The following is a 106,223-nucleotide window of genomic DNA, read 5'->3' as shown; positions in this document are numbered from 1 at the left end:
GAGCAATACCGCCTCACTGAAGCTAGCGGCGCGTCTGGGCTATCAGCCCATGCACGACACGACCTTCCGCGGCGAGCCGATCACGGTGCTGGAACGGCGGTCCGCGTAGCCTGACGTTAAGGTTTATGCCCCACATTGGGACGGAGTTCCCGGAGCGTCTCCGCCCATGCCCATGCCCGTCGATGAGCTTCACGCCCATCTGGCCGACGCCTTTCCCGGCGCCGAGATCGCCATCGACGATCTGGCCGGCGATGGCGACCACTACCGAGCGCGCATCGTCTCGGAGGCCTTTCGCGGCTTGCCGCGGGTGAGGCAGCACCAGCTGGTCTATGCGGCGCTCAAGGGAAAGATGGGGGGCGAACTGCATGCCCTCGCCGTCGAAACGTCGACGCCGGAGGCCTGACGCATGCGATACCGCCCCTTCGGAAACTCCGGACAGTCCGTATCGGCCCTGACGCTGGGCCTGAGCTATCGCGACATCGCGCATGGGCCGGACGCCTGTTCCGCCATCATCTACGCGGCGCTGGAAGCCGGCATCAACAGCTACCGCCTGCGTGACGCCAGCCCGGTGCTGGCCGAGGTGCTGGGCAACGCCCTGAAGCATGTCGACCGCAAGCTGGTGCAGGTCTCGCTGACGCTGGGCGCGGGCGACGGTCGGCGGGGGACGGATCGCGACTTCTCGGCCCAAGGGATGACGGCCTGTATCGACAAGGCGCTGCACGCCTCGGCGCTGGGCTGGTTTGATCAGGTCTTCCTTGACCAGCCGGGCACCGACGAACTGCCGCAGTCCTCGCTGAACGCCCTGAAGGCCATGCGGGCGACCCAGCGGGTGCGCCTGTTGGGAATATCGGGCGATGGCGAGGTCATGGACACCTACGTCTCGACCGGCGCCTTCGACGTACTGGTCACGCCGGTGCATGTGAACTCCCCCTGGCAGGTCCGGTCGCGTCTCCGCGCCGCGCGCGAGCAGGACATGACCATCTTCGCCTACGGCTATTTCCCCGAGAGCCTCGACACGGCGAAGAAGGCCGAGCGGATCGCCGGAGAGGACGCCCCCGCCAAACGCGGCCTGTTCGGCTTCGGCAAGCCCGCCGGTCGTGCGAAAAACGATCCCCTGCGCGGCGCGGGCACCTTCGCCTTCCTGCACCGCACCCCGGGCTGGACCGCCGAGGACATTTGTCTGGCCTATGTGCTGACCGACCCGTCGATCGCCAGCGTGACCATCCACGCCGAGGATGTCGAGCGGCTGGAAATCCTGGCCCGCGTCCCCGATCGCGATCTGCCCCCCGGCCTCGCCGCCCAGATCGAAATGGCCCGCGTCGCGACCGCCAAGGCGGCCTGATCTCGCTTGTCTGACTGAGTTGGCGGCGGCGACGACCGTCAGGGTGACACTGGACGCCCTTGACCCCCGCCTCGCCTCTCCCTAGCTGACGGCGGGTATCGAAAGGCCTCCCCGTGACCGATCAAGCCATCGCCGACCCCGTCCACGCCTTCATCGATGAGACCGTGAAAGGTCATGACGTCGTGCTGTTCATGAAGGGCACGCCGGACCAGCCGCGCTGCGGCTTCTCTTCGGTCTCGGTGCAGATCCTCGACCAGATCGGCGCGCCCTTCGTCGGCGTCGACGTGCTGCAGCACGAAGCGCTGCGCGAGGGCATCAAGGCCTACACCGACTGGCCGACCATTCCCCAGCTCTATGTGAAGGGCGAATTCGTGGGCGGTTCGGACATCCTGCGCGAGATGTTCAGCGCCGGCGAGCTGCATGCCCTGATGGTCGAAAAGGGCGTGCCGCTGGGCGAACAGGACGCCTGATGGCGCGCGCCCGGCTGGAGCCCCGGACGGATCGCGAGATCTTCGTCCTGCCGCTCGAGGTCAGGCCCGAGCACATCGACGAGAATGGCCACGTGAACAATGTGGTCTACGTCGGCTGGCTGCAGGACGCGGGCACCGCCCACTGGAACGCCCGGTTCGACGCCGGCACCCGGGGGAAGTGGTCGTGGGTCGGGACGCGGCATGAGATCGACTACTTCCATCCGATCATGCCCGACGCGACCGGCGTCGTCGCTCGCACATGGGTGGGCGAGCCGCAGGGTCCTCGCTTCAACCGCTACGTCCGGATCGAGGACGGCGAGGGCCGGCTTTGCGCGCAGGGCGTGACGGAGTGGGTGCTGGTGGATGCGAAGACGATGCGGCCGCACCGGATCCCGGCGGACATCCTGCCCGCGTTCGAGCGGTAGTCAGCCCGTCTGGACCTGAGCCGGGTTCTCAACGGACAGGCGGGCGCCGGGGGCCAGACCCAGTTCCTCGAAGGTCCAGCGAACCTCGACCCCGTCGGGCTGGGGCCGTTCGCAGCGGTCTTCCTTCAGACGGCGGACGGTGATCACCGAGCCGCCATCCTTCGGCGCGATAACCGGCGTCAGGTCGGCCTTTGCCGTGCAGCCGTTGGACGTGACCCAGAAGATGGCCTGATCGCGGGCGATGACGGCCGCGTGGACCGGCTCGATCTGCCCGGGCAGAGCGGCCGCGAACCCGATCGACGCGGGCGCCGGCCTCAGTTCCGAGCGGTCCTGTATGGCGCAGGCGGCGGCTGACATCGTCAGCAGCGCGCAGCCCGCCAAGGCAGCCGTTTTCATCACAACCGGCCTCCCTGACCGGACCCTGAACATGGCCAGAATGCGCCCGATCTCCCGCGAATAAAACCCCGTTCAGGCGAGTTGATCGCAAGAATGACAGCGTTCGTCGAACTCGACAGGAACGTTCAACAGAAAAGGCCCCGGATCGCTCCGGGGCCTTCCAGTCTGTCCGTCTGATCGAAGGGATCAGGACGAGTAGTATTCGACGACCAGGTTCGGTTCCATCTTCACGGCGAACGGCACGTCGGCCAGTTCCGGCACGCGGACGTAGCGGACCGAGAAGCCGCGATCGCCGATTTCCAGGTAATCCGGGATATCGCGTTCCGACGACTGCTGGGCTTCGAGAACCAGAGCCATGGCGCGGCTCTTTTCCTTGACCTCGATCACCTGGCCAGGCTTCACGCGGTACGAGCCGATGTCGACCTTCTTGCCGTCGACGGTCACGTGGCCGTGGCTGACGAACTGGCGGGCCGCCCACACGGTCGGGACGAACTTGGCGCGGTAGACGATGGCGTCCAGACGCGACTCAAGCAGGCCGATCAGGTTTTCCGAGCTGTTGCCCTTGCGGCGCGTGGCTTCGGCGTAGGTGGCGGCGAATTGCTTCTCGGTGATGTTGCCGTAGTAGCCCTTCAGCTTCTGCTTGGCCTTCAGCTGCAGGCCGAAGTCGGAAACCTTGGACTTGCGGCGCTGACCGTGCTGGCCGGGGCCGTAGGAACGCTTGTTCACCGGGGACTTCGAACGGCCCCACAGGTTTTCACCCATGGCCCGGTCGATCTTGTACTTGGCGCTATGGCGCTTGGACATGTGTCACTCTTCTTCAGCGATGCGGCCCGGCCGCTCCATTATTGGAGAGGCTATCTCAACGGCGGTTCACGCATCATCCGTCATGCAACGCGCCCCGAAGCGAACTCCGGGGCGTGAAGGCGGGGCTTATGAGGGCCGAACCCTGATGAGTCAAGTTCAGGCGGCCTCGGTCTCGGCAATGACGTCCGAGGTGGCCGCGTTGCGGCTCGGGCGGCCCAGCAGATAGCCCTGCACCTCGTCGCAGCCCTGCTCGCGCAGGAAGGCGAGCTGGTCGGGCGTCTCAACCCCCTCGGCGAGGATGGGGATGTCCAGACTCTCGCCCAGCGCCAGCACGGCGCGGATGATGGCGCGCGACTGGGGGCCGCCGTCCAGCTCGGACATGAATGTGCGGTCCAGCTTGATCTTGTCGAACGGGAAGGCCCGCAGCGTCGACAGCGACGAATAGCCGGTGCCAAAGTCGTCCATCGCCACCGACACGCCCAGCAGTTTCAACTGGCGCAGAATGTGGGTGGTGCGCTCCATGTCCGAGATCATCGCCGTCTCGGTGATCTCAAGCTCCAGCCGGGAGGGCTGCAGGCCGGTCTCGACGAGGATCTGGTGCACCATCCGCGGGAGGTCGACGTGCGACAGCTGGACCGGCGACAGGTTGACGGCCACGCGGTGCGGCTGGGTCCAGCCGGCCGCCTCGGCGCAGGCCTGACGCAGCACCCATTCGCCGATCGGCAGGATCAGGCCGGTCTCCTCGGCCACAGGGATGAAGTCGGACGGCGGAATGAAGGAGCCGTCGGGCTGGCGCCAGCGCAGCAGAGCCTCATAGCCGGTGACCTTGCCGGTCTCGACCGAGGCCTGAAGCTGGTAGTGCAGTTCGAACCGCCCCTGATCCAGCGCCTCGCGCAGACCCAGCGTCACCCGCCGCCGCACGCGGACGGCCTCATCCATCGCGCCTTCGTAGAAGCAGATGTCGGTCGTCAGCGACGCCTTGGCCCGGTACATGGCGAGGTCGGCGTTGTTGATCAGGACAGACGGCTCGTTCGCGTCGCTCGGCCAGACGGCGACCCCGACCGCGGCCCCGCATTGAAGCTGGGCGTGCTCGGCCTCCATGGGCGTCAGGATGGCGGCGCGGAGACGTTCGGCGGCCTTTTGGGCGACAGCGCGGTTGCGCGCGGGGATGATGGCGACGAACTCGTCCCCGCCCAGACGGGCAAGGAACTCTCCCTCCCGCAGCGACTCCCTCAGCCGATCGGCGATGTGGATCAGCAGCTGGTCGCCAATGGCGTGGCCGTAGAGATCATTGACCTCCTTGAACCGGTCCAGATCGATGGCCAGCAGGGCGAAGCCGCCGTCATTCCCGGACAGGGCCGCCGAGCGGTCCAGCTTCTCGAGGAAGGAAGCGCGGTTCGGAAGGCCGGTCAGGCTGTCGTTGCGCGCCAGATGGGCGATGCGACGTTCCTGGGCCAGTCGCGAGCGCAGGTCGCGGACCGCGAGGATGCGGAAGGTCTTGTCGCCCGCTTGGGCCGGCTCGTCGCGCACGGCGATCTCGACCGGAACAGCGACGCCGTCTGCGGCGGACAGGCGGCTCTGGATCAGCTCGCCGGGACGCATGGCGTCGACATCCTCGATCCAGCGTGACACGGGCTGACCTGTGATCTCGCCGTCGGTCAGTCCGCACAGGTCGGCGAAGGCCCGGTTGGCGATGACGATCCGGCCATCGCTTTCGACGACCATGCCGTCCACGCTGCCCTCGATCAGGCTGGTCAGGCGGGTACGCGACAGTCGCTCGGTCTGCTCCTCCAGGGCATAGCTGGCGACGGCCGTGCCCAGCATCAGGAAGCCGACCAGGGTGACGCCCAGCGCCAGCAGGGCCTCCGCGTCCGACAGCGTCGCGGCGTCTACGGACGGGGCGATCGGCACGATCGCCAGCGCGCCCATGCCGGTGAAGTGCAGAGACACGATGGTCAGCACCATCAGCACCGGTGTGATGAAGGCGCGGTGTCGAACGCTCTCGTTCGCCCCGACATGGAAGGCCAGCGCCCCGCCGACCACGGCCGCGACGATCGAGGCGGTCACATACTCCGGCGCCCAGAAGACGAAGGCGTCGGCAGTGAAGGCCGCCATGCCGATGTAGTGCATGGCCGCGACGGCGAGCCCGAACACCACGCCGCCCACGATCGGCGCCCATCGTCCGCGCATCGAGCCGATCGACAGCGCCAGCCCGCAGCCGACAACAGCCGTGAACAGAGAGGCGCCGGTCAGACCCGGGACATAGGAGACCTCGACGCCCGGCCGGTAGGCGAGCATGGCCACGAAATGGGTGCACCAGATCGTGGCCCCGCCGGCGACGGAGCCGAGGAACAGCCACGGCAGCCGACCACGCGCCGGGGTGCGTCTGCTTTTGCCGAACAGGCGGCTTAGGACGAAGGAGCCGGCGACGCAGATCAGCGCCGCAACGGCGACCAGAAACAGGTTATGCTCCTGGGTCAGGCAGGTCAGAACGGGCATCAGGGACTCGGCTACTGCGATCGAGCCGGACGGTTAACCCTGAGATCCTGAGCGCTGCCTTTACAGTGAAGGTTAGCGAAAGCTGAACCCCCCGCGTCTAGCGGGTCGCGTCCGGCGCCCAGACGAAGGTTTCCTCGCGTTTCTGGAAGCGGCCGACGCCCGGCCACGGGAAGTGGACGCCATAGACGCGCAGCGACTGGGTCGCGCCGCGTTCGAGCAGGTTCTGGCGAGTGGCGATGGCGGCGTCGGAGTTGAAGTCCCACGCATTCACAGCCTCGGGTCGTTGCACGGAAATGACCGCGCTGTGCAGGGCGTCGCCGAAATAGAGCAGCCGATCCTCGCCTGAAACGATCTCGTAGCCCGTATGGCCGGGCGTGTGACCGTTGAGTGCGATGGCGGTGATCGACGGCGTCACCTGCGCGCCCGAGGCGAAGGTCTGGACCTTGGGCGCGATCACCGGGACGACGGCGGCGGCCTCGGGGTCGGCCCGCATGGCGGTCCATTCGTCGGCGCTCATGCGGATGGCGGCGTTCGGGAAGACCAGCGCGCCGTTGGCCACCAGTCCCCCGACGTGGTCGCCGTGGGCGTGCGAGATCAGGATGTCGGTGACCTGTCCCGGCTGGACGCCGGCGGCGGTGAGTGAGCCCTGAAGCTTGTTCTGCGTGCCCATCTGGCCGCCCGCACCGGTGTCGATCAGCACCACGTGCTCGCCGTCGCGAACCAGCAGGGGCTGAACTGACAGATGAATCCGGCCGTCAGCGGCGAGCGCGCCGGGGAGCTCGGAGACTTCGGCAGCATCCCACGGACTGGCGCCCGCCGCGTTTTCGAGCACGATCTCACCGTCGCGCAGGGCGACAGCCTGAAGCTCACCGATGCGGAAGGGATGGGTGTCGGCGGTGGCCACGACCGCAGGCGCGGCGGGCGCTTCGGGCTTGTCGGCCGGTTGCGAACAGCCAGCCAGAATGGCGGACAGCATAAGGCCCGCAGCGGCCATCCTGAATGTGGTCGTCATCAACGCCTCCCCTAAGTCATCGAACGATGACGTGGAGATAAGGCGAGAAAGCGGCGGCGCAAGAGGCGTCCTTCACCCTTTCGGAAGAAGGACGCCGCCGTGTGCGTATCAGCTCGCCGCGGCGAAAAGTTCGTTGGCCTTGTTCCAGTTCACCACCGACCAGAAGGCCTTCAGATAGTCGGCCCGGCGGTTCTGGTATTTCAGATAATAGGCGTGCTCCCAGACGTCCGCGCCGAGGACAACGGCGCCCTTTTCGTCGGCCACGTCCATCAGCGGATTGTCTTGGTTCGGCGTCGAGGTGATCTTCAGCTTGCCGTCCTGAACGATCAGCCAGGCCCAGCCCGAGCCGAACTGGCCGGCGCCGGCGGCGTTGAAATCTTCCTTGAACTTGTCGAACCCGCCGAGGTCACGGTCGATGGCGGCGGCCAGTTCGGCCGAGGGCTGACCGGCCTGATCGGCGGGGGCCAGCAGCTCCCAGAACAGGCTGTGGTTCCAGTGACCACCACCGTTGTTGCGCAAGGCCTTCGGGGCCTTCGAGATGTTGGCGAAGATCTCTTCCAGAGACTTGCCCTGCAGGTCGGCGTTCGCGTCGACGGCCTTGTTCAGATTGTCGACGTAGGTCTGGTGATGCTTGTCGTGGTGGAAGGTCATCGTCTCCTTGTCGATCGCCGGCTCCAGAGCGTCATAGGCGTACGGCAGGGGCGGAAGGGTGAAGGCCATGGGGAGGCTCCTTTTCGACATTGAGACTGGTCCGGATGTAGGCGTTCAGCGCCCGGACCCAAGGCGTGAAGCAGGAATTCGTCAGCAGGAACGCGCGACGACGGCGACCGGGTTCAGGCGGGCAGGTTCGCCTTCATGCAGTCGCGCACCGCGCGGCGATGGTCGCCCAGCGCCGCCATATAGTCGACTCCCGACGCCTCGAACACGACCTTGGTGGCCGCATCCAGACCCAGCGGCAGAGCCGCGATCACCCGTTTCTGCCCCTTGTCGTGCAGACAGAAGCCCAGTTCGTTGCACAGGGCGGAGAACATCGGGTCGTAGTCGGGTGCGCCTTCGGTCATGCGGGACCCCTTAGCCGTTCCGCGTGAAAGGCGACATGGTCATCCATGAAGCTGGCCATGAAGAAATAGGAATGGTCGTAGCCGGGCTGCATCCGCAGGGTCAGCGTCTGACCAGACGCCTTCGCGGCCTCCACCAACAGTTCGGGCTTAAGCTGTTCGGTCAGGAAGGGATCCGCGTCGCCCTGATCGATCAGGATGTCGTCATAGACGCCCTGCGCCGCGCCGTTCTCGATCAGCAGGGCCGCATCGTGCCGTGCCCAGCCGTCGCGATCCGGCCCCAGGTACGCCCCCAGCGCCTTCTCGCCCCACGCACAGCGGGTCGGCGAGCTGATCGGCGCGAAGGCCGAGACGGACTGGAACAGTTCCGGATGGTTCAGCGCCAACGTCAGCGCGCCGTGCCCGCCCATGGAGTGGCCGAAAATCGAGCGGGTCTTCGTCGTCGGGAACTCAGCGTCGATCAGATCGATCAGCTCGTCCGTGACATAGCTCTCCATGCGGAAGTTCGGGGTCCACGGCGCCTGCGTCGCGTCGACATAAAAGCCCGCTCCCTGCCCCAGATCGTAGGCCGGGTCGTCGGCCACGCCCTCGCCGCGCGGGCTGGTGTCAGGCGCGACGATGATCACGCCATGCTCGGCCGCCGCGCGATAGGCGCCGGCCTTGGTGGTGAAGTTGTCCTCGGTGCAGGTCAGACCGGACAGCCAGATCAGCACCGGGAACGGCTCCTCGCCGGGCGGGACGAAGACCGACAGGGTCATCGGCGTGCCGGTCGTCGTGCTGTCATGCTTCAGATAGCGGAGCACGCCGCCGTGGACGGCGTGGGTCTTCGTCGTGTCCATCAGCCGGGCCGGTGCAGGGCGCAGATCTTGTTGCCCGACGGGTCGCGCAGATAGGCCAGCACCAGCGGGCCGAACGGACCCTGACGCGGACCGGGCGGGTCCTCGATAGAGCGGCCGCCGGCGGCGACGCCGGCGTCGTGGAAGGCCTGAACCATCTCGGGCGTCTTCGCATGGAAGCCGATGGTGCCGCCGTTGGCGCAGCTGGCCACATCGCCGTCGAGCGGCTTGCCGATGGCGAAGGCGCCGCGGTCGGTGCGGTACCAGTAGCGGCCCTTGGGATCAGGCTGGCCCGGTCCCAGACCGAGCGCGCCGAGCGCGGCGTCATAGAAGGCGCGCGAGGCCTCGACGTCGTCTGCGCCGAGCGTGACGTGGGTGAACATGCGAAGGCTCCCTAGAAAACGACGACGCTGCGGATGCTCTTGCCCTCGTGCATCAGGTCGAAGGCCTCGTTGATGCGCTCAAGCGGCAGGGTGTGGGTGATCATCGGATCGATCTCGATCTTGCCGTCCATGTACCAGTCGACGATCTTCGGCGTATCGGTGCGGCCGCGCGCGCCGCCGAAGGCGGAACCGCGCCAGACGCGGCCGGTGACCAGCTGGAACGGACGGGTGGCGATCTCCTTGCCGGCCTCGGCCACACCGATGATGATGCTCTCGCCCCAGCCGCGGTGGCAGGCTTCCAGCGCCTGACGCATGACCACGGTGTTGCCGGTGCAGTCGAAGGTGTAGTCCGCGCCGCCGCCGGTCAGTTCGACCAGATGGGCGACGACATCGCTGACGTCCTTCGGATTGACGAAATGGGTCATGCCGAAGCGGCGACCCCACTCCTCCTTGTCGGGGTTCAGGTCCACGCCGACGATCATGTCGGCCCCGACCATCTTGAGCCCCTGAATGACGTTCAGGCCGATGCCGCCCAGACCGAAGACGACGCAGTTGGCGCCCGGCTCGACCTTGGCGGTGTTGACCACCGCGCCCACGCCCGTCGTCACGCCGCAGCCGACATAGCAGGCCTTGTCGAACGGCGCGTCCTTGCGGATCTTCGCCAGCGCGATCTCGGGCAGCACGGTGTAGTTCGAGAAGGTCGAGCAGCCCATGTAGTGGGCGATCGCCTGCCCCTTGTAGCTGAAGCGCGAGGAGCCGTCGGGCATCAGACCCTTGCCCTGAGTGGCGCGAATGGCGGTGCACAGGTTCGTCTTGCGGCTGAGGCAGCTTTTACACTGACGGCATTCCGGCGTGTACAGCGGGATCACGTGATCGCCGACCTCGACCGAGGTCACGCCCGGCCCCACCTCGACCACCACGCCCGCACCCTCGTGGCCGAGGATCGACGGGAAGATGCCCTCGGAGTCCAGCCCGTCCAGCGTGTAGGCGTCGGTGTGGCAGATGCCGGTCGCCTTGATCTCGACCAGCACCTCCCCGGCGCGTGGCCCCTCCAGATCGACCTCGACGATCTCCAGCGGACGTTTGGCCTCAAAGGCGACGGCGGCGCGGGTTTTCATCGGGCTCTCCTGTTGATCCGGGCTTGGCTACGCGGCCCGGCTCCGGTGATCAAGCACCCAGCCAGCCCATATGCTCGGCCAGGATCGACAGGCCGATCAGGATCAGCGCCACGCCGCCCAGAAACTCGGCCACCTTGCCGAAGCGCACGCCGACGGCGCGGCCGATCAGCATGCCGATGGTGGTCAGGACAAAGGTGGTGAAGCCGATGCAGGCGGCGATCAGCCAGATGTTGGCGCCGATGAAGGCCATGCCCACGCCCACCGCGGCCGCGTCGATCGAGGTGCCGACGGCGGTGGCGATCAGGGCGAGGATGGCGTTGCGGCCGGCGCGGGCCGGGCGGGCCTCCTCGTCGACCGGCTGGAAGGATTCCCACAGCATCTTGGCGCCGACCGCGCCCAGCAGGCCGAAGGCGATCCAGTGGTCGACCTGTTCGACGAAACCGGCGGCGATCAGGCCCATCGCCCAGCCGATCAGCGGCGTGATCCCCTCGATGATCCCGAACACCAGACCGTTGCGCACGGCGGTGGCGAAGCCCGGGCGATGGGCGGCGCCGCGACCGACAGCGGCGGCGAAGGCGTCCGTCGACATGCTCAGCGACAGGACGGCGATGGAAAGAGGGGTCAAGAACAGCGTCCGCCGGGCGTGTGAGACAGCGCGCTCACGCTCCCGCCGGATGGGATGCGCAAGGCACGCTGGTCTCGCCAGGCGGACCGAGGTCCGCTGATCGCGCCACGGGCCCGAAGACCACGAGTATGTTGACGCGAACCCGGCCTTTGAATGGGCGCCGGCGGCTACTCCCCAACGGGGCGGCGTCTACAGGAGTCGATTTGCCGGATCAACCGCGTGGCGCGAACAGGATAACGCCCGCGCCGATCAGGCACACCGCGCCGCCGATCAGGTCCCAGCGATCCGGCGCGCTCTTCTCGACCAGCGCCATCCAGATCAGAGAGGCGCAAATATAGACTCCGCCATAGGCCGCGAACGCCCGCCCCGCCGCCTCTGTCGGCACGAACGTGAGCAGCCAGGCGAACGCCACGAGCGCGAGGACGCCCGGGATCAACCACACAGGAGAGCGATCCAGTTTCAGCCATGCCCAGAAGGCGAAACAGCCGGCGATCTCGGCCAGCGCGGCGAGCGGGTAGACGAGTACCGCCTTCACTCGCCCGCCTTCTTCGCCGCCAGCTTGGCAAGCACCCGTCCGCGCCCCTTGGCCAGCGCATGGATCACGCCGCGGAACGTCGCCACCTCCTGCTCGGAGAAGGCCCCGCGGCCCAGCATGACGCGCAGGTTCTGGCTCATCGAGCGCTTCTTCTCGGGCGGATGGAAGAAGCCGCCGTCGTCGAGCTCTCTCTCCAGATGTTCGTACATGCCGACCAGCAGGTCGTTCGACGCGGGCGGATCGCCCTCGCGGAACTTCGGCGGCGGGGCGTCGAGGATCAGGGTGCGCCACTCATAGGCGTTGATCGCGACAGCCTGGGCGAGGTTCAACGAGTGGTGGCGCGGATCGATCGGGATGGTGACGATCCCCGCGCACAAGGCGATGTCCGTCGTCTCCAGCCCCGCGCGCTCGCCGCCGAACAGCAGGCCGGCTTTCAGGCCCGAGGCGGTGTCATCGTAGAGGGCCCGGGCCGCCTCGCGCGGGGTGCGCACGGGCTGGCGGGTCTCGCGCGGGCGGGCGGTGGTGGCGAAGACGGTGTTCAGGTCGGCGATGGCCGAAGCCACGTCCTCGAACACCCGCACGTCATCCAGCACCCAGTCCGCGCCCGAGGCCGTCGCCCAGGCGCGATCCTGCGGCCAGCCATCGCGGGGCGCGACCAGCCGCAGCTCGGACAAGCCGAAGTTGGCCATGACCCGGGCGACGGAGCCGATGTTGTCGGCCAGCTGGGACCGGTCGAGGATGACGACGGGGGGCGTCAGATCGGTCAAGACGAGATCAGTCCTCGCCGTACATCGCAAGCCACGGATCGGCCGTTCCGGCCTCGACCTCGGCGACCTTGACCGCGGGCCAGCCGATGCTGACCGAGGCGGAGCCGCGCCAGGCGAGGGTGATCAGATCGCGCAGTTCCGAGGCGCCGGCCGACAGGCGGGCGTTGACGAACCGGCCGCCCGGGGCCGCGGCGTCGGCGCTGTCGACCACGAAGGCGCCCGACTTTTCCAGCTCATAGAAGGGCCGGACCTGACCCAGCGTCGTGCGCAGATAGGCGGCGATGCGGGGCTTGATGTCGGCGTTGGGATCGAACGCGGTCATGCCGGCCTCGATCGTCTCCATCCGCGCAACGCGGCCGGTGAAGGCGCCCTCGAAATTGCCGTGGGTCTGGCGTGAGGTGGTGAAGGCGTCCGGATTCGGCGTGTTCCGGTCCCAACCGTTGTAGTGGATGGTGGTGTGGTGCGGCTGCGATCCGTCGCCGACGTAGTGGGCCAGCACGCCCGCGTCGCGCAGGATCAGGGCCTCGCGCCGCTGCAGATCCTGCAGGTACCAGGCGCGCTTCGCCGGATCGACCTCGCGTCCGGCCTGTGCGGTCAGTACGCGCCAGTAGGCGAAGTCGCGCACCAGCTGCTGCCAGCCGTCCAGCATGGCGTAGGGCAGATAGCCGGCGTCGTTGACGTCCAGCCCGGCGGCGATCAGGGCGGCGTCGTATTCGGACTTAAGGTTCGGCAGGGCGTCGATCGACGGGCCCGCCGCGCTCATGATGTGCCCGTTGTCATCCATGTCGACGAAGTGAGCGGTGTCGCGCTCGCGGTCGTGCGGCTGGCCGGCGCCCTTCCAGCGGTCGGGCTCGCGGGCCAGCTCGCCGATCTCTGCAGCCGCGGCGGGCGTGCGCAGGAAGGCGGGCACATCGTCAGGCAGGCCGCGCGCGGCGGCCATGCCGATCAGCCGGTGGCCGGTATTGCCCCAGGCCTCGACGGAGACGGGCGCGGCGACGGCGACCATGGCGCAGGCGGCGACGGCGGCGAGGATCAGGCGTTTCATGCAGGGCTCCGGACTGTCCGAAGCGCCTTAGCCTATCCCGAAGGCGTCCTCCACCCGTCCGATCCAGTCGACGATGGCGGGATAGCGTTCCAGCTGGAAATCCCCCTCCGGCGCGACCCGGGTATAGGCGACTAGGGCGAGGTCGGCGATCGTCGGGCCATCGCCGACCAGCCAGTCCCGGTCCGTCAATCCAGCCTCCAGCCGATCCAGCGCCGCGTAACCGCGCTCTATCAGCCGCGGCTCGATCTCGGCGGCCGGCTTGCCGGCGATGGCGCGCTGGAAGCGGACGACGGCGACATAGGGTTCATGGCTGTACTGCTCCCAGAACAGCCATTCGAACATCTTCGCCCGGTCGAACGGGTCGGTCGGCACGAATTGTGATCCTTCGGCGATCCACAGGAGGATGGCGTTGGACTGGGCCAGCGTGCGGCCATCCTCCAAGATCAGCAGGGGGACCTGCCCCGCCGGATTTTTCGCAAGAAACTCAGGGGTTCGCGTGACTCCTGTCGTGACGTCAGCATCGATCCACTGATAATCGATCCCGAGCCGGTTCAGCATCCACTTGACCTTCAAGCAGTTACCCGACCGATTATCACCATGAACAGTAAGCATCGCGCACCAGAACAGAGTTGATCATCTGCGAATACGGACTATCAGATCATACTGCGATGCCCAATGCGGTTCTGCATCAACATGAACAAGCTCCGCTTATCCACGGATAATCCGGACAGGTGGTCGCACCGAGGAGTGAATGTCCGGCTTTTGACACAATTGGAAACGAAATAGCCCTCGCCGGACGCGTCGGGGCCGGTGATTCCGCGAGCCTGTCTCATGCTCGGCACCGCTGCCGCGTTCGCCCTTTTGTGGGCGATGGCCTTCCCCGTTGAAGCCACGACGACCGGAGATCCGGTGACCTACCAGGCGGCGACAGCCCAAGCCTGGGGTTCCGATCAAACGGCGGCGGCTACGGAAGGTTCCGATGAGGACGACGGCAGCGCCGCGGGCATGACGCCCGAGCAACAGGCCCTGATGGACGAGGACGCCGACTGGAGCGCCCGCGCCAATCTGTACCATGCAGGCGGTGGTGGAGCGACGGGCAACGACAGCCTCGGTTGCCGCCCGATCGCCATGCGCACGGTCGCCACCGACCCCCGTTACATTCCCCGCCGCACCCGTCTGTTCATCCCCGAAACGGTGGGCATGCGGATGAGCGACGGCTCGACACACGACGGCTACTGGTACGCTTCGGACACCGGCGGCGCGATCCGCGGTCAGAAGATCGACCTCTATACGGGCCACGGCCGCGGCTCGATGCAGCCGGCCATGCGCTTCAACCAGCGCCGCCTGACCATCGTCGACGCCGGCCGTTTCGACGGCTGCCCGCCGTCATGGGACAGCAAGCCCAGCCAGGCCACGATGATGGCCTCGGCGAACACCAGCGTCGGAAGCCGCTAGAACTTCCGCTTGCCGGACACCGTCTCGAAGAACATCCGCCAGTCGCCCATCAGGCTCCACAGCGGATATTTGAACGTGGCCGGGCGATTCTTCTCGAAGAAGAAGTGGCCCACCCAGGCGAAGCCGTAGCCGACCAGAGGCATGCCCAGCAGCCACCACGGGTTCAGCGTCACGATCGCCAGCGCCAGCACGCCCAGCACCAGCGCCGATCCGACCACGTGGATCCGCCGGCAGGTCCGGTTGGAATGCTCGTGGATGTAATACGGGTAGAAGGCCTCGAAGCTCTGAAAGCGTTCGTTCGGAAGAGCGGGCTGGGTCATGGTCCGCAGAATGACCCCTGCCCGGCCCGCTGCGCAAGCGGGCGGCGTTCACCCTGTTCGTCCGCGACGCGTTAAGGCCGATCGCCGAAACTGGCCGCCTCGCAGAATGCGACGGGAGCCGAAGATGCAGGCCACGATCACCACCGCAGCCGCAGGCCTGAGCCAGGCCCTGAAGCGGTTCGAGGACAGCGCCATACGCACCGCACAGGCGCCGCTGGACAACCTCGCCGAGGAAACCGTCGAACGCCTGCAGGCGCGGACGGCCGTCGCCGCCAATGTCGCCGTGCTGAGAACGGCGCAGGACATGAGCCGCGCCCTGCTGGACATCAAGGTCTAGGCCGCATTCGCCTTGGGCGGCAGGTCGAACAGGCCGATGAAGCGCTGGAAACCCGCGACATCGCCGGCGATAGTCAGCATCGACAGCGGCGCGCCGCCATAGACGACGGCCGCAAGCGCCGCCGGCTCGCCCTCGACCCGCACATCCACATCGCCGATGGGTTCGCGCTCGATCGGCAGCTCGCCGTCCTTCAGCCGGGCCACGAACTCGTCGTCGCCGAAGCGGAAGCCGACGGTCAGGGCGAAGTCGCCAATCCGGTCGTGGGCCAGCATGGTCCGCAAGGACATCATGATCGAGATCGCGCTGATGGGCAGGGTCGGGTCGTGACGCGGCGAGCGGGCGGCCCAGCGGCCGAGGCTCTGGAAGATCGGCTCGGCCTCGGCGCCCCAGTCCGTCAGCTCATAGACCTGCACCGACGCCGGCGGCGGCAGCTTGCGCCGACGCACGATGCCTGACTCCTCCAGCCCTTCCAGCCGCTGGGTCAGGACATTGGCGCTGATCCCGACAAGCGCGGCGCGCAGATCGCCGAAGCGACGCGGGCCATACATCAGCTCACGCATCACCAGCAGCGCCCACCGCTCGCCTACGAGATCGAGGGCGTGCGCGGCCCCGCAGGCGTCGTGATAACGTCTGCCGCCTTCTCTGGTTATTTTTTCTAACTTCATAGTTGACTAATGTAACTCGATGGGTGAGGAGTCGCAAGCTGAACGAAGGAGAAGAGCCGTGGATCGCATGATCTTCATCAATATTCCCGTCGCTGACCTGCCCCGCGCCATCGCCTTCTACGAGAAGGTGGGCGCTGTGCAGAACACGCAGTTCTCGGACGACACCGCCGCCATGGTCAGCTTGTCCCCGACCATCGCGATCATGCTGGTCACCCACGCGCGCTGGGCGACGTTCACCGACCGGCCCCTCGCGCCGAAGGGCTCCAGCGAATACGGCCTCTGCCTGACCAGCGAGAGCCGCGAGGCCGTTGACGCATGGGTGGAGACGGCGGTGAAGGCCGGCGGCCGGGCCGATCCCAACCCCGTTCAGGATCACGGCTTCATGTACAGCCGAGGCTTCACCGATCCGGACGATCACGTCTGGGAAAGCGTGTGGATGGACCCCGCTGTCGTCGCCGGCGCCGATCCACAGGCCGCCTGACGCGTTATTGTGCCGCGACCTCAACCGGAGGACTTCTCATGAGCGACAAGATCATTCCCTGCATCTGGTACGACCTGGGTCAGGCGCGCGAAGCGGCCGAATTCTACGTCTCGCTGGGCCTGCCAGACAGTCGCATCGACTCCGTGCACAGCAGCCCGGTCGACAACCCGTCAATGCACGCCGGCGGCGAGCTGATGGTCCAGTTCACCCTGGCGGGCCGCGGCTACATGGGCCTGAACGGCGGGCCGAACTTCCCGCAGACCGAGGCCATCTCGTTCCAGATCCACACCGATGATCAGGCCGAGACGGACCGTCTGTGGAACGCCATCGTCGGCAACGGCGGCAAGGAGAGCCAGTGCGGCTGGTGCAAGGATCGCTGGGGCGTCAACTGGCAGATCACGCCGAAGCGACTGATGGCCTTCTATGACGACCCCGACCCGGCCCGGACAAAGGCCGCGTTCAACGCCATGCTGACCATGAAGGAGATCGACATCGCCGCACTGGAAGCCGCCGCCGACAAGGCCGGCTGACCCGGTCGCGGCCCTGTTTCACCAAAGCAAGAAAAGAGGAGACGACCCATGTCCTACATCACCGGCTTCCTGACCCCCGTGAAAACCGTCGACAAGGATCGCTACATCGCCTCGGCGAAGAAATCCTGGCCGTTGTTCCAGAAGTACGGCTGCCTCGAACAGGTCGAGACCTGGGGCGAGGACATCCCGCCCGGCAAGGTCACCGGCTTCGATCTGGCCGTGAAGCTTGAGGCCGACGAGGTGGTGGTCTTCTCGTGGCTGCGCTGGCCCGACCGCGCCACCGCCGACAAATGTTGGGAGCAGATGCAGACCGACCCCGACTTCTCCGACATGGACATGCCGTTCGACGGCAAGCGCATGATGTGGGGCGGGTTCGCGCCGATCTTCGAGAGCTGAGAGGACAAGCCATGCCCTTCGTCGATATCTCCGTCATCGCCGTGCCCGACGACCAGAAGGACGCCTACATCGAGCATTGTCGCGCGGCCGACGCCCTGCTGAAGGAAGCGGGCGCCCTGTCCGTCACCGAGAACTGGGGCGTCGACGTTCCTGACGGCAAGATCACCGACTTCAGGAAGGCCGTTCAGGCCGAAGCGGGTGAGACCGTCGCGGTCGGCTGGATCGTCTGGCCCGACAAGGCCAGGCGCGACGCCGGCTGGGAAAAGTTCATGCAGGATGACCGCATGACGAAGCTCAACCCGCCGTTCGACGGCAAGCGGATGATCTATGGCGGGTTCGAGACCATCCACGAACTCTGATCACGTCACCCGAAGTGATCGCCCGGAGGGGCGGAGGGATCGCATCTCTCCGCCCCTTTGCTATCGTCCCGCCATGCGCACCCTGCTGATCAGCCTGGCTTTCGCCGCCGTCGCCCCGGTCGCTCTGGCGCAGGAGATGCCCGGCCACAGTCTGGTGTGGGCCGACGAGTTCGATCGCGACGGCGCGCCCGACCCGGCGAAGTGGAGCTTCGACACCCACGCCAACAAGACCGGCTGGTACAACGAGGAGCGCCAGTATTACTCAGCCGACCGGGGTGAGAACGCCCGTGTAGAGGACGGCCATCTGATCATAGAGGCGCGCAAGGAGCGGCTCGAGCACGCCGCGGACTTCGGCGGCCAGGACTACACCTCCGCCCGCATGGTCAGCCGCGAGGGGTGGACCTATGGCGTGATCGAGGTGCGGGCGAAGCTGCCGTGCGGCGGCGGAACATGGCCGGCGATCTGGATGCTGCCGACCGCGCTGACCGACTGGCCGCTGGATGGCGAGATCGACATCATGGAGCACGTCGGCAACCGGCCGGGCGTGGTGTTGGGCACCGTGCACACCGGCGCCTACAACCACGTGGCCGGCACCCAACGCGGCGGCGAGGTCACGGTCGCCGACGCCTGCGACGCCTTCCATGTCTATCAGGCGAACTGGACAGAGACTGGCATCGGCTTCGCCATCGACGGGCGTGAGTTCTATCGCTTCGACAACGACGGCGGGGGCGACAAGGCGACTTGGCCATTCGACCAGCCATTCGAGCTGATCCTGAACATCGCCGTCGGCGGAGGTCTGGGCGGCGCCGTTGACGATGCGGCCTTCCCCCAGCGGATGGAGATCGACTGGGTCCGGGTCTGGCGGAAAGACTAGGCCGCCTTCCTGCTGTCCATGAAGGCGAACAGACCCACGCCGGCCGGGATCAGCCAGTAGGTGCAGCCGGGAAGCCACGGGGCGGCGCGCAGCAGGGGCGTCAAGGCGATCAGGGCCGAGAGGACGCCGGTGACGAGCGCGAGGGCCCAACTGCGCGTCCATTCATAAGCCGCCCGCTTGCGCTGTGGGTTGTCGACCGTGCGACGGGCCTGCGCGAACAGCAGGGTGAACAGCAGGGCCAGGATCGCGAAGCCGAGGCCGTAGACGAAATAGGTCCAGCGCAGGTCCGACAGGGTCGAGACCAGCCCCGCCCCCGGCAGTCGACCTCCCGAAATGAAATGGGCTGCCGTCTCGATCAGAAGGCGCAGCGGGAAGACGAAGATCAGCACCGCGAACACCACCGCCAGACTGAGCCACGTCGCCTGTCCGTCCCGCCGTGGCCCCAGCGTCGACCACGTCCGGTGCGCCAGCCAGAACAGAAGGATCAGCGCGAATCCGGCGAGGAAGGCCGGTATTCGCAGCAAGGCCTGCACCAGATCGTCGAACGACCGCAGCGGCTCGCCGCCGGCGATGATCAGCAGCGACACGGCGAACGCAAAGGCCGCGTCCACGAACGCATCCAGCCTCTGTCCCTCCGCCGGACGAAACTCCGCCTTGGCCATGATCACCCCTCCCCCTGCACGTACGATGCCGGGGAACGGCGACGCTGACAACGCAGGCCGGAATTGAGAAGGGCGACCCGAAGGCCGCCCTGTCAAAATCAGCTGTCGAGGAAGGACCGCAACTTCCGCGACCGGCTGGGGTGCTTCAGCTTGCGAAGCGCCTTGGCCTCGATCTGACGGATGCGTTCGCGGGTGACCGAGAACTGCTGGCCGACTTCTTCCAGCGTGTGGTCGGTGTTCATGCCGATGCCGAAGCGCATGCGCAGGACGCGCTCCTCGCGCGGCGTCAGGGACGCCAGAACGCGGGTGGTGGTCTCGCGCAGGTTCGACTGGATCGCCGCATCGATCGGCAGGATGGCGTTCTTGTCCTCGATGAAGTCGCCAAGGTGGCTGTCTTCCTCGTCGCCGATGGGCGTTTCGAGCGAAATCGGCTCCTTGGCGATCTTCAGAACCTTGCGGACCTTTTCCAGCGGCATGGCCAGCTTTTCGGCCAGTTCTTCCGGGGTCGGTTCGCGGCCGATCTCGTGCAGCATCTGGCGGCTGGTGCGGACGATCTTGTTGATCGTCTCGATCATGTGCACCGGAATACGGATGGTGCGCGCCTGATCGGCGATCGAGCGGGTGATCGCCTGACGGATCCACCAGGTGGCGTAGGTCGAGAACTTGTAGCCGCGGCGGTACTCGAACTTGTCGACCGCCTTCATCAGGCCGATGTTGCCTTCCTGAATAAGATCAAGGAACTGCAGACCGCGGTTGGTGTATTTCTTGGCGATGGAGATCACGAGGCGCAGGTTGGCCTCGACCATTTCCTTCTTGGCCTGACGGGCCTCGCGCTCGCCCTTCTGGACGGTCTGGACGATGCGACGGTAGTCGTCGATCGGCAGGCCGGCCTCGGTGGCCACGGCGGCGACGTCGGCGCGGATCTGGCCGATCTGGCCGGCTTCGTTCTCGCTGAACTTGGTCCAGCGCACGCCCATTTCCTTGACGCTCTCGGCCCAGTTCGGATCCAGCTCCTTGCCGAAGTAGGACTTCAGGAATTCCGGACGCGAAATGCCGTAGCTGTCGGCAAGACGCAGCAGGCGCCCTTCGAGGCCGATCAGGCGCTTGTTGATCGCGTACAGCTGCTCGACCAGCGCCTCGATGCGGTTGTTGTTCAACTTCATCGTCTTCAGGCGACCGGAGATTTCGGTCGTCAGGGCGTCATAGGCTTTCTGGTCCTTGGCGCTGAGAACCTCGCCCTTCAGGCGGGCCTCGACCAGCTTGTCCTGCAGCTTGCGGAAACCGGGGAAGTCGCCAGCGATGGCGTCCAGCACTTCCATGACGCCGTCACGCAGCTCGGCTTCCAGAGCCGAGATCGACATGCCGCCGCCGTCGTCGAAGTCTTCGTCGTCCTCGTCGCTCTCAGGCTTTTCCTCGCCGCCTTCGCCCTCTTCGCTGGCTTCCGGCTTGGGCACCGGCTGGCCGGGGATGGGCGGCTGGGGCTGGTTGTGCGGCAGCGACGACGGGTTCAGCACGCCGTAGGTCGCGTCAAGGTCGATGACCTCGCGAAGCAGGATGCGGTTGTTGGCCAGTTCGTCGCGCCAGACCATGATGGCCTCGAAGGTCAGGGCGCTTTCGCACAGACCCGAGATCATGGCGTCGCGGCCGGCCTCGATACGCTTGGCGATGGCGATTTCGCCCTCGCGGCTCAGCAGTTCGACCGAGCCCATCTCGCGCAGATACATGCGCACCGGGTCGTCGGTGCGGTCATAGGCGGACTTGGCCGGGGTTTCGGCGACCGCGGTCTCGGCGGCGGTCGTGACCTCACCGCCCTCGCCTTCCTTCTCGGCGGCCTCTTCCTCGTCCTGGACGACGTTGACGCCCATCTCGGACAGCATGGCCAGGGTGTCCTCGATGGCGTCGCCGGACACCTCTTCGGAACTCAGGACCTTGTTCAGCTCGTCCATGGTGACGTAGCCGCGGGCCTTCGCCTGCTTGATGAATTTCTTCACCGCGGCGTCGGTAAGGTCGAGCAGCGGACCGTCCGATTGGACTTCAGGTTCCTGCGTCTCGGTCTGGGCGCTCATACAGTCTCTTCTCCGGGGCGGCGGGGAGCCGTCCGCCCGATACAACGATTTGCCGGGTCGTTGGTTACGAACCCGGGCTGTCTTCCCAAATTTCTCCAGTCTTGATCGCGCGACGCAACGCATCCCGCTCGGCCTTCAGCCGGCGGAACGCCTCGTCCTGCCCCGGCACGCCACGCGCCGAAGACAGGGCGTCTTCCAGGGCGGCGACGCGGGTGAGCGCGTCGTACGCCTGCGACCATCGGATCCTCGTCTCGCCGAGGGGCTTGTCTGCAGCCAGGAAAGGCGCGCCGGACTTTGCCGCCGCCTTCTCGACCTCGCGCATTAGAACGTCATGACCCGATTGCGCCAGATGGCGACGGAGCGCGGCTGAGTCAAGGTCTTGCCCGCTGAACCGTAGCCGCACCATCTCCTGCGCCAGTCCGTCGAGCGACGGATCGCCGAAGCCATGCGAGGCGATAGCCTCCAGATGATCGTCCATGCGTTCGGGGTCATCGATCGCCGCGTGCGCCAAGGCGGCGGCCACGGGTTCGATGGCGCGGCTGAGCGACTGCATCGCCTGCGCGCCCTCGGCGGTCTGACCGAGCACCGGCGGCGGCCCCCAGCGGCGGCCGCCCTGAGCGGTTGGCCCCTGCGGCGCCCGGCGTTGGGGGAACAGGGCGTCGAAGCGGTCGAACAGCTCGCGCCGATACTGTTCGGCCAGATCCTTGTCCTGAATGGCGGAGGCCTGCTGGCGCAGCCGGCCCTTGAAGCCGGCCTTACGCTCCGGCGTGTCCAGAGGCTCGACCTCGGCTTCCTTCTGGAACAGCACCTCGGCGAACGGGCGGGTCGCGTTCAACGCCTGCCGCAGAGCCGGCGCGCCCTGATCGCGCAGGATGTCGTCGGGGTCCTTGCCGCCGTCCAGCAGGGCGAAGCGGAACGACCGGCCCGACTTCAGCTGCGGCAGGGCGCGATCGATGGCGCGATAGGCCGCCCGCCGCCCGGCCGGGTCCCCGTCGAAGCACAGCACCGGCTCGGACGACACGCGCCACAGCCGCTCCATCTGCTCCTCAGTCAGGGCCGTGCCCATGGGCGCCACGGCCGGCAGGCCTGCCCTCTGGCAGGCGATGACGTCCATATAGCCCTCGACCACGACGATCGACTGGTCGGACTTGCTCTCGGCGCCGAGGATGCGGCGGGCCTCGGGCAGGCCGTACAGGGTCGCGCCCTTATGGAAGAGCGGGCTCTCTGGGCCATTCAGATATTTGGCCCGATCGTCCGGGTTCATCGCCCGGCCGCCAAAGCTGACGATGCGGCCCCGCGCGTCGAGGATGGGAAACATCAGCCTGTCGCGAAACCGGTCGTAGGGCTGGCCGCCGCCTTCCGGCGATATCAGCATGCCGGCCTCGACCAGATCGCCGGGCCGCGCGCCGCGCTGGACCAGAGCCTGCTTCAGGCCCTCGCGGTCATTTGGCGCATAGCCGAGCCCGAACCGCTCCCACTGATCCTCCGGCAGGCCGCGCTTCTCCAGATACTCCCGCGCCGCCTTGCCCGGCGACCGGCGCAGGTTGGCCGCGAACCATTTCTGGGCGAGATCCATCCAGTCGTTCAGACCCTGACGCTTCTGCTCGCGCTCCTGCGCCTGCGGGTCCTCGGCCGGCAGGGTCATGCCCGCCTCGCCCGCCAGCCGCTGCACCGCCTCGACAAAGCTCAGGCGTTCGGTCTCCTGCAGGAAGGAGATGACGTCCCCATGCTTGCCGGACGAGAAGTCGTGGAAGAAGCCCTTGTCGTCATTGACAAAAAAGCTGGGCGACTTCTCCTTCGAGAAAGGCGACAGGCCGACGTATTCGCGTCCCTGACGCTTGAGCTTCACCGACCGCCCGATGATGTCGGACGGGCGAAGGCGGGCCTTCAGTTCCTCGATAAAACGGTCGTCGAAACGCACCCTGTCTGCATACGCGTCCAACGACAGGCGCGCCACCGGTGAAGCCAAACGCCGCCAGCCTTAACCTTTGATTAACCAAGATGACGAAATCGTGTTCATAACCGATTGATCTACATAACCTTTTTTTGGACACGAGCCGGAACTATCCACAGAATGCGTGGTTTGATCCACACCCTGACCGGCTGCAGAAGCGGCGCCCTGCTTATCCGAGACGCCCATGTTCATCGCCATCGCCCGCCCGGCGGTGGAGCCTGAAGGCCCCGACGCCGTCGCCGTCCCCGGTTCCCCCGCCATCCTCGAACTCACCCCGCGCGCCCTGCACGCCCGGCTTCTGGAGAATGCGGCGCTCAGGCGGATGCGCGGGCTGGAGCGGCTGAAGGCCGATCGGCTGGAGGATGCGGATTACTGGCTGCACGCCGCGCCCGTGGCGGTGCGCAAGGCGTCCGCGCTGAGGGAAGAGAAGAGCTTCGCGCCCCTGCCCTAGCCCTTCATCGAGTCCGCGAACCGCTGGAACAGGTACAGGCTGTCCGTCGGCCCGGGCGAAGCTTCCGGGTGGTGCTGGACGCTGAACACCGGGCGGTCCTTCAGGGCGATGCCGCAGTTGGTGCCGTCAAACAGGCTGACGTGGGTTTCCTCGACCGCATCCGGAAGGCTGTCGCGGTCGACGGTGAAGCCGTGGTTCATCGACACGATTTCGACCTTGCCGGTCGTCAGATCCTTCACCGGATGGTTCGCGCCGTGGTGGCCCTGATCCATCTTCACGGTCTTCGCGCCCAGCGCCAACGCCAGCATCTGGTGGCCCAGGCAGATGCCGAAGACGGGCTTGCCGCTGTCGACCAGCTTTCGGATCTCCGGGACAGCGTATTCGCCGGTCGCGGCCGGGTCGCCCGGTCCGTTGGACAGGACGACGCCGTCGGGATTGCGCGCCAGAACCTCTTCCGCCGTCGTCGTCGCCGGCACCACGGTTATCTTCGCCCCTGTCGAGGCCAGCGCCCGCAGGATGTTGCGCTTCACGCCATAGTCGATGACCACGACCGTCTTGTCGGCGGCGTCCACGCGGGGATGGCCTTCCGGCCAGTCCCACAGGCCCTCGTCCCACTCGAACGACTGAAGGGTCGAGGCGGGCTTGGCAAGGTCGAGACCGACCAGACCGGTCCAGGCCGCGGCCTCGGCGACCAGCGCGTCCACGTCGAAGTTTCCGTTCGGGTCGTGGGCGATCACCGCGTGGGGGGCGCCGCCGTCGCGGATCAGGGCAGTCAGGGCGCGGGTATCAACGCCGGCCAGACCGACCACGCCGCGGCGCGTCATCCAGTCGTCAAAGCTGCTTTCCGAACGCCAGTTCGCCGGGTCCGTGGGCACGTCGCGGAAGATGGCGCCGCGCGCCGAGGTGTCCGAGCCGCCGCCCATCTGCTCGACGTCTTCCACATTGACGCCGACGTTGCCGACGTGAGGGAAGGTGAAGGCCAGGATCTGGCTCATGTACGACGGGTCGGTCAGGATTTCCTGATAGCCGGTCATGGCGGTGTTGAAGACCACCTCGCCCAGCGCCTTGCCGGTCGCACCGCAGCCGACGCCTTGCAGGATCGTGCCATCGGCGAGCGCCAGGACGCCTGTAACGCCGGGGAGAAGCTTCTCGGTCATGGCGTCATCTCCTGAAGGGCGAACCCGGCAAACGGCGGCGTAGCTACGGGGCTGAGGGCGCGGGGTCAACCGGCGCCGCGCCCTTGCGCATGAAGGCGAACCAGACGGCGGTCAGTAGGGCGACGAACCCGAGGGTCGGCAGGATGTAGCCCTTGGCCGCGAACGACACGGCGGCGATGGCGAACACCAGTCCCGCGACGGCGATGGTGCGTGCGCCCGCTGTCTTCGTCAGACGAAACAGCGACAGCGAACAGACGCCGTAGATGCTGAGGGTCAGCACCGACGTCACGCCCACCAGCAGCCCGAACTGACCCCCCAGCGTGGGCTGGCCCGACAGGATGGCGACCACGCTCATCACCGCCGCGCCCAGCAGGGGCGTCACCACCGGCGTGCGGTCGCCGCCAAAGCCCGAGGGCAGATACCCCTGCCCGGCCGCAGCACGCGCGGTCTCGCCGCCCATCATGGTCCAGCCGCCGATGGTGCCCAGCGTCTTGGCAATGGCGCACAGGGCCACGAAGCCGGCAATGGAGGCGCCGAACACCCGCCCGGCCAGATCGGCATAAGGGCTGGTCGATTGCGCCAGTTCGTCCAGCGGAATGACGCCGAACACCGCAACGGTGGCGGCCACATAGACGACCGTGGCCAGCAGGGCGCCGGCGATCGAGGCCCGGCCGACGTCGCGGGCCGGATTCTTCACCCGGTGCGACAGGGCCGCCGCGCTCTCGACGCCCAGATAGGCCCAGAAGATAATGGCCAACGAGGCCGGCACCGACTGTGTCAAAGGTTCCCCGCCCGGGCTCCACGACGCGGCGAACAGGGCGGGATCGAAGGCGGTCGCGCCCGCCACCACGGCGATCACGATGGGGATCAGCCCGACCACCAGCGCCGTCGCCGCCAGCCACGAGGCCGTCCGCGCGCCGATGATGTAGGCGATGGTGGCGATCCAGATGAGCGCCAGATTGCAGAAGGTCGCCGCCACGGGCTCTTTCAGCACCGGCCAGAAGAAGCCGAGATAGCCGGTGGCCGCGACGGCGACCGCGACATTGCCGATCAGGCAGGCGGCCCAGAAGGCCAGCGACACCTGAAACCCGAAGAACCGCCCCAGACCGCGCTCCGCATAGCCCGACAGGCCGTCAGCGCCGGGCGCGACCCGTCCCAACGCGCCGAACACCAGCGCCAGCGTCGCCGCGCCGACGGCCGCCACCAGCCAGCCGATCAGGGACGAGGCCCCCATCGGCGCCAGGCTGACGGGCAGCAGATACAGGCCCGAGCCAATCATGTTGCCGGCCACGACCAGGGCGGCGAGGCCCCAACCCAGTTTGTGCTTGTCGATCATGCCGCATGACAGGCCCCAGCGAGGCCGCCGCGTCAACCGTTCAGACGGTGATCGGATGCATGCCGGCGAAGACCGCATGGGTCGCGCCCGCGCTCTGGGCCGCCAGTCCGCGATCCGGACGCAGGTTCAGCAGCAGGACCTGCGGGCAGGCGTCGCGCGCCGCGCCGATCAGCTGGGCCGCGGCCTGCCAGTCGCGGGCGTTCTCGTGAGCGACCCCGGCGAAGTCGAGCGACAGGCACTGGGCGTGGGCCAGCGCCATGCGACGGACCATGCCGACATCGGGCGCGACGTGCAGGATAACGCCCAGCGCAGAGGTCTCGAAATGCGAGATGGCGTCGTTGATCGCCTCGACCGGCGCCTGCTCCAGCCCGCCCATGACCTCGACCAGCAGCGTCCCGGGAGCAGCCTCATCCAGCATTTCGGCGCACAATAAGGCGAACCGGCCTCCACTGGACGCCACCGTACGCCAGAAGGACGGGACGATTCCGCTGTCCTCGGGCCCCAGTCTCAGCAGGTCGAGACCGTGCCTCAGGCTCTGCATGTCGATGCGCTTCAGATCGACCTGCTCGAGCGAGCGTCGGCCAAGCGCCTGAAGCGCCTCGACACCGCCGCCATGACGCACCGTGCGCCGGATGCGGCGGCTGACGGGCCGCGACAGGGACAGGTCGAAGATCGGCTGGGCCGCGAGGGTGATCACCAGCTCGCGCCGGGATCGGGTCACAAGAGGGAAGGTCACGCTCTCATAGGGCGCCGACAGGGCACGTCGTTCGCCCAGCACCCCGGATGCGGGGGCCAGCGGGTCCACGACCATGCCTTCTGGAATGGGGCCTCTGTCCTGGTACGGCACTTCAATCACTTTCGTCCGGACCCGGTACGCAGTCCTGTCCGATGAAGCTGCGCCCAACACGCTGACGAACGACTGATGAAGATGGTCAAGACAGCATTCACCGTGGGCCGTCCCGATCCGGGACGGCTTGCCCGAACGCCGGGTCTGCGGCACTCAGCGCCCCATGACGATCACGACTGTAGGCCTCGATGCCGACGACACCCTCTGGCACAACGAGACCATCTTCCGGCTGACCCACGCCCGGTTCGCCGCGCTGCTGGCGGACCACGCGGACGAGTCCGAACTCGGCACGCGGCTGGCAGAGGTCGAGAAGCGGAATCTGCGGCTTTATGGCTACGGCGTGAAGGGCTTCACCCTTTCGATGATCGAGACGGCGATGGAGCTGTGCGATGGCGAGGCGCCGCCCAGCGTGGTGCGGGAGATCCTCGCGGCCGGCCGCGAGATGCTGGCCCACCCGGTCGAGACCCTGCCCGGCGTCGACGAGGCGCTTGCGGCGCTGTCAGAGCGCTACCGACTGGTCCTGATCACCAAGGGCGACCTGCTGGATCAGGAGCGCAAGCTGGCGGCCTCGGGACTGGGCGACCTGTTCGCGGCGGTCGAGATTGTCTCGGAGAAGGATCGCGGCACCTACGACCGGGTCTTCTCACGCCATGGCACGGGAGCGACGGACGCCGTGATGGCCGGCAACTCGATGAAGTCGGACGTCCTGCCGGCGCTCGAGGCCGGGGCGTTCGGGGTGCACATCCCCTATCATGTCACTTGGGCGCACGAACTGGCCGATGCGCCGGAGGGCCACGCTCGCTATGGCGCGCTGGAAACGATAGCGGATCTGCCCGGCTGGATTGCTGAGCGGTGCGTCTGACAAGCGAAACGGCTGCAACGACCGCAGCCGCGAGCTCGTCGGCAGACGGCGACAGATCGCGTTAGCCGCCGCTGCTGGGCGGAGCGTCGCCCATCGACAGACCCTGCAGGCTTGCCGGCACGATTCCGCAGCGCTTTCGCTCCGAGATCCTGAGCAGATGGTCAAAGCGGCTGAACACCAGCTCCTTGCTCCGGGACTGTCCCTGAATGTGCTCACCCAGAACATTCATGGCCTGCTGCTCCCGGCCCTCCCGCGCCGCCATGACCGCCTGATGCGTTCCTGCTGCAACAATGATTGAGCCGCCCGGGATAACCGCGCCGCCGATGGAGTTGGCGACCGCCGCCTCTCGCTGTCCCGGCATGACCCGACTGCGCGGCCGCATGCCCGCGATTACGCGATCAGTTGCCGCCTGCATCTCAGCCAGTTCGCGTTCGACGAGAACAATCTCCGCCGCCAGCGCTTCGCAGCTCAGCTGCGTATCTCCCGGCCGGGCCACCTGATAGCCGGAGGGGTCGACGGTTGGCGCCGTCTCCTGCCCGAATTCGCCTGACATCGCCGGCGTCCCGCCGGTGGAAAGCGCGAGCGCCAGCATGGAAAATTTCATGACGCCGAGCATTTAGCACCCCTTGCTTATCGAGATGTCGGTGAGGTGATCGACCCGCCCCATAAGCGGCATCATCGCCTCGGTTCCCGCGGTCATCTCGGTCATCAACTCGCTCATCTGTCGCTCCTGCTTCGCTTGGTGGGCGACGATCGCGGCCTCCGTCGCCGCGTCAGCGACCCCCTGGACCGCGCCGAGCACAAGGCCGGCGCCGGGAACCAGCGCTCCGATAATCCCGCTTCCCACTGTAAGCGCCGTGGACGCCATCGACGGCCCTGCCGGACCCCGCATGCTCTCACGGGTCGAATCCATCGCCCGTCCCGTCATGGCGGTCTGGCCGCGGGCAAGTTCCCCGTTCAGCGTATTGATCTCATTGATCAGGGTCTCGCAGGTCATCCTACTGTCACCCAGCCGCGCGACCTGAAAGGCCTGATCAGCGGTCCCGGCGACCGGCGCGGCTGGCGTTGACTCCTGAGCGTTCGCCTGCCCCGCGGACAATGCGGCCATAGCGACCGAAACCAGAACCCGTCTCATCCGACGTTAAATCCCATCTCGCCACCGAAGGCCTCCGCTTGGCCCGAGCGATCGGCGCTATCCTGACCGCTCCCGATCAACTCGCGAGGGCCTTGCGACAAAGATTCGATCAGGCCCGGCGCGTTGGCGGCCGTATTTGACCTTGCCCCTGCCCCGCCCCGTCTTTAGACGGGCCGCTTAACCGACAACCCATCGAGTCCCCGCCGCCGCGAGGCGTGCGCGGGGTCTCGCGCGCGAGGGAGCCTGACGAACGTGTCCGCATCCGACGTCAGCCACGACGAGCGCGACGCCATGGTGCGGGCGGCGCTGGCCGAGCACGGCGACAGCGGCGTCACGCCCCGTCACACCCTGTTTTACTTCTACGGGGACGGGGACCACGACGACCTGAACGAAGTGGCCAAAAGGGCCGGCTTCGTCACGCGCGGGTCGGACGATGCGACCGTTCTTGAGACCACCATCGCCGTGGACGAGGCCTCGTTCGCGCCGGTGTCGTCCATGATGCAATCCTGGGCCGCGGCCTTCCAGCTGGACTATGACGGCTGGGAGTGCGCGGTCGTGACCAACTGAGGAGGCTGAGATGCCCAAACGCACGGACATCCGGTCAATTCTCATAATCGGCGCGGGGCCGATCGTGATCGGTCAGGCTTGCGAGTTCGACTACTCCGGCGTTCAGGCGTGCAAGGCGCTGAAGGCCGAGGGATATAGGGTCATCCTGGTCAACTCCAACCCGGCCACGATCATGACCGATCCGGAAGTGGCCGACGCGACCTATATCGAGCCGATCACGCCGGAGATTGTCGAGAAGATCATCGCGAAGGAGAAGCCGGACGCCCTGCTGCCGACCATGGGCGGGCAGACGGCGCTGAACACGGCGCTGGCGCTGGAGGCGTCGGGCGCGCTGACGCGGCATGGGGTGGAGATGATCGGGGCGCGCGCCGACGTCATCGACAAGGCCGAGGACCGTCAGAAATTCCGCGACGCCATGGACAAGCTCGGACTGGAAAGCCCCCGCTCCAAGGCCGTGCACCACATCGACGAGGCGGATGATGCGCTGGAGTTCGTGGGCCTGCCGGCGATCATCCGGCCGTCATTCACCCTCGCGGGCACCGGCGGCGGCATCGCCTACAATGTCGAGGAATTCAGGGAGATCGTGGAGCGCGGGCTGGACCTGAGCCCGACCACCGAGGTGCTGATCGAGGAGAGCGTGCTCGGCTGGAAGGAGTACGAGATGGAGGTCGTCCGCGACAAGGCGGACAACTGCATCATCATCTGCTCCATCGAGAACATCGACCCGATGGGCGTGCACACCGGCGACAGCATCACCGTCGCCCCGGCCCTGACCCTGACGGATAAAGAGTACCAGCGGATGCGCACGGGCTCGATCAACGTCCTGCGCGAGATCGGCGTCGAGACGGGCGGATCGAACGTCCAGTGGGCGATCAATCCAGCGGACGGCCGCATGGTCGTAATCGAGATGAACCCGCGGGTGTCGCGCTCGTCCGCGCTGGCGTCCAAGGCCACTGGCTTCCCGATCGCCAAGGTCGCGGCGCGTCTGGCCGTGGGCTACACGCTGGACGAACTGACCAACGACATCACCCAGGTCACGCCGGCCAGCTTCGAGCCGAGCATCGACTATGTCGTCACCAAGATCCCGCGCTTCGCCTTCGAGAAATACCCGGGGTCCGAGCCCTATCTGACCACCTCGATGAAGTCGGTCGGCGAGGTCATGGCCATCGGCCGGACGTTCCAGGAAAGCATGCAGAAGGCCCTGCGCGGGCTGGAGACCGGCCTGACCGGTTTCAACGAGATCGAGATCGAAGGCACCATCGACGCCGAGGACGACGCCTCGGCCCGCGCCGCCGTGGTGCGCGCGTTGGGTCAGCCGACGCCGGACCGCATCCGCGTCATCGCGCAGGCCTTCCGTCACGGCCTGTCGATCGAGGAGGTCAACGCCGCTTGTTCCTATGAGCCGTGGTTCCTGCGCCAGATCGCCGACATCGTGCGGACCGAGGGCCATGTCGTCGTGCAAGGCCTGCCGACCACGCCCACCGACTTCCGCAAGCTGAAGGCCAAGGGCTTTTCGGACGCGCGTCTGGGCGAGCTGACCGGCGCGAGCGAGGCCGACGTCCGCAAGGCCCGTCGCGCGCTGGACGTGCGTCCCGTCTTCAAGCGGATCGACACCTGCGCGGCCGAGTTCGCCAGCGCCACCGCCTATATGTATTCGACCTATGAGACCGGTGCTCTGGGCCAGATCCCGCAGTGCGAGTCGAAGCCGACCGACGCGAAGAAGGCCATCATTCTGGGCGGCGGACCGAACCGGATCGGGCAAGGGATCGAGTTCGATTACTGCTGCTGCCACGCGGCGTTCGCCTTCGCCGACATCGGTGTCGAAAGCATCATGGTCAACTGCAACCCCGAGACCGTGTCGACCGACTACGACACCTCGGACCGGCTGTATTTCGAGCCGTTGACGGCCGAGGACGTGCTGGAGCTGATCGACGTCGAGCGCGCGAAGGGCGAGCTGATCGGCGTGGTCGTCCAGTTCGGCGGCCAGACCCCGCTGAAGCTTGCCCATGCGCTTCAGGAAGACGGCGTGCCGATCCTTGGCACCAGCGTGGACTCCATCGATCTGGCCGAGGACCGCGAGCGGTTCCAGGTCATGCTGCACGACATCGGCCTGATGCAGCCGCCCAACGGTCTGGCGCGCAGCGCCGAGGAAGCCGCGCAGAAGGCGGACGAAGTCGGCTATCCGGTCGTCCTGCGTCCCTCCTACGTGCTGGGCGGACGCGGGATGATGATCGTCCACGACCGCGAGCAGCTGGACCGTTACGTCCATGAAGCGATGCGGGTGTCGGGCGACGATCCCGTGCTGATCGACCACTATCTGAACCGCGCGACCGAGGTGGACGTCGACGCCCTGTGCGACGACGAGACGGTCTTCGTCGCCGGCGTGCTGGAGCATATCGAGGAAGCCGGCGTCCACTCGGGCGACAGCGCCTGTTCGATGCCCCCCTACTCCCTGTCCGCCGAGGTGGTGGCGGAGCTGAAGCGCCAGACCGAGGCCATGGCCCGCGCGCTCAAGGTACGCGGCCTGATGAACGTCCAGTTCGCGATCGAGGAGCCGCACAGCGCCGAGCCGCGCATCTTCGTGCTGGAGGTCAATCCGCGCGCCAGCCGCACCGTGCCGTTCGTGGCCAAGACGATGGGCGCGCCGGTCGCCGCCATCGCCGCCAAGGTGATGGCCGGCGAGAAGCTGGCGTCGTTCGGCCTGACGGACCGCAGCTACGACCACATCGCGGTCAAGGAAGCCGTCTTCCCGTTCGCCCGCTTCCCCGGGGTGGACACCATCCTCGGTCCCGAGATGCGCTCGACCGGCGAAGTCATGGGACTGGACTGGAAGCGCGACGGCGAGACCGACATGGCGCCCGCCTTCGCCCGCGCCTTCGCCAAGGCGCAGCTGGGCGGCGGCGTGGTTCTGCCGACGAAGGGTTGCGCCTTTATCTCGGTCAAGGAGGCCGACAAGCCGTTCGTGGCCGAGGCCGCGCGCGCGCTTCTGGCCGAGGGCTTCACCGTCATTGCGACGGCCGGCACGCACAGCTATCTGACCGAACAGGGCCTGACGGTCGGGTTCGTGAAGAAGGTGCTGGAAGGTCGTCCGCACATCGTCGACGCGATGAAGAACGGCGAGGTCCAGATCGTCATCAACACCACCGAGGGCAAGCAGTCGCTGCAGGACAGCTTCAGCCTGCGCCGGACGGCCCTGATGATGAAGATCCCCTACTTCACGACCGTCCCGGCAGCCGTCGCGGCGGCGCAGGCCATCGCGGCCATCAAGGCCGGCGAGCTGGATGTGAGGGCGGTGCAGGAATACGCCTGACCGCCTGATGGACGGGTTCTCGACGATTGACCGGGCGCTGATCGTGCTGGGCCTGCTTCAGATCGCGACGTTCGGGCTGTTCTGGTTCGACAAGTCGCAGGCCCGCAACGGCGGCCGGCGTGTGCGCGAGCGGACCCTGTTGGTCGCCGCCCTGCTCGGCGGCTTCGGCGCATGGTTCGGACAGCATCTGCTGCGCCACAAGACCCGCAAGGAACCGTTCCGGACGCTGCTGGGCGCCGCGTTGGTGGTGCACGTGGCTGGCTCGGCGGGCGTGATGTGGCTGCTGTTACGATGAGGGATCCGACCGGTTAACTGCCGGTGATTTCGGATAGTGCACCGCCGTCCCGGGCGGTGAGTTTGACGACATCGGCCATGAAATTTTGCGAACTGCTCTTCCGTCATCCTCGGGCTTGACCCGAGGATCAGAGGTTCGGTTGGCAGGCTGCTGCACAGCGACCGCGGGTCAGGGATCGGGCAGTCCGGCGCGGATGGTCTGATCCTCGGGTCAAGCCCGAGGATAACGGTGGATGATGAGGCGGCGTACGACCGCTTCTGACGGAGCGGCGTGCCAGTCTTCGGCGATGGATCACCACCGTCTGCGCAAATACCGGGGACCCGAGACGTGGAAACGGGTGCGTGAGGCCTATGTCGCGGGTGAGTCCGCACCATCGGTGGCCCGCCGGTTCGACGTGGGACTGGCCAACCTGCGGCGGCGCGCCATGGCCGAGGGCTGGACGCGCAAGGTCATCGCGAAACGGCTGGACCTGAAACCCCTGCGCGGCGGCGCGGACGATCCCGCGCACGCGCTCATGAGCTTCGCCGACCTCGACGCCCTGCCCGATGCGCCCGTCGTCGATCCGCGCGCGGCCATGGCCAAGGCGGTGCGGAGGGCGGCATGGCTGATCAGCCGGGGACAGGCGGCGGAGGCGACGGCGCTGTTGCGGGCTGCGGATGCGCTGGAGCGGCTGAAGTGGATGACGGGGTAGGCGGGGAGCGGACGGCTTGGAGGTCCGGAATGGGTCGAAAGCCGCCTTTGCCCAGCGCCCCCAACCCGGACCCAAGGATCATCAGCGTTGCAGGTTGGCGGCCGGCGAGCTTTGGTGGAAACTTACGCTCACGACAACACGCCGGTTGAGCCGCTCCGGCGTGTTCCGCGGCGTGGGTCTGGCCAGTGCTTCCCCTCCCCGCGCGTGCTGTTCGATCAGTGCGGGGTCCACACCCATCAGAACAAGCTCGGTCGCCACGCTCTGCGCCCGTTTGCGCGCGAGTTCTTCGGAGAACGAGATTTCCTCAGCCGTATCGACAAACCCTGTGATCACGATCCGCGCGGGGCGGCCCGAGAGGGCGTAGCGGGCGACGGATCGCGTCATCACATAGCCGGCCGGCGAGAGCTCCGCACGGCCGTACTCGAAATAGTCCAGAAACTCGTGAGCGAAAGCGGGGACAGGGGCGAGCAGCATCATGGCGCATGCCACCAGGCGCCCGCACAGCCTCGTCTGTGATCGTTGTGCTCTCCGGCGGACCTTGCCAGACGACGGGGAGATGATCTCGATGACGCCTATTGAATGGCTTTGCATGACGGGGACCCTACCCCCGATGGCCCACGGCCGCCACGGGTCGCCGATCGATGTTCTGCTTGTCGGACAGGCGCAAAACCCTGCAAGCTGAGGTCGAAACGATCTGAGTCGCGAGGGTCTTCATGAAAGCCGTCCTGCTGTCCTCGATCACGGCGGTCGCCTCGCTGTTCGCGCTTGCCGGGGCGGCCCCTCAGGAAACGCCGGCGGAACGCGGGGCTCCTATGATCCCCATTCTGAGCGCCACGCAGGAGGTCGGGACCACGATCACGGCCTGCATGTATCCGGGCGCCCGGCCGGAGACGTATCGCGTGGGGGCGGCGTCCTGTCGCGGCGACGCCTCAGCCTGCACCGTCTGGGTAGTGATGAGAAGTCGGGACGAGCGGGAAATGCTGACGGGCGACTTCGACCTGCGCAATCCGCCGGTGGAAGCGACGGGACCGACCTGCCCCCGCCCCGAGTTCCGGCCGTCGGGCCGCCTGCCCAGGTAGCGCCCGTGAACCGAGAGCGGCGAGAGACACAGAATTTCGTGGAAGAGGTGAGATGATGATGGCGAGCTTTACCTCCGTGTTGGCGCTTTCCCTTCTGACGGCCACGGTCGAGCAGGACCCTGCGAACCTGATAGACGCCGGCACGTGGTCGGCCTTCTCTCTGGACGAAAAGGCGGCGTTGTCTCTGGTCCGAAGCCTTGGGGACTCCACTCGCCTTTGCCGCGACTATCTACCAGAAGGGTACGGGGCTGAGGTCGATTCAATGGTGGCCGCTACACGCGCCGCCGGTGCGGCCGCGCCGGTGCTGGATCTGGCGTTTGCATCCGGTTACGCGGATCCCAAACCCGCTGCGGGGCGAACGGACGAATCGACTTGCGCCGCCACGTTGGAAGACAACGGGGCGTTGGTGCAGGGCTCGATGGATGTGCTCAGTGCGATCGAGACGAAGTTTTCCAATCCGTCAGGCCGTATCTGGAGCCGCCATTTTACGCCGGGACTTGTGCGGAACCTGGCGGCGCTGAACCAGCCGCCGCTACCGGACGACTGGCGACGAACCTACGAACCGACGGTCTGGATCAGGTTTCCCCGGGCGCAGTTTCCGGCCGGCGCCTATAGCAAGGAGGCGAGCGTTTATGTCCGGTGCGTGGTCACCGTCTCATCGACGCTCAGGGCGTGCGAAATCCTGAACGAGAATCCGGCGGGACAGGGTTTCGGGCAAGCAGTCCTCGACGCTCTCCCGGAGGCGCGCCTTCGCCCCGGTTCGGTCAACGGCAGCCCTATCGAAAGCCACGCCAACTTCACGGTGCGCTTCCGTGTCCAGACGCCGGTCGACAGCGATGTCATTGCCAACATGGCCCGACGAACGCCCGCGCCGGGCCTTGCGACGGAAGGCGATGCCGTGGGTCAGCTTACGGCGGCGCTGGAACTCTGCAGAACTGCGGGTTACTCCGTCAATCTGAGCGTCGCCTCCCGAGCCATCTCCGAGTTCGAGACCAAGGCTCTGGCGACAGGCTGGACAGCAGAGGATGCGGGCGTTGTCGTGCTGGCGGGTCAGGAGCGGCAGCGCGCCGCCGTGGGTCTGACGCGCGGCCTGAACCGCCAGACCCCCATGCGGCAACGTCGTATCTGGAGGGAAGCTCACGAGCGCATCCGGGATCGGTGCCATGAGATCGCGGCTCAGCACCCCGGCTCGATCACCGGTCTGGAGGCGCGTGACGAAGACACCTCGCCCGCGCAGTGACTGAGGGCTGACCCCGCTGGCCCTCCAGAACGCCGTCATCCATAGTCTGCGGATGCGCACTCTCGTCCTGATCCTCGCCACATGGCTTCTGGCCCTGCCCGTCGGCGCGCAGGACTGGCGGGATCCGGATCTGGGCAACAGCTTGCGCGAGGGGCTGGCGACGCGGGAACATATCTGGCTGCTGGGGGCGAGCGGGAAGGTGGCGCGGTTCGACAGGCGCACCGGCGAGCGCGAGATCGTGGCGGAGAAGGTGCGGGACCTGCTGCCCGCAGGCGGCAAGCTGTGGGCGCTGATCGGGGCGGACGACGGGGCGACATGGCTGCTGCGCGACCTGCGGAATCCGGGGCCGCCTTCGGGGGAGGAGGCGGAGCGGTCGCGGCTGTACCTGCATCCGAGCGAGACGAGCGGAGGCGAGGCCATCGGTCTGGTGGACTGGCCCGGCCAGAACCGGCCCACGGTGCTGGCCCAACGCATGTTCCTGGCCCCGACGGCGGGGGGATGGGACCGGCGGTCGCTGGCCGCGACGCTGGGGACGGGCGGCCGCATCGCCGTGACCGGCGATGGGTTGCTCTACGTCGGCTACAACTTGGGCGAATGGGGCGGCGGTCTGCGGCGGATCGATACGCGCGAGGGCTCGGTCGCCTTTGCTCGCGAGACAAGCGCAGACCTTTGCGGCGGCGCGATCAATCCGGCCTGTACGCCGGTGATTGGTCTGTTCCGTGATCCCGACCAGCCCGGGTGCGTGGTGGTCGGCACGGGCATCGCGCATCTCAGCACCAGTCAGGGCGAAGTCTTTCGGGTCTGCGGGGACGCCATCACATCTGTGTTCAAGACACCGACGCCGACGGTGAAGGATCGCTGGATGATGAGCCCCCAGCCATGGCCGCTGCACGGGTTCGTCGAGACGCCGGACGGCTGGGTGGGCGCCAGCCGGGACCGGTATTTCCGCTCCCGCGGCGGGCATGTGGAGGAGCGGCCGATGCCCGCCTTCACCGACTGGTCGGGCCTGAGGATCAGCGAGGAGCAGGACGGCGTGCTGTTCCTGATCTCCTCCTGCTGCTGGGGGTCTACGGACAGCCCGACGCTGTACGGGGCGCTGGCGCTGCCGGTCGTGCCCTGAGGGTCGGAGCCGGCGCCTAGATGCCCGCGCCAGGCTCCGGATCGGCGACGGCGTCGCGGCCCTCGACGATCCGGGCGGCGGCCAGGTCGGCCGTGACGTTGCCGATGGTGCGGAAGATGTCGGGGATGACCTCGACCGCCAGCAGCAGGGGCAGGACCTGCAGCGGCACCCCCATCGCGATGCAGATCGGGGCGATGGAGACGAAGAAGCTGACCTGACCGGGCAGACCGACGGAACCGACCGACACCGCCAGCGCGGTCAGGCCGCCAGCCAGCCACGCGGCGGGTCCAAGCTCGACCCCGAACAGGTGGGCGCAGTAGATGACGACGGCGAGGTTGGCGACCGGGCTGGTGATGCGGAAGATGGCGACCGCCAGCGGCAACACGAGGCCGGAGGTGGCGTCGGACACGCCGAGGCCGCGCCGGGCCTGCTCGACCATGGCCGGCAGGCTGGCCAGAGAGGACTGGGTCGAAAACGCGACGACCTGGGCCGGGATGATCCCCTCGATAAAGCGCGGCAGGCCGATCCGGCCCCATAGTACGGCGACGGGGTAGATCAGGAGGATCAGGCCGATCTGGGCCAGAACGACGAGGGCGACGTAGTGGCTGAGCGTGCCCAGAGCGCCGACGCCGGCGTTCAGCCCGACGCCCATCGACAGGGCGAAGACGCCGATCGGCGCGGCCATCAGCACCCAGTGTACGATGACGATCATGGTGGCGGAGACCGCCTCGAAGAAGCCAACCAGCGGGGCGCGCATTCGCGATTCCAGCCGCGTCGTGGCGAAGCCGAAGGCGATGGCGAAGACGACGATGGCGAGTATGGCGTCGTCGGCCGCGGCGCGGACCGGGTTGGACGGGGCCAGTGAACTGAGGAAGCCGGACAGGCCGGCGCCCGAGGCGCTTTCCCTGACGGTTGAGGAATCGGGCGCGCTGGAGATCAGGGCCTGCCCCGCCGCCGGATCGATCGGCCAGAGCATGTGCAGGCTCTCCGACGCGATGAAGGCGTAGATCGTCGCCCCGACCAGCAGGACGGCGAACACCATCAGGGCCTTGAGCGCCAGTCGGCCGGTCGCGGCCGCGTCGGCGATGGAGGCGATGCCGGTGACCAGCAGGCCGAAGATCAGGGGGATGATCGTCATCTTCAGCGCGTTCAGCCACAGCTCGCCGATCGACTGGATCAGGGAGGCGGTCCCCGCCCCTCCGGGCAGCCCCCAGGTGTCGGCTGCCGCGCCCGCGAACAGGCCGGCCAGCAGGGCGACGAGCACCCACAGGGTCAGGGACTTCAGGGCGCGGAAGAGACGGGAGCGGGCCATTCCGCCACGCTAGGCGCCGTCGAGCCCCGGGTCGAGCGCGAAGTGCAGACGCGGGCTGGACGGACGCGACGTCAACGGGCGACAACGACCGGAGTGCAGCGGAGACCGGCCATGATCATCGTCCACCACCTGAACGACTCGCGCTCGCAGCGGGTGCTGTGGCTGCTGGAGGAGCTGGGGCTGGATTACGAGGTGCGCCGTTATGAGCGCGACCCGGACACCCGGCTGGCGCCGCCGGAACTGAGAGCCATCCATCCGCTGGGCAAGTCGCCGGTGATCGAGGACGGCGCGGTCAAGGTCGCCGAGACCGGGGCCATCGTCGAATATCTGCTGGAGACGTACGGCAAGGGCCGGTTCCGGCCGTCGGCGGGCACGGAAGACGCGCGGCGCTTCACCTACTGGCTGCACTACGCCGAAGGATCGGCGATGACGCCGCTGCTGCTGAAGCTGATCTTCTCGGAAATCCCGAAGCGGGCGCCGTTCTTCGCCCGGCCGGTGGCGAAGGGCATTTCGGCGGCGATGAACAAGCGGATGATCGACCCCTCGCTGGCCAGCCACATCCGTTACTGGGAGGCCGAGCTGAACCGGTCGGAGTGGTTCGCGGGCGACGACTTCACGGCCGCCGACATCATGATGAGCTTCCCCGCCGAGGCCGCGGCCAGCCGCGGCGGCATTCCCGGCCTGCCCAGACTGGACGCGTTTCTGGACCGCATTCACGCCCGACCGGCCTATCAGCGCGCGTTGGAGCGCGGCGGACCCTATGCCTACGCCTGACAGCGTTATGCGAGAAACCGTGACTGCGACTGCGCGTTAAGACATCCATGCGCGCCCAGACCACATTGATCATCGCGGCCCTCGTGGCCGCCGTCTGCTTCGTCTTCGCCTTTATCGCGGCAGGGGCGGTGCTGCTGTCCGGCCTGTTTATGGTCGCTGGCCTGCTGGTCGTGGCCTGGATGGCGTGGGTCATGATCCGGCGGGTCAAGTTCTGGGGCCATTTGCGGGGGCTGCGCGAGCGGCGGCGCACTCCTGTCGCCTGATCCAACCCGCCGCACTTGAACCTTTCGACGCGGCGCCCTACCCTCTTTGGCCGGTCGCGCGCGCCCAGCGACCCCAGTGCCAGTGAAGTCTCTCCAGTCGGGCGATAACCAAGAAATTCACGACATATGGAAAAAGTGCCGATGACGGCCGAGGGCTACCGCGCCCTCGACGATCAGCTAAAGCAATTGAAGTCGGTCGAAAGGCCGAGCGTCATCGCGGCCATCTCCGAGGCCCGCGAGCACGGCGACCTGTCCGAAAACGCCGAGTATCACGCGGCGAAGGAACGTCAGGGCTGGATCGAGGGCCAGATCGCCGAGATTGAGGACAAGATCAGCCGCGCACAGGTCATCGACGTGACCAAGCTGTCCGGCGATCAGGTCAAGTTCGGCGCCACGGTGACGGTCGTCGACGAGGACACCGAGGAAGAGGGCCGCTACCAGATCGTTGGCGAGCACGAAGCCGACGTGAAGGCGGGCCGTATCTCGGTGTCGTCGCCGATCGCCCGCTCGCTGATCTCCAAGGAAGTCGGCGATGTCGTCGAGGTCAACACGCCCGGCGGCGTGAAGGCCTATGAAATCCTCAAGGTCGAGTGGAAGTAGGCGTCAACCCGACGCCGCTTTCGGTTTGGGTCGTCTCGGACGGCCGGATCGGCATGGAAAACCAGGCGCTGGGGCTGGCCGAGGCCGTCCAGCGCCTTCTTCCGTCAGAGATCACCGTCAAGCGGGTGAAGTGGAAGCCCGCGTTCGACAAACTGCCCTCGGCGTTGAAGGCGTCGTGGATGCTGGACGCCACTTCGGACGCGGTGGAGCCGGCCGCGGGAGAGCGCTGGCCGGATCTCTGGATCGCCACCGGGCGCGCCACCCTGCCCCTGTCGATCGCCGCGAAACACCGGTCCGACGGCAAGACCTTCGTGGTCCAGACGCAGGACCCGAGATGGCGTACGAACGACTATGATCTGGTGGTCGCGCCGAAGCATGACAGCGTGACCGGCCGCAACGTGCTGGCGGTCACGGGATCGCCGCACCGGATCACCCCGCAGCGACTGGCCGGCGCCGCACCCGGATTTCCGGTGCTGGACGCGCTGCCCCGTCCGCGCGTGGCGGTGCTGATCGGCGGAAAATCCCGGACGCACGATCTGACCGTCGCGCATGCGGCGGTGCTGGCTGAGCAGATTGCAGAGGCGATCGAACGCGCGGGCGGTTCGTTGATGCTGACCTTCTCGCGGCGGACGCCCGAGGATGCGCGCCAGGTCATGACGGCGCGACTGAAAACCCTGCCCGGCCTGATCTGGGATGAAGCCGGCGCAAACCCCTATTTCGCCTTCCTGCACTATGCCGACCACATCCTCGTCACCGAGGACAGCGCCAACATGGCGGCGGAAGCGGCGTCGACCGGCAAGCCGGTGCACATCCTGCCGATGATCGCGACGAAGGCGGCGGACAAGTTCGCGCGCCTGCACGCCGATCTGGCCCAACGCGGCGCGGCGCGCCTGTTCGATGGGACGCTGGAGAACTGGAGCTATGAGCCTCTGGCGGAAACCGATCGCGCGGCGAGAGCCGTGCTGGACGCGCTGGCGGCGCACTAGTCGTCGGCCGACCAGCCGGGAAGGTCGCGGTCCTCGAAGCCTTCCGGCGTGTCACGCGTCCGCCATGCGCGGATGCCGACGCCGATGAAGACGCCAACCACGCCGCCGATCACCGCGCCTCCGAAGGCGTCGCCGGCGATAGCGCCGATTGCGAGCCCGGCCAGAGCCCCGATCAGGATGCCGATGGCGTAGTCGGTGATGCGTGTGAGCATGGTGGTTCCCCAGTCTGGACGCGCGGAGCCTATTTCCGGAAGGGAGGTCGCGCGTGGACTGGTCGACCGGGTTTCTGCGAATCCAGCAGCTTGCGACGAAAGGCTACTCTCCCTCCCCGCCCCGGGGAGGGTGGCCGCGAAGCGGCCGGGTGGGGGCGGCCGCCTCCAACACCGCCAGAATGCCCTCCAGAACCCCTTCGAGATTGTCCCGGATCGAGGCGTTGTCGAACCGCATCGTCCTGAATCCGGCGCTTGCCGTCACGGCGTCACGACGACGATCCCGTTCCTCATCATGGCCGGCGCCATCGACCTCGATGATCAGCCGACGGTCGAGGCAGACGAAGTCGAGGTAGTACCCAAACAACGGATGCTGACGGCGGAAATGATAGCCTTGCGTCCGTAGGCGACGAAGGACCACCCATAGTCGCGCTTCCGGGGGCGACATCGCCTTTCGCAGACGACGAGCGGTGGCGACGACGGGCATGAACGCGCTCCGGAAAACGCGCCATGGTTGCATTTTGCAGGAATGGACGCAAGGAGGGCCGTCCCCACCCGGCCGCCGCTAGGCGGCGGCCACCCTCCCCGGGGCGGGGAGGGAGAACGCTATTCGCTCTCGCCGCCGTCCCTGTCCTGCTTCTTCTTCGCGGCCGCATCCAGCGCGATCCCCATGCCCATGCCTATGGCGACGCCGATCCCGATGCCGAGGGCGATGTTCTGCAGCGCCACGCCGATGGCGACGCCCACGCCCATGCCGATGGCGAGGCCGATGCCGATGAAGCTGCGTCCTTCCACGGGACCCTCCTGAACAGAGCTGTGAATCCCGGCCAACCTAGCATCGCGCGAGAGGGAATCAGCGACTAAATAGGGGCATGACCTCGCCCCGCACCGTTCGTGTCGCCATTATCGGCTCCGGCCCCGCCGGATGGACCGCCGCCATCTACGCCGCCCGGGCGTTGCTGAACCCCGTGGTGATCGCAGGCCTCCAGCCGGGCGGGCAGCTGACCATCACCACCGACGTCGAAAACTATCCCGGCTTCGCGGATGTGATCCAGGGTCCGTGGCTGATGGATCAGATGCGGGCGCAGGCCGAGCATGTCGGCACCGAGATCATCGAGGACATCGTGGTCAAGGCCGACCTGTCGCAGCGGCCGTTCCGTCTGACGCTGGACTCGGGGACAGAGATGCTGGCCGAGACGGTCATCATCTCGACCGGCGCGCAGGCCAAGTGGCTGGGGCTGGAGAGCGAGGCGAAATATCAGGGCTTCGGCGTGTCCGCCTGCGCGACCTGCGACGGCTTCTTCTATCGCGGCAAGGACGTGATCGTGGTCGGCGGCGGCAACACCGCCGTTGAAGAGGCGCTGTTCCTGACCAACTTCGCGTCGAAGGTCACCGTGGTGCACCGCCGCGACGAGTTCCGGGCCGAGCGCATCCTGCAGGACCGGCTGTTCGCCCATCCCAAGGTCGAGGTGGTCTGGGATAACGCTATCGACGAGATTCTGGGCGAGACCAACAGCTTCGGCGGCGTCAACGTCACCGGCGCGCGTCTGATGAACGTGAAGACCGGCGAAACGCGCGAGATCGCGGCTGATGGCGTTTTCATCGCCATCGGCCATGCTCCGTCATCAGAGCTGTTCGCAGGTCAGCTGGAGACCAAGCAGGGCGGCTATCTGGTCGTGAAGCCGGGTACGGCGGCCACAGCTATCGAAGGCGTGTGGGCGGCGGGCGACGTGACGGACGACATCTATCGTCAGGCGGTCACCGCTGCCGGAATGGGCTGTATGGCGGCGCTGGAGGCGGTGCGGTTCCTCGCCGAAGAGGATCACGCCAAGGCCCACCACCCGATCACGCACAAGGAAGCCGAGAAAATCGGTGTCTGGTAGGCCCTAGCCGAAGACCTGAAGCTCAGGCGGGGCGTACTGGATGGGCTCGCCCTTGCGGCGGCGCAGGGCATAATCCACCGACATCTGCACGGCGCGTTCGTCCGTGGGCTTGGACAGCACGCCCAACGTGCCGGCGACGCCATTGCGCACCATGCCGGGGTTGGCGGTCATATACATAACGGTGACGCCGTCCTGCGCCAGATCCCGGCCCAGCTGAACGCCGGTCGGGCCGTCGGACAGGTGGATGTCCACCAGCGCCAGATCGATCTCGTTCTCGCGCACCAGATTGCGGGCGGTCACCGCATCCGACGCGACGCCGGTCACCACGTGGCCGAGATCCTCCAGAACGAACCGGAGCTCCATCGCCACGAGGGCTTCATCTTCAATGATAAGAATACGCGCAGTCATTGGATCAATCTTGGGTTCGCGACCCGAACGCGAGAGCCGCAAACGGGTTTCACGCCAGGCTTTCGGTTTTTTCCTTTAACGCCGCGCGTCGCCTGGAAAGCGCAGTGGCGGGAAGGTCGGCCACGACACTGAGGCCCGTCGGGGCCCAGTCGTGGGTCAGACGACCGCCGAGCTGGCCCTCGACCGACATCGCCGCGAGGGACGAGCCGAAGCCTGATTTCGTCGGTACGCCGGGGACAGGCGGCCCTCCCTGCTCCCGCCACTCCAGAATAAAGCGGTCGTCCGCGTGGCGGGTATGGAGATCGACGCGCCCCTCCTCGGTGGAGAGCGCGCCGTATTTGGCCGCGTTGGTCGCCAGTTCGTGGAACAGCAGGGCGACAGAGGTGGCGGCCTGGTCGTCGAAGACCGTGTCCTCGCCTGTCACCCGCAGGCGCGGCTCGCCGTCCGGTCCGGTGTAGGGACGGAACAGGGTCTCAAGAAAGGCGTGCAGCGTCATCGTGCCCACCGTCGGCGCAGATGTCTCCGTATGGGGGCGCACGAACTCATGGGCTCTCGCCAGCGCGTTGATGCGGGTCCGGAAGGAGGCGGCGAAGGCCTTGGCCTCAGGATACTGTCGCGCCGACAGGGCGATCAGGGCCGAAACGACGGCGAAGATGTTCTTGATCCGGTGGCTGAGCTCCTGGCTCAGCAGTTCGCGGGACTGTTCAACCCGTTTGAGGTCGTCGATATCCGTGCAGGTTCCGAACCAGCGGGTGATGCGGCCCTGCTCGTCCCGGATCGGCGCGGCGCGGCCCAAGGTCCACCTGTAGACGCCGGAATGGTGACGAAGCCGGTATTCGATCTCGTACAACTCGCCTGTCTCGAGCGAGCGCCGCCAGGCGGCCCAGGCGCGCTCGCGATCGTCCGGGTGGAACATGTCGTTCCAGCCTTCGCCGTCGGTCGAGCCTGAGGGCGCGCCCGTGAATTCGTACCAACGGGCGTTGTAATAGTCGTGGAAGCCGTTCGGCAGGGTCGACCAGACCATCTGGGGCATGGAGTCGGCCAGCACCCTGAACTTGGCCTCGCTCTCGGCGAGGGCCCCGGCCGCCTCGCCGAGACTGGCGGCGGTCTCGCGGTCAGTTTTCAGCACCCGGCGCAGGCGCATCAGGTTCATGACCTGACGGGACAGCACATCCAGCGCCTGGGTCTGGAGGTCGGTCAGGCCCTCCGGGCGGGGTTTGGTGTCGAGAATGCAGAGGGTGCCGAGGGGCAGGCCATCGTCATCCTTCAGCAGCACGCCGGCGTAGAAGCGCAGGCCCGGCGCCTCGGTGACGAGAGGGTTGCAGGCGAAGCGCAGGTCGAGGGCGGCGTCTGGCACCACCATCCGCTCCTGCTCCAGCAAGGCGTGGCGGCAGAAGGAGGTTTCGAGCGGGGTCTCGCGCACGCCCAGACCGACCTCGGCCTTGAACCACTGACGATCGGCGTCGATCAGGTTGATGACGCCGATGGGCGCGTCGCAGAGGCGCGCGATCAAGGCGGCGATGTCGTCGTAGGCCGGCTCTCGCTCGGTATCGAGAATATCGTAGCCATGAAGCGCCGAGAGGCGATCGGCTTCGTTCCAGGGCGCAGTCATCAGGAGTCCGTTCGGTCGCGTCAGGGGCGCGGGCCTTGGTAAATGCTCCGCCAGCGCGGCCGTTGCAAACGGCGGCCTAGTTGGCGGGTCGGCCGACTTCCTCGACGTCCATGGTCACGGCGCCGGGAACGGGCGCGCTGGCGGCCGGGGCCGGGGCCGGCGTCGGGTTCTCGAAGGCGGCGATGCGGGCGTTGATCTCGGCGATCTGGTCCTTGGTGGCGGAGCGGCGACCGCCCAGCGAGGCGACGCCGACGACGCGGGTCTGGCCGTCGATCTCGACCGTGCGCATGACGGTCTGGCCGTTGGCGGCGGCGTCGGCGATCGCGGCGGCCGCCTCTTCCGGCGTCGCGGGATCGACCTTGGCGAGCTGGACGCGGGGGCGGGCGAAGCGGGCTTCGTCGATCAGCGGCTCGCGGCCCGAATAGGCCTGCCGGAACGCCGTCGGCTCGCCGTAGACGCCCTTCCAGCGATAGAAGATGTGCGCGCCGATCTGGGTGAGCTTGCCCAGCGTCGGCGCCCACCACGGGTGGACGTAGTCGGCGTGGTAGTGGGTCGCGGTGCCGACGCGGGTGGCGACGTATCCGGTCAGCGCGCGCTCGGCCACCAGCCGGGCGCGGTCCCAGGCCCACTGCGGCGGCGCCATCGAAAGGGCTCCGTCGCAGGTGAAGCTGAACTGGCAGCCCGTGATCCGCTCGGCGCCTTCATAGACGACGCCGCAGACGCTGTTGGCGTAGTTGGGGTCGCGAACGCGGTTCAGGATGACCTGCGCCACGGCTTCCTGCCCGGCGGTCGGCTCCAGCGCGGCTTCATAATAGACAGCCTGCGTCAGGCAGCGGAGAGCGCGGCGGCGGTCCTCGGCGGTGGCGGGCAGGAATTTGAACGGGCTGGCGGGACGCAGCAGGCCCGTCGACGGCGCGGCGGCGTTCATCCGCTGGGCCTCGAGGCCGGTGGCGCCGAAGTCCAGCGACGGCTTGCCGGCTAGGGACAGGCTCTCCCAGCCTGGCGTGAGGCCGTAAAGGGCGGCGCGGCGCTCAGTCGGATCATGACGCATGGCCAGCGACAGCTGGGCCGGCGTCATCCGATCGGTGATCTTCTTCAGGCCCGCGTCGCTGAGGTCGCCGCCCGTCACCTGTCGCACCATGTCGGCGCGGCGGTCGATCTCCGGACGAGGCGTGGAACTGGCCGCGACCGCAACCCCGACAGCGGCCAGAGCGGCGGGCGCGGCGGCCAGAAGCCGTCGCGATCGCTTGCCCAGACCTTTGAAGTCGATAGCGGTCAAATCCAGATCCATGTGCCGGAGAACCGGCGGTGAAAGCCTGTGCCTGAAAAGCAGGGCGCCAATCAGGCCTTACATTACAGCGTTTTCAGCCTAGCGGCCGCCCAGCGTCGAACGGAGCATCCAGGCGAACTTCTCGTGCGCGGCCAGCCGTTGGGTCATCAGGTCGGCCGAGGCCTCGTCGCCGGCTTCCGACGCCGTCTCGAACGCCTTGCGGGCGGTGGCGATCAGGGTCTCGTGATCCTGCATCAGCTCCTTGAGCATGTCGGTCGCGTCCTTCTCGGGATCGCCGTCCTTGACCGAGGTCAAATTGCCGAAAGCGGAATAGCTTTGTGGGGCCAGCACGCCGAGGGCGCGGATGCGTTCGGCGATCTCATCCAGCGCGGCCCAGATATCGCGGTATTGCTGTTCCAGCAGGTTGTGGAAGCTGAAGAACTCGGGCCCACGGACATTCCAGTGATAGCCGTGCGTCTTCAGATAGACGGCGAAGCTGTCGGCCAGCACCTTGGTCAGCTCCTGCGCCACATCGGTGCGCTCGGTCTTGCTGAGGCCTGTGTCGATCGTCGCGGTCATGCTTGCTCCTGTCTTCGGAATGTCGAAATCTCAGCTCAGCAGTTAGGCGTCGCGCGACCGGAATCCAAGGCGGCGACAGGACGCGGAGTGGAAATGCGACCCTTGGGAACGCCTTCAGGGCGAAAGCGTTGCAGCTTTTCGCGCCTGAGCGCGAGCTGGGGGTTTTTGTTTGGGGTGGGCTGACGCGTTTTTCAGGTCAGTAGCGCTGTCGCAGCCCGGCAAGGCCTGGCAGGCGTTCGGGACCGGCCTGCTGTGCGCAGGGGGCGGCCTTCTGTTGCGTCTGGCGCTTTCGCCGGTCTACGGCGGAGCGACCGGCCTTACCCTGCTGATACCGGCCGTCCTTCTGGCGGCTTTGTGGGCTGGACAGATCGCCGGATACACGGCGACCGCGGCGTCGATCACAGGCGCGCTGATCGTTTCGCGCCTGTTCCCCGGCCTGATCGAATTCAACGTCACGACCAGCCTGATCGGAACCGTCACCTTCGCGGCCGTGGCGCTGTTCGGCACGATCCTGGGGGCCTCCCTTCGAACGACCCTGCGGAATCTGGACCAGACGGTTGTTCGCCTGCGAGAGTCGGACACCCGGGTGGGGGAGACGACATCCGAACTGCGGGCAATGCTGGATCAGGCCTCGGCCGGGATTGCGCGAGTCGACCTAAACGGGCGACTGGTCAGCGCCAACGCCCGCTTCGCCGAGCTGCTGGGCCGCACGCCGGAAAGCGTCATCGGCATCACCACTGCAGACGTTTCCCATCCCGACGATATCACGCCAACCCACGAGGTCCTGAAGCAGTCGCTCGCGGGCCATGAGGGCCATATCGAGAAGCGCTACATCCGCCCCGATGGCTCAATCGTCTGGGCCCAGACCAGCCTGCGGCCGCTGACCGACGCTGCCGGCGTCCTGATCGGCCATATCGCGGTGGCGATCGATATCACCGCCGCGAAGGTGGCCGAGGCGGCCCTGCGGGAGAGCGAGGCCCGCTTCCGCCTGATGGCCGACACCGCGCCTTCGCCGGTCTGGATGACCAACGCCGAGGCCGAGGTGGAGTTCGTGAACACCGCCCTCGTGGAGTTCTTCGGGCAGCCGCGAGAGGCCATTCTGGGCCACGTCTGGCGCCAGACCCTGCATCCCGATGATCAGGCCCAGGTCGCCGCCGCCATGGAGGCCGCCCGTCCCGACCGCCTGCCCTACGGCTTCGAGGCGCGGTTTCCACGCGCGGATGGCCGCTGGCGCTGGATGCGGGTGGGGGTGAAGCCCCGGTTCGACGCGGACGGGACCTTCATGGGCTACGTCGGCATGTCGTTCGACATCACCGAGACCCGCGAGGCGCTTGATGCGCTGGCGGCGCAGGAGAAGCGTCAGCGCTTCCTGCTGGGTCTGGCTGACAGCATCCGCGACCTGACGACGCCGGAAGACATCATGGCGACCGTCGAAAGCCTGCTGGGGGCCGAGCTGGGTGCGGATCGGGTAGGCTACGGCGAGGTCGATCAGGAGCGGGGCATGGTGTCCATGAGCCGCGACTGGACCACCGGCATCGTCAGCGCACAGGGGCAGTTCCCGCTATCTGACCTCGGCGCCGATCTGATCGCCGATCTGGCGGAAGGGCGGCTGATCCGCATACCCGACGTCGAGATCGATCCGCGTACGCAGGATGCACTGGACGTCTTCAAGCGACTGAAGACACGGGCCCTGATGCGGGCGCCGCTGATCCGCAACGGACGTCTGCGGGCGTTTCTATATGCGCACAACGCCGAGGTCCGGGAATGGACCGCCGAAGAGGTGACGCTGCTGCAGGACGTGGCCGACCGGACGTGGGGCGAGATCGAACGGACCCGCGCCGAGGCCGAGACCCGCGAGAGCGAACAGCGCTTCCGCGCCATCGCCGACACGGCGCCCGTGCTGATCTGGGTGACCCAGCAGGACCGCACCCGCGCCTTCGTCAATCAGGCGTACGTCGCCTACTATGGCGGCACGTATGAAGAGGCGCGGCTGGCCGACTGGCGCGCCGTGATCCATCCGGACGATCACGAGCGGATCATCTCGGACTCCCTTGCGGGCGAGTCGACGGGCGAGCCGTTCTCGATGGAAGCCCGTTACCTGCGCCACGACGGGGAGTATCGCTGGCTGAAGTCATTCTCTCGGCCCCGACTGGGCGCGGACGACGAGGTGCTGGGCTTTGTGGGTGTGGCCTTCGACGTCACCGACATCCGCGAGACGCAGGCCCGGCTGCTGGAGTCGGAGACCCGCTTCCGCACCATTGCGGACAGTGCTCCGGCGCAGGTCTGGATGACGGATGACAAGGGCGCGGTCATCTTCGCCAACCGCCGCTACAAGACCTTCTTCGGCGTGACCTCGGACAGCGAGCTGGAGGAGAACTGGCTCCAGTGGGTCGAGGGCCAAAGTCTGCAGGACTTCTACGCCGGTTTCCTGAACGCCGTTGAGCGGCACGACCGGTACGAAGGCCTGCTTGAGGTGGTGCACCCGCAGATGGGGCGGCGCTGGCTGCGCTGCGAGGGCGTGCCGCGTTTCGATGGGACCGGTCAGTTTCAGGGGTATGTCGGCGCCAACATCGATGTGACCGAGGCCAAGAAGGCCGAGGATGATCTGAAGCGGATCAACGAGCTGCTGGAAGATCGTGTGGGCGAGGCGCTGGCGGAGAAGGCCAAGGCCGAGGCTGACCTGATGCACGCCCAGCGGATGGAGGCGGTGGGTCGCCTGACCGGCGGTGTGGCGCACGACTTCAACAACCTGCTGACGGTCGTGATCGGCGCGCTGGACATGATGCTGAAGTCGCCGAGCGACGCGGGCCGACAGAAGAAGCTGGGCGAGGCGGCGCTGGCGGCGGCCCGTCGCGGCGAGGGCCTGACGCACCAGCTGCTGGCGTTCTCGCGTCGTCAGGCGCTGCGGCCCGAGGCGGTGGATCTGAACGCCCTGATCCGTCAGAGCGAGCCCCTGCTGACCCGGGCCGTCGGCGAGGCGGTGGAGTTCAGGCTGAAGCTCAAGCGCGGCGCAGCACGGGTCAACGTCGACCCCGCCCAGTTCGAGGCGGCGCTGCTGAACCTGGTCGTCAACGCCCGAGACGCGGTCGGCGACAAGGGACGGATCACGGTTCAGACCGCCAGCTGCGTGGCCGAGGCAGGCGATGTGCGCGAACTGCCGCCGGGCGAGTACGTCTGCGTAACCGTGTCGGACGACGGGGCCGGCATGGATCCGTCCGTCATCGGCCGGGTGTTCGAGCCCTTCTTCACCACCAAGGCGGTCGGCAAGGGCACGGGACTGGGCCTGAGTCAGGTCTATGGCTTCGCGCGCCAGAGCGGCGGCGGCGTCGGCATCGTCTCGAAGCTTGGCGAGGGGACGGAGATCCGTCTGTACCTGCCGCCCCTGGACGGTCCGCGCGTTATCGCCGCGCCCACGGCCACGCCCGAGCGGCGCAGTACGCTGGCCGGCCGCACCATGCTGCTGGTCGAGGACGATGCGGGGGTGCAGGCGATCGCGCTGGAGCTGCTGGAAGGTCTGGGCCTGAAGGTCCGGACAGCGGACACGGCGCCGCGTGCCCTCGAAATCCTGAAAGGCGAGCGGTTCGACATGATGCTGAGCGACGTAGTCATGCCCGGCGGCATGACGGGAATCGAACTGGCGCGCCTGTGCGCGCGGGACTACCCGGAGATGCGGATCGTGCTGACGTCCGGCTATGCGGGCGAGGATGTGGACGCGGCCCTGTCGGACGCGCCCTGGCCGTTCCTGCGCAAACCCTATTCAGGTCAGCAGCTCGCGGACATCCTTGGAGACAGGCCGGCGAGCAGGCCGGCCTGACGCGCTGATCAGCGCTGGCGAGCCTTGCGGGCGGCGTAGCGGGCGTCGCGGGCGGCCTTCTGTTCTTCCTTGGTCAGCTGCTTGCGCTCCTTGCGGGCGGCGCGCTTGGCGGCGTCGACCTCTTCCTGGGCAGCAAGCTCGGCCGCAATGCGGGCGGCGTCCTTCTCGGCCTTCTCGCGACGGATCTCGGCCTTGGCCAGTTCGTGCTGCTGGCGAAGGGCTTCCTTCTCGGCGGCGCGCTTGGCGGCGAGCTTTTCGAACTCGGGGTCCGGAGCGGCGGCCTTGGGCTTGAACTTGGCGAGCAGGGCCTTCTTGGCTTCCTGCTGGGCGGAGAGGCGGTCGGTGAAGCCGGTTTGTTTCAGATCTCTCATGCGAAGAGTCTAGGTGTCCTTCATGGATTGTCGGAGGCGCAATCGACCCGGCGCGCAAAGCGCGGTCGGGCCGGTCCGCTAACCCCATATGGGGTCGAAAATCAAGGTTTGCAGCCCCGGAAGGGCTTTTAGAGGCGGTTAGGCGTATCAGCGTGGCTTCTGGGCCTGCCCGACGGCGGTTCCGGCGGCCCCGCCCACGGCCGCGCCCACCGGTCCGGCCACGACAGCGCCGGCGACAGCTCCGGTCGCGGCCTTCTGTTCGATAGAGGCGCCGCATGCCGCGAGAGGCGTTGCGATCAGGATGGCGACGATGAGGGCGCGGGTCATGAGAATCTCCAGCTCAGCTTCGTGGCGAAAACACGTGGCGAACGCCGCGGTTCCCCGCTCTGGCCGATGAACAACCGCAGCGCGACATAGACAATAAAAGCGTGGCCTGAGTTCCGCATAGAGCATCGGCGAATACGCCTTATGGAAATGTGACAGTCATTCAATACAGTATTCGATCAACCGATTATCGCGTTCAGGAAACTTCGACATCAGAGACGCAAACTCGTAGCTATCCACAGCCGCGCTATGCTGCGACGCAACAGAATCTTGCGAATCAACCACATTGGCGCCACAAACCGCTGGCTTAAGGCGCGTCCCCGACGCCGGCCCGGATATGGCCGCCGTCGGTGCTACCCGCAGCCGGTTCCGCGACATCCCAGTCGCCCGGCTCGCGAGACTACCCGGGGGCGGCGCTGCGCCCTGCCGAACAGGACTGAGCCTTTGTCGAACCTCTCGCAGCTGCGTGCGATGGCGTCTGCCGACCGTGTCGCCCGGATCCGTCCGGTCACGGCCGCAAGCCTTGTCGCCGCGGTCATGGGCCTCGCGATCGGCGCGGCTTATCTGGGAGGAACGGCGGCCAAGGCGTCCATCGCGCGGGATCGTGCGGAGCGGATCGACGGCGCCACAGCTGCGGGATTCACGGAAGAAGCGCTGGCCGCTGCGGCCGGCGGACTGGACGAGAGCGCGCTGGCCATCGCCCGCCGCCACGACCCCTATACCGTCGCCGGCGGGGCCCAGCGGGACCGTCAGGCGGAACTGCTGACCGCCCGCCTTGAGCAACTGAAGTCGAATGGCGCCGCCGGCCTTCGCCGCGCAGGCCTGTCGTCAACCCCGGCCGCGCAGCCCTTCCGCCTCGGCGGCGCGCTGGACGCCTCGCGCGACCTCGATTGCCTGACCCAGGCCGTCTATTACGAAGCCCGTGGCGAAGGCCGCGGCGGCATGCGGGCTGTGGCCCAAGTGGTTTTGAATCGCGTTCGCCACCCCGCCTTCCCCAAGAGCGTCTGCGGCGTCGTGTTTCAGGGCGCGGGCCGCCGGGTCGGTTGCCAGTTCAGCTTCACCTGCAACGGCTCGATGCGCGCCACCGTCAATCGCGCCGCATGGAATCGCGCACGCGATATCGCCTCGACCGCCCTGTCGGGTTCGGTCTATTCGGATGTCGGCGTGGCCACCCACTTCCACACCACCGCCGTCGCGCCGCAATGGCGCTCGTCCCTGATCCGGGTGGGTCAGGTCGGCGATCACGTCTTCTATCGTTTCGGCGGCCGTTCGGGCTCCAGCGCGGCGTTCAGCTACGCCGCCCGCCGATCCAGCGCCTCGGATATCCAGCAGCCGCAACTTGTGCAGGCCAGCCTCGACCCGATCACGCCCGTGCGTGAAGCCGGAGCCGTCGCCTACAATATGCTCGTCCAGCAGGACGGTCGCGGAGCGACCGCCGAGCGTGCTGCGCCCGCCGCCGCCGCGCCCGGCGCCGCCGAACCGGCGGCTCCCGCGGTCACGGTCGCGGCGCCGATCGAGCGCGCACAGGCGGCCACGCCGGTCGCCTGATCCGGACTAGCGTTCCTGCGTCTTCCACTGCGTCGTCAGGTTCTGACGCAGGTTTCCGAAGCGGCCCTGTGTATCCAGATTCACATCGGAATCGCCCGGCGAGCCCGACTGGACGCCGGTCTCGAGGTCGCGACGGTCGGCCTTCATCGCGTCATCGACGGACTTGCCGCCACGATCGGCGAAGCTGCGCTGTTCCTTGGGAATTTTGGGCGCGTGGGTCATCAGCGATCTCCTTCTTCGTACCTCTGATTAACCCGTCCCGACCCGGCGCGTTCCGTCGGCCCGACGCTTGCACGCCGGCGGAACGCCGTCCCGCAAAGAGAACGGCGAAGGTCAGCAGTCATGTCCGCGTCCCCTGTTTCAGCCCCCAGACCCGCCCGAGGCGGCGCACTCGATGCGCTGCGGTTCGTGGCCGCCATGTTCGTGGTGGTGTTCCATTTCGGGGATGAGGCGCCGGTCGCGCTGCAGTCGATGCACGCGTTTCTGGGCCGCGGATATCTGGCCACCGACTTCTTCCTGATGCTGTCCGGCTTCGTGCTGGCCAAGGCCTATGGCGAGGCGACCTTGTCGGGGCGCGTGAGCCTTGGCCGGTTCTGGATGAAGCGGTTCGTGCGCTGCTATCCGACCCATCTGATCACGCTGGCGGCGCTGGTGCTCATGGTCTGCGTAGGGCTGGCGATGGGCGTGCACTTCAGCGAACCGCACCGCTACGACCTGTCCGGCCTGCCCGCGCAAATCCTGTTGCTGCACGCCTTCGGACTGGGCGCGGGGCAATGGAACATGCCCAGCTGGACGATCTCGGCCCTGCTGATCTGCTACGCCTTCTTCCCGATGCTGTGGCGCGGAATGCAGCGACTGGCGGGACCGGCGGCGGCCCTGACGCTGGGCCTGATCATCCTGCTGTCGACCGACCTGCTCAGCCTGCGGATGCTCGGCGTCGAGCAGTTCGCCATCGGCTTCCAGTGGACCTTCTTCCGCGCCGCGCCGCTGTTCCTTGTGGGGCTGACGCTGGCGCGGGCGGTGCAGACGGGAAATTGGTCAGGCGCGCAGGCGCGGACGCTGGGCCTTGCGGGCGGCGCCGTGCTGCTGGCCAATGCGGTTCTGGCCGGGCCGGACATGATCAGCATTCTGGCGATCTGCGCCATCATCATGGGCTGCGGCGCCTCGCCGGTGACCAAGGCCCTGCCCGGCGCGGCTTGGGGCGCCAAGGTCAGCTTCAGCCTCTTTATGGTCCACACCCTGACCGGAGCCGCCTGGTTCGACGGGGTCGAGCCGATGCTGGCGCGTATCCATCCGGCGGTCGAGACGACGTCGTGGGAGGCCTGGGTGATTTGGGCCGGCGCGCTGGGGTTCACCGTCGCCGTGGCGGCAGTCTACTGCCGGTTCGTGGACGAGCCGATCGTGGCCGCGCTGAACCGCCGCCTTTTCGCGCGCAAGCTGGCCGCCATCAGCGGGCGTCCAGACCCACGTCCAGCGCCGGAGCCGAGTGCGTAAGGGCGCCCACCGAGATCACGTCCACGCCTGTCTCCGCAATACTACGGACGGTGTCGAGATTCACGCCGCCTGACGCCTCCAGCACGACCCGTCCAGCTGTGCGCGCCACGGCTTCGCGCAATGCGTCGAGCCCGAAGTTGTCGAGCATGATCACGTCGGGGCCGACGCCCTCGTCGATCAGGGCCAGCGCCTGATCCAGCTGGTCCAGCCCGTCGACCTCGACCTCCACCTTCATCAGGTGACCCGCCGCCGCGCGGGCCGCGCGGATGGCCGGAGCGACGCCGCCGCAGACGGCGACGTGGTTGTCCTTGATCAGGATGGCGTCATCCAGCCCGAAGCGATGATTGACCCCGCCGCCGCACAAGACGGCATGCTTCTCGAGCGCGCGCAGGCCAGGGGTGGTCTTGCGGGTGTCCGCGATGCGCGCCTTCGTGCCCCTCACCGCCTCGACATAGGCCCGGGTCAGCGTTGCGACGCCGCACAGCCGGCCCAGCAGGTTCAGCGCCGTCCGCTCGGCCGACAGGAAGGCGCGGGCGTCGGCCTCGATCTCGGCCAGCTCGGCGCCGGCCGAGAAGGTTGAGCCGTCGGCCAGCTTCAGATCGATCGACGCCTTCGGATCCATCGCCAGCACCGCCAGCCGAACGCAGTCGATCCCCGCCAGCACGCCCGGTTTCCGCGCCGCGAAGACGGCTCGCATGCGCGCGCCTTCGGGAATGCAGGCCATGGCTGTCACGTCCCCTGCGCGACCGAGGTCCTCGGCCAGAGCCATGTCGACGATCGGCTGGATCAGCAGGTCTGGCAGGGTACGGACGTTGCTCATGGCGATCTCAGGCGGTGGCGATGATGGCGGCCATAACCGCTGTCGTCGCCGTGGTCGTGGCCATGACGGCGGCGGTGACGGCGCCCGAAGCTTTCAGCCGGGTGTGGCGCGCCCTCGCCGACGTTTCCGGATAGTCGGAGCGGTAGTGCCCGCCCCGGCTTTCCTTGCGGGCGAGGGCGGAACTGGCGATCAGTCGGGCGGCCGTCAGCGCCAGGGCGCCGGAGGCGTCCCTGTCGAGCCGGTCGATGATCTTCAGCGCGGCCCGCAGGCCCTCGGCGCTGCGCACAACGCCCACATCGTCGCTCATGGCGATACGCAGATCGATCAGGGCCTCGGACGACAGGACGGGCCCCGCTTTGGGCACTGACACCCTGCCCTCGCCGCCCGTTTCCGTCGCGGCCGCGCGGCCGGTGCGGCGGCCGAAGGCGGCGGCTTCGAGCAGGGAGTTGGAGGCAAGCCGGTTGGCGCCGTGGACTCCGGTGGCGGCGCACTCGCCGACCGCGAACAGGCCCTTCAAGGTCGTATGGCCGTCCACCCCGGCGACGATTCCGCCCATGCAGTAGTGGGCCGCGGGCGCGACGGGGATCGGCGTCTCGCGCGGGTCTAGCCCAGCCTGCATGCAGGCGGCGAAGACAGCGGGGAAGGCGTGGGGAAACTCGGCGCCCACGGCCGTCCGGCAATCGAGGAAGGCGCCCCGGCCGTCAGCGCGGGCGGCGTGCACGGCGCGGGCGACGATGTCGCGTGGCTTCAGGTCGGCGTCCGCCGCCTCGCCCAGCAGGAACCGGCCCTCGCGGTCGATCAGCCGCGCGCCCTCGCCACGCAGGGCCTCGGTGGCCAGCGGCATGGGGTCGAGGCCGACGTCGATGGCCGTCGGATGGAACTGGACGAACTCGGGATCGAGGGTTTCGGCGCCGGCAAGATACGCCGCGGCCATGCCCTCGCCCAGCAGGCTGGCGGGCGTGGTGGTGCGCGCGAACAGGCCGCCGGCGCCGCCGGTGGCCAGCACGGTCGCCGGGGCCAGCACTTCGACGAGCTTGCCCTGACGTTCGATCAGGGCGCCGCGCACGCGACCGGCGTCGTCCTTCAACAGACCGCGCAGGCGGCCGTCTTCCCAGACCTCGATATGCGGTGCGGCGCGGACAGCGACGACCAGCGCGGTCAGGATCGCCCTGCCCGCCCCGTCTCCGCCGACACGCGCCACCCGGGCCTGCGAATGGGCGGCTTCGAGGCTGACGGCGAATCCGCCGAACGAATCGCGATCGAACGGCGCGCCCAGTGCGGCCAGCCATTCGACCGTGGCCTTGCCGTCCTCCGTCAGGGCGCGAGCCGCTTCGGGTTCCACCAGACCGGCGCCGGCGGCGCGGGTGTCTGCGGCGTGAAGGGCCGGCGCGTCCGAGGCGGAGAGCGCCGCCGCCAAACCGCCCTGCGCCCATGCGGACGAGGCTTCCTGCAGCAGGGGGGCGGGCGTGATCACCAGCACCTTGGCCGGCGCGGCCTCCAGCGCAGCGGAAAGACCGGCCAGACCGCCGCCGATGATCAGCGGCCCCTCATGGACGATCCGGCTCAAGAGCGGAAACCGAGGTAGTAGGCGGCGATCTCCATGGCGCCCGTGAAGGAACCTTGGGCTAGTGGCATGAGGGCCGCTAGTCCGACGGCGACGCAGGCGGCGGCCGTGGCGAGGAACAGGCCCACGCTGGCGAAGCTCTCGCGCACGGTCAGTTCCCGACCGTCAGGCCGCCAGAAGCCGCGCTTGAGGTGACCGATCAGGGCGATGACGAGAAACGCCGCCAGAATCCAACGCCCGGTCGTGAAGCCCCAGTAGACCACGATGAGACCCATCGCGATCATCGCTCCGCGCTCCAGCCACGGATGGATGCGGGCCAGCACCGGGCCAACAGCTTTCGAACCGTCCAGCGGCGGGGCGGGGGCCAGGTTGACCAGATTGATCGCCGCAATCACGGCGGCCCCGATCAGCCAGGCGGCGCCGCCGAGCACGGCCCAGGCGGCAAAGAAGGGGATAGCCGCCAGCAGGCCGAAGAAGGGTCCGGCCAGTGACACCAGCACGCCGTGCCATTCGCTGGTCGGCGCCCGCTGTCCCCTGGCGAGACCGCCAAGGAACGGAATGATGTAGATGCGCGCCGGGCCCATGCCGACACGGTTCATGGCCAGCACATGTCCGTACTCGTGCACGAACAGGCCGAAGATGACGGCCAGCGCGACCACCCAGCTCTGGGTCATGAACCAGATGAAGCCGAAGAACAGAAGGGTGCCCGCGATGGCGACACCCGGGTGCTGCCCCTTGTCCAGCGGCGGCTCGGCGGCTGGAGCGTGAACCTCGGCGGGCGCGGCGACGGCCTCTTCGGGTCGGGCGTCCCATGGACCGGGGCGGCGGGGCGTGTCGGTGTCTGTCATGCGATGCAAGTGGCTCCCGACGCCTTCAGCCGCAACGAGACGACGGGTCGCATCAGATCAGTTCCACGGCGACGTGGTGGCGCGCCTTGATCAGGTCGTAGCGGGCCGGGATCGCCGGGGGCGGCAGGTCGACCATCCGTTGCACGGCCAGCCGCGCGCGCTCGATCATGTCTTCCGGCACGGTCACCTCGAACTGCATGTTCAGCAGGCAGTCGCGAATGTTCTGCAGGGTGATGCGCTTCATGTGCGGGCACATGTTGCAAGGGCCGATGAAGTCTACGCCGGGCACGTCGCCCTTGATGTTCGACGCCATCGAGCACTCGGTGATCAGGACCACCTGCCTAGGCTTCTTCGACGTGACCCAGTCCGTCATGGCGGCGGTCGACCCGGCGAAGTCGGCGGCTGACAGCACCTCTTCCGGGCATTCCGGGTGGGCGAGAATCTGGGCGCCCGGATAGGCCTCGCGCATGTCGCGGATGTCGTCTGCGGTGAAGCGCTCATGCACCTCGCAGCGACCCTTCCACGCGATGATGCCCACCGTCGTCTGGGCCGCCACGTTGCGGGCGAGGAACTCGTCGGGGATCAGGATGACGCGGTCGACGCCCCATTCCTTCGCCGCCCATTCGACCACCTGAACGGCATTGGCGCTGGTGCAGCAGATGTCGGTTTCGGCCTTCACGTCGGCCGTGGTGTTCACATAGGTGACCACCGGCAGACCCGGATAGCGCTGCTTGATCAGCCGCACGTCGGCGCCGGTGATCGACGCCGCCAGCGAACAGCCGGCGCGCAGATCAGGGATCAATACCGTCTTGTCCGGCGACAGGATTTTCGAGGTCTCGGCCATGAAGTGCACGCCGGCCTGAACGATGACCTTAGCATCCGATCGCGCCGCCTCCTTGGCGAGGCCGAGGCTGTCGCCCACATAGTCGCCCACGCCGTGGAAGATCTCGGGCGTCATGTAGTTGTGGGCCAGGATCACCGCGTCGCGCTCGCGCTTCAGCTGATTGATCTCGTGGATCAGGGCGGCCTGCGCCGGCCACTCCATCGGAGTGACGTGGTCCTTGACCTTGGCCCAGACCGGCGCGGTCTCCCGCTCCAGCTCTTTCGACAGTCCGAACATCCCGTCCGCCATCGTCCTCTCCAGACCTTATGCTCAAAGTTAGCATAAGTCGGTGTGAATGTAGGCGGGTGGACGGAAAACGCAAGCCGGTTCCTGATGCAAGCAGCCTTGTCCACCGGTGTCAGCGGCGGTACCGATAGCAAAACAGGAGACGCCGCCATGTCCGATCCGACCGCCCTGAACCGCCGATCCTTACTGGCCGCGGGGGCCACAGGCGTCCTGCTTCCGGGCTGCGCCAGCGTCGCCGGGCCTGCGACGGCGTCGGACCAGAAGGTCTGGACCTTCGATCGCCTGACCGACATCGGGGGCGTCGCGACGGCGGCCGAGGGCGGGCCTGCTCTGGTCGACAGTCCGTGGGGCAAGGCGGTGAAATTCGACGGCGTGGACGACGCCCTGTTCATCGAGGAGCATCCGCTGGCGGGCGCCACGGCATGGACGATCGAAGCGCTGTTCCGGCCCGACGGCGGAAATTTCGAGCAGCGGTTCATGCATCTGGCGGAGACCGAGACGCCGCCGGCCGGTCAGCCGCCCGTCGGCACGCGCTTTCTGTTCGAGATCCGGGTGGTGGAGACCGAATGGTACCTCGACGCCTTCACCAAGGGGCCGACCTACAATCACACCCTGATCTTCCCGGAGAAGCGCTTCCCGATCGGGCAGTGGTTCCACGTCGCCCAGACGTACGACGGCACGACCTACCGCAGCTTCGTGGACGGGGTGCTGCAGGGCGAGGCGCCGCTGGCGTTCACGCCACAGGGACCGGGGCGATCGTCGGTGGGCGTGCGGATGAACAAGGTCAGCTGGTTCAACGGCGCGATCCGCGAGGCGCGGTTCACGCCGCGGGGCCTGACTCCGGACCAGTTCACGCGACCGGGCTGACCGCCGCCTTGCGCTCATGGTCGAGCAGCCACTTCTTGCGCTCCAGCCCGCCCGCGTAGCCCGTCAGCGTTCCGTTGGCGCCGATGACGCGGTGGCAGGGTACGATGACGGCGACCGGGTTCTGGCCATTGGCGAGGCCGGCGGCGCGGACGGCGGCGGGCTTGCCGATGGCGGCGGCGAGCTGGCCATAGGTGCGGGTCTCGCCATGCGGAATGGCGCGCAGGGCGGCCCAGACCGAGCGCTGGAAATCCGTGCCGTTGGTGCGGACCTTCAGACCGTCGAGGGCGTGCAGGTCGCCCGCGAAGTACGCGTGCACCGCCTTGCGCACCGGTTCCGGAGCTTGTCCGTCCGCCAGTCGGGCGCCCGGCCAGTGGCGGGCCAGCAGGCGCATCATCCGGTCTTCGTAGCCGGCGAAGTCGAGCGCCCGGACGGCGCCGTCCGCGTCGGTAATCAGCAGGACCACCCCCGTAGGCGTCTCGATCCGGTCGAGGGTCAGGGTTTCAGGCTGCGCGTTGGGCATCGTCGGTCTCCATCAGATCGGCGGCGCTGATCCCGGCCATGGCCAGATGCAACGCGCCATAGGCTCGCCACGGGCGCCAGGCTTCGGCGCGGGCAGCGAGGGTTTCGTCGGTCAGTCGGTCGTTGGGCGGCTCGGCGCCGTCGTCGATCCAGCAGCCCGGCAGACGCAGGCCGGGGCGGGCCGCGGCCAGCGGCGCGAGCGTGACATCCTGGGACAGGTCGCGGGCGATGGCCTCCGGGTCCGCGGACAGGTCGAAGACGCGACGGACACGGGCGAGGACGCCGGGCAGGGCTTTCAGGTCCGAAGCCTCGACGCATACGGACACCCTGCCCTCCCCGGCGGGTTCGACGGTGACGACGCCGTCCGCACCGTCGACGGCCTGCACAAGCGGGCGTGACCAGCGTCGGCCCTCGATCGCGTCGCCCCGCTCAGCGAGGGCGGTCAGCATGGCGCCCCAGTCGTACGGCGGGCGGTAGGGCAGATTGAGTTGCACCGCCGCCTCACCCGCCTTTTCGCGGTGACGGCGCAGGGCCGAGGGCGCTCGATCGTAAAGCGCCTGAAAGGTCTCGTTGAAGCGGCGCACGCTGCCGAAGCCCGAAGCCAGCGCCACCTGCGCCATCGGCAGGTCGGTCTGGTGGATCAGGGCCTTGGCCAGCAGCACACGCCGGGTCTGGGCCACGCTGACGGGGGCGGCGCCGAGGTGCTGGCGGAACAGGCGGCGCAGGTGGCGCTCACCGACGCCGAGGCGACCGGCAAGGGCGTCGACGTCAGCCTCGTCGAGAGCGCCGGCCTCGATCAGGGCCAGCGCCCGGCTGACCGTATTGGAGGTGCCCCGCCATGCGCCCATGTCAGGCGCGGTCTCGGGGCGGCAGCGCAGGCACGCGCGGAAGCCGGCCTCTTCCGCCGCGGCGGGGGACACGACGAAAAACATGTTCTCGCGTTTTGGCGTCCGCGCCGGACAGACCGGGCGGCAGTAGATGCCCGTGGTCTTCACGCAGCCGAAGAACCGGCCGTCAAAGCGGGCGTCCCGCGTCAGGACGGCGCGATAGCAGGCTTCCTGGTCCAGTTCTGCGGCGTTTTCCATGACCGCAAGATGGGCTCAGGCGGGCGGAATGTCTCGCGGTTTTCGGACATGGGCGTGGACGCCGACCTTTCGACCGGCGCACCTATTCGCCTCAGGCCGGGCGGACGGCCAGACGCCACAGGTTGACGAGGATCTTGCAGACCAGACCGAAGGCCGAGAGGACAAGCACCCAGGTCATGATGCCCGACAGGTTGGTCGCCCAGATCGTCAGGTCGGCGTTTCCGCCTTCACCAAGGCGTTTCAGGGCCTCGAGGTTCAGGAAGCCCTCGTCGCGGATCACCCGGGCGGTCTCGCCGTCCATGGCGATGTTGAACCAGTGGCCGGCGTTCCAGATGGCCCAGGTCAGCCACAGGCCGGCGCAGGCGATCGCGACCTGAAAGGCGGCCCGCATCCGCACGGCGTAGGGGCGGGCGAGACTGATCAGATCGACCGCCATCTGGGCCAGCGCATAGAGCAGGATCGGCAGGTGCAGCATCGCCCAGACCGGCGCGCCGGTGACCACGGCCTCGCGTCGGCCGAAGGTCATGTCGGCGAACGGGAAGTAGATGGCGCCGATCCACCACAGAACGAACACGCCCACCGCGATGAAGGAGAACAGATAGTCCGCGCCCGGCCAGCGGTTGCCGATCGGCCGGTTGCGCCAGCCCATCCATGCAGGGGCGGCCGGAGCGGCTTCGCCCTTCGCCGGCGCCTTGCCGCTCATCGCCATACCCCACGCCGCGGGGTCGGACAGGTTGAAGGCCGTCAGGTCGCTGACCCGCCAGTTGGTCAGCCATTTCGGACGGATATCGTAGTGCTCCATGATCGCACCGGCGAGCGTCAGCGCGCCCAGCAGGGTCAGGGCCGAGCCGAAGAAGCCGTGGAAGGCCTGGGCGATGTCCTGACCGAAGTTGTTCGACCCGTTCGTCAGGTCGATCAGCAGGCCGATACCCGCGACGACAGCGAGGATCATCAGCCCGGCCTTCGCGCCGAACAGCCAGTAAGGGAACAACTGCGGCCCGATCAGGGCGTCCGGTCCCTTGCGGTAGCGGGCGGCGACGACCAGCGGATGGCCGACCTCGCGCAGGATGGCCTCGCGTTCGTCCTCGGTCAGACCGCGGCCCAGTTCCTCTTCCTTCGCCTCGAAGCGGCTGAGGATCAGGTCCTTCAGCTCGGCGATGATGTCGTCGCGCTGGTCGGTGGGCAGTTGGGCCGCCACTGCGGCCAGATATTTCTCGAGCATGTCCATCACGGTTCCCCTCAGAGCATCTTGTCGAGCGAGGCGTTGATGCCGCGCCATTCGTCGGTCAGGGCGGCCAGCGTGGCGACGCCCATGGGCGACAGGACGTAGAAGCGCTTCTTCCGCTTCTCCTCCTCACGCCATTCGCTATCCAGAAGACCTTGGCTCTCCAGTCGGCGGAGCAGCGGGTAGAGGGTCGATTCCTCCATCTCCAGCCCGTCGGCGGCCAGCGCCTGACGCAGGGTGTAGCCGTAGCGCTCGGTCCTGAGGCAGGCGAGCACCGCCAGCACCAGCGAGCCTCGCCTAAGCTCCAGCCGCATCGATTCAAAAAGATCGGGGTCGACCGCCATGGCCTCTCCTGTCCGCCACATAGTGTGTGACGCACAGTGTATGCCGCATACTGTGTGACGATGTCAACCGTTGGTCGGCGGTGGCGGACGATCATTCCGCGCGACGGCGAAAACGTAACGGGTCGTTAACCACGCTCCCGGCATTTTCTGCCGAGTTTCCCGGAGCGAGTAATGAACGGCGCCGAAGTACTGGACGTAGGGCGCGACGCCCTGTGGCTGACGATCCAGCTGTGCCTGCCCGTGCTCATCGTCGGCCTGGTGGTCGGCGTGGTCATTGGCCTGTTTCAGGCCCTGACGCAGATTCAGGAACAGACCCTGATCTACGCGCCCAAGATCATCGCCATCTTCGTGTCCCTGCTGCTGTTCCTGCCGCTGATGGGGGCCCTGCTGGGCGGCTTCATGCGCGAGATCGCCGCCCGCATCGCCGGCATGTGACGGCGGGCGGGTGGACCCTTACGCCACATCGGATCAGGTCTGGCAGGGCGCGCTGATCTTCGCGCGCATCGGCGCGGTGCTGCTGATGCTGCCGGGCGTGGGCGAAAGCTATGTGCCCCCGCGTATCCGCCTGTCGCTGGCGCTGGTCATCTCGCTGTGCCTGTGGCCCGTCATCGCCGGCGCCCTGCCCGCCCTGCCCGCGACGCTGGGCGGCATGGCCGGCTGGATCATCCGTGAGGTCGTGGTCGGCCTGATGATCGGCGCCCTGTTGCGCGCCTTCACCTCGGCCCTGTCGACGGCGGGCGAGATCGTCTCGCTGCAGACGACGCTCAGCTTTTCACAGACCGCCAATCCGCTTCAGGCCCAGCCCGGCACGACCATCTCGGCCTTCCTGATGCTGCTGGGCACGACCCTGATCTTTGCGACCGACACCCACCACCTGTTCATCGCCGGACTGGTCGGATCGTATGAGCTGATCGCGCCCGCCAAGCCCCTGTTGATGGGGGACTTCACCGCCCAAGCCGTGAAGACCGTCGGCGACGCCTTCCTGCTGGGCGTTCAGTTGTCGGCGCCGGTGCTGGTCTTCGCCCTGATCTTCAACCTCGCCTCCGGCCTCGTCGGCCGGGTGATGCCGCAGTTCCAGGTCTTCTTCGCCGCCGCCCCGCTCAGCATCATTCTGGGCCTGTCGGTTTTCGCCCTCAGCCTCGGCGTGCTGGGAACGGTCTTCATCGACCGCTACCGCGCTGTGGCCAATGTTTTCGTCGGAGGCGCCGGTGGCTGAGTCCGCCGATCCCGAGTCGAAAACAGAAGAGGCCACCCCACGAAAACTCGAGGAGGCCCGCAAGAAGGGCGACGTCGCCAAGTCGGCCGACGTCGCGTCCGCGCTCAGCCTCCTCGGCGCCGCGGCCGTGATCCTGATGGCCGGGGGGTGGTTCGCGACCTCGATGGCCGAGCAGCTGCTGCCCTTCATCGCCGCGCCGCACACCATGATGGGCGGACTGGACGCCGGGGCCGGAGTCGAGATCGGGGCTCACGCCGTATGGGCCATGCTCCCTTTCATGGGCGCGGTCATGCTGGCCACGATCATCGGCGGGGCGGGTGGAAACATCGCCCAGTCCGGCCTGATCTTCACGGGCGACAAGCTGAAGCCCAAGTGGAGCAAGGTGAACCCGCTGGAGGGCTTCAAGCGCATCTTCGGCGCGGACGGCTGGGTCCAGTTCATCAAGACCTTCCTCAAGCTGGTCGCCGTCATGGTGATCTGCTGGTGCGTGCTGAAGCCGCACACGCGTGAGTTCGAGAATCTGGCCGCCATGTCGCCGGCCATGATCCTGCCGTTCAGCCGCGATCTGGCGATGAGCCTGATGGTCTCCACGCTGGTATTCCTGGGCTTCACCTCGGGCGCGGACTTCCTGTGGCAGCGCTTCAGCTTCGCCAAGCGGATGCGGATGACCAAGGAAGAAACCAAGGAAGACTACAAGCAGGCGGAAGGCGACCCGCATGTAAAGGCCAAGCTCAAGCAGATCCGCAGCCAGCGCAGCCGCCAGCGGATGATGCAGAACGTGCCCAAGGCCACGGTCATCATCACCAACCCGACCCACTATTCGGTCGCCCTGCGCTACGAGCCGGATCAGGGCGATCCCGCCCCGGTCTGCGTGGCCAAGGGTGTCGACGCCGTAGCCATGCGCATCCGGGAGGTCGCGCGCGAGCATTCGGTCCCGATCGTCGAGAACGTACCGCTGGCCCGCGCCCTCTACGCCGCCGTCGATGTCGACGAGACCATCCCGCGCGAACATTTCGAAGCCGCCGCCAAGGTGATCGGCTTCGTCATGCAGGGACGCAAGAAGCGGTAGATGCTACTGCCCGCCCGCCTTCGGCAGCGGGATGATCTTCGCACCGCCCTCGACCACTGGCGCTCTCGCGCCTCGCATCACCGGAATGCGCACGGTTACGGCCGTGCCTTCGCCCAGCGTGGAGTCGAGGCTCATCGTCCCGCCGTGCAGTTCTGCGAACGCCCGTACCAGCGACAGGCCGAGACCGGTGCCTCGCGCCCGCTGCTCGGCGTCGCCGGCCTGTTCGAAGGGGCGGCCCAGACGGTCGATGTCTTCGCCGGCGATGCCGACGCCGGTGTCGGCGACGATGATTTCCAGCGTATCGCCGATCGCCTCGGCCGACAGGGTGACCGACCCGCCCGCGGGGGTGAACTTCACGGCGTTCGACAGGAGGTTCAGCGCGATCTGCTTCAGCGCCCGACGGTCGGCGGAGACGTCCAGCGGCTCGGTCGGGAGGACGGCCGACAGGATCACGCCCTTCTCGTCCGCGCCCACCCGCACCAGCGCCATCGCTCCGGACAGCACCTCGCGCGCATCCATCGTCTCGCGCGACAGGACGTAGCGTTCCGCCTCGATCTTGGACACGTCGAGCACGTCGTTGATCAGATCGAGCAGATGCCCGCCGGCCTGGTGGATGTTCTGAACGTACTCTGCATAGCGATCCGGCAGGGGGCCGAAGATGCGCTGGCGCATGATGTCGGCGAAGCCCAGCACGGCGTTCAACGGCGTCCGCAGCTCGTGGCTCATATTGGCGAGGAAGCGGGTCTTGCCCGCCTCGCGCGCCTCGGCCTCGGCGCGGGCGGTGTCCAGTTCCAGCTCTCGGACATACTGGGCGGTGAAGTCCTCGGCATGGGCGATCAGGCGCGGGCCGTTGCGGTCGTCCAGCCGCTTCAGGCCGATGCGAATGCGCCGGTCCATCGCGGTGCGGGGCGAGAAGACGACGGCGTTCTCCTGCCCGCTGGCCGCGCGGGTCAGGGCGCCCAGCACGGCCGGCCGGTCCTGCAGCAGCACTGCCCCGACGAGGCCTTCCTCGAACAGCGGGTCGATCGCCAGCGCGGGCGGCGGCGCGCCATAGGCGGCCAGCACCTTGCCCGAGGGCTCCATCACCAGCGTCAGACCCGGCTGGGTCGCCAGCAGCGCACCCAGCCGCCCGGCCGAGGCCTCGGCGCGGTCCAGTCGGCGGTCCCGCGCGCGCCACGAAAACTCCAGTCCGATCAGGGCCGCGCCGGCGGTCAGCACGGCCGAGGCCGCCGCCAGCAGGGGCGCGCCCGTGCCGGGACCGACCAGACCCGTGGAGGCCATACCGGCCAGCGCAGCCAGTCCTGCCCCCGCTGCGCCCATCTGGGCGGCCCTGCGCGACCCCAGCGCCAGCCCCGCGGCCAGAGGCATGAAGACGAAGCCCGCCAGCGGCCCTGTAAGCCCGCCCGCCAGCGCCGAGGCCGTGACCGCCGCCAGCACCCATGCGCCCAGCAGTCCGCCCCGCGTCGCCGCCGTATCCTTCGCCAGCAGCCAGGGTCCCAGCAGGCCCGGCGCGATCAGGGCCAGCAGCGCGTACATCGCCGGTCCGTTCAGCACCGACCCGCCGCCCGCGCCCATGGCCAGCAGGGCGACAGCCACAGCCCAGCCCGCATGCCACGCCGTCAGCGCCGCCCGGTCGGGCGCCGCCTTGGGGATCTTCGTCGATGTGGGAGGGCTGCGGTTCAAATGACGGCTTCGGATGAATTTCTTCAAGCGGAGCCTAGACCGTCGGGTGAGTCGCCCAAAGCGCGCACCCGTTACAGGCGACTGTGGGCTGGGGACAGGTTGGCGCCGCCCTCGCCGGGGCCTATCTGGCGGCCATGACGCAACCGCTCCCCATCGACGACGTGCTGGCCGAACTGGTCGAGGAGTTCGACCTGCTGGGCGACTGGGAGTCGCGGATCGAATACGTCATCGACCTCGGCAAATCGCTGGAGCCCTTGCCCGATGCGGACAGGGCGGAAGCGAACAAGGTGCCCGGCTGCGCCGCGCAGGTCTGGCTGGCGGTGCGTCGCGAGGGCGACCGCCTGCACTTCCTCGCCGACAGCGACAGCGCGCTGAGCAAGGGGAATATCGCGCTGCTGCTGCGCCTCTATTCCGACCGGACGCCGGCGGAGATCCTCGCCTTCGACGCCCGCGCCGCCCTCGACCGGCTTGGCCTCCCCTCCGCCCTCACCCGCCAGCGCGCCAACGGGTTGAACAGCATGGTGGGGCGTATCCGCGAGGCGGCGGCCGCCTAGGGCGTCATCCAATCCTGTAGTGCAGGGCCAGCGCGCGTAGCCCTCGCGCCAGCACCGCCTTGCCCTCCCGCCGTTTGAGACCCGCCTCGCGCTCCGCGATCTGCAGCGTGGTCGCATTGACGCATACGGCCTCGACCATCGCCCGATCCTGACCGCACGCCGCCAGCGCCGCCTCAACCCGTCTGGACGCGGTCATCGCAAGATCGCCCGGTTCGACCCGCGCGGCCGAGCCGCCGCCGGCGCGCGGCAGGGCGTCCCAGCGCATGGTCAGCGACGGCCCCCTCAGGGCGATCTCTGCCTCCGCTTCAAGCCGCCGCGCCGCCGCGATCTCGACCCGGCCCAGCCACGGCCGCCCATCGGCATCGCGACGGCTGGCCAGCCACAGGATCGGCGAGTGCGTCAGGTTCGCCCGCAGTCTTGAGAGCTGGCCGTCCGGCTGGATCACCGCCTGCTCGCCCTCTTCAACGCCAGGACGACCTGACGCGACGGCCGCATCCTCCACGGGCTCGCGCTTCAGGACCCAGCCTCCGCCGCGACGCCCCTTCAGGCCCGGGCTTTCGACCAGACTGCGGTAGGCCGCCTCGTCGATAGTTTGGGTCACGCCGTCGCCCCGACTGCCGGTCCGCACCACATAGCCGCCGCCTGACGCCTCGATCCATGCCCCGGGGCGGCGCAGCAGACGGCGCGCCTTCACCGCCGCGCTCACGCCGGAAGTCCCTTGCGGCCGTTGGTCAGCAGCGCCTGACGGGCGCAGCTCTCCAGCCGGTCCAGCATCTCGTCCAGAGCCGGCGCGTCCCGCGCATCCTCAACCCAGCGGCAGGCCTTGGCGGCGCTGGTCCGGTTCATGCCGAACGCATGCGCCACCCGCTCCATCGGCCATTCGAAGGTGATGTAGGCGAGATAGATCGCCAGCCGCCGCGACCGGCAGATCGCGCCGGTCAGGCGGCCCCGCTCGTCCATCCTTCGTGTCGGCACCCCGGTCGACGCCGCCACAAGGGTCAGGGCCAGTTCCGCCCGGATACGGTCTTCGGGCCGCACAGGCGGCCAGTACGCTTGCTCCACAACTCCACTCCCATCTCCCGGACGGCTTTCGCGTCGCCCGCTGAGATAGGAATATATACTCACGACACGTCTGAATCGGTCGCAGGTGAGTCCGATTGGCCGCAATCGTTAAAAAGTGCGCCGGATTGACTCGGGACTCTCGACGCCGATTCGCAAATCAGCCTACGATTCGTTAACTGGATCGCGTTAACCCTTCTTAAGGTTTTGAGAGGTTAACGTCGGAACAAGGTTACCCGTTAAGACGGGTGATGTGGATAATGCATAGCTTGGCCTGGAGGGGCTTTAATGCGCGTTCTGCTTATCGAAGACGATCACGCGACCGCGCAAAGCATCGAGCTGATGCTGAAGTCGGAAGGCTTTAACGTCTACACGACGGACCTCGGTGAAGAGGGCATCGATCTCGGCAAGATCTATGACTACGACCTGATCCTGCTGGACCTGAACCTGCCGGACATGAACGGCCTTGAGGTTCTGCGCCAATTGCGCGTTGGCAAGGTCAACACGCCGGTCATGATCCTGTCGGGCACCTCGGAGATCGAGACCAAGGTCAAGACCTTCGGCGGCGGCGCCGACGACTACATGACCAAGCCCTTCCACAAGGACGAACTGATCGCGCGCACCCACGCCGTGGTCCGTCGCTCCAAGGGGCACGCCCAGGCCATCATCCACACCGGCGAGATCGCCGTGAACCTGGACGGCAAGACGGTCGAGGTGAACGGTCACCGCGTCCACCTGACGGGCAAGGAATACCAGATGCTGGAGCTGCTCTCGCTCCGCAAGGGCACGACCCTGACCAAGGAAATGTTCCTGAACCACCTGTACGGCGGCATGGACGAGCCCGAGCTGAAGATCATCGACGTCTTCATCTGCAAGCTGCGCAAGAAGCTGGCCACGGCCGCCGGCGGCAAGCACTACATCGAAACCGTCTGGGGCCGCGGCTATGTGCTGCGCGACCCATCGGAAGGCGCCGCGCAAGTCGCCGCCTGATCCTTCAGGGAAGAAACGTCAGAAACTGCGACGCCCGCCGGAGACATCCGGCGGGCGTTTTGCTGTGTGGGGCGCCCGAGCGGACTGCTCGAAGGTCGTCTATGGGTGGGAAGCGGACATTGCTCAGCGACCGCCAAGCTCCTTGGGAAAGCCGGTTTCAGTCTCGCCAGCGTTCTGGATCATCTGAGATAACTTGGATCGCGTCAGCGTAGCCGTTGTATGCCGGTTGATTGTCACCAACTGGCTTCGAGCATTTCCGTCAGCGTCGAAAAGTTGGAATGCGACACGCTCTCCCTCCGCGGACTGGATATGCGGCTCGCAACTGGGGAAGTCATTTTTGAGCGTCCGCAACAATGCTGTGCGGAACTGCGGGGTCGCCACGCTCGGCTTGATCGATGCTGTCATTCGCCGATGATCTGCCACCGTTGAAACGTCCGCAACGGGTCGAAATCAGCCATTCATCGCCGGCTTCACGCACGACAACGCCCGCCGGATCACTCCGACGGGCGTATCAGTTTCAGACCTGCAGGACATCAGCCCTTGGCGGCGTAGCCCTTGCCGCCGTTTGACGGGCGGCGGCGGCGCGGGCGGCGGTTCATTTCGCCGACCGGCTTGGGCTCGTTGGCCGGGGCCGAGCTGTGGCGCGGGTCATTGTTGGTGTTGCGGGGCCGTTCGCGGGCCATCGGATCGAAGGCGCGCTCCGGAGTCGGGCGAGCGTCGGCCGCGCGCCCCTTGCGGACGCGGTGCGGCTGTCCGCCGCCCTCCAGCTTGACGCCGTCGCGGCGCGGATTGCGCGGACCGCGTTGCTGCTGGCGATCGCCCCGACCATCGTCGGGCATCGAGGCCTTGGACTTGACGCCCGAGGCCATGATCGACTGGTCCAGCAGGGCCAGTGACTTGTCGTTGCGGCGGTCGGTTGCCGGGATCTTCTGGCGGGTGACCTTCTCGATGTCCTTGAGCAGCTTCATCTCGTCGCCGGCGACGAAGCTGACGGCCGAGCCGTCCTTGCCCGCGCGGGCCGTCCGGCCGATGCGGTGGACATAGGATTCCGGGACGTGCGGCAGTTCGAAGTTCACGACGTGCGAGACGCCGTCCACGTCGATGCCGCGCGCGGCGATGTCTGTGGCGACCAGAACGCGCAGCTTGCCGGCCTTGAAGGCGGCCAGGGTGCGCTCACGCTGCGGCTGCGACTTGTTGCCGTGGATGGCGCCGGCTTCGACGCCGCCGGCTTCCAGATAGGCCGCGACCTTGTCGGCGCCGTGCTTGGTCTTGGTGAAGACCAGGCAGCGGGTATAGCCCGGATCGGCGAACATCTCGGTCAGCAGGGCGCGCTTGCGGCCTTGCTCGATGTGGATGACCGACTGGTTGATGCGCTCGACGGTGGTCGCCTGCGGCGTCACCTGAACCTTGACCGGGTCCTTCAGCAGCTCGCCGGCCAGCTTGCCGATCTCGGACGGCATGGTGGCCGAGAAGAACAGGTTCTGACGCTTGGCCGGGATGCGGCTGACGATCTGCCGGATCGGTTTGATGAAGCCGAGGTCCAGCATCTGGTCGGCCTCGTCGAGGACGAAGATCTCGGTCGCGGACAGGTCGAGGTTCTTCTGCTGGATATGGTCCAGCAGACGGCCCGGGGCGGCGACGAGGATGTCGAGGCCCTGATTCAGCGACCGCTCCTGACCGCCGTACTTCACGCCGCCGAAGATGACGGCGACGCGGAAGCCGAGGTGCTTGCCATAGGCCTTGAAGCTCTCGCCGATCTGGGTGGCCAGTTCGCGGGTCGGGCTCAGAACCAGACAGCGCGTGGTGCGCGGCACGGGCGCGACGCGGTTGGCCGCCAGACGGTGCAGGATCGGCAGCGCGAAGGCCGCCGTCTTGCCGGTGCCGGTCTGGGCGATGCCCAGCAAATCCTTTCCGGCCATGACGTCCGGAATCGCCTGGGCCTGAATGGGGGTAGGCGTGGTGTAACCCTCGGAAGTCAGCGCCTGTAGCAGCGCCGGATTCAGTCCGAAGGATTCAAAGGTCTTGTTGCTCATCGAGCGGTTCTTTCGCATGCGGCGACGCGCATCAGCCATGGCTCAAGAGCCGTCAGGGCCGCGCACCGCCAGTCCCGATGTGGCTTCGCAAGGAGGCCGTCGGGGTGGATCGGGCGCCGCCCCGCGTGTTCGGGCAGCGAATGAATCTTGAGGAGCCGGCCGCTTCTACAGACAGGTCCGAAGTGGACCTTCACGCGCTGGAGCGCGCCGGACATCGCGTGTTGCGATGCAGCAAAGGTAGGGGAAGATTGCGGCTGTGGCAAGGCGGCGGTGGGTCCGCCGCCCCGCCCGCAGGCCTCAGTGGCTGCCGTTGAGCATGGCGTAGACCTGCTCGTAGTTCCCGTTCACCTCGGAGAACCGTAGCGGTTTGACCCGCTCGACGAGGATTTCGCCACGCGGCGTGTCGCCCCGCTCGATCAGGCCGATCACCTCGGCGGTGTAGTCCGCCAGCGGCATGGAGTTCGGATTCTCCGCATGGCCCGGCATCAGGTCCGTCGCCACCGCCGGGGGCGCCAGTTCCAGAACTTCCACCGAAGTCCCGGCCAGCTGGGTGCGCAGCGACTGGGTCCAGGAGTGGATCGCCGCCTTGGTGGCGTTATAGGTCGGCGTGGCGACCAGTGGAATGAAGGCCAGCCCCGAAGTCACCGTCACCACCGTCGCGACGGTCTGCGCCCGCAGATGCGGCAACAGGGCGGTGGTCAGGCGGATCGGACCCAACAGATTGGTGGCGATCGTCGCCTCGGCCGTCTCAAGCGGGAACGGATCGGCCGTCAGGTCTTCCGCCACCATGATGCCCGCGTTGTTGATGACGACATTCAGGTCGGGATGATCCTGCGTGACCTGCGCCGCGAACGTCCGGATCGCGTCGGCGTCAGACACGTCCAGCGTCGCCCACGCCATGCCCGGGTTGGCCTCCGTGACCTCTTTTAGCGGTCCGTCGCGACGGCCGGTGATGATGACCCGGTTGCCGCGCGCGTGCAGCGCCTCGGCCAGCGCGCGGCCGATGCCCGTGCCGCCGCCGGTGATCAGGATGGTGTTGCCGGTGATCTTCATGATCGCATTCCTTCGACGCGTGCATTCGCGTTGAAAGCCAGATATGCCTTACACTCTCCATTGGAAAGCAGGCACCCGAAGTCGCCATACTTACCGCCGGGAAAGATTTGGACATGACAGCGCTTCCGCCCGCCAGAATTTCGTCTCCCTACCATGACGAACCGGCCGATCCTCGTGTCGAGGCGCTGGTGAACGAGGTCATCGGGCGCATCGCGGACAAATGGACCATGCTGATCCTCGAGGTCCTGACCGATCACGGCGAGCAGCGCTTCACCCGCATCGGCGATCTGGTCGGCGGCATCAGCCAGAAGATGCTGACCCGGACCCTGCGTCAGATGGAGCGCGACGGCCTGCTGGTGCGCACCGTCCACCCGGTCATCCCGCCCCGCGTCGAATACCGCCTCACCGATCTGGGCCTGACCCTGGCCGAGGCCTTCTGCGGCGTTTGGACGTGGGCGGAGAAGAACCTCGACCGCATCGAGACCGCCCGCGCCGCCTTCGACGCACGCAAGCCCGGCTAGCTCAGCAGCCCCACCGCCAGATTTACCGCCAGCGCCACGATCACGGTGTTGAACAGGAAGGCGGTCAGGCTGTGCAGCGTCGACAACCGCCGCATGCCCTTGTCCGAAATCTGGATATCGGCGGTCTGGGACGCGACCCCGATAATGATCGCGAAGTGCAGGAAATCCCAATAGTCCGGCGCCTCGTCGCCCGGGAACATCAGCCCCTCGCGATCGCCCCTGCCGTCCGCGCTGTAGTACCGATGGGCATAGTGCAGGCCGAAGATCACATGGACGAAGGTCCAGGACAGGGCGACGGTCGCCAGCGCGAGAACCGCCTCGCGCCCTCCCCCGGCCGCCGCCTCGCCCACCACCACGACCACGCTGGCGACGGCGGCGACAACCGCCAGCGGCAGAACGGCCGGTCCGGCTTCATCCAACGCGGCCGCCCGCGCCCGGATCTGCTCGACCGTGTTCCTTCGCCAGACGTGCGCCAGCGTACCCCCAAGGAACACCGCCGCGCCGGCGTCCCATCCCAATGCCAGTCGCGACGCCCAGCCGCCGCCCCATGGCCACAGGGCGCTGGACAGCACGATCAACGTCATCGCCCACAGCGGCCAATGCAGCCTCACAATGCCCGCGCGGTCGTTCATGGGGAGAGCATGGCGTGAGTCTCGCCAAGCGTGATCCCGACATTCACGCCCTTCTCCGGCCGTAGGAGAAGGATGTATGGGTGCCCCATGACCTCGAAGATTTCCCAAGCCGACGCCGAAGCCGCCGTACGCACCCTCATCGAATGGGCCGGCGACGATCCCGATCGCGAGGGTCTGCTGGACACGCCCGCCCGGGTCGCCCGCAGCTACCGCGAACTGTTCGCCGGCTATGAGGTCGAGCCCCGCGCCTATCTGGAGCGGACGTTCGAGGAGGTCGGCGGCTACGACCAGCTGGTCGTGCTCAAGGACATCCGCTTCGTCAGCTTCTGCGAGCACCACATGCTGCCGGTCGTCGGCGTGGCCCACGTCGGCTATCTGCCGACCGACCGCGTGGTCGGCATTTCCAAGCTGGCTCGCGTCGTGCGCGGCTATGCCCGCCGCCTGCAGATTCAGGAAAAGATGACGGCCGAGATCGCCTCAGCCATCGACGAGGTGCTGCGGCCCCAGGGCGTCGGTGTTGTCATCGAGGCCGAACACAGCTGCATGACCATGCGCGGCGTGGACGTCCCCGGCGCCAGCCTGACGACCAGCAGCCTGATGGGCGTGGTCCGGGACGACCCGCGAACCCGGGAAGAGTTCCTGCGGCTGGTGCGCGGCTAGGTCTTCGGCCCGCTCCTTGCGGGGATCGCCTCGAAGGAGGCCTTTCCGATGGCCTGGAGTGCGATTTCGACCCGGAATGAAACACCGCCCATCGTGCGTGGCGGGTGGCTCGACGCGCTACGTTTCATCGTGGCCAGCCTGATCATCCTGCACCACTTCGAGATCTCGACCCCGATCGCGCCGCTGGCGGAGACGCTGCACCCGGTGTTCCAGCGCGGCGGCTTCCTGCTGACCAACTTCTTCCTGATCGACAGCGGCTATGTGCTGATGCGGGTCTACGGCGCCTCCGTCGCCGGGGGCCGGATGTCGTCGACGGACTTCTTCCTGAAGCGGTTCCTGCGGGTCTGGCCCGCGCACATCATCATGGGCCTGAGCCTCATCGCCCTGATCGTAGGCGGCGCCGCCATGGGCTTCGCGCCCCGCGCGCCGGAGTGGTTCCGCTGGGATCAGCTGTGGGCCCAGCTCAGCCTGACGCAGGCCTATGGCGTGCCCGGCGGCTATGGCTGGAACGCGCCCAGCTGGTCGATTTCGGCGCTGCTGGGTTGCTACCTCGCCTTCCCGCTCCTGCTGCGCGGCATCACGAAACTGGGCCCGTGGAGCGTGCTGGCGCTGGGCGTCGGCGGCTATCTGTTGGTCAACCAGCTGACGTGGAGCCTGCTGGGCTATCCGGTCTATCAGATGCCGATGGGCTACGGCTTCGTCCGCGCCCTGCCGTTGTTCGCGCTGGGCATGGCGCTGGCCTGGTTCGCGCAGAAGGTCTGGATCGCGCCGCGTCTGGCCGGCTGGGCCGGGATCGGCGCCGCCCTGCTGCTGGCCTTTGTCCAGTATTTCGACAAGCATGCCCTGATCTCGCTGGCCTGCATCGGGACCATCATCCTGGCCGCCGGCGCGACCCCGACGCCGCGTCCGTCGAAGCTGGTCGAGAAGGCGGCGATGGTGTCCTTCTCGATGTTCATCACCAATGAGGTCGTGCGCATCGCCTGGTTCGGCGTGGCCAATGTGGCGACGGCGAAGTTCGGCCTGCCGCTGGGTGTGCAGTGGGCGCTGTGGTTTGGCGGTGTGGCGGCGGCCTTCGTCTTCGCCTTCCTGTTCCACACCCTCATCGACACCCCGATCCAGAACCGTATTCGCGCCTGGCTGAAGGGCCGTTCGCGCCGCCGGCTGGAGACGCGCGAGCCGGTGGTGTCGCTGGAAGGCTAGTCCGCGCTGTTCAGGTGCAGGATGTTGCCGTCCGGATCCTTGAACCACACCATGCGGAAGTCCCCCATCCGATGGACGCCGTCGGCATAAGTCGCGCCGTCCATGTCGTAGCGCTCGAACGTCACGCCCTTGTCCTTCAGATCGGCGGCGATGGCCTCGATGCGTTCGCCCACGCCCCAGACCACCGCATTGGCCCTGTTCGTGCCGGCGAACTCTGACGGATAGACAACGAGGTGCGTATCGCCGGTCCTGAACACCAGCGGCGCATCCCCGCCGCCCTCCACCACGTCGAGCCCCAGCGTCTGTTCATAGAACTGTCGGGCGCGCTCCATGTCGCTGACGGCGACGATGGCGGACGAGTTAAAGGCCTTGAGCATGGTCGATCTCCCTGTCGGGAGAGCGAGCGTTTGTGACGGCGCTGCGGTTCCGCCGTCAGATCGGCATGCGCATGATTTCCTGATACGCGGAAATGACCTGATCGCGGACGGCGATGACGGTCTCCAGCGAAGCCTCGGCGGAAGAAACGGCGGTGACGACGTCGATCAGGCTGTTCTGGCCCTGGATATTGCCGGCCATCTGGGTTTCGGCGCCTTTGGTGGCCTGGGTCATGTCGCCCATGACGTTGGTCAGCATCTGGGCGAAGCCGGACTGCTCCGGCGCCGGCGTCGGGCTTACGGGGGCGGCTCCGCCCTGGATCGCCGAATAGGCCTTGGCCGCCATCAGGGGGTTCATCGATCAGGCCCTATCGCTTCAGGATGTCGAGGGTGCGCATGTCCATGTTCCGCGCGGTCTCGATGACGTTCAGGTTGGCTTCGTAGGCGCGCTGGGCCTCGCGCATGTCCATGGCCTCGACGAGGGTGTCGACGTTGGGACGCAGGACGTAGCCCTCGGCGTTGGCGGCCGGGTGGGACGGATCGTATTCGCTGCGGAAGTCGGACTGGTCGGGCCGAACCTCGGCCAGGGTCACGCCAGTCGCGCCGTCGATCTCGCGCGCCTGAAAGACGGGGATCTGGCGGCGATATGGCTGACCGCCCGCGACCTCGGCGGTCGACTGGGCGTTGGCGATATTCTCGGCGATGACGCGCATGCGCGACTGCTGCGCCTTCAGGGCGCTGGCGGCGACGGCCATGGCGCTGTTGCGGGGCGGCGGGTTTACCGGATCGGGCATGAGTCAGTCTCCCTCAGCGCGCCGGCGTCTTGGCGGCCAGCCGCAGCATCGACATGGACTTCTGGTAGAAACTGATGGCGGCGTCGTAGGCCATGCGGCTCTCGGCCATCTTCAGCATCTGCTCCTCGACCACGACCGAGTTGCCGTCGAGCGTCGTCTCCGAATCCGGCGCGGCGGCGCTTTCGAAGCGCGAGACCTGCCCGGCGGGCGCGATGTGCATGGCGCTGGTGCGGACCATGGTGACGCCGCGTCCCTGCTGCATTGCCTTGGCGAAATCGGTGGGCGCGTTCAGGTCGCGCGCCGCATAGCCGGGCGTGTCCGAGTTGGCGACGTTCTGGGCGATGACGCGCTGACGCTCGTCCAGCCAGCCGAGGCGCCCCTTTATCTGGCTGAGCAGCGGAAGGTCGGTGAACCCCACGGCGACGGACTCCGGGCGCGGATCGCCCAACATTGGATGGGCAGAAAATGCCGTGTCCATGGTTAATCCGGGCTTAACCATGATCGCCGAAACCTCGGACGCCGGGACAGTCGCCGGCCGGGCTTTCAGAATGAACTTCCTCGACCTGCTGCGCGCCGTCTTCGCGCTGGCCTTCACCCTCGGGATCATCGGCCTGGCCGCCTGGGCCGCGCGACGCTATGCGCCGCAGCTGCTGGCGAAGCTGAGCGCCGAGCGCGGCGAAAAGCGTATGCAGGTGGTCGAGACGCTGGTCCTGGACCCCGCCCGCCGGCTGGTTCTGGTGAAGATCGACAACGAGGAACGGCTGCTGATCCTCGGCGAGGGCCGCGAGCTGATCGAGCCGCGCGGGCCGGAGGCGGGCAAGTGATCCTGAAGGCGATCTTCCAGATCCCGACAAAGGACGAGCTGAAGCGCGCAGCCAAGCTGTCGCTGCTCGCCACCTTGCTGTGCATGTGCTGGCCGTTGGCTGCCTTCGCGCAGGATGCGGCGCAGTCGGGCGCGGCGATCAATATCGATCTGGGCACCGGCTCGGGACTGACCGAACGGGTCGTCCAGCTGGTCGGTCTGATGACCGTGCTGTCGCTGGCGCCGTCGATCGTGATCATGACGACCAGCTTCGTGCGGATCGTCGTGGTGCTGTCCCTGCTGCGGACGGCGCTGGGCCTACAGCAGTCGCCGCCCAACGCCGTGATCGTCTCTCTGGCCCTCTTTCTGAGCGCCATCGTCATGGCTCCGACGTGGCAGGACGCCTATGATTCGGGGATCAGACCCCTGCTGGACCAGCAGATGGAGCTGCCGCAGGCCTTCGACGCGGCCTCGGAGCCGGTGAAAACATTCATGTTGTCGCAGGTGGACCAGGACGACCTCGCCCTGTTCACCCGACTGTCGCAGATCGAGGCCCCGACACAGGCTGCGGAACTGCCTCTGCGGGTGGTCACGCCGGCCTTCATGATCAGTGAATTGAAGCGGGCCTTCGAAATAGGATTTCTTCTTTTCGTTCCGTTCCTTGTGATAGACCTGGTGGTCGCCAGCGTGCTCATGTCGATGGGCATGATGATGCTTCCACCGGTGGTGGTTTCCCTCCCGTTCAAGCTGATCTTTTTCGTGCTCGTAGACGGGTGGAGACTCGTCTGCGGAAGCCTCGTCGAGAGCTTCCAGAGGGCCTCCGGAACGGGCTGAATCCCCAGCCTGATTGGCTTTGAACGCCGAAGGCGCTTGCAAAGCCCGAAAAAACCGTCGTCAATCCCCGCGTCATCGCCCTGGATTTGGGGGGCGAGCTAAATCGGGAAACGACCCACAATGACTACTCAAGCTGAACTGATCGCCGCCGTCGCCAAGGACGCGGGCGTTTCGCAAGCCGACGCCGGCAAGGTTCTGACCGCCATCGTCGAAAACATCCACTCGACCCTGAAGTCGGGCGGCGACGTTCGCATCTCGAACCTCGGCGTTTTCGACACCGCCGCCCGCGCCGCCCGTGAAGGCCGCAACCCGGCCACCGGCGCGACGATCAAGATCGCCGCCTCGAAGGCCGTGCGCTTCCGCGTGTCGAAGCCGCTCAAGGATGCGGTGAACAAGTAAGGGTCTTCCTTCCCGCACAGGGAAGGCTATCCGAACTCAGGAACGGGCGGGGGTCGCTGGGCGATCGCCGCCCGTTTTCTGTCTGAGGTCGGTCTTCATCTCCCCGACCCAGCCCGCGAAGGTGTCGGCCGAGGCCGCCAGCGCGCCGAAGCCACCCGGCGAGGCCGTGACATCGCCCTCGACATCCAGCGCGATGCGCAGGGCAGTCTTTGAGCGGGCCTGCCCGACGAACGGCGCATAGTTGCGGGACAGGCGCGTCAGGGCGGCCTTGTCCCGAGCCAGCGAATAACCGATCCCGGCGCGGACCAGACGCGCCTCCTCGTCAGGCGTCAGCGCGCCCGGATCTCGGTATCGGTCGCCCAGCGAGGCCTCGTAAAGTGCGCCCGCGTCGGCCCATTTCTGCTGCTTCCACGCGATCTCGCCACGCACATCGCGGGCAGCCGGCGACATGTCGCTGTCCAGCACCTCGAGCGCGTGATCATAACGGCCGAGCGCAGTGAGGGCCCGGGCCTCCAGCGCGCGACGCTCGGCGTTCAGGGCATTGGGCAGCAGCGTGGTGCGTGATGACCAGATGGCCTGCAGCGCCTGCTCGGGCTGGCGATCCATCAGATAGATGGTGGCCAGATCTGTCGCGACCTGCGCCTTGGCGACGCCTTCCAACCGCGAGTCGACCTGATGCTTCAGCAGTTCGGCGGCCTGATCCAGCAGATCGACGTCGACCAGTCGGCGGGCCAGGCGGCGGACCATCTCGTCGCCGTCGGCGCCGATCGGCGTCAGCTCGCGGAAATCGTAGAACAGGCCCAGCGCCTGAATGGGTTCCAGCCCGTCAGCGCCGCCTTCGAGGAACAGCGCGCGAAAGGCGTTGTTCAGATCGGTCTGGATGTCGGCGGCGCCGGGCAGCTGGGCCAGCTTCGGTCCGGCCGCCTTCAACGCCGTCAGGGCGTCACGGTACAGGCCCTGCGACAGGTAGAGCGCGCCGAGGTCGCGGATGACCGCCAACTCGGTGGCGTCGCCGCGCCAACGCCAGCGCAGGCTCTCCAGCTGCTTGGCGGCCTCGTCGGCTTTCATCGTCCCCTTGCCCATCGACAGGCGGACGACGCCAAGTTTCGCCGGTACGGAGATGTCGTCTCGGGGCGCGCGGGCGATGGCCTTGTAGACCGCCAGCGCCCGGTCGGTCTGGCCGTCGATCTCGAACAGCTTGGCCTGAACCAGACGGGCGGTCAGCTGGTCCGCAGCCGGGGCGTTCTGGCTGAAGGCGTAGGCCAGCAAGGCGCGCGCGGCCTCAAGGTCGCCGGTCTCGACTGCGGCCAGAGCATGGGCGGCGCCGAAGCGGGCGCGCCATTCCGGCGTGAAGGCGTCGATCGCCTGCGCTCCGCTGGCGAAGGCGGCGCGAGCGGCCGGGAAGTCGCCCTTCTTGACCGCCAGATAGCCGCGCCAAACCGAAGCGGAGGGATCGCCCGCCACGGCGGCGGCGGCGAAATCGGCCTCCGCTTCATCGTATCGGCCGATGCTGGCCCGGGCCGCGCCACGCAGGCCGCGCAGCTCGGGTTCGCCAGCCATGCCCGGAGACTTCTCCTGAATGGCGTTCAAGACTCCGATGGCTTCGTAGGCCAGGCCAGAGCCGACGAGGAAGCGGGCAAGGGCGAAGCGGGCGGCGACCGGCGCACGCGGGTCGTCCCCGGCGGCCTGGGCCTCCAACGCGGCGGCGTCCTGCAACTCGCGATAGCGGGCCGAAAAGCCCGCGTGGCCGGCGTCGGCCCATTCGGGCACGATCAGCGAGGGGAAGGCGGCCTTCTGTGGCGCGCCATGCTCTTCGACCGCCGACTCCAGCGTCGCGGACGGAGCCGAAAGGGTCAGGCCGTTCGGGCGGCTAAGCGTGACCAGATCGCCGTCGGCCTTGACCGCCAGATCCTCGGCGAGGGTTTCGATGGCCAGTCCGTGGGCCGTGGGCAGGACGGTCAGGTCGACCGTCTGGCGGCGGTCGCCATAGCCCTTGCCAGGCGCGAGTGCGGTGACGGCGGCGAAGCGGTCGCCGACGATGGGGTCGGTCAGCCACACGGCCTTGGTCGCGCCAGCCATGCGAGCGACCAGCGTCGGCTCGCCGGTTTCGTCCCGGTCCAGCGCAACACCCTCGACGCCGGAAGCCATGCCGCCGATGGTGACCACCCAACTCGTGCCGTCAGACCGGGCCGCAACTGGAAGGTTCTCCGGGGCGGCGATGCGGACAGCGACGTGCTCCGGGCCGGCGGTCCACCGGGCGTCGGTCGCGGGGCCGAGCGCCTTGGCGCCGGACATGTCCAGCCGCGCCGGGGTATCGAACACGACCCAGACCGCTCCGCCGCGCCGGAATACGGCCGCGCCGACAGCATTCGGCCAGTTGAAGCGCAGATCGACCTTCTGCACCCCGGCCTGCGCGATGACCGGCACGTTCGCGATAGCGACGGCCGGGGGCGCGGCCCCTTCGGGAGCGTGTTCATAGAGGTTCAGATAGACCGCGCCGTCGGCTCGCCCGGATCGGGCGTCCGCGCCCTCCGCCATGGTGATGACGATCTCTGACCCGCCGCGCACGGCGCGGGTTTCAACCTTATCGACCCCCTTCGGCGGATCGACCTTCAGGCGGGAGACGTCGGGGGCGGCGGTCGTGCCGATGCGAACCACGACCTGACGACCGTCCCGGCGCACCTGGGCGCGGGAGCCGATGACGCCGGCGAACTCAATACGGGTGAATACGTCGTTGGCGCCGATGCGGATAGAGACCGGATCGGCGGCGACCGAACCGGACTCCTGGGCCACGGCGACAGGCATGGGCGCGAGCACGACCGCGCTGGCCGCCGCGGCGGCCACGGTCGTGCGGAGGATGCGCTTTCTGTGGCTCGCCCCGGACATGCGCGCGCACACTGGCGCGCGGGCCCTTTCAACGCGGTTAACGGTTGGTGACCGATGACGCGGGCCACATGTCGGTGGTAAGCTTCGCCGGCCAGAGGGGACTGATCATGACCATCGCGCCGTTGCTTTTCGCGCTGACGCTTCAGAGCTCGGCGCCGCTGCCCGACTCGATGACCGGCGCCTGGGTCGTGGATTTGTCGGCTACGCCGGATCAGCCCTACTTCAAGCCGATGCATCTGGTGCTGACGCCGGACGGCGTCGTCACCGGAGATTTCTACGACAGCGAAATCGAAGCCGGACGCTGGAAGGCCCAGAATGGTCGTCTGTGCGTCTCGTTTCGGACGACCGACGGCGTAGGCCCCTATCACACAGCCGCCTGTCTGAATGGCGACCGCGTGGAGGGCCAGACGTGGGCCGAGCACCGGAACTTTGTCTTCGTCTGGAACGCCCGAAGGGGCTGAGCGCGACAATCCTGTCGCTTGCGTGTGCGCCGCGGAAGGCCGACATGCGGTCTGTCAGGAGCAGCCCGTGTCCGATCCCGTCTATCCGCCGCTGAACACACTCTCCACCGGCCTGCGTTGCCGGTGCCCGCGTTGCGGGAAGGGTCCGTTGCTGAAGGGCTTTTTGACCATTCGCGAAGCCTGCCCGGAGTGCGGTTTGGACTACAGCTTCGCCGAACCCGCCGACGGCCCGGCCTTCTTCGGCATGAGCATCGTCGGGGTCGTGGGCATGGCCCTGTTCATGTGGTTCGAGTTCACTGTCCACCCGCCGGTCTGGGTGCACATGGTCGTGACGATGCCGCTGTTGGTGATCGGCTGTCTGGCGGTGCTGAGGCCGCTCAAGGGCTGGCTGGTGTCCGAACAGTATGTGCACAAGGCCGCACCGCCGGAATGGGCCAGCATCGGCAAGCACGGCGACGGGTCGAAGTGGCGCTGACGCGCTAGGGTGTCAGGGTCGACGCCCAGCAGCGGTCCAGTTTCGGCAGGCTTTCGCCCCACCAGATCGCGGCCGGCGAGTTGACGTTGCCGGTGATCTCGACGTTGACCGATGCGTTTCCGGTCCCGGCTCGCGCGAACCGGGCCCACAACGTCTGGCTGACGCCGTCGAGGACGATCTCGGCCTCACCGGGCGCCTCGCGCCCGATCCCCGGCATGTCCATGATGGGCGGCGGAAGATCCTCGATCGCCGCCAGCACCTCGTTGACGGCGGGACAGTCGCGGGCGTCCGCGTATCGGGGACCGGCGTCGTCGCGGGTGATCCGGCGAATGACCCAGCGGCTGGATCGCTCAGTCCCTTGCCCGGTCCAGAGCCGATAGAAGCTGTTGACCGACCAATCGCGATTGCGGGCCGCAATCTGCTCCACACCCGCGATCGGCGGCTGATGCTCGATCTCGTGGCGACGAGCCGCCGCCTTCGCCTCCTCGAAGCTTTGCGCTTGCACGCCGCTTGCGGCCGCGATCGCGACGAGACCCGCGAGAAAGGGTCCAACGGGGCGTGGGGAAAACGAGGTCATGCCGGAGAGCATCGGCAAGTCTCGCACGAGGTCGACTGTTAGAACCTGATGGCGCTCAGGCGCGGGGCAAGCGAATTTCGAAATTCGCGCCCTTCCCTGACGGTGCGAAGTTCAACGAGGCCTTGTTCGCCGCCAGCAGCGCCTGAGCGATGGAGAGGCCCAACCCGGCTCCCCCCTGTTCCCGCCGCGTGGTGAAGAAGGGCTCGAAGACGCGTTCCACATCCGCAGACGCAACGCCCGGCCCGTCATCGGAGATCGACAGCACCACGGCCTCCTCCGTCAGATGCGCCCGCACGGTCGCGCCGCCGGCGCCGGCCTGCCGGCTGTTCTCGAGCAGCGTCGACACCACCATCTCGATACTGGCGCCCGGCACGGCCACGGTCGGCAGGTCGTCCGGCAGGTCGACCGTGATGGCCAGCTCGCCCGATCGGGCGTCGACCGCCTTCATCACCGCCGGGCGCAGGTCCACGGACAACCCCGCCTCGGGCCGGGCCATGTCGGCGCGGGCAAGGTCCATCAGCCGGGTGACGAGCGCCGACAGGCGGCGGCCGTCGGCGGCGATGTTGTCGAGGAAGCGCCGGCGCTGATCCGACTCCATGTCCTCATGGTCCTGCAGCAGTTCGACCGCGCCCTGAATGCCTGCGAGCGGCGTCTTGAACTCGTGGCTGACGGCGGCGGCGAAGTCGCGCAGATAACGGCTGCGTCGCTCCACGGCCTGCGCCATATGACCGAAATCCTCGTACAGGTCCCGGATCTCGATGGCGGCGGTCGCGGGCGGCGGGGGCACCTGCCCTCCCCCCGACGCCACCTCGCGGCTGACCCGGCTGAGCACCTCTATCGGCCGGGCGATGCCGCGCGAGACCAGAACCGCCAGCAGGGCCAGAAAGCCCAAGGTCCCGACGATGCCGAGGCCGATCTTGATCCGGTCCTGATACATGCCCCGGAACAGGGCGCGCGGGGAGCGTGAGGTCAGGACCACGCCCTCGACCCGGCCGTTCACGACAATCGGGCGAGCGTGGTGGATGCGCAGGGCGGACGCCCGGCTGACCCATTCCATGGAATAGCGGGGGCGATAGGAGGCGTTACGGCGCAGCACCGTCTCGGGCCGGCCTTCCAGCGCCGCCCGCACTTCCGGGAGACCGCTCCAGTCGCCGCCGCGCGCATAGCTGGTCAGGGCGATGCCGTGACGGTCCAGAACAATGATCGAGGCCAACGTCGTGCGGCTGGTCTCGGCGGCGACTGGGGCCAGACGTCCGGCGACCGCGACGGCCGTCGCATCGGGCGCCGTCGTTGTCGGGTGCGGCGACGGTCGCGGTGGCAAGATGGGGGTCGAGCCGAGGTCGATGGTCGCCGGTTCAGGCTGGTAGTATCCCGGCGTGGCCCGGACTTCCGGCGGCGGAGCGGTGGTCGGACCGCCGGGCCACAGGGCCTCGGCCGTGGCGGACAGGGCGGCGGTCTGGGCGACCAGCTCGGCCTCTGTCTGGCGGACGAGGGTGTTCTCGTAGACACGCAGGAAGATGGCGCTGAGCCCCGGCAGGACGCCCGCGAAGATCAGCACGGCGACAAGGATGGTCCGCAGCCTGAGCGCCGGCCAGTAGCGGCGCACGAACAGCCTGAACCGTCCCGGCTCGCCCTGGGTCAAGCCGGCGCGCCCACGCAGGGACCGAGCTGGTAGCCGAGGCCCGGTCGGGTCTCGATCACATCGCCGCCCCCCACCGCCGCGAACTTGCCGCGCAGGTTGCGGACGTGGCTGTCGATGGTGCGATCGGTCATGGCGAAGCCGGGGCCGTGGACCCGGTCGATGATGGCGTCCCGGGTGAAGACCATGCGAGGCTGCGCCGCCAGCACGCGGACGATGGCGAACTCGGTCACCGTCAGCGGCACCTCCCGCCCGGCCCAGGACGCTCGCCAGCCTTCCGCGTCCAGCGACAGACTGCCGTGTTCGACCCCGCCGGACGGCAGCGGCGGCGGCGTGCGAGCGGTGCGGCGCAGGATGGCGGCGACGCGGGCCACCACCTCACGCGGGCTGAACGGCTTGACCACATAGTCGTCCGCGCCCAGTTCGATGCCGAGAATGCGATCGATCTCGTCGTCGCGGGACGACAGGAACAAGACCGGCAGATCGCTGCGCGCGCGGATGCGGCGGCAGGTCTCCAGTCCGTCGAGGCGCGGCATGTTGATGTCCAGCACGACCAGATCGGACGGATGGGCGTCCAGATCGGCCAGCGCCGCCTCTCCGTCCGCCGCCTCGCGCACCGCCAGTCCGGCCTTGCGCAGGGCGAAGGCGAGCAGGTCGCGGATGTGCGGGTCGTCGTCGACCACCAGAACGGTTCTCTGCATGATCGCCATGTTCAGTGTCCTTGCGTCGGGGTCAACGGCTTCAGGACGGTTGTGGCGCGCGTCGGTTCAGGGCGGACGCGTGGCGCGAGGAGGTTCGGGGCAGGCCGTGTGCAGAAGGCGTGCAGACCGTCAGGCCCGGCCGCTGATCTCCATGAAGGCGATGAACCCGCAGGCGATCAGCATCGCCCCGGTCACGACCCACAGGGCGACGAACAGCCAGAACTGCTCCGGATCCTTCGGTCCGGGATCGTTCGGTTCGGTAATGTCATCGTCTTCGTTCACCGGCGTATCATGCGCTCGGTCAGGGCTCTCGACCAGAGGGGCCTCACCGCCAGCCGCGACGCCTTGGCGGCGGGGTCAGGGATGCGACGAAGGCGGCGTGAGAGGGCAGGTTTGCATCCGGCAGATCCGCCGCCAGCGCCTCCGCCTCATGCAGCACGGTCGCGGTCTCCGGATCGTCGACTCCACCCAGCCGAACCAGCGCCTCTGCTCGTGCGCGCAACAGAAGCAAGGCCGCCAGCGGGAAGCGACCCGCCAGCCGGGACGCCCACAGCGGCGTCTCCTCGACATTGCCGCGCAGATCCGACGGCCGGGCGATGACGGCCTCGGCCGCTTCTCGCAACGCGCCCTGGTCCATCAGGAAGGCCAGCCCCTTCATCAGGTCGAAGTAGCCGGCCGCAAAGGCCACCGCCCGGTCTGTCGCGACCACGTCCTCGAAGTCCGGAAGGTGCGAGATCAGTTCGCGAAGGTCCTCGACCGACACCGTGCGCTCGAAGCGCCGCCAGCGAGCGTCTAGGGCCTCGGCGTCACGACCTTCGGCGTCCAGAACCGCGATCTCGGCGGCGTGCCAGGCTTCGTCCGGAGTGGGCGGAGGGGTGGGCGCGATCCAGCGCCGGCCGCCCCTCTGCTCAGGCCGGCTGGCCGCGGCGTCGAGGGCGGCCCGCGCCTCGGCGACCCGGCCCGCGACGGCGAGGCGGCGTGCGATCTCGGCGGCCACGGCGGGTTGCCGCCGGTCCTCATCGCGCAGCGCGGCGAGCCATGCGTCCAGATCGCCTGTCCGATCGGCCAGCTTGCGCATCACCAGCGCGATGCGACCTGTTGCACCTTCCGTTGACGCAGAGAGATCCTTCAAAAGACGACGAGCCAGCGCGGGGCTGAGGTCGCTTACGCCACGACCCACGAACGAGGCCCACGGAGTCGACCGGGTCGTCAGGGCTTCGATGAGCACGGGCGAAGCGATGTCCGGGCCGGCGGCGGACGCAATGCGCGCCAGAGCCGGAGCAGCCTCGTCGAACACAAGCGCCAGTTCGCCCTTCGGATCCTTCGTCCGCGCGTTCAGCGGCGTCAGCAGGTCGAACCAGACGATCAGCCGATCGAAGGCCAGTCGCACATCCGCCTCCGCCAGCCGTCCGACGATCAGATCACGCAGGCTGCGCAGTTCGCGGATCAGGTCCGGCCGCTTGCGCCACGACACCCGGGCGCGGCTCTCGGCCAGCGTCTTCAGCCTCTTGTCCAGTTCCAGCGCCAGGTCCGGCGCGCCGATCTCGGCCGCCAGCTCCAGCCTGAGCCGTCGCTTGAACCCCGGATCGGCGGCCGCGGCCTCGACCAGCAGCGCCGCCAGCCGGTCCGCGCCGAGGCGGACGAGGTTGCCCTCGGCTACGACCTTGGTGAGCTTAGGGGCGGCTTTCGCCATGCGTGAGACGACCTTTCGAGACGTTCCGGACACCACTCCGGCCGTCATGTCACGAACCATCCGGGGCGTCAGCGGTTGCTTGGCCATGGCGCGACGAAACCAGCCTTACCCCGTGACGCCCGACGGCCGCTACTTCGTCGTGCGCGGCCGGCTGTGGCGGACGACGAATCCCGCACTGGCGGAAGACGTCAGGCAGTCGCTGGTTTTGGACCTGATGACCGCGCGACGCGCCGTTCGCGCCGCCCTGCATGATGGTGGCGCCGGCCTCGCCAGGGCGCGGGCGGCGGTCGACACAGCGAAGATCGCCTTGGGCGAACGCGGCTCGGTCTGGTGGTCGGACGGCGCACCCGACCTGAACCGCCACATGGCCCGGAACACACCCTATGCCGACTGGTTCGAACGGCTGGAGCGCTGATGCGGATCGCGACGTTCAACATCAACGGCGTCAACACCCGGCTGCCCAATCTGCTGGACTGGCTGGCGGAGACGCAGCCCGATGTGGCGTGCCTGCAGGAACTCAAGGCCGCCCACAGCCAGTTTCCCGAAAAGGCGCTGGCGGACGCGGGCTATTCCGCCGTTTGGCAAGGCGAGCACCGGTGGAATGGCGTCGCCATCCTGTCGCGCGTGGGCGAACCGGTGCTCACGCGCCGATCCCTGCCGGGCGACCCGAAGGACGTGCAAGGCCGCTACATCGAGGCGGCGGTGAACGGGGTGCTGATCGGCTGCCTTTACCTGCCAAACGGCAATCCGTGGCCGGGGCCGAAGTTCGACTACAAGCTGGCGTGGCTCGAGCGGTTGATCGCACATGCGAGGGGCCTGCTCGACGCGGGCGTGCCCGCCGCCCTGATTGGCGACTTCAACGTCGTGCCGACGGATCGCGACATCTACAACACCCGCTCGTGGCTCAAGAACGCCCTGCTGCAGCCCGAGAGCCGCGCCGCCTTCGCGCGGCTGGTCGAACAGGGCTGGACCGACGCCCTGCTGGAGCGGTTCCCGAACGATCCGCCCTGGACCTTCTGGCAGTATTTCCGCGAGGCCTGGGCGCGCGACGCCGGCTTGCGGATCGACCACCTGCTGCTCAGCCCGAAACTGGCGGCGCGGCTGGTGGATGCCGGCGTGGACAGCGCCGTCCGCGGACAGGACGGCGCCAGCGATCACGCCCCCGCGTGGATTGAACTCACCGACGCCTGAACCGGGCGAAAATCAGGTTTTGGCGACCCCGGCAGGACTCCAACCTGCGACCTCGGCTTTAGGAAAGCCTTGCTCTATGCAGCTGAGCTACGGGGCCACGCGGGGGCTGACCTAGCCGAGCATGGACCGCGAGGGAAGCGGTCCGGACGGCGGAATCGCATTACAGTCGGAACGTCGTCTGAAGAGCCGTCAAAGCTCGACGTTATCGGTTGTGGTTAATCGCCTTTAAGATACAATATCTTGTAGGGAACAAATCCCGAATCGGGACGAGTCAGTGATTCGGTCCTGATTCGTTTCGCGCCTGTTCCGCCGGAACAAGCTGCGCCGTTAACGGGTGGCGGCGACGCTTGAGGAACCTCCCGATAGACGCCACCTTCTGCACATCATGAGCGACCGTTCGACAGGTCAGGCGCCGTCGCGGGTCACCGCGGTTCTGGGCCCCACCAACACCGGCAAGACCCACCTCGCGGTCGAGCGGATGTTGGGTCACGCGTCTGGCATGATCGGCCTGCCGCTGAGACTTCTGGCGCGCGAGATCTACGACCGGATCGTCAAACGGCGCGGCGCCGCCTCGGTCGCCCTGATCACCGGCGAGGAGAAGATCGTCCCGGCGCGCGCGGTCTATTTCGTCTGCACCGTCGAGGCGATGCCGCTGGAGCGACAGGTCGAATTCTTGGCCGTCGACGAGATCCAGCTGGCCGCCGATCCGGAGCGCGGTCACGTCTTCACCCAGCGCCTGCTCCATGCGCGGGGTCGCTACGAGACCATGTTCCTCGGCGCCGGGACGATGGAGCGGCTGGTGCGGGCCCGCGTCCCCGATGTCGAGATTGTGGAACGGCCGCGGCTGTCTCAGCTGACCTATGCGGGGTCGAAGAAGCTGACCCGCCTGCCACGCCGCTCGGCCATCGTCGCCTTCTCGACCGAGCAGGTCTACGCCATCGCCGAGCTGATCCGGCGACAACGCGGCGGCGCAGCGGTGGTCATGGGCTCGCTGAGCCCCCGAACCCGCAACGCCCAGGTCGAGCTGTTCCAGTCCGGCGAGGTCGACTTTCTGGTCGCCACCGACGCGATCGGCATGGGGCTGAACATGGAGGTCGACCACGTCGCCTTCGCCGGCCTGAGAAAGTTCGACGGCCGCCGCACCCGCTGGCTGCATGCGCACGAGATCGGTCAAATCGCCGGACGCGCCGGGCGGCACCTGAAGGACGGGACCTTTGGCGTCACGGGCGAGACGCTGGAGCTGGATCCCGACGTGGTCGAGCAGGTGCTGGAGCATCGGTTCGATCCGGTCGAGGCGGCGGAGTGGCGCAATGCGCGGCTGGACTTCGACAGCCTGAATGACCTGCTGCGCTCCCTGACCCTGACGCCGGGCGTCCACGGCCTGCGGCTGACGCAGCCGGCGCTGGACGAGACCTTGCTGCGCCGTCTGATCAAGGACGAGGCCATCGCCCGCGTCGGCCGGTCGCGCGGCGCGATCATGCGGCTGTGGGAAGCCTGTCAGCTGCCGGACTTCCAGAAGACGACGCTGGACGAGCACGCCGGACTGGCCGCCGACATCTTCCGCGCCCTGACCGGACCGCGCGGTCGTCTGACGACGGACTGGATCGCCCCGCGCGTCGCCGAGCTGGATCGTGAGGACGGGCAAATAGACCAGTTGTCCGCACGGCTGAGCGGGGTCCGCACCCTTAGCTACATCGCCAACCGGCAAGACTGGTTGGATCAGCCGAAGGATTGGCGCGAGCAGACCAAGGCGCTGGAGGAGCGGCTGTCCGACGTGTTGCACGCCCGGCTGACCGCGCGCTTCGTCGACCGCCGGACGACCGCCCTGATGCAGGCGCTGAACGTGCGGGGCGATGCAACAGCGCGCGTCGGGGACGACGGCGAGGTCATCGTCGAGGGACACCCGGTGGGTCGCCTGTCCGGCATCGCCTTCACCCTCGACCGGGGGTCAAGCGCGCTGGAGGATCGCGCCCTGCGCCACGCGGCGCGACAGGCTGTGACGCCCGAGGTCGCCAGACGACTGGGCGCGCTGGCGGCGGATGAGGATCACGCGTTCACGGTGACGCCGGACGGCGCGGTGCTGTGGAACGGGATGCAGGCCGGCGCCATCACCGGGGGCGAGCCCTTCTCGCCACGCGTGCGGCTTCTGGGCGACCTCGGCGCTGTAGCGGCCCGGGAACGGGCGACGCGGCGGCTGGAAGCCTGGCTCGCGGCTGAGGCCGGCCGGGCGCTGCGGCCTATGCGGCGATTGAAGCAGGCGGTCGAAAGCGGCGGGCTGAAAGGATTGCCCCGGGGTATCGCCTTCCGCCTGATCGAGGCCGGCGGCGTGATCGATCGGCGCGAGGTCGAGCGCGACCTGCATGCCCTCAGTCAGGTCGAGCGGCGGACATTGAAGGAGTTCGGCATACGATTGGGCGCACATTCGGTGTGGCTGCCCGGACTGATGAAGGATCGCGCCCGCGCGCTGATGCAGGCCTTCGTCGCAACCGAGCCATGGCGGCCGAGGTCCGGGGGGCTGACGGTCCTGCCAGACCCTGCGCCCTCATCCCGCCTGCTGTCCGCCTTTGGCGTCCGCGCTGTTGGACGCGTTGCTGCGTCGGTCGATTTGCTGGAAGCCTTGGCCGAACGCATCGCCCGAAAGAAGGGCAGGCTGGATGAGGCTGACCTGACCGCGCTGGGCCTGAAGCGTGACGAGGCCGCGATGCTGACGTCGCGCCTCCGTCCGACGCGTGAGCAACGGGCGGACAAGACGCCAAAGCCGGTGGCCAATCCGGCCTCGCCCTTCGCCGCGCTGGCCGCCTTGACCGCGCCGGTTCAGCCGCGACGTCCGAAACGCTCTCGCCGAGCCAAGCCGTCTTGAGCGAATCCTGCCGCATAGACGTGTGGCTGTGGCGGGCGCGGTTCGCAAAAACCCGGACGCTGGCGGCCGCCATGGTCGGAGGCGGCCGGATCAGGCTGACGCACAACGGGGCGCAGGTCCGCCTCGACAAGCCCAGCCGCAGCGTACATGTCGGCGACGGCCTGACCTTTGCGACGGGCGGGCGGCTGATGGACCTTCGGGTCGAGGCGCTGGGGGAGCGGCGCGGACCTGCCGAAGAGGCCCGCGCCTTGTACTCGCTCGTCGCCGCCGATCAGGGCTGACGGACGAACTCGCCCTCGATGTGCAGCTTGACCTCGTCGCCCAGACCCATCTGCTGGCCGAAGGTGATGCCGAACTCGGACCGCTTGATCGTCGCCTCGCCATCGAAGCCCGCTCGATAGGTCCCGCCCATGCCCGGGCCGGCCTTGTTGAACTCGACGTCCATGGTGACGGGCTTCGTCACGCCGCGCAGGGTCAGATCGCCAACCACACTCGCCTCGTTCGCGTCGTCCGCGTCAACGGTGACTGATCGGGACACGAAGGTCGCGGTCGGATGATTGGCCGTGTCGAAGAAGTCCGGCGTCTGGAGGTGCTGGTCCAGACCGTCGGAGTTGGAGTCCACGTCCGTCAGCGGGATGGTCGCCGTCAGGCGGGAGTTGGCGGGGTTGGCGGCGTCCAGCGTCAGTTCTGCCTGTACGTTCACGAACTGGCCGACGTAGGTCGAGAAGCCGAGATGATCGACGGACCAGGTGATCTTGCCGTGGTCGGGATCCAGCTTGTAGGAGCCGGCCTGAACTTCGGACGGAACTTCAGTGGCCTGTGTGCGGGCGGTGACTGCGGCGGCCGAGGCGGCGAAGGCGAGCACGGCCGTGGCGACGGTCAGGGTGCGGGTGGACAGCTTCATGGAAAATCCTGATCAGTTATCTGTAATAGATACTGATGCAGATAGCGGATCGGGCGCATTGCGCAAGGTCCCGGATCGTCGCATCGGTTGACAGTCGGGTCGCGCAGGGTCATCTGCGCGTCCCGCGCCCTCACCGAACGCCAACCGCCCCGATCATGACCTACATCGTCACCGACGCCTGCGTGCGCTGCAAGTTCATGGACTGCGTCGAGGTGTGCCCGGTCGACTGCTTCTATGAGGGCGAGAACTTCCTGGTCATCGCGCCGGACGAATGCATCGACTGCGGCGTCTGCGAGCCCGAGTGCCCCGTTGACGCCATCGTGCCTGACACAGAGGACGAGCCGGACGGCAAGTGGCTGCAGATCAACGCCGAATACGCCAAGGTCTGGCCCAACATCACGGTCAAGGGCACGCCGCCGTCGGACAAGGAACAGTTCGAGCGCGAGACCGGCAAGTTCGAGAAATACTTCTCGACGAAGCCCGGCAAGGGTTCCTGACGTAGCGTCAGCCTCTTCCGGGGAGAAGATTTACGGTCCTCCGTCCACTGACGCTGTGGACATTTTGAAATTCCGCAGATTTGTGATAGGTTCCTGTCATTGGGTCGGGCGGATGCGAAAACCTCGCGCCGCCCGCGTTTGCGACAGAATCCCGCCCATGCAGGCGGGATCGGCCAGAGGTTGGGTGATCCGTTTCCGCATTTGACGACTGACTGACATAGCCTGCGGAGCCTGTCCGCCGGCATGGCCTTCTATTGTCGATGCGCCTGCGCCTCCCCTTTTCCCCTGCGCCGGGAAAGGAATGACATGACGAGCAAGACGGGTCTGGAATTCAAGGTTGGCGACGCGGTCGTCTATCCGGCGCACGGCGTCGGCAAGGTCGCGGCGGTCGAGACCCAGGAAGTCGCCGGCATGTCGCTGGAGGTCTATGTCGTGACCTTCGACCACGAGAAGATGACCCTGCGCGTCCCGACCAAGAAGGCCAAGACCGCCGGCCTGCGCACCCTGGCCGCCGACGACACCGTCACCAAGGCCCTGACCGTTCTCAAGGGCCGCGCCCGCATCAAGCGCACCATGTGGTCGCGTCGGGCGCAGGAATACGAAGCCAAGATCAACTCGGGCGACCTGATCTCGATCGCCGAGGTCGTCCGCGACCTGCACCGCGCCGAGACCCAGCCGGAACAGTCCTATTCGGAGCGCCAGCTCTATGAATCGGCGCTGGACCGCATGGCCCGCGAAGTCGCGGCCGCCAACAAGATCGACAAGGACGCGGCCGTCGAGCTGCTCGGCAAGTCGCTGAGCGCCAAGAAGGCCATCGTCCCCGCTGCCGAAGCCGCCTGATCAGACGCGCATCGCTGAAACGAAAAGGCCCGGGAGCGATCCCGGGCCTTTTTGCTGTGTGAATCTAGTCGGTGTCAGGCCGCCGGCTGGTCCAGCGAGCTCATGTCGATGACGAAGCGGTAGCGGACGTCGGACTTTTCCATCCGGTCGAAGGCGTGATTGATCTCGTCCATGCGGATCATCTCGACGTCGGGAAGGATGCCTTTCTCGGCGCAGAAATCGAGCATCTCCTGCGTCTCGCGGATGCCGCCGATGGGCGAGCCGGAGACCCGGCGACGGGCCAGCAGCAGCGGCAGGGTCGACATCTCCTCCATCGGACCCAGCTGGCCGACGATGACCAGGGTGCCGTCGATGTCGAGCAGCGGCATGTAGGGGTTGAGGTCGTGTTTCACCGGCACGGTGTCGATGATCAGGTCGAGGCTGTTCGTCGCCGCCTTCATCGCCGCCTTGTCCGACGAGACCAGCAGTTCATGCGCGCCCAACGCCTTCGCATCGGCTTCCTTGTCCGCCGTGCGGCTGAGCACCGTCACATGTGCGCCGAGGCCCGCGGCCAGCTTGACCGCCATGTGTCCCAGCCCACCCAGACCGATGACACCGACGCGGGTGCCTTCCTTGACGCCCCAGGTCTTCAGCGGCGACCAGGTCGTGATGCCCGCACACAGCAGGGGCGCGGCCTTGGCGATGTCCAGCGCATCCGGCACCGACAGGACGAACTCCTGACGCACCACAAGATGTTTGGAATAGCCGCCATAGGTCGGCTCGCCCGTGATCCTGTCCTTGCCGTTGTAGGTCTGGGTGTTGCCGTGGCGACAGAGTTGCTCCTCGCCCTTTTCGCACTGGTCGCAATGCTGGCAGCTGTCGACCATGCAGCCGACGGCGACGCGGTCGCCTTCCTTGAACCTCGTCACTTCCGGCCCGACGGCCGTGACGACGCCTACGATCTCATGGCCCGGCACCACCGGATACGACGACCAGCCCCAGTCGTTACGCGCCTGGTGCAGGTCCGAGTGGCAGACGCCGCAGTACTGGATCTCCATCTGCACGTCGTTGGCGCGGAGCTCACGGCGATCGAACTCCCACGGCGCCAGCGGGGCCGTGGTGGATTGGGCGGCGTAACCGATGGTCTTCATGGGGCGTCCTCGTGAGCAAGCGAACATACCGCCGGGCGCGGCGGACGGGCTACGGCATAGATAGGACGATGATCACTGGGCGGTAGGGCGAAATCGCCGGTGAGGCTCAGAAATACTCGGCGTTGGCCGGGCACTGGGCCGCAATACGGCGGGCGGTGATCGACGCCGGCAGATAGGGCGTGCCGCGGGCCAGCTGGGCGCCGCCGGTGAAGCGGAAGCTTTCCTGCTGGTAGGTCCCGTTGAGCCGCACGTTGACGCGACGGTTCTTGCGGTCCTGACAGGCGCCCTCGAACCGGGCGCGGCCGTTTCCGACCTCGCGCACCGGATAGGTGCACTGCCAGCGCCGCGTGGACAGGCCGCCGAAGAAGCGATTGATCTCGCTGGGGCGGACGCATTTCTGTTCGGTGTCCCGAACGCCGACCGCGCTGGTGGTGTATTCCCAGTAGCCGGGCAGCACGGGCGGCGGACTCTGGGCGGGTGCGGGAGCCGGCGAGCCGAGCATGAGGCCGCCGGCTACGACCGGCGCGGCGACGGCGAGAAGGCGGGTCAGGGAGGCGAGGTTCGGTCTCATGATCATGTCGTCTATATAGATGCGCCTGAACGGCGGTTGAACGGGTCTGGCGTCGTCGGGCCGCCTTGACGCGCGCGGGACTCTTCCTCTATACGCCCCCCTCTCGCGCGGGATGCCCTCCCGCGCGCACCTGTTTAATGCGTCTGCTCTCGCGGACCGCACCCGAAGGATAGTCAGATGTCGCGTCGTTGCGAACTCACCGGTATCGGCCCCATGGTCGGCAACAGCGTGAGCCACTCGAACATCAAGACCAAGCGTCGCTTCCTGCCGTCGCTGAAGGCGGTCAAGGTGACCTCGGAGGCCCTCGGCCAGACCTTCTCGCTGCGCATCTCGAACGCCGCGCTGCGCACGCTGGACTACAAGGGCGGCCTTGACGCCTTCATCGTCAAGGCGAAGGACGAGCAGCTATCGATCAGCGCCCAGCGCATCAAGCGTCAGGTCAAGGCCAAGCTGGCCGAGCAAGCCGCCGCCGCCTGATCGGCGACTGCACAAAGGTTTTGAAGAGGCCGGCGGACACGCCGGCCTTTTTCTTTGCCCGTGGCGACGGCACAGTCGGGCAATGACCCGCGACGAGATGTTCGCCTACGCCCTCGGTCAGCCCAGTGCAGAGGACTCAAACCTGCACGGTGGGCGATGCGTCCGGGTGTGCGGACACTGGATCGTCAACGATTCGCGAGAGCCGGATTCCCTCGCACTCGGGCTCGACAAGGGTACGGTCGAGTTCCTGATGGCGACTGAGCCTCAGACCTACTGGCAGACGCCGCATTTCGAGGGCTGGCCGGCCGTGCTGGTCCGCTACGAGGCGGCCGATGACGAGCGGCTGCGCGAGCAGATCGACAGGGCGTGGGCGCGGCGGGCGACGAAAGCCCAGCGCAAGGCCCGTGGGCTGGACCTCTGAACATTACAGGGAGTTCATTTGGCGCGACGACCATCCCGCCTAGGGTTCAGACCGCTGATCGATGGAGGGCTGAATGATCACCCGTGCACTCGCGCGAATCCTCATTCTGGGCGGGGCCGCCCTCGTCGCCAATGGCGCGCTGGCACAGGACAGGAACGCCCAGGGCGGCCCTGAATCCTCGGCCTTCACCCTTCAGACCGACCAGCCGCGCACGCCCGAGCAGGAGGCGGTGCGGTTCGACAAGGCCGACATCTCCCTGACCGTACTGCCCGACCAGAAGGCCATGCGCGGCGTGGGCGTGCTGGACTTCACGGCCCTGGCCCCTGTCGACCGGCTGGTGGTTGAGCTGGACGCCCTGTTCGATGTCTCGGACGTGCAGGTGGACGGTCAGACCATCGCCCGTGACGGATGGAGCAATCCCGAAGGCCGGATGACGATCCAGCTTCCGCGCACGCTGCAAGCTGGAGAGACGACCTCTCTGCGCATCGCCTATGGCGGTCAGCCCCGTACGGCCCGTCGCGCCCCGTGGAACGGCGGCTGGGTCTGGGCGACGGCGCCGACCGGCGAGCCGTGGATCGCCACGGCGGTGCAGCTGGACGGCTGCGACCTGATCTTCCCCTGCATCGACAACTCCAACGCCGAGCCGGGTCAGGTCGACATCCACATCACCGCGCCGTCGAACCTCAGCGCGCCCGCCAACGGGACCTTTCAGGGCAAGACCGACAACGGCGATGGCACGACGACTTGGAACTGGACCGTCCGTCACCCGAACATATACGCCGTCAACGTCACCGTCGGTCCGTATGAAGAGGTCTCGGCCGACTATCAGAGCCGGTTCGGCAACGTCATCCCGATGTATTTCTGGCACCTGAAGTCCGACAAGCCGGAGGACGTCCAGCGCCTGTTCGCCGAGTTTCCGCAGATGCTGGACTTCTTCGAACAGACCGTCGGGCCCTACCCCTTCGGCTACGAAAAGATGGGCGTGGTCGAGACGCCGCATCTGGGCATGGAGCACCAGACCATCAACGCCTACGGCAATGAGTTCAAACTGGATGAGCGGGGCTACGACTGGCTGTTGCAGCATGAGTTCAGTCACGAGTGGTTCGCCAACCAGCTGACCAACTGGAACGCCGACGACATGTGGCTGCACGAAGGGCTGGGCAGCTATATGCAGCCGCTCTACGCCCGCTGGCTGCGGGGCGAACGCTATATGCAGCGCGAGCTGGCAAACCAGCGCGAGGGCCTGCTGAACCGCGCGCCGATCGTGTCACGGACGCCGAAGACGGTGGATCAGGTCTATAACGACCCGACCGGGCCGGGCGGCGACATCTATTCCAAGGGCTCGCTGGTCACGCACACCCTGCGCATGACCCTGGGCGACGCGGACTTCTTCCGGGCGCTGCGTATCCTCGTCTACGGACGCCCAGATCCGGAACCCGGCAACTTCACGCCCCAGACCCGCTCGACGCCCGAATTCAACGAGATCGTCAACTCGGTGACGGGCCGAAACTACGACTGGTTCTTCAACGCCTACCTCTACGAAGCGTCGCTGCCCGTGCTGAACCAGACGCGCGACGGCGACAGGCTGAACCTGTCCTGGTCGACGCCGGCCGGCGTCTTCCCCATGCCGGTCGAGGTCGAGGTGGCCGGTCGGCTGCACACGGTGCCGATGCGTGATGGCCGCGGCTCGATCGACATTCCGCGTGGCGCGCCGGTGATCATCGATCCCGAGAACAAGATCCTGCGCCAGCTGGACGAGGTCGATCGGCTGGCCGCATACCGGGCCGCGCGTCGGTGAGGGCGATGCGCACCACGCTCGCCGCCGTCCTCTTGCTGATCGCCGGATCCGCGCTGGCGCAGGAGGCGGCAAGGGAGTCCACGCCCTTCACCCTGCAGACCGACCAGCCCCGCACAGCGGAGCAGCTGGCCATGCGGTTTGACAGGGCCGACCTGTCGATCAAGGTCATTCCCGACGACAAGGCCATCGACGCCGTCGCCGTGCTGGACTTCACCGCCACCGCGCCGATCAACCGGCTGGCGGTCGAGCTGGATACCCTGCTGGTCATTTCGATGGTGTCGGTTGACGGGCAGCCTGTTCCAGCGGACCGGTGGTCGAATCCGGAAGGCCGGCTGACGGTCGAACTGGGCCGCACGCTGGCGGCCGGCCAGACCGTTCAGCTCCGCATCGCTTATGCCGGCCAGCCCCGGGTCGCGCCGAACTCGCCCTGGAACGGCGGCTTCCAGTGGGAGACAGCGCCGACCGGCGAGCCGTGGATCGCCACGGCGGTGCAGGGCGAAGGCTGCGATATCTTCTGGCCCTGCATCGACCACCCGCTGGCTGAGCCCGGCCGGGTGGACCTGCACATCACCGTGCCGTCGAACCTGTCCGCGCCGTCCAATGGCCGCTTCATGGGCAAGGAAGATCATGGCGACGGCTGGACGACATGGAACTGGTCGGCGGCCAATCCGAACACCTACGCCATCGCCCTGACTGTCGGCCCCTACGAAGAGCGAACGGCAACCTATCACAGCCGGTTCGGCAACAGCTTCCCGACCACCTACTGGCATCTGAAGTCCGACGATCCGGCCAAGGTCGAAGCCCTGTTCGCCCAGTTCGCGCCCATGCTGGACTTCTACGAGGCGACCGTCGGCCCCTATCCCTTCGCCGACGAGAAGATGGGCGTGGTCGAGACGCCGCATCTGGGTATGGAGCACCAGACCATCAACGCCTACGGCAATCGCTACAAGCTGGACGGCCGGGGCTTCGACTGGCTGCTGCACCACGAGCTGTCGCATGAGTGGTTCGGAAATCAGCTGACCAACCGCAACGCCGACGACATGTGGCTGCACGAAGGGCTCGGCAGCTACATGCAGCCGCTCTATGACCGCTGGCTGCACGGCGACATGGCCATGCAGGCCTCGCTGCTGAAGTCGCGACAGGGGCTGGTGAACAAATTCCCGATCGTCTCTGGGCGCGAGATGACCGAGAGCCAGGTCTACGACGGCGATATCGGCCCGGGCGGGGACATCTACGGCAAGGGTTCGCTGATCGCCCACTCGCTGCGCCGGCTGATCGGCGACGAGGCCTTCTTCCGCTCAGTGACCCGGCTGGTTTACGGCACGGCCGATCCGCGCCCCGGCCAGTTCCGGCCGCGTAACGGCACGACCGACGAGTTCCTGTCCATCGTCAACCAGGAGACCGGACGCGACCTGACCTGGTTCTTCCGCGGCTATCTCTACAACGCCTCCCTGCCCGACCTGCGTCAGACGCGGGAGGCCGGCCGGTTGACGCTGGAATGGGTGACCGGCGACGGCGCGGTCTTCCCGATGCCGGTCGATGTGGAGGTGGATGGACGTCGTCAAATCCTGTCCATGCGCGATGGTAGGGGCGTCCTTCGCGTGCGTGACGGCGCGCATGTGCTGATCGATCCCGACAGCAAGGTGCTGCGCCGCCTCGACTTCATCGAGACGTGGAAGGCGTCTCAGACCGCCTCGGCCGTAACCGACTGACGGACCAGCTCGCAGGTCCCCTGCGTCGTCAGAAAGGCGATGTCCGCCGCATCGCGCCCACAGGCGATGCGCACCAGACCCTCGACCGGCGCCAGTCGCGTCGGATCTACCAACCACCAGCCGTTCGACAGCCAGACCTCGAAGATGGCGTGGAAGTCCGGCGGATTCAGCTGATGCGCAAAGGCGCTGACCGCGCGCGCCGGAATGCCCGACGCGCGACACAGGGTGATGCCCAGGTGGGTGAAGTCCCGGCACACGCCCGCCCGGTCGATGAAGGTGCGCGCGGCGGTGGTCTCGCTGTCGGACACACCGGGCTCGTAGTCCACATTCTCCGCGATCCAGTCGAGAATCCTGAGCACCCGGTCGCCGCCGATGGTGCCGCCGAACGTCCGCTCCACGAACCGGCCGAACTGGTCGGACGGGCAGTAGCGGCTGCCATTCAGATACGTCAGCACCTCTGAAGGTAGGTCGTTCCAGTCGTGTTGGACCGTCACCGGCGGCAGACCCTTCAGACTGCCGTTGTCGACCAAGGCCTCATAGGTCAGCGATACCTCGCCGGACAGGTGGGCGCGAAGGGTGCGGGCGCCGAACTCGTCGTCCTCGTCCTCGATGAACTGGACCTGCGGCGAGGTGGTCAGCCGCTCCTCGAGAATATTCTGGCCCGGCCACCGCGCGACCTGAATCTTGTAGATCGCGTCCGTCGGCGGCTCGAAGCGATAGACCAGTTCGGCGCGGACGCGGATTTTCATGCGGGGATTCCGGACAGGGAGCGGGGCCGTACGCGGCCCGACACAGGAACCCGCCATTCCCCCGTTCGTTTCCTCACCGCAAGGGGGACATCCGTCCTTTGAGGAATTCCACCATGAAATCGATGATTTATGTATCCGCCGCAGCCGCGACACTGCTCCTCGCGAGCTCTGCGTCAGCCCAGGTCGCTGGCGGTCTAACCGGTCAGGTCGGCGGCAATGTCGGCGTGACGACTCCGCCTGTCGGACAGGTTGTTCAGGGCGTTGGCTCCACCACCCGCGACACGGTTCAGGGCGCGGCCGGCATGACGCGGGAAACGGTGCGGGATGCGCGCAACGCAGCTCGCGACGCCCGCCCGAATGTCAACGCGAACGCTGACGTCCAGGCTCAGGCCCGTGCTGACCGCGACGGCGCCGCCGTGGACGCGGCTATCCAGAGCGGGGCCATGATCCACAGCTCGGACGGCGCGATGCTGGGAACCGTGACCGAGGTCGTCCGCAACACCGAAGGCCGCGCCACGTCGTTCGTCATGCGGACCGCCGATGGCGCGACGCGTACCGTGCCTGCCGGCAGCGTGAGCCTTGACGGTCAGGTGCTGGTCACCGGCTGGAGCGAAAGCCAGTTCAAGGCGCAGTAAACCGGCGGCGCCGCTGTCTTCGAAGCCCGCGTCGACAGGCGCGGGCTTTCGCACATCAGGGCTCCAGCTCGATGTCCCAGTAGAGATAATCCAGCCAGCTCTGGTGCAGGTAGTGCGGCGGAAAACGGCGGCCCAGTTCCTGAAGCTGCCAGGCGTTCGGCCGATGCGGCGCGCGGCGGATGGGCATGCCGGCCTGCTGGGGCGTGCGGCCGCCCTTGCGCAGGTTGCAGGGTCCACAGGCGGCGACGATGTTTTCCCACGTCGTGCGCCCGCCCCGGCTGCGCGGGATCACATGGTCGAAAGTCAGCTCGGCCGTGTCGCCGCAGTACTGGCAGGCGAAGCCGTCACGCAGGAAGACGTTGAAGCGGGTGAAGGCGGGCTGGCGGTCCTGATCGATATAGCTTTTCAGCGCGATCACGCTGGGCAGCTGGATCTCCATGGACGGGCTGCGCACGACCTTGTCGTAGACCGACACCACGTCGACGCGGTCCTGATAGACCGCCTTCACCGTCTCCTCCCACGACCATATCGACAGCGGGAAATAGGACAGCGGGCGGAAGTCGGCGTTCAGCACAAGGGCCGGCCAGCCGGACGGCGGGTTCTGGAGAACCTGCATCAGGTCCTCTCCCGCGGGCAGAGGGTCATTGAGGCGACAGGACTGAAGACACGTCTCCTTCCTTGTCTGAGCCTTCAGGCTAGTCCCGATTCGACGGCTTGGCGATGACTGTTCGGCGAAGGTTCGGCGACGGCGTCAGCGCTGCACCGTTCCCGGGAACGCCGGCAGGCTCCAGCCCCAATGAAGCGCCCCGGCCCGAAGCGCGAAGCCGATCGGCGCGGCGATAAAGGCCGCGGGCCAGGCCTCCAGCCCGAGGGAGCGGGCTACGACGAAAATCGTCGCGGCCAGCAGGGCCGCGGAGACGGTGATCTCGCGCCTCAGCAGGATCGACGGCTCGCCCGCGAGGATGTCCCGCACGATCCCGCCGAAGCAGGCCGTCAGCGCGCCCATGACGATGCAGATCAGCGGCGCGATCTGGAACGCCTCGGCCTTGGCCGCGCCCATCACGCCGTAGGCGGCCAGACCGATCGCATCGAGCCACAGCAGGGCCCGGAACCGCCACGGCCGGCTGCCGATCATCCAGACCGCCACCGAGGCCGCCAGACAGACGGCGATATAGCGCCAGTCATGCACCCAGAAGACCGGCGCGCCGATCAGCAGGTCGCGCAGGGTGCCGCCGCCCACACCGGTGATGGCGCCGAAAAAGGCGAAGGTGACGAGGTCGTGCTTCTGTCGCGCCGCCGCCAGCGCGCCGGTCGCCGCGAACACGGCCACGCCGGCGAAGTCGAGCGCGCCGAGCACGGTCTTCGGGTCGGCCAGGGCGGGATCGACGATGGGTGTCATGTCCTTTTCCTAGCGGGAGATGAGCGCATCCTCCAGAGTCGCCTCGCCCCGCTTCACCGCGCCATACCAGCCCCACAGCAGATGCGCCGCCACGCTGCGGTGCGGCTTCCATGCTTCCGACCGCAGATAGGCGTCCCGCTCCTTCGGCCGCGTCGGCGACCCGTCCGCCCAGCGCATGGCCTCCTGCAGGGCGATGTCTCCGGCGGGGAAGACATCCCGCCGCCCCTCGGCGAACATCAGGAAGGTCTCCGCCGTCCATCGACCGACGCCCTTGATGGCCACCAGCCGCGCGGTCGCCTCCTCGTCCGACAGCCGCTCAAGATGGTCGAAGTCGATACGGCCCTCAACATGGGCGCGGGCGATCTCATGGCCATATGTCGCCTTCTGGATCGACAGCCCCATGCTGCGCAACGCCTCGATCGGCGTCGCCAGCGTGCGCTCCGGCGTCACCTCGCCGCCCAGTCCCGCCTCCACCCGCGCCCAGATCGCCACGGCCGACGCCAGCGAGACCTGTTGATCGACGATCATGTGAAACAGTCCCTCGAACCCGCCGATCCGCCGCCGCCACTCGAAGGCGGGCGTCTGGGCGTGGGCGCGGGCGAGCCGAGGATCGATCCCGACCACCGTACGACGCGCGGCCTCGATGTCGTCGAACCAATAGGGTGTCTGCATCGCGCCAGGGTATCCGGTAATGCGCCCACCCAGAACCACCCAAACAGCGGCATTCGGCCGTTGTCATCCGGCCGATAACATCTATTATTATATCATGACCATGACCGTAGAACTTGGGGCTCTCGAGCCGATCGTCGCCGATCTTGTAGCTAATGGCCGTTACGGGTCGAAGAGCGAAGTCTTGCGCGCCGGGGTCCGGCTTGTTCAGGAGCGCGAAGCTCGACTGGCCGAACTCATGATGAAGCTGCAGGAAGGCATAGATGCAGCAGACCGCGGCGAACTACTTGATATCGACGACGTCTTCGACGAACTCGCTCAGCGGTATGGCTCGCCTCAGGAATGAGGGTTGTCCTGACGGCGCCGGCTCGGCTTGATCTGATCGCAATCGGCGACTGGATCGCACAGGACAGTCCGGGCGACGCGCTGAAGTTCATTTCGCGCCTGCGCAAGGCTTGCGCCGAACTGTCCACCCTCGCGCATCGATATGGCGAGAATCCACGGATCGGACTTAGAAAAAGACCGGTCGGCAACTACCTCATTTTCTATCGTATTTCCGCCGAGGTTCAGATCATTCGCATCATCCACACCGCTCGCGACTGGGAAGTCATTCTGGGCGAACCCTGACGATGTTCGCCACCCGCTTCGCCCCCTCCCCGACCGGCCGCCTGCACAGGGGTCACGCCTTCTCGGCCCTGACGGCATGGCATGCGGCCAAGGCGGCGGGCGGGCGATTCATTCTCCGCATCGAGGACATCGACCCGACGCGTTGCCGGCCCGGGTTCGACGCCCGCATTCTCGAAGATCTCGGCTGGCTCGGACTGGACTGGGAGACGCCGGTCCGGCGGCAGTCGGAGCATCTTCCCGACTATGCGACGGTGGTCGATACGCTGGAGCGCCGGGGGCTGATGTACCGATGCTTCCGGACCCGCAAGGAGATCATGGACGCCATCGGCGATGCGCCCCACGGACCGGTCGAGGCCGCCCGGCCGGGTCCCCATCCGGCCGACGAGGAGGCGCAACTGCTGGCCGAGGGACGACCCTTTGCGTGGCGGCTTTCACTGGACCGCGCGCGCGATCTGCTGGGCGAAAGGGCGTGGAATGCACTCGCCTTCGTCGAGGAGGGCGAAGGCCCTGACGGAGAACGCGGCCTGATCCCGGCGCGTCCGGAAACAGCCGGCGACGTGGTGCTGGCCCGCAAGGATGCGGGCACGGCCTACCATCTGGCGGTCGCCCACGACGACGCCCTGCAACGGATCACCCATGTCATCCGGGGACAGGATCTGTTCGAGGCCACGCATATTCAGGTGCTGCTGCAGGCGCTGATGGGCTGGCAGACGCCCGTCTATCGCCATCACCGCCTGCTGACCGGCGAGGATGGCCGGCGCTACGCCAAGCGCGACCGGTCGGTCACGCTCGCGGAGCTACGGCAAGGCGGACTGGACCCGAGGACCCTGCGGGCAGAGCTGGGCTTCTGATCAGCGGAACAGCCGGCCGCTCGCCTTTGACGCGGCGAAGACCACGTCGCCATCCGGCTTGTCGGCCCTCGCGCCGGGCCCGCCGATCGTGCGCAGGATGTGGCGCATGATGTTCAGCCGGGCCGTCTTCTTGTCGTCGGTAGCGACCACCATCCACGGCGCGGCCTTGTGGTCGGTCTCGTCCAGCATGCGGTCACGGGCGCCGGAATAGGCATCCCAGCGGGACTGGGCCTCGGAGTCCAGCGACGACACCTTGAACCGCTTCAGGGGATCCTCGACCCGCTCCTCCAGCCGCTTCGCCTGCTCCTTCTTGGAGATATCCAGCCACAGCTTGATGATGTTGACGCCGTTCTCGGCCAGCATCTGTTCGAAGCGCGGGGCGTCCCGGAGGAACTGCTCATGCTGCGCAGGGGTGCAGAACCCCATCACGGGCTCGACGCCGGCGCGATTGTACCAAGAGCGGTTGAAAATCACCGTCTCGCCGCCCGCCGGCAGATGCGGCGCATAACGCTGGAAATACCACTGGCTGGTCTCGCGCTCGGTCGGCTTGGGCAGGGCGACGACGCGGGTCTGGCGCGGCGAGGCGTATTCGGTGATGCGCTTGATCGCCCCATCCTTGCCCGCGCTGTCGCGACCCTCGAACACGATCAGGGTCTTGCGGCCTTCGTCGATGGTCCAGGCCTGGGTCTCGACCAGCAGGATCTGCAACTGTTCGAGCGCGTCGTCATAGGCGTCGGATTTCTTGCTCATCCGGCCATCGTGCTCGCGAGACGCCCGGACGGCAATGCTGCTGTGTTGCAGGACTGTTTCAGGCAAGACCAGATGCGGCCCTGATCCTGACCACGAACTCACGTGTTCGGATGGCGTGCTGCGGCTAGGACGATGAAGACAAACAGGGGATGTTCGATGCTGATCACCAACCGCCGCGCCCTGCTGGGCGGGCTCGCGCTCGCGCCTGTCGCCGCCGCCTTTCCCGCCCTCGCCCGGGAGGCGCCGTCGGATCAGGCGAATGCAGCGCTCGACGCCGAGTTCACGCAGCACGCACCGCCCGCCATGGTCGCCGCCGTCGTTGGGCGGGACGGCGTGATCTGGTCCGGCGTGCGGGGTGTCCGCCGCTCCGGCGGCAGCGAGCCGGCGACGCTGGATCATCTCTGGCACCTCGGGTCCAACGGCAAGGCGATGACGGCCGTGCTCTATGCCCGACTGGTCGAGCAGGGCCGGGGGAAGTGGGGCGC

At 67.5% G+C, this 106,223-nt stretch carries 127 protein-coding genes and 1 tRNA gene (2 of these 128 cut by a window edge); 58 read left to right on the top strand and 70 right to left on the bottom strand.

The features are described 5' to 3' along the window. The 5 genes from ACIQC9_RS01905 to ACIQC9_RS01885 form a co-directional block, all read left to right on the top strand. Positions 1–109, top strand: partial view of a GNAT family N-acetyltransferase gene (locus ACIQC9_RS01905; RefSeq protein WP_400611922.1) — the end only. 410 nt of this gene lie to the left of the window's left edge; only the last 109 of its 519 coding nucleotides appear in the window; its start codon lies off the left edge, out of view; it ends in the stop codon at positions 107–109. Positions 110–166: 57 nt separating this feature from the next. Further along, positions 167–403, top strand: coding sequence for a BolA family protein (locus ACIQC9_RS01900; protein ID WP_400611921.1), 237 nt, complete (start codon positions 167–169; stop codon positions 401–403). 3 nt (positions 404–406) lie between these two features. Continuing rightward, on the top strand, positions 407–1,342 hold the full coding sequence (locus tag ACIQC9_RS01895) for an aldo/keto reductase (protein WP_400611920.1): 936 nt from the start codon (positions 407–409) through the stop codon (positions 1,340–1,342). A 113-nt stretch (positions 1,343–1,455) separates the two neighbouring features. Next, on the top strand, positions 1,456–1,812 hold the full coding sequence (gene grxD, locus ACIQC9_RS01890) for a Grx4 family monothiol glutaredoxin (RefSeq protein ID WP_400611919.1): 357 nt from the start codon (positions 1,456–1,458) through the stop codon (positions 1,810–1,812). Then, positions 1,812–2,237 (top strand): acyl-CoA thioesterase, encoded by a 426-nt coding sequence (locus ACIQC9_RS01885; protein ID WP_400611918.1) that lies wholly within the window; start codon positions 1,812–1,814, stop codon positions 2,235–2,237. Before grxD ends, ACIQC9_RS01885 begins: the two co-directional genes overlap by 1 nt. On the opposite strand, the gene ACIQC9_RS01880 is transcribed toward ACIQC9_RS01885, so the two are convergent. From ACIQC9_RS01880 to ACIQC9_RS01815, 14 genes are all read right to left on the bottom strand, one after another. Next, positions 2,238–2,633: a hypothetical protein gene (locus tag ACIQC9_RS01880; protein ID WP_400611917.1), complete on the bottom strand. Its 396-nt coding sequence runs from the start codon at positions 2,631–2,633 to the stop codon at positions 2,238–2,240. It abuts the gene before it with no gap. A gap of 186 nt (positions 2,634–2,819) precedes the next feature. After that, complete coding sequence (gene rpsD / locus ACIQC9_RS01875; protein WP_400611916.1) at positions 2,820–3,437, bottom strand: 30S ribosomal protein S4; 618 nt, start codon at positions 3,435–3,437, stop codon at positions 2,820–2,822. A 156-nt stretch (positions 3,438–3,593) separates the two neighbouring features. Next, positions 3,594–5,936: an EAL domain-containing protein gene (locus ACIQC9_RS01870; RefSeq protein WP_400611915.1), complete on the bottom strand. Its 2,343-nt coding sequence runs from the start codon at positions 5,934–5,936 to the stop codon at positions 3,594–3,596. A 97-nt stretch (positions 5,937–6,033) separates the two neighbouring features. Then, positions 6,034–6,948: an MBL fold metallo-hydrolase gene (locus ACIQC9_RS01865; RefSeq protein ID WP_400611914.1), complete on the bottom strand. Its 915-nt coding sequence runs from the start codon at positions 6,946–6,948 to the stop codon at positions 6,034–6,036. Positions 6,949–7,056: 108 nt separating this feature from the next. Next, positions 7,057–7,668 (bottom strand): superoxide dismutase, encoded by a 612-nt coding sequence (locus tag ACIQC9_RS01860; RefSeq protein WP_400611913.1) that lies wholly within the window; start codon positions 7,666–7,668, stop codon positions 7,057–7,059. Positions 7,669–7,781: 113 nt separating this feature from the next. Continuing rightward, positions 7,782–8,009 (bottom strand): hypothetical protein, encoded by a 228-nt coding sequence (locus ACIQC9_RS01855; protein ID WP_400611912.1) that lies wholly within the window; start codon positions 8,007–8,009, stop codon positions 7,782–7,784. After that, positions 8,006–8,845, bottom strand: coding sequence for an S-formylglutathione hydrolase (gene fghA / locus ACIQC9_RS01850; RefSeq protein ID WP_400611911.1), 840 nt, complete (start codon positions 8,843–8,845; stop codon positions 8,006–8,008). The genes ACIQC9_RS01855 and fghA overlap by 4 nt, the downstream gene beginning before the upstream one ends. Next, complete coding sequence (locus ACIQC9_RS01845) at positions 8,845–9,225, bottom strand: VOC family protein (RefSeq protein ID WP_400611910.1); 381 nt, start codon at positions 9,223–9,225, stop codon at positions 8,845–8,847. The genes fghA and ACIQC9_RS01845 overlap by 1 nt, the downstream gene beginning before the upstream one ends. An 11-nt stretch (positions 9,226–9,236) precedes the next feature. After that, complete coding sequence (locus ACIQC9_RS01840) at positions 9,237–10,343, bottom strand: S-(hydroxymethyl)glutathione dehydrogenase/class III alcohol dehydrogenase (RefSeq protein WP_400611909.1); 1,107 nt, start codon at positions 10,341–10,343, stop codon at positions 9,237–9,239. Between the two features lie 49 nt (positions 10,344–10,392). Then, complete coding sequence (locus tag ACIQC9_RS01835) at positions 10,393–10,968, bottom strand: manganese efflux pump MntP family protein (RefSeq protein WP_400611908.1); 576 nt, start codon at positions 10,966–10,968, stop codon at positions 10,393–10,395. A 211-nt stretch (positions 10,969–11,179) separates the two neighbouring features. After that, positions 11,180–11,503: a YnfA family protein gene (locus ACIQC9_RS01830; protein WP_400611907.1), complete on the bottom strand. Its 324-nt coding sequence runs from the start codon at positions 11,501–11,503 to the stop codon at positions 11,180–11,182. Further along, positions 11,500–12,270: an RNA methyltransferase gene (locus ACIQC9_RS01825; RefSeq protein ID WP_400611906.1), complete on the bottom strand. Its 771-nt coding sequence runs from the start codon at positions 12,268–12,270 to the stop codon at positions 11,500–11,502. The genes ACIQC9_RS01830 and ACIQC9_RS01825 overlap by 4 nt, the downstream gene beginning before the upstream one ends. A 7-nt stretch (positions 12,271–12,277) precedes the next feature. Beyond that, entirely contained in the window at positions 12,278–13,315 is a 1,038-nt protein-coding gene (locus ACIQC9_RS01820) for a S1/P1 Nuclease (RefSeq protein ID WP_400611905.1), read from the bottom strand. A 27-nt stretch (positions 13,316–13,342) separates the two neighbouring features. Next, a complete protein-coding gene (locus ACIQC9_RS01815) occupies positions 13,343–13,927 on the bottom strand; it encodes a glutathione S-transferase family protein (protein ID WP_400611904.1) in 585 nt (194 codons plus the stop codon). A 219-nt stretch (positions 13,928–14,146) separates the two neighbouring features. Here ACIQC9_RS01815 and ACIQC9_RS01810 point away from each other — a divergent pair, with 219 nt between their 5' ends. Beyond that, the gene (locus ACIQC9_RS01810) at positions 14,147–14,770 is read left to right on the top strand and encodes a 3D domain-containing protein (RefSeq protein ID WP_400611903.1); all 624 of its coding nucleotides are present in this window, start codon (positions 14,147–14,149) and stop codon (positions 14,768–14,770) included. Here the strand turns inward: ACIQC9_RS01810 and ACIQC9_RS01805 are convergent. Continuing rightward, positions 14,767–15,090, bottom strand: coding sequence for an Mpo1-like protein (locus tag ACIQC9_RS01805; RefSeq protein WP_400611902.1), 324 nt, complete (start codon positions 15,088–15,090; stop codon positions 14,767–14,769). The two genes, ACIQC9_RS01810 and ACIQC9_RS01805, sit on opposite strands and share 4 nt — an antisense overlap. 124 nt (positions 15,091–15,214) lie before the next feature. Here ACIQC9_RS01805 and ACIQC9_RS01800 point away from each other — a divergent pair, with 124 nt between their 5' ends. Continuing rightward, on the top strand, positions 15,215–15,427 hold the full coding sequence (locus tag ACIQC9_RS01800; protein WP_400611901.1) for a flagellar hook protein FlgE: 213 nt from the start codon (positions 15,215–15,217) through the stop codon (positions 15,425–15,427). Here the strand turns inward: ACIQC9_RS01800 and ACIQC9_RS01795 are convergent. Beyond that, complete coding sequence (locus ACIQC9_RS01795; RefSeq protein WP_400611900.1) at positions 15,424–16,092, bottom strand: winged helix-turn-helix transcriptional regulator; 669 nt, start codon at positions 16,090–16,092, stop codon at positions 15,424–15,426. The genes ACIQC9_RS01800 and ACIQC9_RS01795 overlap by 4 nt on opposite strands. A 67-nt stretch (positions 16,093–16,159) precedes the next feature. Here ACIQC9_RS01795 and ACIQC9_RS01790 point away from each other — a divergent pair, with 67 nt between their 5' ends. The 5 genes from ACIQC9_RS01790 (at position 16,160) to ACIQC9_RS01770 (ending at position 18,732) form a co-directional block, all read left to right on the top strand. After that, positions 16,160–16,573 (top strand): VOC family protein, encoded by a 414-nt coding sequence (locus tag ACIQC9_RS01790; protein WP_400615348.1) that lies wholly within the window; start codon positions 16,160–16,162, stop codon positions 16,571–16,573. Positions 16,574–16,611: 38 nt separating this feature from the next. Further along, entirely contained in the window at positions 16,612–17,103 is a 492-nt protein-coding gene (locus tag ACIQC9_RS01785) for a VOC family protein (RefSeq protein ID WP_400611899.1), read from the top strand. Positions 17,104–17,151: 48 nt separating this feature from the next. Continuing rightward, on the top strand, positions 17,152–17,499 hold the full coding sequence (locus tag ACIQC9_RS01780) for a DUF1428 domain-containing protein (RefSeq protein WP_400611898.1): 348 nt from the start codon (positions 17,152–17,154) through the stop codon (positions 17,497–17,499). A gap of 11 nt (positions 17,500–17,510) precedes the next feature. Further along, positions 17,511–17,858, top strand: a complete 348-nt coding sequence (locus tag ACIQC9_RS01775; protein ID WP_400611897.1) for a DUF1428 domain-containing protein — start codon at positions 17,511–17,513, stop codon at positions 17,856–17,858. Positions 17,859–17,931: 73 nt separating this feature from the next. Next, positions 17,932–18,732: a family 16 glycosylhydrolase gene (locus ACIQC9_RS01770; RefSeq protein WP_400611896.1), complete on the top strand. Its 801-nt coding sequence runs from the start codon at positions 17,932–17,934 to the stop codon at positions 18,730–18,732. Here ACIQC9_RS01770 and ACIQC9_RS01765 read toward each other — a convergent pair. From ACIQC9_RS01765 to dnaG, 3 genes are all read right to left on the bottom strand, one after another. Further along, positions 18,729–19,394, bottom strand: a complete 666-nt coding sequence (locus ACIQC9_RS01765; RefSeq protein ID WP_400611895.1) for a TMEM175 family protein — start codon at positions 19,392–19,394, stop codon at positions 18,729–18,731. The two genes, ACIQC9_RS01770 and ACIQC9_RS01765, sit on opposite strands and share 4 nt — an antisense overlap. Before the next feature lie 98 nt (positions 19,395–19,492). Next, positions 19,493–21,460 carry an RNA polymerase sigma factor RpoD gene (rpoD, locus tag ACIQC9_RS01760; protein WP_400611894.1) on the bottom strand — a complete coding sequence of 656 codons (1,968 nt, stop codon included), beginning with the start codon at positions 21,458–21,460 and terminating at the stop codon, positions 19,493–19,495. A 64-nt stretch (positions 21,461–21,524) separates the two neighbouring features. Beyond that, the gene (gene dnaG / locus ACIQC9_RS01755; RefSeq protein ID WP_400611893.1) at positions 21,525–23,381 is read right to left on the bottom strand and encodes a DNA primase; all 1,857 of its coding nucleotides are present in this window, start codon (positions 23,379–23,381) and stop codon (positions 21,525–21,527) included. Between the two features lie 217 nt (positions 23,382–23,598). Here dnaG and ACIQC9_RS01750 point away from each other — a divergent pair, with 217 nt between their 5' ends. Then, the gene (locus tag ACIQC9_RS01750) at positions 23,599–23,865 is read left to right on the top strand and encodes a hypothetical protein (RefSeq protein ID WP_400611892.1); all 267 of its coding nucleotides are present in this window, start codon (positions 23,599–23,601) and stop codon (positions 23,863–23,865) included. Here the strand turns inward: ACIQC9_RS01750 and carA are convergent. From carA to ACIQC9_RS01735, 3 genes are read right to left on the bottom strand one after another with little or no spacing between them, the layout of a single operon-like run. Next, complete coding sequence (gene carA / locus ACIQC9_RS01745) at positions 23,862–25,022, bottom strand: glutamine-hydrolyzing carbamoyl-phosphate synthase small subunit (protein ID WP_400611891.1); 1,161 nt, start codon at positions 25,020–25,022, stop codon at positions 23,862–23,864. The two genes, ACIQC9_RS01750 and carA, sit on opposite strands and share 4 nt — an antisense overlap. A gap of 43 nt (positions 25,023–25,065) precedes the next feature. Further along, a complete protein-coding gene (locus ACIQC9_RS01740) occupies positions 25,066–26,358 on the bottom strand; it encodes an amino acid permease (protein ID WP_400611890.1) in 1,293 nt (430 codons plus the stop codon). 40 nt (positions 26,359–26,398) lie between these two features. Then, positions 26,399–27,163 (bottom strand): hypothetical protein, encoded by a 765-nt coding sequence (locus ACIQC9_RS01735; protein ID WP_400611889.1) that lies wholly within the window; start codon positions 27,161–27,163, stop codon positions 26,399–26,401. A gap of 205 nt (positions 27,164–27,368) precedes the next feature. Here ACIQC9_RS01735 and ACIQC9_RS01730 point away from each other — a divergent pair, with 205 nt between their 5' ends. After that, positions 27,369–28,067, top strand: a complete 699-nt coding sequence (locus ACIQC9_RS01730; protein WP_400611888.1) for an HAD family hydrolase — start codon at positions 27,369–27,371, stop codon at positions 28,065–28,067. 61 nt (positions 28,068–28,128) lie between these two features. Here the strand turns inward: ACIQC9_RS01730 and ACIQC9_RS01725 are convergent, their stop codons facing one another. Both ACIQC9_RS01725 and ACIQC9_RS01720 read right to left on the bottom strand, forming a co-directional pair. Then, positions 28,129–28,683, bottom strand: coding sequence for a hypothetical protein (locus tag ACIQC9_RS01725; protein ID WP_400611887.1), 555 nt, complete (start codon positions 28,681–28,683; stop codon positions 28,129–28,131). Continuing rightward, a complete protein-coding gene (locus ACIQC9_RS01720) occupies positions 28,684–29,064 on the bottom strand; it encodes a hypothetical protein (RefSeq protein WP_400611886.1) in 381 nt (126 codons plus the stop codon). A 390-nt stretch (positions 29,065–29,454) separates the two neighbouring features. Here ACIQC9_RS01720 and ACIQC9_RS01715 point away from each other — a divergent pair, with 390 nt between their 5' ends. The 4 genes from ACIQC9_RS01715 to ACIQC9_RS01700 all read left to right on the top strand — a co-directional run bounded on the left by ACIQC9_RS01715 (position 29,455) and on the right by ACIQC9_RS01700 (position 34,065). Then, positions 29,455–29,769, top strand: coding sequence for a hypothetical protein (locus ACIQC9_RS01715; RefSeq protein WP_400611885.1), 315 nt, complete (start codon positions 29,455–29,457; stop codon positions 29,767–29,769). Positions 29,770–29,779: 10 nt separating this feature from the next. Further along, positions 29,780–33,079 (top strand): carbamoyl-phosphate synthase large subunit, encoded by a 3,300-nt coding sequence (gene carB / locus ACIQC9_RS01710; RefSeq protein WP_400611884.1) that lies wholly within the window; start codon positions 29,780–29,782, stop codon positions 33,077–33,079. Between the two features lie 7 nt (positions 33,080–33,086). Beyond that, the gene (locus ACIQC9_RS01705) at positions 33,087–33,374 is read left to right on the top strand and encodes a DUF1294 domain-containing protein (protein WP_400611883.1); all 288 of its coding nucleotides are present in this window, start codon (positions 33,087–33,089) and stop codon (positions 33,372–33,374) included. Positions 33,375–33,660: 286 nt separating this feature from the next. Further along, a complete protein-coding gene (locus ACIQC9_RS01700; RefSeq protein WP_400611882.1) occupies positions 33,661–34,065 on the top strand; it encodes a hypothetical protein in 405 nt (134 codons plus the stop codon). Positions 34,066–34,146: 81 nt separating this feature from the next. Here the strand turns inward: ACIQC9_RS01700 and ACIQC9_RS01695 are convergent, their stop codons facing one another. Beyond that, on the bottom strand, positions 34,147–34,542 hold the full coding sequence (locus tag ACIQC9_RS01695) for an OmpA family protein (protein ID WP_400611881.1): 396 nt from the start codon (positions 34,540–34,542) through the stop codon (positions 34,147–34,149). Between the two features lie 236 nt (positions 34,543–34,778). On the opposite strand from ACIQC9_RS01695, the gene ACIQC9_RS01690 reads away from it, so the two are divergent. Genes ACIQC9_RS01690 through ACIQC9_RS01680 form a run of 3 tightly spaced genes read left to right on the top strand, consistent with a single transcriptional unit; the run spans position 34,779 to position 37,504 of the window. After that, on the top strand, positions 34,779–35,144 hold the full coding sequence (locus ACIQC9_RS01690; RefSeq protein ID WP_400611880.1) for a hypothetical protein: 366 nt from the start codon (positions 34,779–34,781) through the stop codon (positions 35,142–35,144). A 58-nt stretch (positions 35,145–35,202) separates the two neighbouring features. Further along, positions 35,203–36,384 carry a hypothetical protein gene (locus ACIQC9_RS01685; protein WP_400611879.1) on the top strand — a complete coding sequence of 394 codons (1,182 nt, stop codon included), beginning with the start codon at positions 35,203–35,205 and terminating at the stop codon, positions 36,382–36,384. 52 nt (positions 36,385–36,436) lie between these two features. After that, on the top strand, positions 36,437–37,504 hold the full coding sequence (locus ACIQC9_RS01680; protein ID WP_400611878.1) for a hypothetical protein: 1,068 nt from the start codon (positions 36,437–36,439) through the stop codon (positions 37,502–37,504). A gap of 16 nt (positions 37,505–37,520) precedes the next feature. Here ACIQC9_RS01680 and ACIQC9_RS01675 read toward each other — a convergent pair whose 3' ends face one another. Beyond that, a complete protein-coding gene (locus tag ACIQC9_RS01675; protein ID WP_400611877.1) occupies positions 37,521–38,816 on the bottom strand; it encodes a dicarboxylate/amino acid:cation symporter in 1,296 nt (431 codons plus the stop codon). Positions 38,817–38,927: 111 nt separating this feature from the next. Between ACIQC9_RS01675 and ACIQC9_RS01670 the strand changes: the two genes are divergently transcribed. The 4 genes from ACIQC9_RS01670 to ACIQC9_RS01655 all read left to right on the top strand — a co-directional run bounded on the left by ACIQC9_RS01670 (position 38,928) and on the right by ACIQC9_RS01655 (position 41,439). Beyond that, positions 38,928–39,590: a glutathione S-transferase family protein gene (locus tag ACIQC9_RS01670; RefSeq protein WP_400611876.1), complete on the top strand. Its 663-nt coding sequence runs from the start codon at positions 38,928–38,930 to the stop codon at positions 39,588–39,590. 47 nt (positions 39,591–39,637) lie between these two features. Continuing rightward, positions 39,638–39,853, top strand: coding sequence for a hypothetical protein (locus ACIQC9_RS01665; RefSeq protein ID WP_400611875.1), 216 nt, complete (start codon positions 39,638–39,640; stop codon positions 39,851–39,853). A gap of 126 nt (positions 39,854–39,979) precedes the next feature. After that, positions 39,980–40,453 carry a transcription elongation factor GreA gene (gene greA / locus ACIQC9_RS01660; RefSeq protein WP_400611874.1) on the top strand — a complete coding sequence of 158 codons (474 nt, stop codon included), beginning with the start codon at positions 39,980–39,982 and terminating at the stop codon, positions 40,451–40,453. Further along, positions 40,444–41,439 (top strand): mitochondrial fission ELM1 family protein, encoded by a 996-nt coding sequence (locus tag ACIQC9_RS01655; protein WP_400611873.1) that lies wholly within the window; start codon positions 40,444–40,446, stop codon positions 41,437–41,439. Before greA ends, ACIQC9_RS01655 begins: the two co-directional genes overlap by 10 nt. On the opposite strand, the gene ACIQC9_RS01650 is transcribed toward ACIQC9_RS01655, so the two are convergent. The 3 genes from ACIQC9_RS01650 to ACIQC9_RS01640 all read right to left on the bottom strand — a co-directional run bounded on the left by ACIQC9_RS01650 (position 41,436) and on the right by ACIQC9_RS01640 (position 42,443). Next, positions 41,436–41,651 (bottom strand): hypothetical protein, encoded by a 216-nt coding sequence (locus tag ACIQC9_RS01650; RefSeq protein ID WP_400611872.1) that lies wholly within the window; start codon positions 41,649–41,651, stop codon positions 41,436–41,438. The genes ACIQC9_RS01655 and ACIQC9_RS01650 overlap by 4 nt on opposite strands. 103 nt (positions 41,652–41,754) lie before the next feature. Further along, entirely contained in the window at positions 41,755–42,135 is a 381-nt protein-coding gene (locus tag ACIQC9_RS01645) for an endonuclease domain-containing protein (protein ID WP_400611871.1), read from the bottom strand. Positions 42,136–42,254: 119 nt separating this feature from the next. After that, positions 42,255–42,443 (bottom strand): hypothetical protein, encoded by a 189-nt coding sequence (locus ACIQC9_RS01640; protein ID WP_400611870.1) that lies wholly within the window; start codon positions 42,441–42,443, stop codon positions 42,255–42,257. A 77-nt stretch (positions 42,444–42,520) separates the two neighbouring features. Here ACIQC9_RS01640 and trxB point away from each other — a divergent pair, with 77 nt between their 5' ends. Continuing rightward, positions 42,521–43,531 (top strand): thioredoxin-disulfide reductase, encoded by a 1,011-nt coding sequence (trxB, locus tag ACIQC9_RS01635; protein ID WP_400611869.1) that lies wholly within the window; start codon positions 42,521–42,523, stop codon positions 43,529–43,531. Between the two features lie 3 nt (positions 43,532–43,534). Here the strand turns inward: trxB and ACIQC9_RS01630 are convergent, their stop codons facing one another. From ACIQC9_RS01630 to ACIQC9_RS01615, 4 genes are all read right to left on the bottom strand, one after another. Then, positions 43,535–43,939 carry a response regulator gene (locus tag ACIQC9_RS01630; protein WP_400611868.1) on the bottom strand — a complete coding sequence of 135 codons (405 nt, stop codon included), beginning with the start codon at positions 43,937–43,939 and terminating at the stop codon, positions 43,535–43,537. Positions 43,940–43,988: 49 nt separating this feature from the next. After that, positions 43,989–45,551: a sensor histidine kinase gene (locus tag ACIQC9_RS01625; protein WP_400611867.1), complete on the bottom strand. Its 1,563-nt coding sequence runs from the start codon at positions 45,549–45,551 to the stop codon at positions 43,989–43,991. A 76-nt stretch (positions 45,552–45,627) separates the two neighbouring features. Continuing rightward, the gene (locus tag ACIQC9_RS01620) at positions 45,628–46,830 is read right to left on the bottom strand and encodes a cell wall hydrolase (RefSeq protein WP_400611866.1); all 1,203 of its coding nucleotides are present in this window, start codon (positions 46,828–46,830) and stop codon (positions 45,628–45,630) included. 90 nt (positions 46,831–46,920) lie between these two features. Beyond that, entirely contained in the window at positions 46,921–47,400 is a 480-nt protein-coding gene (locus ACIQC9_RS01615; protein ID WP_400611865.1) for a Dps family protein, read from the bottom strand. 169 nt (positions 47,401–47,569) lie between these two features. On the opposite strand from ACIQC9_RS01615, the gene ACIQC9_RS01610 reads away from it, so the two are divergent. Continuing rightward, positions 47,570–51,214: a PAS domain S-box protein gene (locus tag ACIQC9_RS01610; RefSeq protein ID WP_400611864.1), complete on the top strand. Its 3,645-nt coding sequence runs from the start codon at positions 47,570–47,572 to the stop codon at positions 51,212–51,214. Between the two features lie 8 nt (positions 51,215–51,222). Here ACIQC9_RS01610 and ACIQC9_RS01605 read toward each other — a convergent pair whose 3' ends face one another. Both ACIQC9_RS01605 and ACIQC9_RS01600 read right to left on the bottom strand, forming a co-directional pair. Beyond that, entirely contained in the window at positions 51,223–51,585 is a 363-nt protein-coding gene (locus ACIQC9_RS01605; RefSeq protein ID WP_400611863.1) for a DUF6481 family protein, read from the bottom strand. Between the two features lie 147 nt (positions 51,586–51,732). Further along, positions 51,733–51,912 (bottom strand): hypothetical protein, encoded by a 180-nt coding sequence (locus tag ACIQC9_RS01600; protein ID WP_400611862.1) that lies wholly within the window; start codon positions 51,910–51,912, stop codon positions 51,733–51,735. 468 nt (positions 51,913–52,380) lie between these two features. Here ACIQC9_RS01600 and ACIQC9_RS01595 point away from each other — a divergent pair, with 468 nt between their 5' ends. Continuing rightward, positions 52,381–53,457 (top strand): cell wall hydrolase, encoded by a 1,077-nt coding sequence (locus ACIQC9_RS01595; protein ID WP_400611861.1) that lies wholly within the window; start codon positions 52,381–52,383, stop codon positions 53,455–53,457. A gap of 6 nt (positions 53,458–53,463) precedes the next feature. On the opposite strand, the gene ACIQC9_RS01590 is transcribed toward ACIQC9_RS01595, so the two are convergent. Next, positions 53,464–53,679 carry a hypothetical protein gene (locus ACIQC9_RS01590; RefSeq protein WP_400611860.1) on the bottom strand — a complete coding sequence of 72 codons (216 nt, stop codon included), beginning with the start codon at positions 53,677–53,679 and terminating at the stop codon, positions 53,464–53,466. 120 nt (positions 53,680–53,799) lie between these two features. On the opposite strand from ACIQC9_RS01590, the gene ACIQC9_RS01585 reads away from it, so the two are divergent. Continuing rightward, complete coding sequence (locus ACIQC9_RS01585; protein ID WP_400611859.1) at positions 53,800–54,951, top strand: acyltransferase family protein; 1,152 nt, start codon at positions 53,800–53,802, stop codon at positions 54,949–54,951. Here the strand turns inward: ACIQC9_RS01585 and nadC are convergent. The 4 genes from nadC to nadA are packed head-to-tail and all read right to left on the bottom strand — an operon-like array spanning position 54,905 to position 59,315. Next, entirely contained in the window at positions 54,905–55,771 is an 867-nt protein-coding gene (gene nadC, locus ACIQC9_RS01580; RefSeq protein WP_400611858.1) for a carboxylating nicotinate-nucleotide diphosphorylase, read from the bottom strand. The two genes, ACIQC9_RS01585 and nadC, sit on opposite strands and share 47 nt — an antisense overlap. Positions 55,772–55,778: 7 nt before the next feature. Further along, positions 55,779–57,338 (bottom strand): L-aspartate oxidase, encoded by a 1,560-nt coding sequence (locus ACIQC9_RS01575; RefSeq protein WP_400611857.1) that lies wholly within the window; start codon positions 57,336–57,338, stop codon positions 55,779–55,781. Continuing rightward, positions 57,335–58,183 (bottom strand): metalloprotease, encoded by an 849-nt coding sequence (locus tag ACIQC9_RS01570; RefSeq protein ID WP_400611856.1) that lies wholly within the window; start codon positions 58,181–58,183, stop codon positions 57,335–57,337. Before ACIQC9_RS01570 ends, ACIQC9_RS01575 begins: the two co-directional genes overlap by 4 nt. Positions 58,184–58,235: 52 nt before the next feature. Beyond that, positions 58,236–59,315, bottom strand: coding sequence for a quinolinate synthase NadA (nadA, locus tag ACIQC9_RS01565; protein ID WP_400611855.1), 1,080 nt, complete (start codon positions 59,313–59,315; stop codon positions 58,236–58,238). A gap of 147 nt (positions 59,316–59,462) precedes the next feature. Between nadA and ACIQC9_RS01560 the strand changes: the two genes are divergently transcribed. Then, the gene (locus ACIQC9_RS01560) at positions 59,463–60,179 is read left to right on the top strand and encodes a LamG domain-containing protein (RefSeq protein ID WP_400611854.1); all 717 of its coding nucleotides are present in this window, start codon (positions 59,463–59,465) and stop codon (positions 60,177–60,179) included. On the opposite strand, the gene ACIQC9_RS01555 is transcribed toward ACIQC9_RS01560, so the two are convergent. The 4 genes from ACIQC9_RS01555 to ACIQC9_RS01540 form a co-directional block, all read right to left on the bottom strand. After that, a complete protein-coding gene (locus ACIQC9_RS01555; RefSeq protein ID WP_400611853.1) occupies positions 60,163–60,699 on the bottom strand; it encodes a methylated-DNA--[protein]-cysteine S-methyltransferase in 537 nt (178 codons plus the stop codon). The genes ACIQC9_RS01560 and ACIQC9_RS01555 overlap by 17 nt on opposite strands. Continuing rightward, complete coding sequence (locus ACIQC9_RS01550) at positions 60,680–61,783, bottom strand: Ada metal-binding domain-containing protein (RefSeq protein ID WP_400611852.1); 1,104 nt, start codon at positions 61,781–61,783, stop codon at positions 60,680–60,682. Before ACIQC9_RS01550 ends, ACIQC9_RS01555 begins: the two co-directional genes overlap by 20 nt. Positions 61,784–61,874: 91 nt before the next feature. Beyond that, positions 61,875–63,011: an HAAS signaling domain-containing protein gene (locus ACIQC9_RS01545; RefSeq protein ID WP_400611851.1), complete on the bottom strand. Its 1,137-nt coding sequence runs from the start codon at positions 63,009–63,011 to the stop codon at positions 61,875–61,877. Positions 63,012–63,022: 11 nt separating this feature from the next. Next, positions 63,023–63,352 (bottom strand): PadR family transcriptional regulator, encoded by a 330-nt coding sequence (locus ACIQC9_RS01540; RefSeq protein WP_400611850.1) that lies wholly within the window; start codon positions 63,350–63,352, stop codon positions 63,023–63,025. A 171-nt stretch (positions 63,353–63,523) separates the two neighbouring features. Between ACIQC9_RS01540 and fliQ the strand changes: the two genes are divergently transcribed. From fliQ to flhB, 3 genes are read left to right on the top strand one after another with little or no spacing between them, the layout of a single operon-like run. Then, entirely contained in the window at positions 63,524–63,787 is a 264-nt protein-coding gene (gene fliQ, locus ACIQC9_RS01535) for a flagellar biosynthesis protein FliQ (RefSeq protein WP_400611849.1), read from the top strand. A gap of 10 nt (positions 63,788–63,797) precedes the next feature. Beyond that, entirely contained in the window at positions 63,798–64,568 is a 771-nt protein-coding gene (gene fliR / locus ACIQC9_RS01530; protein ID WP_400611848.1) for a flagellar biosynthetic protein FliR, read from the top strand. Further along, positions 64,561–65,637 (top strand): flagellar biosynthesis protein FlhB, encoded by a 1,077-nt coding sequence (gene flhB / locus ACIQC9_RS01525; protein ID WP_400611847.1) that lies wholly within the window; start codon positions 64,561–64,563, stop codon positions 65,635–65,637. Before fliR ends, flhB begins: the two co-directional genes overlap by 8 nt. 3 nt (positions 65,638–65,640) lie before the next feature. On the opposite strand, the gene ACIQC9_RS01520 is transcribed toward flhB, so the two are convergent. Then, positions 65,641–67,320, bottom strand: coding sequence for a sensor histidine kinase (locus ACIQC9_RS01520; RefSeq protein WP_400611846.1), 1,680 nt, complete (start codon positions 67,318–67,320; stop codon positions 65,641–65,643). A gap of 134 nt (positions 67,321–67,454) precedes the next feature. Between ACIQC9_RS01520 and ACIQC9_RS01515 the strand changes: the two genes are divergently transcribed. Further along, a complete protein-coding gene (locus tag ACIQC9_RS01515; protein WP_400611845.1) occupies positions 67,455–67,874 on the top strand; it encodes a SufE family protein in 420 nt (139 codons plus the stop codon). A gap of 4 nt (positions 67,875–67,878) precedes the next feature. Here the strand turns inward: ACIQC9_RS01515 and ACIQC9_RS01510 are convergent, their stop codons facing one another. After that, positions 67,879–68,580, bottom strand: a complete 702-nt coding sequence (locus tag ACIQC9_RS01510) for a DUF6456 domain-containing protein (protein WP_400611844.1) — start codon at positions 68,578–68,580, stop codon at positions 67,879–67,881. Continuing rightward, positions 68,577–68,936, bottom strand: a complete 360-nt coding sequence (locus ACIQC9_RS01505) for a chromosomal replication initiator DnaA (protein WP_400611843.1) — start codon at positions 68,934–68,936, stop codon at positions 68,577–68,579. Before ACIQC9_RS01505 ends, ACIQC9_RS01510 begins: the two co-directional genes overlap by 4 nt. A 285-nt stretch (positions 68,937–69,221) precedes the next feature. Here ACIQC9_RS01505 and ctrA point away from each other — a divergent pair, with 285 nt between their 5' ends. After that, positions 69,222–69,923: a response regulator transcription factor CtrA gene (gene ctrA / locus ACIQC9_RS01500; protein ID WP_400611842.1), complete on the top strand. Its 702-nt coding sequence runs from the start codon at positions 69,222–69,224 to the stop codon at positions 69,921–69,923. Between the two features lie 123 nt (positions 69,924–70,046). Here the strand turns inward: ctrA and ACIQC9_RS01495 are convergent, their stop codons facing one another. From ACIQC9_RS01495 to ACIQC9_RS01485, 3 genes are all read right to left on the bottom strand, one after another. Then, positions 70,047–70,328, bottom strand: a complete 282-nt coding sequence (locus ACIQC9_RS01495) for a hypothetical protein (protein WP_400611841.1) — start codon at positions 70,326–70,328, stop codon at positions 70,047–70,049. Between the two features lie 128 nt (positions 70,329–70,456). Next, positions 70,457–71,956, bottom strand: a complete 1,500-nt coding sequence (locus tag ACIQC9_RS01490; RefSeq protein ID WP_400611840.1) for a DEAD/DEAH box helicase — start codon at positions 71,954–71,956, stop codon at positions 70,457–70,459. 297 nt (positions 71,957–72,253) lie between these two features. Then, positions 72,254–73,009, bottom strand: a complete 756-nt coding sequence (locus ACIQC9_RS01485) for an SDR family oxidoreductase (protein ID WP_400611839.1) — start codon at positions 73,007–73,009, stop codon at positions 72,254–72,256. 113 nt (positions 73,010–73,122) lie between these two features. Here ACIQC9_RS01485 and ACIQC9_RS01480 point away from each other — a divergent pair, with 113 nt between their 5' ends. Beyond that, the gene (locus tag ACIQC9_RS01480; protein ID WP_400611838.1) at positions 73,123–73,530 is read left to right on the top strand and encodes a winged helix-turn-helix transcriptional regulator; all 408 of its coding nucleotides are present in this window, start codon (positions 73,123–73,125) and stop codon (positions 73,528–73,530) included. Here the strand turns inward: ACIQC9_RS01480 and ACIQC9_RS01475 are convergent. Then, positions 73,527–74,162 (bottom strand): DUF1345 domain-containing protein, encoded by a 636-nt coding sequence (locus ACIQC9_RS01475; protein WP_400611837.1) that lies wholly within the window; start codon positions 74,160–74,162, stop codon positions 73,527–73,529. The two genes, ACIQC9_RS01480 and ACIQC9_RS01475, sit on opposite strands and share 4 nt — an antisense overlap. Before the next feature lie 87 nt (positions 74,163–74,249). Between ACIQC9_RS01475 and folE the strand changes: the two genes are divergently transcribed. Continuing rightward, complete coding sequence (gene folE, locus ACIQC9_RS01470; protein ID WP_400611836.1) at positions 74,250–74,822, top strand: GTP cyclohydrolase I FolE; 573 nt, start codon at positions 74,250–74,252, stop codon at positions 74,820–74,822. Positions 74,823–74,870: 48 nt separating this feature from the next. After that, complete coding sequence (locus ACIQC9_RS01465) at positions 74,871–76,022, top strand: acyltransferase family protein (RefSeq protein ID WP_400611835.1); 1,152 nt, start codon at positions 74,871–74,873, stop codon at positions 76,020–76,022. On the opposite strand, the gene ACIQC9_RS01460 is transcribed toward ACIQC9_RS01465, so the two are convergent. From ACIQC9_RS01460 to flgB, 4 genes are read right to left on the bottom strand one after another with little or no spacing between them, the layout of a single operon-like run. Beyond that, positions 76,019–76,399: a VOC family protein gene (locus tag ACIQC9_RS01460; RefSeq protein ID WP_400611834.1), complete on the bottom strand. Its 381-nt coding sequence runs from the start codon at positions 76,397–76,399 to the stop codon at positions 76,019–76,021. The two genes, ACIQC9_RS01465 and ACIQC9_RS01460, sit on opposite strands and share 4 nt — an antisense overlap. Before the next feature lie 55 nt (positions 76,400–76,454). Continuing rightward, complete coding sequence (locus ACIQC9_RS01455) at positions 76,455–76,754, bottom strand: flagellar hook-basal body complex protein FliE (protein ID WP_400611833.1); 300 nt, start codon at positions 76,752–76,754, stop codon at positions 76,455–76,457. A 10-nt stretch (positions 76,755–76,764) separates the two neighbouring features. Then, positions 76,765–77,190 carry a flagellar basal body rod protein FlgC gene (gene flgC / locus ACIQC9_RS01450; protein ID WP_400611832.1) on the bottom strand — a complete coding sequence of 142 codons (426 nt, stop codon included), beginning with the start codon at positions 77,188–77,190 and terminating at the stop codon, positions 76,765–76,767. 13 nt (positions 77,191–77,203) lie between these two features. Beyond that, entirely contained in the window at positions 77,204–77,608 is a 405-nt protein-coding gene (gene flgB / locus ACIQC9_RS01445; protein WP_400615346.1) for a flagellar basal body rod protein FlgB, read from the bottom strand. A 130-nt stretch (positions 77,609–77,738) separates the two neighbouring features. On the opposite strand from flgB, the gene ACIQC9_RS01440 reads away from it, so the two are divergent. The 3 genes from ACIQC9_RS01440 (at position 77,739) to ACIQC9_RS01430 (ending at position 79,225) form a co-directional block, all read left to right on the top strand. Further along, positions 77,739–78,014 (top strand): FliO/MopB family protein, encoded by a 276-nt coding sequence (locus ACIQC9_RS01440; RefSeq protein WP_400615344.1) that lies wholly within the window; start codon positions 77,739–77,741, stop codon positions 78,012–78,014. An 83-nt stretch (positions 78,015–78,097) separates the two neighbouring features. Then, positions 78,098–78,826, top strand: coding sequence for a flagellar type III secretion system pore protein FliP (fliP, locus tag ACIQC9_RS01435; RefSeq protein WP_400615341.1), 729 nt, complete (start codon positions 78,098–78,100; stop codon positions 78,824–78,826). A 120-nt stretch (positions 78,827–78,946) separates the two neighbouring features. After that, positions 78,947–79,225 carry an HU family DNA-binding protein gene (locus ACIQC9_RS01430; RefSeq protein ID WP_400611831.1) on the top strand — a complete coding sequence of 93 codons (279 nt, stop codon included), beginning with the start codon at positions 78,947–78,949 and terminating at the stop codon, positions 79,223–79,225. 36 nt (positions 79,226–79,261) lie between these two features. Here the strand turns inward: ACIQC9_RS01430 and ACIQC9_RS01425 are convergent, their stop codons facing one another. After that, positions 79,262–82,111, bottom strand: coding sequence for a tetratricopeptide repeat protein (locus ACIQC9_RS01425; RefSeq protein WP_400611830.1), 2,850 nt, complete (start codon positions 82,109–82,111; stop codon positions 79,262–79,264). Between the two features lie 107 nt (positions 82,112–82,218). On the opposite strand from ACIQC9_RS01425, the gene ACIQC9_RS01420 reads away from it, so the two are divergent. Both ACIQC9_RS01420 and ACIQC9_RS01415 read left to right on the top strand, forming a co-directional pair. Then, the gene (locus ACIQC9_RS01420; protein WP_400611829.1) at positions 82,219–82,572 is read left to right on the top strand and encodes a hypothetical protein; all 354 of its coding nucleotides are present in this window, start codon (positions 82,219–82,221) and stop codon (positions 82,570–82,572) included. Positions 82,573–82,639: 67 nt separating this feature from the next. Beyond that, entirely contained in the window at positions 82,640–83,047 is a 408-nt protein-coding gene (locus ACIQC9_RS01415) for a DUF983 domain-containing protein (RefSeq protein ID WP_400611828.1), read from the top strand. A 4-nt stretch (positions 83,048–83,051) separates the two neighbouring features. Here ACIQC9_RS01415 and ACIQC9_RS01410 read toward each other — a convergent pair whose 3' ends face one another. The 5 genes from ACIQC9_RS01410 to ACIQC9_RS01390 form a co-directional block, all read right to left on the bottom strand. Further along, positions 83,052–83,624, bottom strand: coding sequence for a hypothetical protein (locus ACIQC9_RS01410; RefSeq protein ID WP_400611827.1), 573 nt, complete (start codon positions 83,622–83,624; stop codon positions 83,052–83,054). Between the two features lie 55 nt (positions 83,625–83,679). Next, positions 83,680–85,266, bottom strand: coding sequence for a histidine kinase dimerization/phospho-acceptor domain-containing protein (locus ACIQC9_RS01405; protein ID WP_400611826.1), 1,587 nt, complete (start codon positions 85,264–85,266; stop codon positions 83,680–83,682). Beyond that, positions 85,263–85,973 carry a response regulator gene (locus ACIQC9_RS01400; protein ID WP_400611825.1) on the bottom strand — a complete coding sequence of 237 codons (711 nt, stop codon included), beginning with the start codon at positions 85,971–85,973 and terminating at the stop codon, positions 85,263–85,265. The genes ACIQC9_RS01405 and ACIQC9_RS01400 overlap by 4 nt, the downstream gene beginning before the upstream one ends. Before the next feature lie 120 nt (positions 85,974–86,093). Beyond that, positions 86,094–86,246, bottom strand: a complete 153-nt coding sequence (locus tag ACIQC9_RS01395) for a hypothetical protein (protein WP_400611824.1) — start codon at positions 86,244–86,246, stop codon at positions 86,094–86,096. A 43-nt stretch (positions 86,247–86,289) separates the two neighbouring features. Continuing rightward, complete coding sequence (locus tag ACIQC9_RS01390) at positions 86,290–87,744, bottom strand: DUF6880 family protein (RefSeq protein WP_400611823.1); 1,455 nt, start codon at positions 87,742–87,744, stop codon at positions 86,290–86,292. Between ACIQC9_RS01390 and ACIQC9_RS01385 the strand changes: the two genes are divergently transcribed. Both ACIQC9_RS01385 and ACIQC9_RS01380 read left to right on the top strand, forming a co-directional pair. Beyond that, a complete protein-coding gene (locus tag ACIQC9_RS01385) occupies positions 87,743–88,072 on the top strand; it encodes a hypothetical protein (protein ID WP_400611822.1) in 330 nt (109 codons plus the stop codon). The two genes, ACIQC9_RS01390 and ACIQC9_RS01385, sit on opposite strands and share 2 nt — an antisense overlap. After that, entirely contained in the window at positions 88,072–88,848 is a 777-nt protein-coding gene (locus tag ACIQC9_RS01380) for an exodeoxyribonuclease III (RefSeq protein ID WP_400611821.1), read from the top strand. Before ACIQC9_RS01385 ends, ACIQC9_RS01380 begins: the two co-directional genes overlap by 1 nt. A gap of 20 nt (positions 88,849–88,868) precedes the next feature. Here ACIQC9_RS01380 and ACIQC9_RS01375 read toward each other — a convergent pair. Next, a tRNA-Arg gene (locus ACIQC9_RS01375) sits at positions 88,869–88,945 on the bottom strand. Between the two features lie 288 nt (positions 88,946–89,233). On the opposite strand from ACIQC9_RS01375, the gene ACIQC9_RS01370 reads away from it, so the two are divergent. Next, positions 89,234–91,708 (top strand): helicase-related protein, encoded by a 2,475-nt coding sequence (locus ACIQC9_RS01370; RefSeq protein ID WP_400611820.1) that lies wholly within the window; start codon positions 89,234–89,236, stop codon positions 91,706–91,708. After that, positions 91,705–91,989, top strand: a complete 285-nt coding sequence (locus ACIQC9_RS01365; RefSeq protein ID WP_400611819.1) for an RNA-binding S4 domain-containing protein — start codon at positions 91,705–91,707, stop codon at positions 91,987–91,989. Before ACIQC9_RS01370 ends, ACIQC9_RS01365 begins: the two co-directional genes overlap by 4 nt. Here the strand turns inward: ACIQC9_RS01365 and ACIQC9_RS01360 are convergent. Then, a complete protein-coding gene (locus ACIQC9_RS01360; protein ID WP_400611818.1) occupies positions 91,980–92,612 on the bottom strand; it encodes a YceI family protein in 633 nt (210 codons plus the stop codon). The two genes, ACIQC9_RS01365 and ACIQC9_RS01360, sit on opposite strands and share 10 nt — an antisense overlap. Before the next feature lie 155 nt (positions 92,613–92,767). Here ACIQC9_RS01360 and fdxA point away from each other — a divergent pair, with 155 nt between their 5' ends. Together fdxA and ACIQC9_RS01350 are read left to right on the top strand one after the other, a co-directional pair. Further along, positions 92,768–93,109, top strand: a complete 342-nt coding sequence (gene fdxA, locus ACIQC9_RS01355; RefSeq protein ID WP_400611817.1) for a ferredoxin FdxA — start codon at positions 92,768–92,770, stop codon at positions 93,107–93,109. 306 nt (positions 93,110–93,415) lie between these two features. After that, complete coding sequence (locus ACIQC9_RS01350) at positions 93,416–93,949, top strand: CarD family transcriptional regulator (RefSeq protein ID WP_400611816.1); 534 nt, start codon at positions 93,416–93,418, stop codon at positions 93,947–93,949. A 74-nt stretch (positions 93,950–94,023) separates the two neighbouring features. On the opposite strand, the gene ACIQC9_RS01345 is transcribed toward ACIQC9_RS01350, so the two are convergent. Both ACIQC9_RS01345 and ACIQC9_RS01340 read right to left on the bottom strand, forming a co-directional pair. Further along, positions 94,024–95,079, bottom strand: a complete 1,056-nt coding sequence (locus tag ACIQC9_RS01345) for an NAD(P)-dependent alcohol dehydrogenase (RefSeq protein WP_400611815.1) — start codon at positions 95,077–95,079, stop codon at positions 94,024–94,026. Between the two features lie 106 nt (positions 95,080–95,185). Next, positions 95,186–95,656, bottom strand: a complete 471-nt coding sequence (locus ACIQC9_RS01340; RefSeq protein ID WP_400611814.1) for a DUF3617 domain-containing protein — start codon at positions 95,654–95,656, stop codon at positions 95,186–95,188. Positions 95,657–95,827: 171 nt separating this feature from the next. On the opposite strand from ACIQC9_RS01340, the gene rpmB reads away from it, so the two are divergent. From rpmB to ACIQC9_RS01320, 4 genes are all read left to right on the top strand, one after another. After that, complete coding sequence (gene rpmB / locus ACIQC9_RS01335; RefSeq protein WP_400611813.1) at positions 95,828–96,127, top strand: 50S ribosomal protein L28; 300 nt, start codon at positions 95,828–95,830, stop codon at positions 96,125–96,127. Between the two features lie 82 nt (positions 96,128–96,209). Next, on the top strand, positions 96,210–96,548 hold the full coding sequence (locus ACIQC9_RS01330; RefSeq protein WP_400611812.1) for an MmcQ/YjbR family DNA-binding protein: 339 nt from the start codon (positions 96,210–96,212) through the stop codon (positions 96,546–96,548). Between the two features lie 73 nt (positions 96,549–96,621). After that, a complete protein-coding gene (locus ACIQC9_RS01325) occupies positions 96,622–98,346 on the top strand; it encodes a M1 family metallopeptidase (RefSeq protein ID WP_400611811.1) in 1,725 nt (574 codons plus the stop codon). A gap of 5 nt (positions 98,347–98,351) precedes the next feature. Then, on the top strand, positions 98,352–100,058 hold the full coding sequence (locus tag ACIQC9_RS01320) for a M1 family metallopeptidase (protein WP_400611810.1): 1,707 nt from the start codon (positions 98,352–98,354) through the stop codon (positions 100,056–100,058). On the opposite strand, the gene ACIQC9_RS01315 is transcribed toward ACIQC9_RS01320, so the two are convergent. Continuing rightward, a complete protein-coding gene (locus ACIQC9_RS01315; protein ID WP_400611809.1) occupies positions 100,031–100,807 on the bottom strand; it encodes a transglutaminase family protein in 777 nt (258 codons plus the stop codon). The two genes, ACIQC9_RS01320 and ACIQC9_RS01315, sit on opposite strands and share 28 nt — an antisense overlap. 113 nt (positions 100,808–100,920) lie before the next feature. Between ACIQC9_RS01315 and ACIQC9_RS01310 the strand changes: the two genes are divergently transcribed. Further along, positions 100,921–101,442: a hypothetical protein gene (locus tag ACIQC9_RS01310; protein WP_400611808.1), complete on the top strand. Its 522-nt coding sequence runs from the start codon at positions 100,921–100,923 to the stop codon at positions 101,440–101,442. 55 nt (positions 101,443–101,497) lie between these two features. Here ACIQC9_RS01310 and ACIQC9_RS01305 read toward each other — a convergent pair whose 3' ends face one another. From ACIQC9_RS01305 to ACIQC9_RS01295, 3 genes are all read right to left on the bottom strand, one after another. Further along, on the bottom strand, positions 101,498–102,058 hold the full coding sequence (locus ACIQC9_RS01305) for an HNH endonuclease (protein WP_400611807.1): 561 nt from the start codon (positions 102,056–102,058) through the stop codon (positions 101,498–101,500). 135 nt (positions 102,059–102,193) lie between these two features. Then, positions 102,194–102,841: a trimeric intracellular cation channel family protein gene (locus ACIQC9_RS01300; protein ID WP_400611806.1), complete on the bottom strand. Its 648-nt coding sequence runs from the start codon at positions 102,839–102,841 to the stop codon at positions 102,194–102,196. Between the two features lie 9 nt (positions 102,842–102,850). Next, complete coding sequence (locus ACIQC9_RS01295) at positions 102,851–103,513, bottom strand: DNA-3-methyladenine glycosylase family protein (RefSeq protein ID WP_400611805.1); 663 nt, start codon at positions 103,511–103,513, stop codon at positions 102,851–102,853. A 94-nt stretch (positions 103,514–103,607) separates the two neighbouring features. On the opposite strand from ACIQC9_RS01295, the gene ACIQC9_RS01290 reads away from it, so the two are divergent. From ACIQC9_RS01290 to gluQRS, 3 genes are read left to right on the top strand one after another with little or no spacing between them, the layout of a single operon-like run. Then, complete coding sequence (locus ACIQC9_RS01290) at positions 103,608–103,856, top strand: type II toxin-antitoxin system ParD family antitoxin (RefSeq protein WP_400611804.1); 249 nt, start codon at positions 103,608–103,610, stop codon at positions 103,854–103,856. Beyond that, positions 103,853–104,137, top strand: coding sequence for a type II toxin-antitoxin system RelE/ParE family toxin (locus ACIQC9_RS01285; protein WP_400611803.1), 285 nt, complete (start codon positions 103,853–103,855; stop codon positions 104,135–104,137). The genes ACIQC9_RS01290 and ACIQC9_RS01285 overlap by 4 nt, the downstream gene beginning before the upstream one ends. A gap of 2 nt (positions 104,138–104,139) precedes the next feature. Further along, a complete protein-coding gene (gene gluQRS / locus ACIQC9_RS01280) occupies positions 104,140–104,988 on the top strand; it encodes a tRNA glutamyl-Q(34) synthetase GluQRS (RefSeq protein ID WP_400611802.1) in 849 nt (282 codons plus the stop codon). Here gluQRS and ppk2 read toward each other — a convergent pair whose 3' ends face one another. Beyond that, on the bottom strand, positions 104,989–105,738 hold the full coding sequence (gene ppk2 / locus ACIQC9_RS01275; protein WP_400611801.1) for a polyphosphate kinase 2: 750 nt from the start codon (positions 105,736–105,738) through the stop codon (positions 104,989–104,991). 156 nt (positions 105,739–105,894) lie between these two features. Between ppk2 and ACIQC9_RS01270 the strand changes: the two genes are divergently transcribed. Next, positions 105,895–106,223 carry the start of a serine hydrolase domain-containing protein gene (locus tag ACIQC9_RS01270; protein WP_400611800.1) on the top strand. It continues 787 nt past the right edge of the window, so the window shows 329 of its 1,116 coding nt (coding positions 1–329); it begins with the start codon at positions 105,895–105,897; the stop codon falls past the right edge of the window.

It is taken from the genome of Brevundimonas sp. NPDC092305, from assembly GCF_044755415.1.
Taxonomy (GTDB): domain Bacteria; phylum Pseudomonadota; class Alphaproteobacteria; order Caulobacterales; family Caulobacteraceae; genus Brevundimonas.
This window is presented reverse-complemented; position numbering and strand designations above follow the sequence as displayed.

Excerpts from the sequence above, each read along its gene's own strand:
- ACIQC9_RS01345 (WP_400611815.1), bottom strand. The coding sequence starts at position 95,079 with ATGAAGACCATCGGTTACGCCGCCCAATCCACCACGGCCCCGCTGGCG.
- ppk2 (WP_400611801.1), bottom strand. The coding sequence starts at position 105,738 with ATGAGCAAGAAATCCGACGCCTATGACGACGCGCTCGAACAGTTGCAG.
- ACIQC9_RS01705 (WP_400611883.1), top strand. The coding sequence starts at position 33,087 with ATGGACGGGTTCTCGACGATTGACCGGGCGCTGATCGTGCTGGGCCTG.
- ACIQC9_RS01515 (WP_400611845.1), top strand. The coding sequence starts at position 67,455 with ATGACGCAACCGCTCCCCATCGACGACGTGCTGGCCGAACTGGTCGAG.
- ACIQC9_RS01320 (WP_400611810.1), top strand. The coding sequence starts at position 98,352 with ATGCGCACCACGCTCGCCGCCGTCCTCTTGCTGATCGCCGGATCCGCG.
- ACIQC9_RS01780 (WP_400611898.1), top strand. The coding sequence starts at position 17,152 with ATGTCCTACATCACCGGCTTCCTGACCCCCGTGAAAACCGTCGACAAG.
- ACIQC9_RS01770 (WP_400611896.1), top strand. The coding sequence starts at position 17,932 with ATGCGCACCCTGCTGATCAGCCTGGCTTTCGCCGCCGTCGCCCCGGTC.
- ACIQC9_RS01765 (WP_400611895.1), bottom strand. The coding sequence starts at position 19,394 with ATGGCCAAGGCGGAGTTTCGTCCGGCGGAGGGACAGAGGCTGGATGCG.
- ACIQC9_RS01680 (WP_400611878.1), top strand. The coding sequence starts at position 36,437 with ATGCGCACTCTCGTCCTGATCCTCGCCACATGGCTTCTGGCCCTGCCC.
- ACIQC9_RS01370 (WP_400611820.1), top strand. The coding sequence starts at position 89,234 with ATGAGCGACCGTTCGACAGGTCAGGCGCCGTCGCGGGTCACCGCGGTT.
- ACIQC9_RS01540 (WP_400611850.1), bottom strand. The coding sequence starts at position 63,352 with ATGGCGGTCGACCCCGATCTTTTTGAATCGATGCGGCTGGAGCTTAGG.
- ACIQC9_RS01895 (WP_400611920.1), top strand. The coding sequence starts at position 407 with ATGCGATACCGCCCCTTCGGAAACTCCGGACAGTCCGTATCGGCCCTG.
- ACIQC9_RS01600 (WP_400611862.1), bottom strand. The coding sequence starts at position 51,912 with ATGACCCGCGCCCTCATCGTCGCCATCCTGATCGCAACGCCTCTCGCG.
- ACIQC9_RS01480 (WP_400611838.1), top strand. The coding sequence starts at position 73,123 with ATGACAGCGCTTCCGCCCGCCAGAATTTCGTCTCCCTACCATGACGAA.
- ACIQC9_RS01360 (WP_400611818.1), bottom strand. The coding sequence starts at position 92,612 with ATGAAGCTGTCCACCCGCACCCTGACCGTCGCCACGGCCGTGCTCGCC.
- ACIQC9_RS01885 (WP_400611918.1), top strand. The coding sequence starts at position 1,812 with ATGGCGCGCGCCCGGCTGGAGCCCCGGACGGATCGCGAGATCTTCGTC.
- nadA (WP_400611855.1), bottom strand. The coding sequence starts at position 59,315 with ATGGCGGACGGGATGTTCGGACTGTCGAAAGAGCTGGAGCGGGAGACC.
- ACIQC9_RS01645 (WP_400611871.1), bottom strand. The coding sequence starts at position 42,135 with ATGCCCGTCGTCGCCACCGCTCGTCGTCTGCGAAAGGCGATGTCGCCC.
- fdxA (WP_400611817.1), top strand. The coding sequence starts at position 92,768 with ATGACCTACATCGTCACCGACGCCTGCGTGCGCTGCAAGTTCATGGAC.
- ACIQC9_RS01810 (WP_400611903.1), top strand. The coding sequence starts at position 14,147 with ATGCTCGGCACCGCTGCCGCGTTCGCCCTTTTGTGGGCGATGGCCTTC.
- ACIQC9_RS01460 (WP_400611834.1), bottom strand. The coding sequence starts at position 76,399 with ATGCTCAAGGCCTTTAACTCGTCCGCCATCGTCGCCGTCAGCGACATG.
- ACIQC9_RS01390 (WP_400611823.1), bottom strand. The coding sequence starts at position 87,744 with ATGGCCAAGCAACCGCTGACGCCCCGGATGGTTCGTGACATGACGGCC.
- ACIQC9_RS01750 (WP_400611892.1), top strand. The coding sequence starts at position 23,599 with ATGTTCATCGCCATCGCCCGCCCGGCGGTGGAGCCTGAAGGCCCCGAC.
- ACIQC9_RS01485 (WP_400611839.1), bottom strand. The coding sequence starts at position 73,009 with ATGAAGATCACCGGCAACACCATCCTGATCACCGGCGGCGGCACGGGC.
- ACIQC9_RS01695 (WP_400611881.1), bottom strand. The coding sequence starts at position 34,542 with ATGATGCTGCTCGCCCCTGTCCCCGCTTTCGCTCACGAGTTTCTGGAC.
- rpsD (WP_400611916.1), bottom strand. The coding sequence starts at position 3,437 with ATGTCCAAGCGCCATAGCGCCAAGTACAAGATCGACCGGGCCATGGGT.
- ACIQC9_RS01685 (WP_400611879.1), top strand. The coding sequence starts at position 35,203 with ATGGCGAGCTTTACCTCCGTGTTGGCGCTTTCCCTTCTGACGGCCACG.
- ACIQC9_RS01495 (WP_400611841.1), bottom strand. The coding sequence starts at position 70,328 with ATGACAGCATCGATCAAGCCGAGCGTGGCGACCCCGCAGTTCCGCACA.
- ACIQC9_RS01340 (WP_400611814.1), bottom strand. The coding sequence starts at position 95,656 with ATGATCATGAGACCGAACCTCGCCTCCCTGACCCGCCTTCTCGCCGTC.
- ACIQC9_RS01870 (WP_400611915.1), bottom strand. The coding sequence starts at position 5,936 with ATGCCCGTTCTGACCTGCCTGACCCAGGAGCATAACCTGTTTCTGGTC.
- ACIQC9_RS01420 (WP_400611829.1), top strand. The coding sequence starts at position 82,219 with ATGACCATCGCGCCGTTGCTTTTCGCGCTGACGCTTCAGAGCTCGGCG.
- ACIQC9_RS01730 (WP_400611888.1), top strand. The coding sequence starts at position 27,369 with ATGACGATCACGACTGTAGGCCTCGATGCCGACGACACCCTCTGGCAC.
- flgC (WP_400611832.1), bottom strand. The coding sequence starts at position 77,190 with ATGCCCGATCCGGTAAACCCGCCGCCCCGCAACAGCGCCATGGCCGTC.
- ACIQC9_RS01475 (WP_400611837.1), bottom strand. The coding sequence starts at position 74,162 with ATGAACGACCGCGCGGGCATTGTGAGGCTGCATTGGCCGCTGTGGGCG.
- fliQ (WP_400611849.1), top strand. The coding sequence starts at position 63,524 with ATGAACGGCGCCGAAGTACTGGACGTAGGGCGCGACGCCCTGTGGCTG.
- ACIQC9_RS01665 (WP_400611875.1), top strand. The coding sequence starts at position 39,638 with ATGCGCGCCCAGACCACATTGATCATCGCGGCCCTCGTGGCCGCCGTC.
- carB (WP_400611884.1), top strand. The coding sequence starts at position 29,780 with ATGCCCAAACGCACGGACATCCGGTCAATTCTCATAATCGGCGCGGGG.
- ACIQC9_RS01785 (WP_400611899.1), top strand. The coding sequence starts at position 16,612 with ATGAGCGACAAGATCATTCCCTGCATCTGGTACGACCTGGGTCAGGCG.
- ACIQC9_RS01350 (WP_400611816.1), top strand. The coding sequence starts at position 93,416 with ATGACGAGCAAGACGGGTCTGGAATTCAAGGTTGGCGACGCGGTCGTC.
- ACIQC9_RS01315 (WP_400611809.1), bottom strand. The coding sequence starts at position 100,807 with ATGAAAATCCGCGTCCGCGCCGAACTGGTCTATCGCTTCGAGCCGCCG.
- ACIQC9_RS01425 (WP_400611830.1), bottom strand. The coding sequence starts at position 82,111 with ATGTCCGGGGCGAGCCACAGAAAGCGCATCCTCCGCACGACCGTGGCC.
- ACIQC9_RS01465 (WP_400611835.1), top strand. The coding sequence starts at position 74,871 with ATGGCCTGGAGTGCGATTTCGACCCGGAATGAAACACCGCCCATCGTG.
- ACIQC9_RS01795 (WP_400611900.1), bottom strand. The coding sequence starts at position 16,092 with ATGAAGTTAGAAAAAATAACCAGAGAAGGCGGCAGACGTTATCACGAC.
- folE (WP_400611836.1), top strand. The coding sequence starts at position 74,250 with ATGACCTCGAAGATTTCCCAAGCCGACGCCGAAGCCGCCGTACGCACC.
- ACIQC9_RS01295 (WP_400611805.1), bottom strand. The coding sequence starts at position 103,513 with ATGCAGACACCCTATTGGTTCGACGACATCGAGGCCGCGCGTCGTACG.
- ACIQC9_RS01455 (WP_400611833.1), bottom strand. The coding sequence starts at position 76,754 with ATGAACCCCCTGATGGCGGCCAAGGCCTATTCGGCGATCCAGGGCGGA.
- ACIQC9_RS01860 (WP_400611913.1), bottom strand. The coding sequence starts at position 7,668 with ATGGCCTTCACCCTTCCGCCCCTGCCGTACGCCTATGACGCTCTGGAG.
- ACIQC9_RS01310 (WP_400611808.1), top strand. The coding sequence starts at position 100,921 with ATGAAATCGATGATTTATGTATCCGCCGCAGCCGCGACACTGCTCCTC.
- ACIQC9_RS01595 (WP_400611861.1), top strand. The coding sequence starts at position 52,381 with ATGGCGTCTGCCGACCGTGTCGCCCGGATCCGTCCGGTCACGGCCGCA.
- fliP (WP_400615341.1), top strand. The coding sequence starts at position 78,098 with ATGTGCTGGCCGTTGGCTGCCTTCGCGCAGGATGCGGCGCAGTCGGGC.
- ACIQC9_RS01545 (WP_400611851.1), bottom strand. The coding sequence starts at position 63,011 with ATGGACATGCTCGAGAAATATCTGGCCGCAGTGGCGGCCCAACTGCCC.
- ACIQC9_RS01670 (WP_400611876.1), top strand. The coding sequence starts at position 38,928 with ATGATCATCGTCCACCACCTGAACGACTCGCGCTCGCAGCGGGTGCTG.
- ACIQC9_RS01385 (WP_400611822.1), top strand. The coding sequence starts at position 87,743 with ATGGCGCGACGAAACCAGCCTTACCCCGTGACGCCCGACGGCCGCTAC.
- ACIQC9_RS01630 (WP_400611868.1), bottom strand. The coding sequence starts at position 43,939 with ATGACTGCGCGTATTCTTATCATTGAAGATGAAGCCCTCGTGGCGATG.
- ACIQC9_RS01690 (WP_400611880.1), top strand. The coding sequence starts at position 34,779 with ATGAAAGCCGTCCTGCTGTCCTCGATCACGGCGGTCGCCTCGCTGTTC.
- ctrA (WP_400611842.1), top strand. The coding sequence starts at position 69,222 with ATGCGCGTTCTGCTTATCGAAGACGATCACGCGACCGCGCAAAGCATC.
- greA (WP_400611874.1), top strand. The coding sequence starts at position 39,980 with ATGGAAAAAGTGCCGATGACGGCCGAGGGCTACCGCGCCCTCGACGAT.
- ACIQC9_RS01815 (WP_400611904.1), bottom strand. The coding sequence starts at position 13,927 with ATGCTTACTGTTCATGGTGATAATCGGTCGGGTAACTGCTTGAAGGTC.
- ACIQC9_RS01880 (WP_400611917.1), bottom strand. The coding sequence starts at position 2,633 with ATGAAAACGGCTGCCTTGGCGGGCTGCGCGCTGCTGACGATGTCAGCC.
- ACIQC9_RS01675 (WP_400611877.1), bottom strand. The coding sequence starts at position 38,816 with ATGGCCCGCTCCCGTCTCTTCCGCGCCCTGAAGTCCCTGACCCTGTGG.
- ACIQC9_RS01400 (WP_400611825.1), bottom strand. The coding sequence starts at position 85,973 with ATGGCGATCATGCAGAGAACCGTTCTGGTGGTCGACGACGACCCGCAC.
- ACIQC9_RS01325 (WP_400611811.1), top strand. The coding sequence starts at position 96,622 with ATGATCACCCGTGCACTCGCGCGAATCCTCATTCTGGGCGGGGCCGCC.
- ACIQC9_RS01430 (WP_400611831.1), top strand. The coding sequence starts at position 78,947 with ATGACTACTCAAGCTGAACTGATCGCCGCCGTCGCCAAGGACGCGGGC.
- ACIQC9_RS01410 (WP_400611827.1), bottom strand. The coding sequence starts at position 83,624 with ATGACCTCGTTTTCCCCACGCCCCGTTGGACCCTTTCTCGCGGGTCTC.
- ACIQC9_RS01555 (WP_400611853.1), bottom strand. The coding sequence starts at position 60,699 with ATGCCCAACGCGCAGCCTGAAACCCTGACCCTCGACCGGATCGAGACG.
- ACIQC9_RS01490 (WP_400611840.1), bottom strand. The coding sequence starts at position 71,956 with ATGAGCAACAAGACCTTTGAATCCTTCGGACTGAATCCGGCGCTGCTA.
- ACIQC9_RS01605 (WP_400611863.1), bottom strand. The coding sequence starts at position 51,585 with ATGAGAGATCTGAAACAAACCGGCTTCACCGACCGCCTCTCCGCCCAG.
- rpmB (WP_400611813.1), top strand. The coding sequence starts at position 95,828 with ATGTCGCGTCGTTGCGAACTCACCGGTATCGGCCCCATGGTCGGCAAC.
- ACIQC9_RS01820 (WP_400611905.1), bottom strand. The coding sequence starts at position 13,315 with ATGAAACGCCTGATCCTCGCCGCCGTCGCCGCCTGCGCCATGGTCGCC.
- ACIQC9_RS01290 (WP_400611804.1), top strand. The coding sequence starts at position 103,608 with ATGACCATGACCGTAGAACTTGGGGCTCTCGAGCCGATCGTCGCCGAT.
- ACIQC9_RS01330 (WP_400611812.1), top strand. The coding sequence starts at position 96,210 with ATGACCCGCGACGAGATGTTCGCCTACGCCCTCGGTCAGCCCAGTGCA.
- ACIQC9_RS01305 (WP_400611807.1), bottom strand. The coding sequence starts at position 102,058 with ATGCAGGTTCTCCAGAACCCGCCGTCCGGCTGGCCGGCCCTTGTGCTG.
- ACIQC9_RS01570 (WP_400611856.1), bottom strand. The coding sequence starts at position 58,183 with ATGACAGACACCGACACGCCCCGCCGCCCCGGTCCATGGGACGCCCGA.
- ACIQC9_RS01560 (WP_400611854.1), top strand. The coding sequence starts at position 59,463 with ATGTCCGATCCGACCGCCCTGAACCGCCGATCCTTACTGGCCGCGGGG.
- ACIQC9_RS01300 (WP_400611806.1), bottom strand. The coding sequence starts at position 102,841 with ATGACACCCATCGTCGATCCCGCCCTGGCCGACCCGAAGACCGTGCTC.
- nadC (WP_400611858.1), bottom strand. The coding sequence starts at position 55,771 with ATGAGCAACGTCCGTACCCTGCCAGACCTGCTGATCCAGCCGATCGTC.
- ACIQC9_RS01845 (WP_400611910.1), bottom strand. The coding sequence starts at position 9,225 with ATGTTCACCCACGTCACGCTCGGCGCAGACGACGTCGAGGCCTCGCGC.
- ACIQC9_RS01775 (WP_400611897.1), top strand. The coding sequence starts at position 17,511 with ATGCCCTTCGTCGATATCTCCGTCATCGCCGTGCCCGACGACCAGAAG.
- carA (WP_400611891.1), bottom strand. The coding sequence starts at position 25,022 with ATGACCGAGAAGCTTCTCCCCGGCGTTACAGGCGTCCTGGCGCTCGCC.
- ACIQC9_RS01865 (WP_400611914.1), bottom strand. The coding sequence starts at position 6,948 with ATGACGACCACATTCAGGATGGCCGCTGCGGGCCTTATGCTGTCCGCC.
- ACIQC9_RS01285 (WP_400611803.1), top strand. The coding sequence starts at position 103,853 with ATGAGGGTTGTCCTGACGGCGCCGGCTCGGCTTGATCTGATCGCAATC.
- trxB (WP_400611869.1), top strand. The coding sequence starts at position 42,521 with ATGACCTCGCCCCGCACCGTTCGTGTCGCCATTATCGGCTCCGGCCCC.
- ACIQC9_RS01900 (WP_400611921.1), top strand. The coding sequence starts at position 167 with ATGCCCATGCCCGTCGATGAGCTTCACGCCCATCTGGCCGACGCCTTT.
- ACIQC9_RS01790 (WP_400615348.1), top strand. The coding sequence starts at position 16,160 with ATGATCTTCATCAATATTCCCGTCGCTGACCTGCCCCGCGCCATCGCC.
- ACIQC9_RS01720 (WP_400611886.1), bottom strand. The coding sequence starts at position 29,064 with ATGACCTGCGAGACCCTGATCAATGAGATCAATACGCTGAACGGGGAA.
- ACIQC9_RS01840 (WP_400611909.1), bottom strand. The coding sequence starts at position 10,343 with ATGAAAACCCGCGCCGCCGTCGCCTTTGAGGCCAAACGTCCGCTGGAG.
- ACIQC9_RS01650 (WP_400611872.1), bottom strand. The coding sequence starts at position 41,651 with ATGCTCACACGCATCACCGACTACGCCATCGGCATCCTGATCGGGGCT.
- ACIQC9_RS01855 (WP_400611912.1), bottom strand. The coding sequence starts at position 8,009 with ATGACCGAAGGCGCACCCGACTACGACCCGATGTTCTCCGCCCTGTGC.
- fghA (WP_400611911.1), bottom strand. The coding sequence starts at position 8,845 with ATGGACACGACGAAGACCCACGCCGTCCACGGCGGCGTGCTCCGCTAT.
- ACIQC9_RS01740 (WP_400611890.1), bottom strand. The coding sequence starts at position 26,358 with ATGATCGACAAGCACAAACTGGGTTGGGGCCTCGCCGCCCTGGTCGTG.
- ACIQC9_RS01380 (WP_400611821.1), top strand. The coding sequence starts at position 88,072 with ATGCGGATCGCGACGTTCAACATCAACGGCGTCAACACCCGGCTGCCC.
- ACIQC9_RS01585 (WP_400611859.1), top strand. The coding sequence starts at position 53,800 with ATGTCCGCGTCCCCTGTTTCAGCCCCCAGACCCGCCCGAGGCGGCGCA.
- rpoD (WP_400611894.1), bottom strand. The coding sequence starts at position 21,460 with ATGAGCGCCCAGACCGAGACGCAGGAACCTGAAGTCCAATCGGACGGT.
- ACIQC9_RS01550 (WP_400611852.1), bottom strand. The coding sequence starts at position 61,783 with ATGGAAAACGCCGCAGAACTGGACCAGGAAGCCTGCTATCGCGCCGTC.
- ACIQC9_RS01440 (WP_400615344.1), top strand. The coding sequence starts at position 77,739 with ATGAACTTCCTCGACCTGCTGCGCGCCGTCTTCGCGCTGGCCTTCACC.
- ACIQC9_RS01725 (WP_400611887.1), bottom strand. The coding sequence starts at position 28,683 with ATGCTCGGCGTCATGAAATTTTCCATGCTGGCGCTCGCGCTTTCCACC.
- ACIQC9_RS01805 (WP_400611902.1), bottom strand. The coding sequence starts at position 15,090 with ATGACCCAGCCCGCTCTTCCGAACGAACGCTTTCAGAGCTTCGAGGCC.
- ACIQC9_RS01700 (WP_400611882.1), top strand. The coding sequence starts at position 33,661 with ATGGATCACCACCGTCTGCGCAAATACCGGGGACCCGAGACGTGGAAA.
- ACIQC9_RS01625 (WP_400611867.1), bottom strand. The coding sequence starts at position 45,551 with ATGACTGCGCCCTGGAACGAAGCCGATCGCCTCTCGGCGCTTCATGGC.
- ACIQC9_RS01800 (WP_400611901.1), top strand. The coding sequence starts at position 15,215 with ATGCAGGCCACGATCACCACCGCAGCCGCAGGCCTGAGCCAGGCCCTG.
- ACIQC9_RS01590 (WP_400611860.1), bottom strand. The coding sequence starts at position 53,679 with ATGACCCACGCGCCCAAAATTCCCAAGGAACAGCGCAGCTTCGCCGAT.
- ACIQC9_RS01615 (WP_400611865.1), bottom strand. The coding sequence starts at position 47,400 with ATGACCGCGACGATCGACACAGGCCTCAGCAAGACCGAGCGCACCGAT.
- gluQRS (WP_400611802.1), top strand. The coding sequence starts at position 104,140 with ATGTTCGCCACCCGCTTCGCCCCCTCCCCGACCGGCCGCCTGCACAGG.